67 protein-coding genes (1 of these 67 running past the window's edge) are annotated in these 91,651 nt (G+C 38.6%); 31 read left to right on the top strand and 36 right to left on the bottom strand.

The window, feature by feature from the left end:
* From yaaA to ACT29I_RS04730, 5 genes are all read left to right on the top strand, one after another.
* On the top strand, positions 1 to 959 hold a 959-nt coding region (gene yaaA / locus ACT29I_RS04750), incomplete at its 5' end, for a peroxide stress protein YaaA (RefSeq protein ID WP_444792781.1).
* Between the two features lie 107 nt (positions 960 to 1,066).
* The gene (locus tag ACT29I_RS04745; protein ID WP_430937334.1) at positions 1,067 to 1,780 is read left to right on the top strand and encodes a hypothetical protein; all 714 of its coding nucleotides are present in this window, start codon (positions 1,067 to 1,069) and stop codon (positions 1,778 to 1,780) included.
* Between the two features lie 317 nt (positions 1,781 to 2,097).
* Positions 2,098 to 2,856, top strand: a complete 759-nt coding sequence (locus tag ACT29I_RS04740) for a 5'-nucleotidase C-terminal domain-containing protein (protein ID WP_444792780.1) — start codon at positions 2,098 to 2,100, stop codon at positions 2,854 to 2,856.
* Between the two features lie 6 nt (positions 2,857 to 2,862).
* Complete coding sequence (locus ACT29I_RS04735; RefSeq protein ID WP_444792779.1) at positions 2,863 to 3,771, top strand: bifunctional metallophosphatase/5'-nucleotidase; 909 nt, start codon at positions 2,863 to 2,865, stop codon at positions 3,769 to 3,771.
* Between the two features lie 24 nt (positions 3,772 to 3,795).
* Positions 3,796 to 4,362 carry a hypothetical protein gene (locus tag ACT29I_RS04730; RefSeq protein WP_430937328.1) on the top strand — a complete coding sequence of 189 codons (567 nt, stop codon included), beginning with the start codon at positions 3,796 to 3,798 and terminating at the stop codon, positions 4,360 to 4,362.
* 309 nt (positions 4,363 to 4,671) lie between these two features.
* On the opposite strand, the gene ACT29I_RS04725 is transcribed toward ACT29I_RS04730, so the two are convergent.
* The gene (locus ACT29I_RS04725) at positions 4,672 to 5,133 is read right to left on the bottom strand and encodes an Lrp/AsnC ligand binding domain-containing protein (RefSeq protein ID WP_430931638.1); all 462 of its coding nucleotides are present in this window, start codon (positions 5,131 to 5,133) and stop codon (positions 4,672 to 4,674) included.
* A 295-nt stretch (positions 5,134 to 5,428) separates the two neighbouring features.
* Positions 5,429 to 6,721 (bottom strand): mechanosensitive ion channel family protein, encoded by a 1,293-nt coding sequence (locus ACT29I_RS04720; RefSeq protein WP_430931637.1) that lies wholly within the window; start codon positions 6,719 to 6,721, stop codon positions 5,429 to 5,431.
* 72 nt (positions 6,722 to 6,793) lie between these two features.
* Here ACT29I_RS04720 and ACT29I_RS04715 point away from each other — a divergent pair, with 72 nt between their 5' ends.
* Together ACT29I_RS04715 and mgrA are read left to right on the top strand one after the other, a co-directional pair.
* Positions 6,794 to 8,068, top strand: a complete 1,275-nt coding sequence (locus ACT29I_RS04715; RefSeq protein ID WP_444792778.1) for a M64 family metallopeptidase — start codon at positions 6,794 to 6,796, stop codon at positions 8,066 to 8,068.
* A gap of 31 nt (positions 8,069 to 8,099) precedes the next feature.
* Positions 8,100 to 9,101 (top strand): L-glyceraldehyde 3-phosphate reductase, encoded by a 1,002-nt coding sequence (gene mgrA / locus ACT29I_RS04710; RefSeq protein WP_430931635.1) that lies wholly within the window; start codon positions 8,100 to 8,102, stop codon positions 9,099 to 9,101.
* A gap of 91 nt (positions 9,102 to 9,192) precedes the next feature.
* Here mgrA and ACT29I_RS04705 read toward each other — a convergent pair whose 3' ends face one another.
* Entirely contained in the window at positions 9,193 to 11,757 is a 2,565-nt protein-coding gene (locus tag ACT29I_RS04705) for a M1 family metallopeptidase (protein ID WP_444792777.1), read from the bottom strand.
* 745 nt (positions 11,758 to 12,502) lie between these two features.
* On the opposite strand from ACT29I_RS04705, the gene ACT29I_RS04700 reads away from it, so the two are divergent.
* Together ACT29I_RS04700 and ACT29I_RS04695 are read left to right on the top strand one after the other, a co-directional pair.
* On the top strand, positions 12,503 to 13,495 hold the full coding sequence (locus ACT29I_RS04700) for a hypothetical protein (RefSeq protein ID WP_444792776.1): 993 nt from the start codon (positions 12,503 to 12,505) through the stop codon (positions 13,493 to 13,495).
* Positions 13,496 to 14,701: 1,206 nt separating this feature from the next.
* Positions 14,702 to 14,845, top strand: coding sequence for a hypothetical protein (locus tag ACT29I_RS04695; protein WP_430931632.1), 144 nt, complete (start codon positions 14,702 to 14,704; stop codon positions 14,843 to 14,845).
* Positions 14,846 to 14,853: 8 nt separating this feature from the next.
* On the opposite strand, the gene ACT29I_RS04690 is transcribed toward ACT29I_RS04695, so the two are convergent.
* The 3 genes from ACT29I_RS04690 to ACT29I_RS04680 form a co-directional block, all read right to left on the bottom strand.
* Positions 14,854 to 15,606, bottom strand: a complete 753-nt coding sequence (locus ACT29I_RS04690; protein ID WP_430931631.1) for an HvfC/BufC N-terminal domain-containing protein — start codon at positions 15,604 to 15,606, stop codon at positions 14,854 to 14,856.
* A complete protein-coding gene (locus ACT29I_RS04685; protein WP_430931630.1) occupies positions 15,596 to 16,435 on the bottom strand; it encodes an HvfB family MNIO-type RiPP peptide maturase in 840 nt (279 codons plus the stop codon). The genes ACT29I_RS04690 and ACT29I_RS04685 overlap by 11 nt, the downstream gene beginning before the upstream one ends.
* A gap of 527 nt (positions 16,436 to 16,962) precedes the next feature.
* Positions 16,963 to 17,373 carry a hypothetical protein gene (locus tag ACT29I_RS04680; RefSeq protein WP_430931629.1) on the bottom strand — a complete coding sequence of 137 codons (411 nt, stop codon included), beginning with the start codon at positions 17,371 to 17,373 and terminating at the stop codon, positions 16,963 to 16,965.
* Positions 17,374 to 17,503: 130 nt separating this feature from the next.
* On the opposite strand from ACT29I_RS04680, the gene ACT29I_RS04675 reads away from it, so the two are divergent.
* Both ACT29I_RS04675 and ACT29I_RS04670 read left to right on the top strand, forming a co-directional pair.
* Positions 17,504 to 18,820, top strand: a complete 1,317-nt coding sequence (locus ACT29I_RS04675) for a Na+/H+ antiporter NhaC family protein (RefSeq protein ID WP_430931628.1) — start codon at positions 17,504 to 17,506, stop codon at positions 18,818 to 18,820.
* Between the two features lie 118 nt (positions 18,821 to 18,938).
* The gene (locus ACT29I_RS04670) at positions 18,939 to 19,844 is read left to right on the top strand and encodes a DMT family transporter (protein WP_430931627.1); all 906 of its coding nucleotides are present in this window, start codon (positions 18,939 to 18,941) and stop codon (positions 19,842 to 19,844) included.
* 533 nt (positions 19,845 to 20,377) lie between these two features.
* On the opposite strand, the gene ACT29I_RS04665 is transcribed toward ACT29I_RS04670, so the two are convergent.
* Complete coding sequence (locus ACT29I_RS04665; RefSeq protein ID WP_444792775.1) at positions 20,378 to 23,809, bottom strand: ATP-binding protein; 3,432 nt, start codon at positions 23,807 to 23,809, stop codon at positions 20,378 to 20,380.
* Between the two features lie 195 nt (positions 23,810 to 24,004).
* On the opposite strand from ACT29I_RS04665, the gene ACT29I_RS04660 reads away from it, so the two are divergent.
* Entirely contained in the window at positions 24,005 to 24,424 is a 420-nt protein-coding gene (locus ACT29I_RS04660) for a hypothetical protein (protein WP_444792774.1), read from the top strand.
* A gap of 575 nt (positions 24,425 to 24,999) precedes the next feature.
* On the opposite strand, the gene ACT29I_RS04655 is transcribed toward ACT29I_RS04660, so the two are convergent.
* The gene (locus ACT29I_RS04655) at positions 25,000 to 25,152 is read right to left on the bottom strand and encodes a hypothetical protein (RefSeq protein WP_444792773.1); all 153 of its coding nucleotides are present in this window, start codon (positions 25,150 to 25,152) and stop codon (positions 25,000 to 25,002) included.
* A 291-nt stretch (positions 25,153 to 25,443) separates the two neighbouring features.
* On the opposite strand from ACT29I_RS04655, the gene ACT29I_RS04650 reads away from it, so the two are divergent.
* Positions 25,444 to 26,451, top strand: coding sequence for a dihydroorotate dehydrogenase-like protein (locus ACT29I_RS04650; protein ID WP_430931623.1), 1,008 nt, complete (start codon positions 25,444 to 25,446; stop codon positions 26,449 to 26,451).
* A 491-nt stretch (positions 26,452 to 26,942) separates the two neighbouring features.
* Complete coding sequence (gene ppdK, locus ACT29I_RS04645; protein WP_430931622.1) at positions 26,943 to 29,657, top strand: pyruvate, phosphate dikinase; 2,715 nt, start codon at positions 26,943 to 26,945, stop codon at positions 29,655 to 29,657.
* A gap of 116 nt (positions 29,658 to 29,773) precedes the next feature.
* Here ppdK and ACT29I_RS04640 read toward each other — a convergent pair whose 3' ends face one another.
* The gene (locus ACT29I_RS04640; RefSeq protein ID WP_430931621.1) at positions 29,774 to 30,958 is read right to left on the bottom strand and encodes a response regulator; all 1,185 of its coding nucleotides are present in this window, start codon (positions 30,956 to 30,958) and stop codon (positions 29,774 to 29,776) included.
* A gap of 326 nt (positions 30,959 to 31,284) precedes the next feature.
* On the opposite strand from ACT29I_RS04640, the gene rsgA reads away from it, so the two are divergent.
* The 9 genes from rsgA to ACT29I_RS04595 all read left to right on the top strand — a co-directional run bounded on the left by rsgA (position 31,285) and on the right by ACT29I_RS04595 (position 45,240).
* Positions 31,285 to 32,340: a ribosome small subunit-dependent GTPase A gene (gene rsgA, locus ACT29I_RS04635; RefSeq protein ID WP_444792772.1), complete on the top strand. Its 1,056-nt coding sequence runs from the start codon at positions 31,285 to 31,287 to the stop codon at positions 32,338 to 32,340.
* Between the two features lie 165 nt (positions 32,341 to 32,505).
* Positions 32,506 to 35,034: an endonuclease MutS2 gene (locus ACT29I_RS04630; RefSeq protein WP_444792771.1), complete on the top strand. Its 2,529-nt coding sequence runs from the start codon at positions 32,506 to 32,508 to the stop codon at positions 35,032 to 35,034.
* Positions 35,035 to 35,054: 20 nt separating this feature from the next.
* Positions 35,055 to 35,768, top strand: coding sequence for a sulfite exporter TauE/SafE family protein (locus ACT29I_RS04625; protein WP_444792770.1), 714 nt, complete (start codon positions 35,055 to 35,057; stop codon positions 35,766 to 35,768).
* Positions 35,769 to 35,922: 154 nt separating this feature from the next.
* Positions 35,923 to 37,122 carry a carbohydrate-binding family 9-like protein gene (locus ACT29I_RS04620; protein WP_430931617.1) on the top strand — a complete coding sequence of 400 codons (1,200 nt, stop codon included), beginning with the start codon at positions 35,923 to 35,925 and terminating at the stop codon, positions 37,120 to 37,122.
* A gap of 419 nt (positions 37,123 to 37,541) precedes the next feature.
* Positions 37,542 to 38,657: an efflux RND transporter periplasmic adaptor subunit gene (locus ACT29I_RS04615; protein ID WP_444792769.1), complete on the top strand. Its 1,116-nt coding sequence runs from the start codon at positions 37,542 to 37,544 to the stop codon at positions 38,655 to 38,657.
* Positions 38,658 to 38,764: 107 nt separating this feature from the next.
* Entirely contained in the window at positions 38,765 to 41,926 is a 3,162-nt protein-coding gene (locus ACT29I_RS04610; RefSeq protein WP_444792768.1) for an efflux RND transporter permease subunit, read from the top strand.
* 94 nt (positions 41,927 to 42,020) lie between these two features.
* Positions 42,021 to 43,337, top strand: a complete 1,317-nt coding sequence (locus ACT29I_RS04605) for a TolC family protein (RefSeq protein ID WP_444792767.1) — start codon at positions 42,021 to 42,023, stop codon at positions 43,335 to 43,337.
* Between the two features lie 153 nt (positions 43,338 to 43,490).
* Entirely contained in the window at positions 43,491 to 44,468 is a 978-nt protein-coding gene (locus ACT29I_RS04600; RefSeq protein ID WP_444792766.1) for a sensor histidine kinase, read from the top strand.
* Between the two features lies 1 nt (position 44,469).
* Complete coding sequence (locus ACT29I_RS04595) at positions 44,470 to 45,240, top strand: LytR/AlgR family response regulator transcription factor (RefSeq protein WP_430931612.1); 771 nt, start codon at positions 44,470 to 44,472, stop codon at positions 45,238 to 45,240.
* Between the two features lie 239 nt (positions 45,241 to 45,479).
* Here the strand turns inward: ACT29I_RS04595 and tnpA are convergent, their stop codons facing one another.
* The 11 genes from tnpA to ACT29I_RS04540 form a co-directional block, all read right to left on the bottom strand.
* On the bottom strand, positions 45,480 to 45,932 hold the full coding sequence (gene tnpA / locus ACT29I_RS04590; RefSeq protein WP_430931611.1) for an IS200/IS605 family transposase: 453 nt from the start codon (positions 45,930 to 45,932) through the stop codon (positions 45,480 to 45,482).
* Positions 45,933 to 46,355: 423 nt separating this feature from the next.
* Entirely contained in the window at positions 46,356 to 46,673 is a 318-nt protein-coding gene (locus tag ACT29I_RS04585; protein WP_444792765.1) for an antibiotic biosynthesis monooxygenase family protein, read from the bottom strand.
* Between the two features lie 19 nt (positions 46,674 to 46,692).
* Entirely contained in the window at positions 46,693 to 47,577 is an 885-nt protein-coding gene (locus ACT29I_RS04580) for a hypothetical protein (RefSeq protein ID WP_444792764.1), read from the bottom strand.
* 36 nt (positions 47,578 to 47,613) lie between these two features.
* Positions 47,614 to 48,456, bottom strand: a complete 843-nt coding sequence (locus ACT29I_RS04575) for an endonuclease/exonuclease/phosphatase family protein (protein WP_444792763.1) — start codon at positions 48,454 to 48,456, stop codon at positions 47,614 to 47,616.
* A 26-nt stretch (positions 48,457 to 48,482) separates the two neighbouring features.
* The gene (locus tag ACT29I_RS04570) at positions 48,483 to 49,250 is read right to left on the bottom strand and encodes a hypothetical protein (RefSeq protein WP_444792762.1); all 768 of its coding nucleotides are present in this window, start codon (positions 49,248 to 49,250) and stop codon (positions 48,483 to 48,485) included.
* A 60-nt stretch (positions 49,251 to 49,310) separates the two neighbouring features.
* Positions 49,311 to 49,793, bottom strand: a complete 483-nt coding sequence (locus ACT29I_RS04565) for a very short patch repair endonuclease (protein ID WP_430931606.1) — start codon at positions 49,791 to 49,793, stop codon at positions 49,311 to 49,313.
* Between the two features lie 347 nt (positions 49,794 to 50,140).
* Positions 50,141 to 52,003 (bottom strand): glycoside hydrolase family 13 protein, encoded by a 1,863-nt coding sequence (locus ACT29I_RS04560; protein ID WP_444792761.1) that lies wholly within the window; start codon positions 52,001 to 52,003, stop codon positions 50,141 to 50,143.
* Positions 52,004 to 52,119: 116 nt separating this feature from the next.
* On the bottom strand, positions 52,120 to 54,429 hold the full coding sequence (locus ACT29I_RS04555; RefSeq protein WP_444792760.1) for a family 65 glycosyl hydrolase domain-containing protein: 2,310 nt from the start codon (positions 54,427 to 54,429) through the stop codon (positions 52,120 to 52,122).
* An 80-nt stretch (positions 54,430 to 54,509) separates the two neighbouring features.
* The gene (pgmB, locus tag ACT29I_RS04550; protein ID WP_430931603.1) at positions 54,510 to 55,166 is read right to left on the bottom strand and encodes a beta-phosphoglucomutase; all 657 of its coding nucleotides are present in this window, start codon (positions 55,164 to 55,166) and stop codon (positions 54,510 to 54,512) included.
* 42 nt (positions 55,167 to 55,208) lie between these two features.
* Complete coding sequence (locus tag ACT29I_RS04545) at positions 55,209 to 56,567, bottom strand: SLC45 family MFS transporter (protein WP_444792759.1); 1,359 nt, start codon at positions 56,565 to 56,567, stop codon at positions 55,209 to 55,211.
* Positions 56,568 to 56,964: 397 nt separating this feature from the next.
* On the bottom strand, positions 56,965 to 57,990 hold the full coding sequence (locus tag ACT29I_RS04540; protein WP_430931601.1) for a LacI family DNA-binding transcriptional regulator: 1,026 nt from the start codon (positions 57,988 to 57,990) through the stop codon (positions 56,965 to 56,967).
* 443 nt (positions 57,991 to 58,433) lie between these two features.
* Here ACT29I_RS04540 and ACT29I_RS04535 point away from each other — a divergent pair, with 443 nt between their 5' ends.
* The 6 genes from ACT29I_RS04535 (at position 58,434) to ACT29I_RS04510 (ending at position 70,588) form a co-directional block, all read left to right on the top strand.
* Positions 58,434 to 61,406 carry a SusC/RagA family TonB-linked outer membrane protein gene (locus tag ACT29I_RS04535; protein ID WP_444792758.1) on the top strand — a complete coding sequence of 991 codons (2,973 nt, stop codon included), beginning with the start codon at positions 58,434 to 58,436 and terminating at the stop codon, positions 61,404 to 61,406.
* A 19-nt stretch (positions 61,407 to 61,425) separates the two neighbouring features.
* Positions 61,426 to 62,991: a RagB/SusD family nutrient uptake outer membrane protein gene (locus ACT29I_RS04530; protein WP_444792757.1), complete on the top strand. Its 1,566-nt coding sequence runs from the start codon at positions 61,426 to 61,428 to the stop codon at positions 62,989 to 62,991.
* A gap of 19 nt (positions 62,992 to 63,010) precedes the next feature.
* Positions 63,011 to 64,105 (top strand): SusF/SusE family outer membrane protein, encoded by a 1,095-nt coding sequence (locus ACT29I_RS04525; RefSeq protein ID WP_444792756.1) that lies wholly within the window; start codon positions 63,011 to 63,013, stop codon positions 64,103 to 64,105.
* A 2-nt stretch (positions 64,106 to 64,107) separates the two neighbouring features.
* Positions 64,108 to 65,844, top strand: coding sequence for a SusF/SusE family outer membrane protein (locus ACT29I_RS04520; RefSeq protein WP_444792755.1), 1,737 nt, complete (start codon positions 64,108 to 64,110; stop codon positions 65,842 to 65,844).
* A gap of 93 nt (positions 65,845 to 65,937) precedes the next feature.
* Positions 65,938 to 67,794, top strand: a complete 1,857-nt coding sequence (locus ACT29I_RS04515) for a glycoside hydrolase family 13 protein (RefSeq protein ID WP_444792754.1) — start codon at positions 65,938 to 65,940, stop codon at positions 67,792 to 67,794.
* Between the two features lie 13 nt (positions 67,795 to 67,807).
* Complete coding sequence (locus ACT29I_RS04510) at positions 67,808 to 70,588, top strand: alpha-amylase family glycosyl hydrolase (protein ID WP_444792753.1); 2,781 nt, start codon at positions 67,808 to 67,810, stop codon at positions 70,586 to 70,588.
* Between the two features lie 312 nt (positions 70,589 to 70,900).
* Here ACT29I_RS04510 and ACT29I_RS04505 read toward each other — a convergent pair whose 3' ends face one another.
* The 11 genes from ACT29I_RS04505 to ACT29I_RS04455 all read right to left on the bottom strand — a co-directional run bounded on the left by ACT29I_RS04505 (position 70,901) and on the right by ACT29I_RS04455 (position 84,353).
* Entirely contained in the window at positions 70,901 to 71,263 is a 363-nt protein-coding gene (locus ACT29I_RS04505; protein ID WP_444792752.1) for a heavy-metal-associated domain-containing protein, read from the bottom strand.
* A gap of 19 nt (positions 71,264 to 71,282) precedes the next feature.
* Positions 71,283 to 73,118, bottom strand: coding sequence for an efflux RND transporter periplasmic adaptor subunit (locus ACT29I_RS04500; RefSeq protein WP_444792751.1), 1,836 nt, complete (start codon positions 73,116 to 73,118; stop codon positions 71,283 to 71,285).
* A 59-nt stretch (positions 73,119 to 73,177) separates the two neighbouring features.
* Positions 73,178 to 74,413 carry a TolC family protein gene (locus tag ACT29I_RS04495; protein ID WP_444792750.1) on the bottom strand — a complete coding sequence of 412 codons (1,236 nt, stop codon included), beginning with the start codon at positions 74,411 to 74,413 and terminating at the stop codon, positions 73,178 to 73,180.
* A 3-nt stretch (positions 74,414 to 74,416) separates the two neighbouring features.
* The gene (locus ACT29I_RS04490; protein ID WP_444792749.1) at positions 74,417 to 78,223 is read right to left on the bottom strand and encodes an efflux RND transporter permease subunit; all 3,807 of its coding nucleotides are present in this window, start codon (positions 78,221 to 78,223) and stop codon (positions 74,417 to 74,419) included.
* 95 nt (positions 78,224 to 78,318) lie between these two features.
* Positions 78,319 to 78,693, bottom strand: a complete 375-nt coding sequence (locus tag ACT29I_RS04485) for an HYC_CC_PP family protein (protein ID WP_430931590.1) — start codon at positions 78,691 to 78,693, stop codon at positions 78,319 to 78,321.
* A 100-nt stretch (positions 78,694 to 78,793) separates the two neighbouring features.
* Positions 78,794 to 80,053 carry a permease gene (locus ACT29I_RS04480; protein ID WP_444792748.1) on the bottom strand — a complete coding sequence of 420 codons (1,260 nt, stop codon included), beginning with the start codon at positions 80,051 to 80,053 and terminating at the stop codon, positions 78,794 to 78,796.
* Positions 80,054 to 80,225: 172 nt separating this feature from the next.
* A complete protein-coding gene (locus tag ACT29I_RS04475; protein WP_430931588.1) occupies positions 80,226 to 80,798 on the bottom strand; it encodes a helix-turn-helix domain-containing protein in 573 nt (190 codons plus the stop codon).
* A gap of 15 nt (positions 80,799 to 80,813) precedes the next feature.
* The gene (locus ACT29I_RS04470) at positions 80,814 to 81,023 is read right to left on the bottom strand and encodes a GDCCVxC domain-containing (seleno)protein (RefSeq protein ID WP_444792747.1); all 210 of its coding nucleotides are present in this window, start codon (positions 81,021 to 81,023) and stop codon (positions 80,814 to 80,816) included.
* Positions 81,020 to 81,550 carry a cation transporter gene (locus tag ACT29I_RS04465; protein ID WP_430931586.1) on the bottom strand — a complete coding sequence of 177 codons (531 nt, stop codon included), beginning with the start codon at positions 81,548 to 81,550 and terminating at the stop codon, positions 81,020 to 81,022. Before ACT29I_RS04465 ends, ACT29I_RS04470 begins: the two co-directional genes overlap by 4 nt.
* 456 nt (positions 81,551 to 82,006) lie before the next feature.
* Positions 82,007 to 82,669 (bottom strand): cation diffusion facilitator family transporter, encoded by a 663-nt coding sequence (locus ACT29I_RS04460; protein ID WP_430931585.1) that lies wholly within the window; start codon positions 82,667 to 82,669, stop codon positions 82,007 to 82,009.
* A 229-nt stretch (positions 82,670 to 82,898) separates the two neighbouring features.
* Positions 82,899 to 84,353, bottom strand: a complete 1,455-nt coding sequence (locus tag ACT29I_RS04455) for a sugar transferase (protein WP_444792746.1) — start codon at positions 84,351 to 84,353, stop codon at positions 82,899 to 82,901.
* Positions 84,354 to 84,441: 88 nt separating this feature from the next.
* Here ACT29I_RS04455 and ACT29I_RS04450 point away from each other — a divergent pair, with 88 nt between their 5' ends.
* A complete protein-coding gene (locus ACT29I_RS04450) occupies positions 84,442 to 85,137 on the top strand; it encodes a protein-L-isoaspartate(D-aspartate) O-methyltransferase (RefSeq protein WP_430931583.1) in 696 nt (231 codons plus the stop codon).
* A 79-nt stretch (positions 85,138 to 85,216) separates the two neighbouring features.
* On the opposite strand, the gene dnaB is transcribed toward ACT29I_RS04450, so the two are convergent.
* The gene (gene dnaB / locus ACT29I_RS04445; RefSeq protein ID WP_430931582.1) at positions 85,217 to 86,782 is read right to left on the bottom strand and encodes a replicative DNA helicase; all 1,566 of its coding nucleotides are present in this window, start codon (positions 86,780 to 86,782) and stop codon (positions 85,217 to 85,219) included.
* Positions 86,783 to 86,988: 206 nt separating this feature from the next.
* On the opposite strand from dnaB, the gene ispE reads away from it, so the two are divergent.
* Positions 86,989 to 87,801, top strand: a complete 813-nt coding sequence (gene ispE / locus ACT29I_RS04440) for a 4-(cytidine 5'-diphospho)-2-C-methyl-D-erythritol kinase (RefSeq protein WP_444792745.1) — start codon at positions 86,989 to 86,991, stop codon at positions 87,799 to 87,801.
* A gap of 51 nt (positions 87,802 to 87,852) precedes the next feature.
* Here the strand turns inward: ispE and ACT29I_RS04435 are convergent, their stop codons facing one another.
* From ACT29I_RS04435 to tgt, 4 genes are all read right to left on the bottom strand, one after another.
* Complete coding sequence (locus tag ACT29I_RS04435; protein ID WP_430931580.1) at positions 87,853 to 88,173, bottom strand: acetyl-CoA carboxylase biotin carboxyl carrier protein subunit; 321 nt, start codon at positions 88,171 to 88,173, stop codon at positions 87,853 to 87,855.
* Between the two features lie 11 nt (positions 88,174 to 88,184).
* Positions 88,185 to 89,729 carry an acyl-CoA carboxylase subunit beta gene (locus ACT29I_RS04430; RefSeq protein WP_430931579.1) on the bottom strand — a complete coding sequence of 515 codons (1,545 nt, stop codon included), beginning with the start codon at positions 89,727 to 89,729 and terminating at the stop codon, positions 88,185 to 88,187.
* Positions 89,730 to 89,906: 177 nt separating this feature from the next.
* Complete coding sequence (locus tag ACT29I_RS04425; protein ID WP_430931578.1) at positions 89,907 to 90,998, bottom strand: LptF/LptG family permease; 1,092 nt, start codon at positions 90,996 to 90,998, stop codon at positions 89,907 to 89,909.
* Between the two features lie 109 nt (positions 90,999 to 91,107).
* Positions 91,108 to 91,651 carry the 3' end of a tRNA guanosine(34) transglycosylase Tgt gene (tgt, locus tag ACT29I_RS04420; protein ID WP_430931577.1) on the bottom strand. 587 nt of this gene lie beyond the right edge of the window, so the window shows 544 of its 1,131 coding nt (coding positions 588-1,131); its start codon lies off the right edge, out of view; it ends in the stop codon at positions 91,108 to 91,110.

The raw sequence follows: 91,651 nt of genomic DNA, 5'->3' as shown, positions 1-91,651 counted from the left end.
TAGGTCGCCGCCCATCTTTGACAAGAGGACAGTTTTCGAAAGAGGACTGTCCTTTTTGCGTTAATCGCGTTTTTTCCACCAGTGCCCTGTCAGGCGCTTCACAACGGAGCTATTTCGCCCTCTTTTTGCGTTTAGGGAGGTATTATTTAAACCAATTGTTTATTTTTGTGTTTAAATCTCAAAAAAACATGCAAATAGTAATTTCTCCCGCTAAATCATTAGACTTTGAAACACCCTTCTCGTATAAAGGATATTCGGAATATAGGTTTATCGAAGAACCCCCTAAATTGGTTAAAAAGCTCAATACCTATAGCGTAAAAAAATTATCCGCACTAATGAATGTAAGTCAAGAGTTAGCGGAGTTGAATTATATGCGATTTAAGGAGTGGCATTATCCGTTTGAACCGGAAAAAGGAAAGCAAGCCTTGTTTGCGTTTAAAGGAGATGTTTATTTAGGTTTGGATGCGTATTCCTTGTCAAATGATGACATAGATTATATTCAAAAAAAGCTATGTATATTATCGGGGCTGTATGGTTTATTGCGACCGTTAGATTTAATTCTTCCGTACAGGTTAGAAATGAGTACAAAGTTACCTGCTGGCAGAAAAAAAGACCTTTATGATTTCTGGGGGAATAAAATAACCCATTTGTTAAAAAAGGACATTCATGAAAATGATCATAAGGTATTAATTAATCTTGCATCGAACGAATATTTTAAATCTATAAAAGTAAAGGAATTAGATGTACCTATTGTAACTCCGGTTTTTAAAGACTTAAAAAACGGTGAATACAAGATGATCAGTTTTTTTGCGAAAAAAGCCCGTGGGTTGATGACGCGATTTATTGTGCAAAACAGAATTGAAGACCCGGAAGAAATAAAAGCCTTTGATTTAGACGGTTATCATTATAATAACCAGCTCTCAAAAGAAAATCAACCGGTATTTACAAGAGATCGTTAGGATATAATAATAAAAATAGTTTCAGATAAAAAGGTGGTTTATTGGTTTTTTAAAATTTTTGCGTACCTTATTAGAAGTGAAAAGAACCTAAATCAAAATTATCTATCATGACGAATATCAATATTATTGAACGATATGGTAACTTATTAAAATCGGAACAATTGGTTACCATGGATGAAAAAATAATGCCTAACACCTTTGTGTTGGAAGCACCTGAACCTTTCCCTGGCTTTTTTAACTATTACAGCGAATCGCCCAAAGATTCGACGCCTTTGTATATATATTTGGTAGTTAATCAGCTTTACACTTTAGAACAAATTACCAGGGCCAGACAAAATATTAAAGCTTATTTTCCATCTGATTTTCATGCAGATGCAGGTACGGTAACCATCTATAATAAAATGTATGATGTAATTAGGATACGTCACCTGGATAAATATGATAAAATAAAAGACCTGCAAACAGCATTTATGGATGAAGGAATTGTATTTAAAAAGAAACCTTCAAAAAAAATTGATACCAAAGGAATCATCAGGTTAAAGAAATTTTTCAGATTAAATAAAATCGAAGAAGGATTATATCTGGATGAAATTGAAAAGGATCACGGTTACATTGCATTACCAAGATTTGTTAAGTGGGCCGAGTTTGAAGAATTAACAAGAAAAGTGAAATACAATTGGTCGGGTAGTTTTTTTGATGCAGCTTTAGGTCATTTTCATAATAATTTTGAGATTGAGGATATGATAAGGATATATAATCCTAAAATAGACAAAGAGCTTCTCCAAAAAGCCAAACAAAAATACTTAGAACAAATCAAGTAAATTTTTCAAAAGCTCCGTATGGGGCTTTTTTTATACAGATTGGTCTAGCCCGAGATATTCCTCAATTATTCGATAAAGAGCGCAAGGTATTGTGATAAAAAGTAAATGCACCTTTTATAGTTCTCGAAATAATGCACTATTAGTGCGAGAAAAATAACTGCTTCACTATTTTAATGTGCTCTCTAGTCACAAAAGTTTATGATGATTCAGGCTAGTGATGTTTATTCTTTTTGTTAATAAGAGGATAAAGTATTTGTTATTGCATTCATTGGTTTAAAGATTATATTTGGATCTGAAAAGAAAACTAAGATAACATAATGAAATTAAATATTTTAATTGCAGCCATGCTGTTTGTAATTTATTGTAACGCATGCAAACAGCCGTATAAAGTGAAGAGTTATAGCGGTGAGAACGTTTCTGTCGATTCAAGCTTTACAGCAGATAGCGCTATGGATTCATTCATCAAACCTTATAAAGAGAACATCGCTGCCAAAATGGATAGAATTATAGGAATAAGCGAAAAGGAATTACAGGCTTATAAACCGGAAAGTGCCCTATCAAATTTTGTTTCAGATGTTATTCAACAAAAAGCGAATGAATTCCTTATTAGTAATAATGCTGATTCATTAAGTTTGCTGACTTTGATGAATGTGAAAGGATTGAGGGCGCCAATTCCTAAGGGTGATATATCAGTAAGGAATATTTTTGAGTTAATGCCATTCGAGAATGAAATTGTAATCCTGGCACTTTCAGGAGACAGCATAGAAGCTTTCTTTGACTACTTAGGAAAAATAAGGGGTGATGGAATTGCTGGAGCTTCAGTAAGATATTCAGGTACTAAAACGATAGAAGTACTCATTGATGGTAAACCGATGGATAGGACCAAGAACTACTTTCTGGCTACATCTGATTATCTGGCTAACGGAGGAGATTATTTTGGAATGATAATGAACCCTATTTATAGGGTGTCAATTAATTGCAATCTGCGCGATGCTATCATTGAAAGAATTGAGCAAAAGAATAGCACGGGCGAAATGATTACTGCAGAAGTTGAAGGAAGAATTATATTCAATTAATAGAACATGGAAAAGGGTAGAAGACAGTTTTTAAAAACTATGGCAATAGGCTCGGCAGCAGGTGTATTTAGCTTTCCGGCTTGCACAGAGCAAGGAGGCCGAACCAAGTTAACTATTCTGCACACAAATGATGTGCACAGCCATATCGATCCTTTTCCGGAGAATCATCCAAAATACGCGGGAAAGGGTGGATATGCAAGACGGTTTGCGCTGATAAAACAAGTACGCCAGCAAGAGGAGCATGTTATATTGTTGGATGCAGGAGATATTTTTCAGGGTACACCCTACTTTAATTATTATAAAGGAGAGCTCGATATTAAATTAATGAGCGATATGGGTTATGATGCAGGTACCATAGGAAACCATGAGTTTGATAATGGCATAGATGATCTGGCTACTCAAATTAAAAAATCAAAATTCCCATTTGTATGTAGTAACTATAAAGTAAGCAGTTCAGCTTTAGAGGGTTTAACAAGTCTCTATAAAATTATAGAAAAAGGCCCCATTAAAATTGGCATAATCGGGTTGGGAATAGAGTTAAGTGGTTTAGTTACACCATTAAACTATAGGGGCGTAGAATATATGGACCCCATTGTAGAAGGTGATAAAGTAGCTAAATTTTTAAAAGAGAAAAGACGGTGTAATCTGGTGATTGCCTTATCGCACCTGGGCTATGAATACAAAGGAGCCATGGTAAGCGATGTTGTTTTAGCTAAACAAACTAATTATATTGATGTTATACTTGGCGGCCATACGCATACTTTTTTAGATAAACCAGTTATCGTTAGTAATATAAAAAAGCAGGATGTTATAATCAATCAGACGGGTTGGGGAGGCATCAACCTGGGACGTTTGGATTTTGTTTTTGATAACTTAAAAAAAACAAAGCAGTTGGCTTACCATACCCAGTTGTAGAATCATTGTTGATAAATAGTATTTATGAAAATCCCAATTGTAGATTTAACATTAGAAAATTTAAAAAAATTAAGACAGCAAAACGACTGGAGCGATCATTTTAAATTAGTGGTTTGGCCCCGCACATTACTATGGTTAGGGCTTAAAGAATTGTTCGCAGATTATAAATCTTTGGATTGGAAGATACACTTTACGCCGGAAAACATGCATAACAACTTTATTTCGATGCATGTAAAAGATGAAAAAGAGGTGTTTAATTTCTATTTTCAGGTACCGCTAGTTGAAAAGCTTTCCTTCAATCTGTATTTAGGAGACAGCACGTATAATTTTTTTGAGATCCATCCCGCTTTGATTGCTATGGGAACAATGAAAAAAGATGAAATAGAAATTCAGGCAACTACCTCTGTTTTACCTCACCTTGTTTTGTCAACTCCCAATAGTAAATATGATAAGGGAACTTTGTGGGAAATCAATGAGGAGAATTACCTGTATTTGGTTAAAAATGATGCCTTAATAAATCTATTAACATCTAATTTTAAGAGATTTATTCCCTCCTTAAAGAAAATTATTGATAGTGAGTGGAATATTTAGCCCGTATAATTCATATATTAAACCCGCATTATGTATTGGAGGTTCGTCATGAGCATTGCAAGTACAATAAAACAAGGCATTACTGAAACGAGGCATAAACTTGTCCCGATTACTTTCGGGAGCATCGTTCTGGTGAGTTGAAGTGATGCAACGAAGTGTCTTGTTTTAAAGTAATTTCAAGGTGTAATAGAATTTCTATGCCTATTGCGGGTTAAACGGATGTGAATGTCCATGAATACGTAGAATTAAGAATAAAAAAAAACTCCGATATCTGGGAACAATCGGAGTCAGTCATATCTTCAAGTAATTTTAATCAACCGGTAATTGCCTTTTAAATGTTTCTTCTAACGATATAATAGTCTCCGTAGATGAAATACCTGTTATGGATTGTAGTTTATCATGTAACATGCGTTTTAAATCTTCGTTGTTTTTGGCATAAATTTTAATGAAGATAGCATACGATCCGGTTGTATAGTGACATTCCGTGATTTGTGGAATTTCGTGTAGCATCTCAACCACTTTATCGAACAAACTTGCCTTTTTTAGAAAAATACCCATAAATGCACAGGTGTGATATCCTATTTTTGCCGGGTTGATAATAAATTCAGAACCCTTGATTACTTCCAAATTCATCAAGCGTTGTATTCGTTGGTGAATGGCTGCACCTGATACTTTACATTCCCTTGCCACTTCCAAAAAAGGAATACGTGCATTTTTTATGATAAGAGATAATATTTTTTTATCTAAACTATCAATTTGTCGGCTATCCATGATTTACTTGTTGGTTATAATTTGTAGTTTTTTAATTGGTTTTTATAATAAATCGGCACTAAATTATAAAACCAACTCCTAATATTCAACAAAAATTGTCATATTTATTAATTTAATATTAATTAATTTCGGATATTGCTTATAAATTATAAGCACTTACAGATGTGCTTCGATACTCCGAGGCAGGTATGCTTCAAAATCAAAGCGTTATCATGTTTGGTTTTGGTTTGCGCAAGTTAGGGGCAGGCATACAACGCAAGTGGATTATTTTTTGAAAAAATATAGGAAATAACAGCTATTCCTCAAATATTTGCTGATTTTGAACCTGTTCAGTGGGAAACTGGAAGACCCTTAGGTCAAATTCGGGGATAACCGCCAAAATGTGGTCAAAAATATCTGCTTGAATAGATTCATAGTTGGCCCATGCCTGATCGTTACTGAAAACATATATCTCTATAGGTAAACCTTTCTCATTGGGTTGCAGGTGGCGAACCAGAAAGGTCATCTTATTGTGTATTTTGGGATGGTGAGTAAGGTAGCTTTCCAAGTATTTTCTGAAAATGCCTAGATTGGTCAGGTTTCTTCCGTTAATAGCGGATGATTCATCAATATCAAACTGCTGATTATATTCTTCCAACTCGGTAAGCTTATCTTCAATGTAACCTTGCAAGAATTTTACCTTCTTAAATTTATCAATCATCTTGGGAGTGCAGAATTTTACCGATTTCATATCGATATTAATGGAACGCTTAATGCGTCTACCTCCCGATTCCTCCATTCCTTTCCAATTAATAAAACTCTCGCTAACCAAGGCGTAAGTTGGAACGGTGGAAATGGTTTTGTCCCAGTTCTGAATTTTTACCGTGTTTAGGGTTATTTCTAATACCGTCCCGTCTGTATTGCGAGACGGCATTACAATCCAGTCGCCCGGCTTAACCATATTGTTGGCCGATAATTGAATACTTGCCACAAAACCAAGAATAGTATCTTTAAAAACCAAAATTAAAACAGCCGCAATAGTTCCAAGTCCAATAAATACCTCAGTGAGCTTTACCCCGAAAATGATAGAAACTATAATTAAAATACCTACCAGAGTTATAACTAGTTGAATGCCCTGAACATACCCTTTAATAGGTCTGTCTTTGCTATAAGGTTGAACGTTGTAAATATCTTGTGTGGCTTTTAAAAACGAATCTACCATCAACAATATAACCACTATAAAATAAGATGAAACGATATTGTTAAGTAGGCTGTAGGCTTGCGGATAGGGCTTGAAAATTAAATCGGTAAACGCGTAAATTACCAATGCGGGAACTATTAATGCAGTTCTGCTAATCAAGTTACGTTTTACATAGAAATCGTCGTATTTCGATTTGGTTTTCGACATAAAGCGTTCTACCGTGTGCACCAAATATTTTTTTGCAAAAAAGTGAGCTGCTTTTGCAAGAAGGATGGCAAGGATAGACAAAAGAGCAACAGTTAAATAACTGATTACTTCATCGCTAAGGCCGGTACGTTGCATCAGGTTATCAAAAGATGATTTTAAACTTTCGACGTCAACCTGTGCTTTAATGATGATATCTGACATTGAGCAGTATTTTTAAATTCAATTATTTGTACATTGTTCAACATACAAAAGTAAAAGTAAAATTGTTCCAACATGAAACAGATTGTATTAATTCTTCTTTTTTTTCTTAACCTGGGTTATTTATCATATGGTCAGTTTCAGGAATATTTTGAGAATGGAAGTTTACGAATTGATTTTATATTAAGTGGGAATGCGAAAGAAACCCATGCTTCGATTTTTGAGTTAAAGAAAGAACCGTATTTTGGAGGTACATTGCTTAAAACGATTGATCAGTTTGAATATGGCGAGTTTAGAATTGTTGTGAAGGATGCAGAAAGTAAGGAAGATATTTATACGCGTGGCTTTTGTTCCTTGCTTGAAGAATGGCAAACAACAGAGGAGGCTGAGTTGGTGGACAAGAGTTTTTTTCAAACACTGACTGTACCATATCCGAGGGATAATATTTTAGTATCCATTGAAAAAAGAACGAGAAACGGGGCGTTTTATGAGTTATTTCACGCAGAGATAAAGCCTAATGATGATGGCGTATCTAAATCTCATCTTGAAAACATCGGCACACATAAATTAATAGATAATGGTTCAAAGGATGAATGTATAGATATTGCATTTATCGGGGACGGCTATACTAAGGACGAGATTGAAAAGTTTCACGACGACATCCTCAGATTGAGCAATTACTTATTTACACAAGCTCCCTTTGATAAATTCCAAAAGAAATTTAATATTTGGGCCGTGGATGCTATTTCGGAAGAATCAGGAGTGACGGATCCGAGAAAAGAAATATGGAAGGATACGGCTTTGCGATCAAGTTTTAATACGTTAAATTCAGATCGATATCTGGCAAGTACAAATACCTTTTTAATCAGGGATTATGCCGCTTTGGTACCATACGATCAGATATATGTTATTGCCAATACCGATAAATATGGGGGAGGTGGAATCTATAATCATTTTTCGCTGACTTCCGTGGATAACCACCGCTCCTTAACGGTTTTTATACATGAGTTTGGACATGCCTTTGCCGGCTTAGGTGATGAGTATTACACTTCGGAAGTGAGTTACAGCGATTATTTTAACCAAGCCATTGAACCATGGCAACCTAATTTAACAACACTAAAAGAATTTGAGGGCAAATGGAAGGATATGATTGATTCTTCAACACCTGTTCCAACGCCTGCCAAAGAAAAATACTTTCGTAAAGTTGGCGTTTTTGAAGGAGGTGGATATGTGGCAAAGGGTGTTTATCGTCCTGCATATGATTGCAGAATGAAATCGAACGAAGCCCGCGCGTTTTGTCCTGTATGTCAGCGTGCCATTGAAAAAATGATTCTGTTTTTAACGGATTAAATTTTACATATTACTGATTAAATAATAAAAAATGCAACATCAGGTAAAAAACAAGAGATACGACGAAATGCTTTACCAGCGATGCGGTAGAAGCGGAATTAAACTGCCGGCAATATCCTTAGGATTATGGCATAACTTTGGCTCGGTAGACGTTTTTGAAAATGGAAAGGCCATTATTTTCGAAGCTTTTGACAAAGGGATTACGCACTTTGATCTGGCCAATAACTACGGTCCTGAACCCGGAAGTGCCGAAGAAAACTTTGGAAAGGTACTGAACAATCACCTGAAAGCTTATCGCGATGAGTTATTGATTTCTACCAAAGCCGGATATTATATGTGGCCTGGCCCATATGGAGAATGGGGTTCACGTAAAAATTTAATTTCCAGCCTGGACCAAAGCTTAAGGCGAATGAAACTGGAGTACGTGGATATTTTCTACTCACATCGTTTTGATCCTGATACACCCTTGGAAGAAACCATGATGGCGCTGGATCATGCTGTAAGACAAGGGAAGGCATTGTATGCGGGTATTTCTAATTATCCGGCGGATAAAACCCGTGAGGCAGAATCCATTTTGCGCGAATTAGGTACGCCTTGTTTGATTCATCAGGCACGGTATAGCATGTTTCAGCGATGGGTTGAAGAGGAGTTGCTGGATGTGGTTGATAAACGAGGTATCGGATTGATTGCCTTTTCGCCTTTGGCACAAGGTTTATTAACCAATAAATACCTGCAGGGCATACCTGAAGGATCACGCATGACACGAAACCTCTTTTTAAAAGAAGAGCATCTGACACCGGAAAAGCTGGAGGTGATAAAGAATCTGAACGAATTGGCCGTTAACCGTGGTCAGTCACTTGCGCAAATGGCGATAGCCTGGTTATTGAAAGATCCAAGAGTAACATCTGTTCTGATAGGAGCGAGTTCCGTCCGTCAACTAAAGGATAGTGTGGAGAGCCTGAAAAATCTGGAATTCAACAGAGACGAATTGGCAAAAATTGAAGATGTTTTAAAAATGTCAGCGCAGATATAAAATACCAATTAGGGACAAAGAGCACAGGGAAACACCAGGTTATTTCTAAGTATACCTTAGTGAACCTGGTGCCTTAGCGGTGTTTGTGATATCAATCCAAATACTTATCTTTTACCATTCTGCTCCGCTTAATCATATCTGCCGACTGCAATATTTTGCGTTTTAAATCTTCGGGATAATTTGGATTGTCCTTAAAAAAGTAATCAATGATTTTTTCCGCTTCAAGGGAACCATAACCCCCCAGCGTATTGTTTAACCATCCAATAGGGAAAAATATATCTCCGGTTTCTTTGATGGTTTCTGTTAAATCAAGTAAAACTTCTAAGTATTTTATCGAATGTTCGTTTCGGTAGGGATGGTGCAAAAAGGAAAGTGCAGTCAGAACCCAATTTTCTTGTTTTCGGTTGGCTTCTGATTGCAGTCCGGTAACAAATTTATCCAAATCGGTATTGTCCGATGAAAACACAGGACTAACAAAAAGCATTTTGTTTTTTAATTCTTCATCTTTGAGTTTGCCCGCATAAGAAATAACAAACTGTTGGTCTAACGTTTTATCTTTCAGTGCGAGGTTTAATACAGCAGCGCTTACATCCCGTTCGGAAAGTGAGGCTCCATATACCTTTTCCCGTTTAATCACCTGTTTGAGTTTCTTTAGACCGGATGGGGTAGCGACTATTTGTGACCATGCATTAAAAAGTAACTTTTTTGTTCCGGTGGATCCTACAATACTGATTTGGTTGAATAGGGTTTGTTCTATGCTATTACCAAGTTCTGTTCTTAATTTTTCGGTGGTAAAACGCCAAAATACATCCACAAGTTGGTTACAGGCTAAAGTCAATATTTGTTCGTTATTTTCGTTGGATACCATAGTCTGTAACATATTTAAGTATCGGGAAGGAGCTATTTCTCCATGCATAAAGTTTTCGAAAAGCTGAACCAACATTGCACCTCTTGCCAACTCATCAGCCAATACATGAATGTTGTTAATGGCATATTCCAACGAGATATCATCCATTAAAAATAAACCATACCCGCCTTCGTTGATGGTGGGAAGTATAAATTCAGGTTGAATGTTTACATCTTCGATAGCGGTTTTAGCCGATAATAATTCAACCTCCTCATTTATTTTTTCCGAAGCATTGATTCTGCAATATTGGATTCTTTGTGGCCATACTTTATTGGTATCTCCATATTCAGGTTGTTGGTTAATAACCAACTGCTTATTTTCAAAGTTGAAATTAATAATGGGGCGACCTGCCGCATAGGTCCATGTATTGCTCCAAAGTTGCAAATCATATTCCGACAAATCATTTAAAATCTCCATTAAATCGTACCAGGTAGCATTCGCATAGCTATAATCCTTCAAATATTTACCCAATCCTTTGCGAAGCTGTTCTTTGCCAGTCAGGTTCTCCAGCTGGTTCATCATAATGGGCGCTTTATGATAGATGATGTTTCCATACATGGAGCCTGCATCGTTCAGATTAACAAGTTTTTGTTGGATGGGGTTGGCGGCAATGGTTCTGTCTACCGAATAAGAGGCGGGAAAGTGGCTGGTTAAAAAGGTGAGCTTGTGATTTAACGCGGGGAACTGTTCTTCCACAATTTTATCGGCCATGAAATTGGCAAACACTTCCTTTTGCCATACCCCGCTAAACCATTTCATGGTCACTAAATCGCCAAACCACATGTGGGCTGTTTCGTGTGCGATAAGCTGAGCTCTTCGTAGTAATTGTTGTTGGGTAGGGCTTTCGCTCAGAAACAACAGTTCCGAGCGATAATATACAGCCCCCGGGTGTTCCATACCTCCAAACTGAAAGGAAGGAATACATACCAAATCATACTTGGAAAATGGGAAATCTACTTCGGTATAATCTTCCAACCAGTTTATTGAATGAAATACCTGGTCGAAAATAGCAGGCGTATTTCTTATTATCTTGTTAGAGTCTGTTTCCATATGGTATATGGAAATCTCCCTTCCGCTTCTTTTTTGTGTTGTTTTTTTAAACTCCCCTACAGCAAAAGCCCACAGATAGGTGCTTATTGGTTTGGAGGAGGCAAAACTAACCAACTTTCTGTTCTTGGATATATCTTCGTAATACTCAGGTTTACCATTGGTTATAGCTGTTAGGTTTTTGGGCATGCTGATGGAATAAGAAACTTTGGCTTTTAAATCCGGTTGGTCGAAGCATGGAATAGCGGTCCGGGCTCTGGCAGGTACAAAAAGAGAATAGAAATAGTTATCATTGCGATTGAGCGCACCGTTACCCAGAATAAAAGTGATTTCTAATTTGTTTTTACCTTTTTGCAAAAAACGTGGCGGGATTACTAAATGCTCGTTTTCCAGCTTGAAAAACGCTTTTTCGTCGTTCACCAATACGGCTTGTATTTTATCGGTAGTGCTTACAAAATCCAGCACCAGTGGAGTTTTAGAATTCTTTTTGTTTAAGGAGATAAGCGCAGTGCCTTCAATATCATTTTGCAACGAATCTGGAATTGTAAGTTCCAGCTTATATTCGATGTTGGAAATATCGTTAAATCTTTCTTCCGCCAATGCAAGAGAAACACCCGACTCTAATGGTTTGGGTTCGGGATTTCGACAACTAAAAAAAACAATTCCACTAATGATTGTTGCTAAAGCGAACAAATACTTCATATTTATAAACTTGATGATTGAATATCAAATATAGTGAATAATATAGTACTTAAAGACAATAAGATTGTTCCAACTTTTTTATTTTTACCCCACCAATTAATATTGTAAATAAGATTCCACGAAAAATAGATGAGAAGAATAAAAATTCTTACCAGGATTACTTCATAACTCTTTTTGTTTCTAACTATCCTCATCTTTTTTTCAATAAAACTACCTGAGTCAGTTAATCAAGGAGTTATCGTGGTTATTGGTGGTAGTGACGTCCCAACAGCAGTTTTATCAAAATTGAATGGGTATACTCACTATTAGTATTTATCGCTTTTTTTGATTTGGTTGACCATTTCAATTAAAAATAAAGTTTCCTCAATTACTAAGATTAAGTATTTCTTACTATTATGTTGTGTAAATTCGATCCGTATAATGAAATAGGGATGGACTATGTTCTTAATTATTAAGCTAATATTCTTACAGTAATCTTGAAAGGGGTTATTGTCTACTTTACACACAAATCCTGACTGTTGCCGTATTTCAATGCCTTTCCTTTTCATTTATTCTGCGAAAGCAAAACAAATCACTAGATAGCCGAAAATATTACTTATTCGTAATATTTGAAACGGGTGGGGACGTTTTATATCTTAAAAATAAATACTAACCCTGACTTATGGGAGCTTTGTCAAAAAAATATTGACTTTGCCTTCGAAAACTTGGAAATTTATACGATGTTATAATCAAAAAAAACACTGTTATGAAAAAAGAAATATACCTTTCGTGGATACTAGTGATGTCGCTTTTCGTAATCACATCTTGTACCCAACAACAAGAAATGAATGAGATAATTTCTGACTCCGCAGATTTAAAAAGTGGACACCTCGATGAATGGGAATATATGTCAATAAACAATTGGTATTATACGACCCAAGATCTTGAAATAGAAACATGTGAGGAGGCTGATTTCTTTCCATTTTTAGGAGCTGCGATGGTATCAATTTTCAACGATATAGATTTCCTCTATATAAAAGTAACTGCAGAAGAAAGCTGGCAAATACATTATCTTTCTTTAAACATGTTTAGTGAAGGAGAAACGCCTAATGCAAATTATGGATCATTCCCTTACCAAAAACACTTTTCTTCGGATCCAAGACCAGAGATTGTGATTTATAAAATTCCCAAAATCATTGAATGGTCAGAATGCATTAAAATAAATATCAAAATCAAAATGTATAATCCTACATCTAGCAGATATTGGTGGGTAACCTCGGACAATACTTATAGTTATAATTATTATTTAGATTACTGTCTTAAAGAATGTAACCCATGTCCTCCAGAAAAAGTGGGAGACATTATAGCTGCCCAGCACTACGACGTGGGAGATCTTGTGATTTGGGAAGCAGATGACAAGCTTTATATTAATTATCAACTTGGTGGTGAATACACACTTGATGAAGCACATGTTTATGTAGGTTGCATTGAAGAAATGCCTGCCACTAAAAAGGGCAGTCCTAAAAACGGGAACTTCCCATATCATATTGAAGACTTTGATAATGGAATATTAATGATTCCACTGGCGGATCTCGAAAATATTTGTAAAGATGAAAACGGATGTTGGCCGATTGCTGCCCATGCCGTGGTATCTAAAACGATGGGTAATGAAAAATGGGAAGAAACAGCATGGAGTACAGGAACCGAATTTGATGGCAAAAATTGGGGATGGTATAGCACTTATTGTCCATGTGAGTAAAAGAAATTATCATTTAGAAAGAAGCTCCCTTTAAAAAAAGGGAGTTTTTTTATTATTTTATGATCAATTGAAGATTAATAAATATATGCAGTTCAATAAAAGTAACTTTCCTTTCATACTTGGCGTTGTCTTTTCTGTAAGTTTTTTTTGTGTTCTAACGATGACTCAGCAGATTTAGATGATGAACAAAACGGTCAAGTCAAAGATTCTACTAATATCCTGAATGACACAATTCTTATGGAGGACAGAGTCTTTCTGCATTTAAACGATTTGCACCCCAATATTGATGCAATTCCTTAAATATCGGCCGTTTTTAATAGGCGTAGGGATACCGGTGATAATGTTTATGTTCTTTTGGCAGGAGATATTTTTAGTGGTAATCCATTGGTAGAGACGTATGATAAGCTCGATATCCAATCATTGATTTTATGGATAAAGTTGGTTTTGATCTTTCTGTAATAGGAAACCATGAGTTCGACTAAGGAGAGGAAGAACTAAACTAGCGTATTTAGCAAGCTGAGTTTCCTTTTAAATTTGTCAATATTGACGCTACCGCAGGGGACTTAGGTCAAACAATAACCACTGTGGTATGAAACTCTGATATCGGAAAAAGAATTTGAACCGGTGATGTTGGGAATGAAACTGGTGAAAAAGTAGGAGAAAAGTATATTTCATCAATTCATTCCGACAAGGAGGAAGGATGTTATTTCCCTTATTATAAAACGGGATTAAGAAGTATACCCATCTAAAAAAGAATGATAATATATTTGTGATTTTATCACATTTAGAACTTGGTTCCATGAAAGCTTAGCCGTGAATAATAATGAGTTAGACGTAGTTGTTGGAAGTCGCACGCATTCAGCTGTTTCGCAACCCCAACTATTCAACAATGCTTTGATTTGTCAGGCCGGATCATATACTCTTACCTAAAAATACAATGCGGACTTTTCTTTTCAACATTATGGGGTATAACAAGTTCATTTTCACAAGGCGATATATTTGTAAAGGATGTTTATCAGAACGATCCGTTTAGAAACGAATTAATGATATTTAATTTATCCTATTATGAACTATTTACTTTTATCAAAAACAGTAATCCCAGCGATTTAAAAGTGTCGGGTATACTTATCACCCATCAAACGGTTACATAACACTTACGATTTTGATGGAAATTTGTTAGACCAGAGCAAATCGTATAAAGTGGCCATGAACTCCTACATCTCCGTATCCTACAATTTTGATCATGGCGATGTAGGAGCGTCAACCGGAGAAGCATCAGCCGATGTTCTGATTGAGTATGTCGAACACAAACAGGAAATGGATTACAAAGGTGTTCAAAGAATTTGTTGAATGAAATATTAAACCAAACCACCCAGTAACGCCCCTTTTTTGTGTAAATCGGATAGAAAAGATTGAAGATGTACTTTGAGTGGTTCAAAATCTGTTAAGCCAAAAACGGAAGATATTAAAGGTAATAGGGATTCCATAGATTGAGGCTGCTCATATAGCTTTTCAATCACAAAAACGTGCAGCGGTGAGATGTTAAGGAATTGCACACTATCGGTTTCCCGGTTTCGAAACACAAAAATAAACCATTCGCCCTTTTTAGAGGCAGCTTCATCCGCATTCAAAGCATGAACAGGATATTCTAGTTTAAGCAGACTATATTCTGGCGTCAATACTATTTTATCAAAAAGCAGGTTTACATCTTTTTGGTAAGCCAAAGTAACTTTTTCCATCGCAGTATGTACCTCTATCTCCACCCACTCAATTAACAGTAAATCGTTTAAAGCAGGCTTATTAAATTTATGGGCATAATTAGCCTGTACCACAAAGTCCATAAATTCTTCGGGAAGTTCCCATATTTTGGGTGTTTGGCAATCGTGCTTTTCAAAAAATTCATCGACTAGCTTAAGCCACTCATCCTCATTTAACCATTCCAAAGTAATAGGATAAGCCCTTTCCAAAGTGTTTTTTACATTGCCCAAAACCAGTCGCCTATAATGACTTGCCCGCTCCTTGTTCACACCGTTTATTTTAACATACCTACCGGTACGGCAATATTCCGACAGTTTATGTTGTATTTCAATTGTTTCCGAATTAAGATGCATGACATACCTCCCAACTTTTATGCGTGATTGATTTTAATTTGCCAAATTCTTCAACAATGCCATCAAAATCTTCAAAATTAAAATCTCTTTCCAACAATACAGGAACAGGTTTCATTTTGTTGATGGTATACCCAAACAATTCGTACACCGGGTCAATAATCGGTTGTCCGTGTGTATCGATAATCAAATCGTCACTTACTTTTTCGTGTCCAGCCATGTGAATATAGGATACCTTGTTCAAAGGCATTTTATCAATAAATTCCTTGGCATTGTACCCATGATTAAAACTATTTACATAAATATTATTCACATCCAGCAAGAGCCCACAACCCGCCTCCTCCACAATTGACCTGACAAAAGTAGCTTCATCCATCTGGGCTCCGGGCGAAATGTAATACGATACGTTTTCGATGGCTATTGTTCGCTCCAGAATGTCTTGTACCTCTTTAATCCTATCAACAATGTGCTTTATGGCGTCGTCCCTGAAAGGAACAGGTAATAAATCGTACAAATGTGCATTTCTACTTTTTGTATAGGATAGATGTTCCGAGTATATTTTAACTTTGTAACCCTTAAAGAACGTTTTCAACTCCTTTAAAAAGTCATAATCCAGTGGTTCCGCACTTCCAATGGATAAAGATAACCCATGGCAGGTGATGGGATACTTTTCCGCAGCTTTATCCAACACTTTTTTCCAGTAACCCCCCATACCCATCCAGTTTTCCGGAGCGAACTCAATAAAATCAGGATTAAATGTATCGTTATGCAGAAACTCTTCAGCGATATCACGCCGAAATCCAACACCTACCTTCGCTATAGTTTTTTCCATTATATTAAAACTTTCATGATTTATGGGAAATACCGATCGACAGGACATCATCTTTTCCAAAGATTTAAACTTTAGAAAGGATAGCGCCTTTCACAAAAAAAAGCTGTTGCCTGAACAATCGGGATGCGATTGCCTCAACTTAAGAATCAAAAAAAACATATTGGTCGCATCTGCATCCATATACCCAAACAACAGCAACTCCGCACTACTACCCAATTAATCCGCCATGTACATTAGAAATCCTGTTACGCAATTAAGCAGCTTCAAAGCAAAGCGATTCACTAACTTGCTTCAACTCACCAGAACGGAGTTGTGCCTCCTTTCAGCAACGCCTTGTTTTATGGTAGTTTAGTCTCATTACGTACCACCGATGCATAATCCGGGTTAATGCAAAAACAATTTATGCTTCCTTCCGCATCCTATCATTCACAATAAAGCGTTTTGCTTTGGGCAGTATTCGATTTATTCATTGCATGTTAACGTCCGTTAAAGCGTTTTTTTGTTCAGAATATTGAAAAATACCGTAACTATTCATCTCCGCCACAGGTGTTCTCGCCACACTTGCTCTCTCCGGTTTTCTCTTTACTTTCTTTTTTGGTTTCTTTCGGCTTTTCGCCACATTTAGCCTCTGAGGTTTTTTCGCTTTTCTCGGTTTTAGATTTCTTTTTGGCTTCTTTTTTATTTTCCTCCCCACATTTTCCTTCGCCACACTTTCCCTCACCACATTTGGCTTCACCAACCAAATAATCTCCGGAACCCGCATTTTGTAAGTCAACCGGTGAGCCATATTGTCCTAAAAGCTCTGCTCTTAGCTCAGAACCATTCCCCATATGCTCGTAGTTAAACAAGTTACCCGAGTTGGCCATAACCGGCATTGTGCCTGCAATCATTCCACTTATTACAACACCTTTAAGGATACTCCTTTTTTCTGATTTCATAATCACGTTATTTTAAGATTAATAGATTCGATATTCTTTTATGTATATATTGTCGACTTATTGGTTATAGCCTTACATTTCATATGTATTTTTTTCTCAGGTTTTTCCAACTCATTCTAATTAACTTTCTTTGCAAAAAAAAATAATGGATATCAAAACACTAAAACATCCTATATTATCCCTATTCCCAATTGTTGTATTTTTAATTCTCTACCTGGTTTCATCTGTTATTTCCGGTGATTTTTATAAGATGCCGGTTCCCGTGTCATTTTTAGCAGCCTCGGTGGTTGCTTTGGCCATGAACACAAAAAGGAAGTTCAAGGACAGAACCGAGACCTATTTGAAAGGCATGGGCAACGCTGGAATTATGATGATGTGCCTGATATTTATTTTGGCCGGGGTGTTTGCTAATTTGGCTAAAACAATGGGTGCGGTGGATGCAACGGTTAACATTGGTTTAAGCCTTCTTCCTGCCAACATTTTAATAGCCGGTATATTTGTAATTGGTTGTTTTATTTCTTTATCGGTAGGAACTTCCCTAGGAACCGTGGTAGCTCTTACTCCCGTTGCCCTGGGTATTGCAGAACAAACCGGTATTCAACCCGGTTTGGCGCTGGGAGCAGTTATTGGAGGGGCCATGTTTGGTGACAACTTATCATTTATATCTGACACTACCATTGCAGCCGCCAGAACGCAAGGTTGCAAAATGAAAGATAAGTTTAGGGTGAATTTTATAATTGTTTTTCCCGCTGCTGTTGTTACATTTGTCATTTACCTTCTGATAAACAAACAGCAAAGTACTCCGCCTATTAACCTTGATATAGCGCACCAATGGTTAAAAATAACACCTTACCTGTTTGTGCTTGTAGCTGCTTTAGCTGGCATGAATGTGTTTCTGGTGTTAGTGGTTGGCTCAGTTTTGGCTATGATAATTGGTTTGTCTATAGGTAGTTTTGATACCTGGGGTATGGTTAATTCAATTGGTAACGGAATTGATGGTATGTCGGAGATTATTATTATTTCCATACTGGTGGGTGGAATGGTGGAAATAATCAGGTATAATGGTGGTATCGACTACATTATCAGGCTGATCGGTAAGAACACCAGATCGAAACGGGGTGCTGAATTTAGCCTTGCCCTGTTGACTTCAATAGTCAATGTTTTTACTGCCAACAACACGATTACTATTTTAATGGTGGGACCACTTGCCAAAGATATTTCTGCGGAATATGGAATAAAGCCGCGCAGATCGGCCAGTATTTTAGATACCTTTTCGTGCTTTATGCAAGGCGTACTGCCATACGGTGCTCAAATATTAGCAGTTATCGGACTGGCAGGGGCCAGTGTTTCCCCTTTTGAGATCATGCAATTTCTGTTTTATCCTTATTTGATGGGGCTTATCTCCATATTAGCCATTCTATTGGGCTTTCCGAAATTGAAGGATTAACAAAGTTCGCAAGTTGGTAAAGTGGTTATATCGTTAGAACCTTTTTATTCGGATCTGTTTATATCAACTTTACCATTTTTCTCACATATATAATATTCTTGGCACCATATTATTCTTTATGAAAAAACTTATAGCTCACACTTACTTTCTGGCCATAATAGCATGTTTACTTTGGTCAACAGCCTTTGCGGGCATAAAAATCGGATTGCAATACACTACACCATTACAGTTTGCGGGTATCAGATTCTTTTTGGCGGGGATATTAATCATTCCGCTTACCAAAAACAGTAAAGTGTTTTTGTCTGCTATTCAAACTAACTTTTGGCAAATCGTTAGGGTCTCGTTATTTCAGACTATTATACTTTACGGTTTGTTTTATTGGGGTGTTAGTTTGGTTCCCGGTGCTATTGCTGCCATCCTTATTGGTTCGCAACCACTATTTGCGGCCCTTGTATCGTCTGTTATGCAAAAGAACGATAAAATTTCATTTCAAAAACTGCTTGCCATATCATTTGGAATTGGGGGCATTGTTTTAATTGCATATCATAAAGGATGGGGCAGCAAGAATGGTTTGCAACAAATTTTGGGAATGGGCATACTTGTTTTAGCTAATATCTCATCAGGCATAGGAAATGTCTTTGTGGCTAAACAAAAAGGGAAAATATCATCAACCGTATTAAGTGCCTGGCAAATGAGCATTGGTGGTTTGGTGTTATTTTTATTTTCATTGTTATTTGAGCCCTTTTCAGGTTTCGATATGCCAACCGCCTACTTTTTGTCTCTGGGCTGGCTTAGTTTTTTATCTGCAGCCGCTTTCACCATCTGGTTTATGTTGCTTCAACGCCCCAATGTGCTGGTGTCGGATCTGAACATTTGGAAATTTATCATACCTATTTTTGGTGCTATATTAAGTTGGATTGTCATTCCTGGCGAAGAACCAGAATTCATCCCCATAATGGGGATGATCATTATAGGTGTTTCACTGGTTCTGTATAGTTTCGTGAATAGAAGGGCGGGAAAGTAACTCAGCCTAGTTGCAGAAATTGTTTTAACCCGCTATATGCATTAGAAATTCTATTACACATTGAAATTACTTTAAAACAAGACACTTCGTTGCATCACTTCAACTCACCAGAACGATGCTATGCCTCGTTTCAATAATGCCTTGTTTTATTGTACTTGCCATGCTCATGACGAACCTCCAATACATAATCCGGGTTTAACCTTAGGGTAAAGTGATAAGAAATGTGCACCTGTCCTAAATGTAATAAATCATTCAGAACGCCTAAGCAGTATCATTGGTGTCATATAATATAAGTAGAAGATCATCTTTGGCGTAAACCCGAAAACATTAAACAGATTGTTTTATCCTTGTTGGAAGATTGTATACGAGTGCATCAATGTCAATTCTGCCCGCCATATGTATTAGAAATCTATCACTGATGTTTTTCCGATTGCCCTTAGCAAATACATCTCAAAAAACAGAGTTCATAACAAAGTATGCTTAAGTGAACCTTGTGAGGTGGATGACCCAATTAAGAATTGGATTAAAAAATTTTACGAACTAGTTACCGGGTTGGCATTTATATAAAAACTAAAGGTGGTACCTTTATCGAGCTCTGATCGTACTATAATATCCCCTCCAAATAAAACGATAATATTTTTCACAATACTCAAACCCAGTCCCATACCTTTATGAACTTCTTTGTTTCTTTCGGCTTTTTGGAATGGTTGAAATATAAGCCCTAAATCTTTTCCCTCGATTCCTACTCCTGTATCTTCTACCTGAAACAAAATAGGTTTCATATTATTCTGGCCGATTCCTCTGACGCTAAAACCTATGGACTCGAGCTCGTTGGAGTCAACCTTTTTAACCACCAATTTTACATGTCCGATTTTGGTAAACTTAAAAGCATTCCTGATTAAATTGCTTAAAACTTGCTTTAAGCGTTGTTTGTCGGAATAAACATTTTCATCATCGCCAACCAACTCACAGTTCTCGTGGAACGTAACATCAGACGATCTATCCTCAAAACTCAATTCTTTCATGGTCTCTGCAATTAAGACGGGCACATTGACTATCTGATTGGTCAATTTAACGTTTCCTGTCTCTATTCGCGAAATATCAATAATATCGTCAATTAAGGTCAGCAGGGTTTCGCTACTTTGGCCAATGTGATGGATCAATTCTTTTTTCTGACCATCAGGAAAATCATCCAATTTAATTAAGCTGGAGAATCCGATGATAGCGTTCATCGGTGTTCTAATCTCATGGGAAAGGTTAGCCAGAAAAGCGGTCTTGAGCCTGTCGGACTCTTCTGCCTCCGATTTGGCTTTTTCCAGGTCTTTGGTTCTTATTTTTACTAAATCTTCGAGATAATTACGATGGACGTTAAGCTCTTCATTTTGCTTGAGTATCTCTTCTTTGGTATTTTTCAGCTCTTTATTGGCTTTGGATATTTCCTTGGTTTTTTCATTCACCATGTGTACCAAAACTTTCTTTTGGTTGACATACCATTTTATTCGAACCCTGAATATAAAATATATGATCAATGCAACGGCAAGGGCGATCAAGATTTTAAATCCAAGGGTTTGATAGAACGCTGGAATTACGACTATCTTTAATTGGGCATCTTTTGGGCTTTTAACACCATCATTGTTGATTCCTTTGACATGGAGCGTATAGCTTCCCGGTTTAAGGTTATTGAACATGATTGGATACGAAGAATAACTTTCTATCCAATTTTCATCATAACCTTCCAGCATCCATGAAATTCGATTATCCCGACTATGAGAGTAATTCAAAACAGATGGGTAAAATTTGATCTCCCTGGAATCTGAATGATTATATTTGACTACCGTATCGTTGATGTATAATACCTCGTCATAAATATCTGACATAAATATGGATGAGATATTTTTCTTGCTCCAGGCACTAATAACCGGGGGAGCTTTATAGTTGTTTTGATAGGTGTTGTTACGGTCAAATTCCACAAAACCATCCTGCCCCCCGAACAATATGGCTCCATCCTGGCCCATATAACAAGTACGCTGATTAAATTCATGAGAAAGATTTCCGGCCTCCAGATCGTAAGTTTTCCAGGTAAAATCATCGATATTTATTTTACTGACACCAAAATTGGAGCTTACCCACATAGACCCTGCCTTATCGTAAACAATACTATACACATAACTCTCCAGCTCTCCAAAGGCTAATTCGTCCGACACCTTATTTGTAACCGGATCGTAAAGCAATAATCCGGCTCCATAAGTGGCTATCCAAAATCGCCCTTTTTCATCTATCTCCAAATCAACAATCAGCCTGGGCTTCAGTTGGGTGTTTTTGTTGTATTCGGGAACTACTTTTTCCACCATCTTGGTCTCCAGATTAAATTTATACAGGGTCCCTGCCCGTTCCGCAAACCACAAATATTTCTTATCGATAGAGTAATGCAGAGAAACAAACTTGACAAAACCGTTATTTTCCTGTCTAAAGTCATGGTTGAAAAACTGATAAGCATGTGTTCTGGTATTAAATAAAACCAGACCATTTTGTCCTAATAACCAGATGTTTTCGCTTTCATCTTGAAGTGCGGCATTCAGATGGTTAATCCTATTCTCCATGACACCACATTGTTTAAAACGGATTAAATCGTGTTTTTCCGTTTGTAGATTATAATTGTACAATCCAATGTTACTTACTAACCATACATTCTCGGGGTCAGTTTGAAGGAATTGGTACGGATAGAAAGCATAAGGGTGATCAAAAGACGCAAAACCAACATCGTTTTTGGTCTTTTTATAGATTTTGCCGCTTTGGGAACTTATCCAATAAGTTCCCTGTGAGTCCTTAAAAAGCAATGCGACTTCGCTTGTTTTCCCTTTAGACAGCCTATTTACGTTAAATTTCTTATAGCTATTCTGGTGATAATCAAACTTTGATATTCCTTTCCGGGTAGCCACGAACAACACATCCTGATCGTTTATGTAGAGAAGATCTTTTATCTGGTTAGATATCAATCTATTGTCTCCGTCTTTCTGATCTGCCCGGTAGTTCTTTACTATCTTTCGTTCAACATCATGGTAAAGGAGTCCATCCTTAATGGAAGAAATCCAATAATTACCTTTCCTATCCTTTTCGATATCCAATAAAACAATTCCTTTATCTACTAAAAACTGTCGTTCTATTTTTCTGGTTGTTAAATTATACTTATATAAACCGTTGGCCATGGTGAACACCAGAAATCCATCTGGTTCTTCCAGTAATCCCCTAATCCTTGAATAATCAGCTCCGCTTTCGGCCAGTAAATTTCCTTCATGATCAAATTTAAAATCCAGGATATCCTGATATCTTCCATCAGACTTATCCACGCAGACCAGTCCTTTGGCACTGAGCACCCATAAAGACTCCGATCCTTTAATAATATCATAAATATATGTACGATCCGAAACATATCCGGTAGGAGTAAATTTACCCGTTGAAGGATTAAAAAAGTACAATCCGTTTAAGTAAGTTCCCACCAAAAAAACATCTTTGCTTATTTGATGAATACAACTGATTCGGATGGGTATTCCCTTATTATCCGAACCAATGGGAAAATGCACGTAGTCATTTTTGATTATATCAACCCGGTTAATGCCACCCCATAACGTTCCAACCCAAAAGATATAATCATTGATATCTTCCGTGATAAAGGTAATTGCATTGTCGCTTATTGCGGAACTGTCTCGCTTACCTTTTCTGAAAAGATCAAAGTGAACTCCGTCATAACGCATTAAGCCGTCCACAGAGCCGACCCAAATAAAACCTTTGCTATCTTTGAACAGGGAAGTGATATTCAGGTGCAACAAGCCCTCTTTTTTAGTTATATTTTCAAATTCTCCATACTCCGATTGGGCAAGCAAAGGAGAACCCAATATAAGCAGCAAACCTATAATTAGGGCAATTGTAAAAGTCTCTTTGCCAATCAGAATTTTTCTAACTCTCATCTATAAATTCCATACTTTATACAACGCGTCTCATCCCTGTTCAAGAAACGTAGGCTTGTGGATGTCCTTAAACAAATATAATCACAACAATTCTTTAACTACTTTTATCGCTAACATGTTACGTTAGATTGTAAAAATGCTATTTTTTTTCAAATAATTAAATTTTTCATGCATTTGGTATTAAAGAAAAATCCAATGTACAGCTTTCTACTGCTTCTGTGCATAACTATGATTGCTGGTTTGCAAGCATGGAGAACCGTGTTCAACAATTATGCGGTAGATGAAATTGGTATTGCTGGGTTTCAAATAGGTATTGTTCAGTCCGTTAGGGAAATTTCGGGTTTTCTGGCCTCGTTAGTGGTGTACCTTTTATTGCTTGTCAAAGAACACCGGTTGGCAGCATTATCTGTACTGGTAATGGGTGTTGGGGTCGGCTTTACGGGCTTGTTCCCATCTTTTGGAGGTCTGGTGTTTACAACGCTTATCATGTCCTTGGGTTTCCATTATTCCAAAACGGTAAATAAAAGTCTTACGCTTCAACATTTCTCCCAAAAGCAAGTTCCTGTTGTTATGGGCAGAATAAAGAGCGTTGGTGCACTACCAATATTATCGTAGGCGGGATTATATGGATGGTTAGTAAACATTTGGAGTAATCGAGCATCTTTATAATTTTTGGTGTAATGATAATACTGTGCGGAGTATATGCTTTAACGCGCAATCCCATCAGCAAAATTCCTCCCCCGCAAAACAAAAAGATGGTGGTTAAACCCGCCATATGCATTAGAAATTCTATTACCCATTGAAATTACTTTAAAACAAGACACTTCGTTGCATCACTTCAACTCACCAGAACGGTGCTCCCGAAAGTAATCGGGACAAGTTATGCCTCGTTTCAGTAATGCCTTGTTTTATTGTACTTGCAATGCTCATGAAGAACCTCCAATACATAATCCGGGTTAAACGAATATACTGGCTTTATTACTTGCTTAATTTTTTAAGTGGGGCCAGACGCCAGATTTTTGTTGCCTTTGCCGTTTTTATGTTGGTCGAGAAATTTAAATTCAAAGTTGAGACTATTGCAGTTCTTTTCGTGGTCAATAATATGATCACCTACTTTTCCGCTCCGCTAATTTGCAAAGGCTATCAATAGGTTTGGAGAAAGAATCGTTCTTTCGGCGGAATATTTTTCGTTAACAGATATTTTTATTTCGTATGCTTTTGTGCGAGACAAAACGGTTGTGGTCATCCTGTACGTGCTCGATCATATATTCTTTGGTGCCGCCATGGCCGTAAACACTTATTTTCCATAGGATAGGTGTTCGCGAAGATATTGCACCGTCCATGGCAGTTGGGTTTACCGTTAATCATCTTTCGGCAGTTGTAATCCCCGCAGCTGGCGGAGCATTATGGATGCTGGATTCAAGAATCCCTTTTTGGGCAGGTGCTGCTATGTCCCTAATTTCGATGTTTTTTGTTCAGATGATCAGATTACCACGAAACATAACAAGGTAACAATATTTTTCTGATGACTATTTTAAACATATTAATCATCCGAAGAATACATGAATGATGCTTTAAACATTTTTATCGCTAGGCTGTTTAAAGCATGATATTAACCCCTTAACAAACAAATCATGGATTTAAAAACAACTTACATGGGTATTGAGCTCAAAAATCCCATCATCGTAGGAGCAAGCAATTTGGTAAACAATATTAACATGGCCAAAAAATTAGAGGAAGCTGGTGCTGCTGCCATTGTTTTCAAATCGCTCTTCGAAGAACAAATCCATTTAGAGGCTGCCGAACTTGACGAAGACTTGCACGAATACGACGAACGAAATGCTGAGATGACGTCTCTGTTCCCGCAAATAGAGCACAGCGGACCAAAGGCTCACTTGATGGCTGTAAAAGACGTGGTGGATGCAGTATCCATACCTGTATTTGCAAGCTTAAACTGTCTTTACGATGTAAGTTGGGTAGAGTATGCCAAGTATCTTGAAGAAACCGGAATCGCAGGGCTGGAACTGAATTTTTATCATACCATCTCAGAAAACCAAAAGGACTCTGCCAAAATAGAAAAAGAACAACTGGAAGTTCTCACAAAAGTGAAAAAGGCTTTAAAAATTCCGGTTAGTGTTAAGCTTAGCCCATATTATTCCAATGCGCTACATGTTATTCGTAATTTTGATGAAGCAAAGGCAGATGCATTTGTGCTTTTTAACAGACTTTTTCAACCGGATATTGATACTGAAACTGAAGAACTTAAAATGCCTTATAACTTAAGTAGCAAGAATGACAACAGACTTGCCTTAAGATATGCCGGACTTCTTTATGGAAATGTAAAAGGATCCATCTGTGCCAATAACGGAATTCATGATGCAGACGATTTAATTTCGGTATTGTTGGCCGGTGCTGATGCCGCACAAATTGTGAGCACCATTTATAAAAACGGACTGGTTCAGGTTACTACTATACTCGAAGACCTGACTGTTTGGATGAAAAATAAAGGTTATGAGAAAATAGATGATTTTAAAGGTAAACTTTCAAAGAACAACCTGAAGGAACCTTATGCTTACAAAAGGGCCCAATATGTTGATTACTTAATGAAATCCAAAGAATTCACAAAGCAATATCAGGTGTAATGCCAGGTAAGTAGATAAAAGAAAGGTGCGTAAGGCACCTTTTTTTGTGGCCATTAACATCACTTAATGCCGATTGTTATATTGTTTAACAATGCACCAAAAGGCTTCTTAATATAAGCTAGCTTGTCCCGATTTTTCAGTTGAATTTGCCGATAATTGATTAAAGTGACTATTATAGCAAAGCATATAGAGTGCAATTTGCTTTGGTCACCGATATAGTTAACGATTATATGCAGTCGATTTTAAACAATATCAACTTATATTCGAAGACTTGTATTTTTTGTTCGGATTCTGTAATGTATCTAAATGTCAATGTCATACATTAATTTGGTTTGATTTGAGAATAGCTATACAATTCAATGTTACAACCTGTTTATAAGCATGAATTGATTGAATGCATTTTTATTCTCGAAAAAAATCGTTTTCTTTATTAGCACAGTAAATGAATTATCCCAAATTCAAATTTATAACTAAAAAAAAATTCCTTAATTATGGCTGTAAAAAGAGTTTATACCTTCGGTAACGGACAAGCAGAAGGAAAGGCTGACATGAAAAACCTCCTTGGAGGTAAAGGAGCCAACCTGGCTGAAATGAATCTGATTGGTGTGCCTGTGCCTCCAGGGTTCACCATTACAACAGATGTTTGTATCGAATACAATGCGTTAGGCAAGGATGCGGTTGTTGATCTGTTAAAATCAGATGTTGAAACTGCCATAAAAAATATTGAATCCTTAACCGAAACTTCTTTTGGAGACAGAACAAACCCTCTATTGGTTTCCGTTCGTTCAGGAGCCAGAGCTTCTATGCCGGGCATGATGGATACAGTACTTAATTTAGGATTGAATGATGATTCGGTAGCCGGCATCGCTTTAAAATCAGGTAACGAACGATTTGCATGGGATTCGTACCGTCGATTTGTGCAAATGTATGGTGATGTGGTATTGGGGATGAAACCTGAGTCGAAGGAAGAAATTGATCCTTTTGAGCGAATCATGGAAGAAGTGAAAGAACAAAAGGGAGTGGATTTGGATACCGATCTTGATGTAGACGATTTAAAAGAGTTGGTAAAATTATTTAAATCTGCCGTTAAAGAACAAACCGGACACGATTTCCCTGAAAGTGCATGGGAACAGCTTTGGGGTGCCGTCATGGCCGTGTTCGATAGCTGGAACAACGACAGAGCAATATTATATCGCCGGATGGAAGGAATTCCTGACGAATGGGGAACAGCAGTAAACGTTCAGGCCATGGTATTTGGTAATATGGGCGATAATTCGGCAACAGGTGTGGCATTTACCCGTGATGCCGGAACAGGAGAAAACATATTTAACGGTGAATATTTAATTAATGCTCAGGGTGAGGATGTGGTTGCAGGTATCCGAACTCCGCAACAAATTACCAAGGAAGGTTCTTTACGATGGGCCGAACTTCAGGGCGTTACCGAAGAAGATCGTGCCGACATGTATCCTTCGTTGGAAGAAGCCATGCCACAAGTATATAAGGAATTAAATGCCGTTCAGGAAAAGTTGGAAAAGCATTATAAAGACATGCAGGACCTTGAGTTTACTGTTCAGGACGGCAAACTGTGGTTATTGCAAACACGTAATGGTAAACGTACAGGTGCAGCTATGGTTAAGATAGCCATGGACCTATATCGGGAAAAAATCATTGACGATAAAATGGCATTAATGAGAATAGAAGCCAACAAACTGGATGAATTACTTCACCCGGTATTTGACATGGATGCCATTGTTTCCGCTAATGAGTTGGCCAAAGGACTACCTGCTTCTCCAGGTGCTGCTTCCGGTCAAATAATTTTCTTTGCCGATGAAGCCACAAAATATCCTGAAACGATATTGGTACGTATTGAAACATCTCCTGAAGATTTAGAGGGAATGTTGGTGGCCAAGGGGATTTTGACCGCACGCGGTGGAATGACATCCCATGCTGCTGTGGTAGCACGAGGAATGGGCAAGTGCTGTGTTTCTGGTGCCGGAGCATTAAAGATTGATTACAGAGAACGTGTTTTACGTATTGATGGTCATTTATATAGAGAAGGTGATTGGATTTCGTTGAACGGTTCTACCGGTAAAGTATATGAAGGAAGAGTGAAAACACGTCAGCCTGAATTGGACGGAGACTTTGCTTCGATCATGGACTTTGCAACCAAATACACCCGTATGACCGTGCGAACAAATGCCGATACTCCTAAGGATGCTATTGTGGCCCGTGAATTTGGTGCTAAAGGTATTGGTTTGTGCAGAACCGAGCATATGTTCTTTGAAGGAGAGAGAATTAAAACGGTAAGGGAAATGATTTTATCTTCAGATGAAGAGGGGCGCAGGGCTGCGTTGGCAAAATTACTTCCATACCAAAGGGGCGACTTTGAGGGAATTTTGGAAGCTATGCAAGGATATGGCGTTACCATTCGTTTGTTGGACCCACCGTTGCACGAGTTTGTGCCGCATACTGAATTGGCACAACAAGAAATGGCTAAGGAAATGGGTATCAGCCTGGCAGATGTTAAAAATAAAGTTTCTGATCTTTCTGAATTTAACCCGATGCTGGGACACCGTGGTTGTCGTTTGGGAAACACCTATCCGGAGATCACGGAAATGCAAGCACGTGCAATCATTGAAGCTGCCTTGAATCTGAAAGCCAAAGGTATCATCACCAAACCTGAAATTATGGTTCCATTAATTGGTACGGTGGAAGAACTTAAAATGCAAGCCCATATTATCCATATGACGGCCGAACTTATTTTTACGGAAAGAGGCGACAAAGTGGAATATATGGTAGGTACCATGATAGAGATTCCCCGTGCGGCATTAACAGCTGACAAAGTTGCCGAGTTTGCCGAGTTTTTCTCGTTCGGAACCAATGACTTAACGCAAATGGCGTTTGGTTATTCCCGCGACGATGCCAATAAATTCTTGCCTATTTATATTGAAAAGGGTATTCTGAAGAATGATCCATTCCAAATTTTGGATCAAGAAGGAGTCGGACAACTGGTTCAGATGGGAACCGAAAGAGGTCGCTCCACCAAACCGGATCTTAAGGTAGGTATTTGTGGTGAACATGGAGGTGAGCCAAGTTCGGTAGAGTTCTGCGATTCCGTGGGCTTAGATTACGTTTCTTGTTCCCCTTTCAGGGTGCCAATTGCCAGGGTGGCTGCTGCGCAGGCTAATGTTAAAAAGAACGGTTAACACTTATTTAAATTGATAATTTTGAGAGGCGGATCCTTCCCGGGTTCGCCTCTTTTTGTGCAGAATTAGATTTGGCAGCACAAAGTGAATATATCTAACAATATTTTTGGGGTGATTTACTTTTTGAAGCGATATCCCAATAACAAAACATCATCCACCTGTTCGTTGTGTCCCATCCATTCTATAAAGTGTTTGTCTAATCGTTCGTTTTGTTCTGCCATATTCCATTGGCTATTATAAGTCAGTAAATCCTTAAAGGCTCCCAACATCATTTTCCTGTTGGCATCACCACCAAATTGATCGGCATATCCATCCGAGAACATATATAAACAGTCTCCCTCTTTCAACTTTATTGTATGGTTGGAAAATGGTGTTTGTGAAGGATAAATACCAACCGGCATGCGGTCTCCCTTAAAGTCAACTAATACTCCGCTTCTTACCAGATAGATAGGGGAATTGGCGCCTGCATATTCCATGGTATTCGTTTCCGGATCAATTAATACAATTGAGGCATCCAATCCATCTGAGATGTCAGTATCTCCCTCTCTGCTAAAAGTTTGAATAATGACAGATCGTAATTTGTTTAAAATCTCACTGGGCTTGATAACTTTTTCTACATTTATTATTTCATTGATCAATGCCATGCACATCATACTCATTAATGCACCCGGCACGCCATGACCTGTGCAGTCTGCAGCAACAAGTAGTTTTTTGTTTTTTATCTGGTGAACCAAATAAAAGTCACCGCTAACAATATCCCTTGGTTTGTAGAGAATAAAATACTCTTCCAGAACCCTTTGTAAATGTTCCTTGTGAGGCAAGGTGGCATGTTGTATTTGTTGCGCATAATACATGCTGTCCGTAATGGTGTCGTATATTTCCTCAATAGATTTCAAGTAGATGATGTTGTTGTCCATGGATTTCTTGAACTTCAGCTGGTTGGCAACTCTTGCTTTTAGTTCATCAATATGAAACGGCTTGCTAATAAAATCGACCGCACCTACCTTAAATCCCTTCACCAGACTTTCCGGGTCGCTCTGGGCAGTTAAAAAAACAACCGGAATTTCTTTGGTTTTTGCATCACTTTTAAGCCTTTCGCAAACCTCGTATCCATTCATGCCCTGGATAATTATATCCAACAGTATCAAATCGGGTTGTTTGTGCGACCTGGCTAATTCTAATGCCTGGTTACCGGAAGTAGCTGCCACACAATTATATTCGTTTAAAGCATCTTTTAATGCAAGAATATTGGTCATGGAATCTTCAACAATAAGTACTTTCTGTGGATCCGGGGTAAACATAAACTAATACTTTAATTTCGATTCAAGTTAAGGAATTTACTGTATTGGATACTAATTTTAGTCTTATTTGTTTTTCATTTTTTGTTTTACCCGGAATAACACTAACTTTGTATCTTATGAAAATTACTTCATTACATATCTCCTTTGTTCAGTACCTGTATTCGGTGTAACCGGCAGGTGACTAGTCGTATAACCACATCAATATATTTATTGAGTGCTATTGTGCACCTGTCTTTCAGTGTTAGTTAATATCATTTAATAACCACATCATACCTTTAATAAGTCAAGTTTTCATGAGGTATTTTGTGTCTCCAATAAAAATTAAAATGTCAGCAAACAATATTCTTTTAGATTTAGGTTATCATCAAACTCTAAACTATACCATAAATAACGATTTGGAATTGGCAAGAGTGATTTCCGAGCACAGAGAAAGATATATCGTAAAAAGCGTAACCGGAGAATTTGAAGCCGAAATAATAGGTAACCTACGTTTTTCCGTGCAAAGCAGAACGGACTTGCCTGCGGTTGGCGACTGGGTTTCCATCTCCCCATACGACGAAGGCAAATCTTTAATTCATGAAGTTTTACCACGACGGAATATACTTAAACGACAATCGGTCGGAACAAAGAGCGATGAGCAAATTATTGCCACAAATATTGACTATGCCTTTATTGTTGAAGCGGTAAACCGGGATTTTAATATCAATCGGTTTGAAAGGTACTTAACCATTTGTTACAATGCTAATATTGAACCTGTTTTGATTTTAAATAAAACTGATTTAATAGATAAAGATGTATTGCAGGATTATAAAAAACAGATTAAAACACGAATTCCGAATGTTCAGCTTCATACCACCAACTGTGTGAACAATTCTGGCTTAATGGATTTGAAGAGACTTTTAAATCGTGGTAAAACTTATTGCTTTTTAGGGTCTTCGGGAGTGGGTAAGTCAACCATCATCAATTACCTTTACCAGAACGAACTGATGAAAACCATGGGAATAAGTGAATCGATAGATAGGGGAAAACATACTACTACGCACCGTCAACTAATTGTTTTAAAGGATGGAGGTGTTTTAATCGACAATCCCGGCATGCGGGAGGTAGGGCTTACCAGCGTTGAGGATGGCCTTAATCAAAGTTTTGCCGGCATTACGGAACTGGCTGTCAACTGCAAGTTTACCGATTGCACACACAAGAATGAAAAAGGCTGTGCGGTACTTAATGCGGTTGAGACAGGAGTGCTTAGTGAAGAAAGCTATAAAAACTATCTTAGGATGAAACGGGAATCAGAGCATTATTCGGAAAGTGAAGCGGAAAAAAGAAGAAAAGGAAAAAAATTTGCCAAAATGGTTAAACAGGTGAAGAAACACAAAAGCTAATGTATTTTATCGGATGAGTATGTATGTTTGTTTATACTCATCTGATGAATTAAAATAGCCATATTATTTTACTATTTTTGCGCTGTTTTAGGATGATATATTCATGCAAACCGGTGATGTTGAATCCTGAATCAGATTTGATTATACTATAATAAAGAATTACAATTGATATATCCAGCGTTTTTTGAAGAAAAAATCCGATTCAACCGGGTAAGGGAACTGATTAAGGAACAATGTTTAAGTTCGATGGGAAAGGAACGTGTCGACGAGATGCGTTATGTAACATTGCATGATGTGGTGTCCAGATGGGTTAATCAAACTAACGAGTTTAAGAAAATTTGTGTGGAGGAGTCTTTCCCAACCAGTTATTATATTGATGTAAGGGGACCGTTAAACAGAATTAAAGTTGAAGGACTGTTTCTGGAGGAAAGGGAACTTTTTGATCTTCGACGTTCCCTTCTGTCGGTGAAAGACATTGTACGTTTTTTTAAAAACAAAGAAGAACAAAATACATACCCCCATCTTCGCGAGATAGCTTCCAAAGTGATGGTGTACCCATTTGTTTTTGAGCGCATTGATGCTATCTTAAATAAGTTTGGGAAGATAAAAGACAACGCTTCACCCGAGCTGGCCCGTATTCGAAACGAGATGATTAAAAAACAAGGCAGTGTATCCCGTAAGATGGCCGCCATTTTAAATCATGCCCGCAAAGAAGGATTGGTGGAAGCCGACACCAATGTAGCCATTCGCGACGGACGGGCGGTAATCCCTGTTCCTGCCGGAAACAAGCGTAAGCTGAACGGTATTATTCATGACGAATCGGCAACGGGAAAAACATCTTTTATTGAACCTACGGAGATTGTTGAAATCAATAACGAGATTAGGGAACTGGAATATGCAGAAAGAAGAGAGATTAATAGGATTCTGGTTGCTTTTTCGGATAGCATTAGGCCGTATCTCGAGGACCTGATTTTCTCGTACGAGTTTTTAGGCATCATGGACTTTATCAGGGCCAAAGCCAAGTTCGCCTTGCAAATAAATGCCTGTTTGCCCAAAATGGTCACGCATCCTGAGGTAGATTGGGAAGATGCCACGCATCCCCTGCTTTATTTGCAACACTCGGCCGAAGGCAAAGAGGTGGTTCCTTTGACCATACAATTAAATAAGGAACAACGAATCGTATTGATTTCAGGGCCAAATGCAGGGGGTAAGTCCGTATGCCTTCAAACCGTTGGCTTGCTTCAATATATGTTTCAATGTGGACTATTGGTTCCCATGGACCAACGCAGTACCATGGGTATCTACCAGCATATTTTCATCGACATAGGTGACCAACAGTCTATCGAAAATGACTTGAGTACCTACAGTTCGCACCTGCTGAATATGAAGTATTTCCTAAAACACGGTACGCCCGAGACGCTTATCCTCATCGATGAGTTTGGTACGGGAACAGAACCTGCTTTGGGTGGAGCCATTGCCGAATCCGTGTTGAAGCAGTTTAATGCCATGCAGCTCAACGGAGTCATCACCACGCACTATACCAACCTAAAACATTATGCTTCAGGTGTTGATGGGATCGAGAACGGTGCCATGCAGTTTGATACAGGTCAAATAAGACCCTTGTTTAAGCTGTTGATTGGTCAGCCGGGTAGTTCTTTTGCGTTTGAGATAGCTCGAAAGATAGGCTTGCCGGAAGACCTGCTGGACAGTGCCAAGGAACAAATCGGTGAGGATCATATCAATTTTGACAAACACCTGCGCGAAATTGCCCGAGACAAAAGATACTGGGAACAAAAACGGGATAATATTCGCCGCAAAGACAAACAGTTGGAGGATGTTTACGAAAAATATCTGACCCAGTTAGAGCAAAGTAAAAAAGAACGCAATCACATACTGGAAAAAGCGCGTCTCGAGGCGGAAGAATTGATGGCTACCGCCAATAAACGCATTGAGCGCACCATAAGGGAAATAAAAGAAAGCCAGGCGGAAAAAGAACGTACCAAAAAGGCCCGCGAATCACTAACCGATTTTAAAGAAAAGCTGGAAAATCAGGATGACCAACAGAAGCACAAAATTGAACGAGAGATAGAACGCATCAAAAACCGCCAAAAACGTAAAGGTGAGAAACATGACAGCGGTGATGAAAACAAGGGGCAATCCGACTCCAAAACATCGGTTAAAAAGGGGGGTGCCAAACCAAGGGTGAAAGACGACGGTATTATCCGAAAAGGTGATAAGGTAAGGCTCGAAGGCCAATCGCTACCTGGCGAAGTAATGGAAATAACAGGCAAGAACGCTTTGGTGGCATTCGGGCATTTAATGACCAATGTGAAAATTACTCGTTTGGAGAAAATTAGCAACAAGGAAGTTAAACAAGCCATGCGCTCTCTGAACCAGCCTAGTTTGGGTGCTAACGTGGCTGAGCAAGTTAGAAAAAGAAAGCTTACCTTTAAGCCTGATATTGATGTGAGAGGACAACGTACCGAGGAAGCCATCCAGGTGGTTACCAATCATATTGACGAAGCCGTAATGTGTGAAGTAGGTACAGTCAAAGTCCTTCATGGTAAAGGGAATGGTATCCTAAGACAAATGCTCAGGGAAATGTTGAATACCATGCCTCATGTAAAAAGTTTTAGGGACGAACATATTCAACATGGCGGAAGTGGCATTACTATTGTGGAGATTGACATCTGATATTTTAAAAAAATGAATACATGACAGCAGATTTACAATTATTGACAACAACGGCTGTTTCGGCAGGATTTATACATACTATTTTAGGACCCGATCATTACCTACCCTTTATAATGATTGGAAAGGCCCGAAACTGGAATGTCACCAAAATATTGATGTTGACATTTATTTGTGGTTTAGGTCATGTGCTCAGTTCCGTGGTTCTGGGTATGGTGGGCGTTTTTTTTGGGGTAGGCCTCGAAAAACTGAATTTTATTGAAGCATCGCGAGGAAACCTGGCAGCCTGGGCTTTGATTGCTTTTGGTTTAGTATATGCCATTTGGGGATTAAGAAAGGTGTACAAAAACCGCAAACACTCGCATGTTCATGCGCACAGTTGCGGTGTGGTGCATTCCCATGAACACGGGCATACAAGTGATCACACCCACATTCATGAGAAGGAAGAGGGTAAAAAGATAACGCCATGGGTTCTTTTTATCATATTTGTGTTAGGCCCTTGCGAGGTTCTTATTCCCTTGGTGATGTACCCTGCGGCCCAAACCAGTGTTTCCGGAATGCTGATGGTTACCGCAGCTTTTGGAATTACAACTCTTTTGGCAATGCTTTCCACGGTCGCACTCGGTACTTTCGGATTTTCGCTGGTACCTTTTAAAAAAATCGGCCTATATACCCATGTCATCGCCGGAGCTATGATTTTCCTTTCGGGTTTAGCTATCCAGATTTTAGGCATATAGATTTTTCATAGTAAACTTTTTAGGGACATATATCTTTAACTCAAACCATAATTTATGCCATGTATAATTTGCATCGGATATAGATATGATGTAAATTGTATGAGTCACACCCACACTGATGCTAAAAGTTAAGCCATATTATACCACATGTACAATGAAGTTACTACCGGGTATATTGCCGATGATTAATAATAGCGTTAAATACGAAGTGAATGTAGCTCTGATTTCATTAAAACAGCGTTATTACTATGTTGTAATGATACTTTTTGCTTGTATGCTGGGGTGCCAAAAGCCTCAGGAGAAAGTATATAGTATTAATGAATATGGGTTACCAAATTGTCCCGGCTACTGCACGCCAAAAGTCTATGCCGTTCACACGCTTTCCGGAACCCCAACAATAGATGGGTATATTTCAGACGATGAATGGGGCAATACCCCCTGGAGCGAACCGTTGGTATCTAGTGTGAAAAACGGTATGGCAAATCCAGCTTACAGCACCAGGTATAAATTGGGCACCAAAGGGGATTCTTTATATTTTTCTGCGATTGTTTACGACAGACATATTTGGGCGGTAAACGACATCTGCCAGTCCTACTTTTTCGAAGACAATTTTTTGGAATTATACCTTGACGCCGATAATGATGAAAAGGATTATGTGGTATTGAAAATAAACGCTCTCGGCAACCTTTGTGGCGAATACTGGAACCGGAACAACGATAAGCCGCTTTCGAGATTCTCACTCCTCGATATGTCGCATGGCAGGTGTTCGGTGTTTATTGATGGGACGGTTAACAATCCCAAAGATAATGACAGGTATTGGTCATTTGAATGTGCCGTACCGCTTAATTTACAAGTCGACAGTTTAACACTACTACAACCCCATACTACCTGGAATGTCAATGTTCAGAGAACGTATTGGCCGTCTGTTGTTGTTGCAGGACTATATAAAAAAATGCTGAACCCCCATACCGGCAAAAAGTACCCGGGCGAAAAATGGGTTTGGAGTTTTCTGGATGAAAATAATATTAACACCCCCGAGCTATGGGGCGAATGGCATTTTAACACACTCAATCAAACATCGCAGGAAATTAGCCGGCAACAATTTGAAAGACAAGTGCGTTGGGAACTCCGGAATATTTACTATGCCCAACAGCGCCATCTAAAACGATATGGTCGTTTCTCCAGGAAGGTGGCCGGGCTAACGGACGTGGGCCTTAAATTACCTAAATTACTTTACAAGCCAAATATCAACACTGGCAGTGAAGTTTATGAAGCTCATATATATGATGCTGCAACAGGAACCAAATTTACTATTAACCACGAAGGTAAGGTTTGGAAAGAACAACAGCAATAGGTAAGGAAACAAGCGCTGTCACCCAAGAAATCGTAACTGTCATTCAAGGAATCGCAACTGTCATTCAAGGAATCGCAACTGTCATTCAAGGAATCGGATCTGTCACCCAAGGAATCGGATCTGACACCCAATAAATCGGGATTAACACCCAAGAAATGGAGTCTGACACCCAGGAAATGGAGTCTGACACCCAGGAAATGGAGTCTGACATCCAGGAAATCGGATCCGACATCCAGGAAATCGAGTCTGTCACTCGCGAAATGTCATATCACAGTTTCCGTTTCACGCCCTTAATTTCCGATTCATCTTTTCATATCCCCGTTTCACTCCCTGAATATTTCATAATTCTTTTGGTTATATCACTTTTGCTATCGTAATAGATAGAAATAAGAAAAGCGAAAACATTAATAATATTAAACATGAAAAAGAGATTGATTGCCATTGGGACTTCGATATTAATAATTGCACTGGCATTTTTTATAGTAAAAGCACTACCTGCTAAGAGCGCATCCAGCGAAAATGTGCTCGTAGCAAAAGCTGCTTTAGTGAATGTTATTTACCCTGAGGTTGGTGATGTAGATTATGAATTAACTTCAACAGGTAAACTTACGGCGACCGAACGATTTGAGATTTTTTCGCAAACAGACGGTCAACTTTTAGAATCAGCAAAAGTGTTTAAAGAAGGGAAAACATATCGCAAGGGTGAAGTAATGCTTGCTGTGGATGTGGAAGAATTTAAAATGACCTTGCTTTCGCAGAAGAGTAATTTTGTTACTTTAATTACTTCTGTACTCCCCGATTTAAAATCGGACTATCCTGAAGCATACGATAGTTGGAAAGCATATGTACTGAAGTTAGATGTAAACCAAAAACTTCCTGCAATGCCTACGTCTAATAACGACCAGGAAAAATTTTATTTAAGCGGCAAAGGCATTTATGCCAATTATTACACCATCCAGTCTTCTGAAGAACGTTTTTCAAAATATACTATCCGTGCACCATACAACGGAATTGTAACCTCCTCAAAGGTGGAGGCAGGTAAAGCGGTTCGTCAAGGTACAGAGATGGGTGTTTTTATTAATCCTTCGCAATACGATTTAGAAGTAATGCTTCCTTTGTCGGCCATTACCGACATTAAAATAGGAACCGAAACAGAGTTAACTTCTTCTGAAATTAACGGAACCTGGAAGGGTAAAGTAATCCGCATCGGAGGTGATATTGTTGAGCTTTCGCAAAGTGTAAAAGTATTTATCCGAACCTCCGGTCAAAACCTGAAAGAAGGGATGTTTCTGACTGCACACATTGGTCTTTCTCCTTTTAAAAATGCTATGAGCCTGCCCCGAAAGATGGTTGACGACAACAATCAAGTATTTGTTGTTAAAAATGGTAAGCTAAAGCATCAGGTAGTTAATGTTTTAACCCGTCAGGGAGATATTGCTATTGTTGAAGGTTTAAAAAGTAACGCACCTGTGCTTTCTACGGTAATAAAAAATGCTTACGATGGCATGCCGGTTTCTATTAACGCTCAACAGTGATCGGTTAACGGTAGGCAGTATCTAACATTACGGATGTCAATTTAACATGAAATACAGAATAAGGAAACTCTGTGTCTTAGGGTCTCTGTGTTCGTCATACAACATAAATGAAAAAATTAATAGAATATTTTATAAAGTTTCCGTTGGCAGTTAATCTGATAATGGGGATGATTATATTATTTGGAGGTATTGCTTTGATAGGGATGCAAAGGAACTTCTTTCCCAATGTGGCACAACGGTTTATTTATGTAGATATCGTTTACCCGGGAGCTTCTCCTGAAGAGGTAGAGGAAGGGGCTATCTTAAAAATAGAAGAAAACATTAAGGGGCTTGAAAATATGGAACGGGTGACTTCCGTTTCGAGGGAAAATAGCGGAACCGTGACCATTGAAATGCTTAAAGGTACGGATATGGATGAGGCCTTGATTAAAGTAAAGAATGAGGTGGATAGGATTTCGTCGTTCCCTGTGGCAATAGAATCTATTGTAACCTACAAACACGACGATGTCAACAGGGCAATGACCTTTGTGATTACTGCCAATGATAATAAGAATGTATCTCTAAAACAGCTTAAGAAATCGGCCCGGCTTATTGAGCGTGACTTGCTAAAGATGCCGAGCGTTTCGAAAGTGACTATAGGCGGTTATCCCGACGAAGAAATAGCCATTTTATTAAACGAAAAAAAGTTAGAATCGTATCAGATTACTTTTACGGAAATAGCCAATGCGGTAGCATCAACCAACCTTATCATGACAGGAGGAAGTGTTAAGGATGGTGAAGAAGAATTTTATATTAGAGTTAGGAACAAGGCGTACCAAAGCGAAGGAATAGAAGACATTGTAATTCGTAATACGGACAGCGGTGTAATTCGATTAAAAGATGTTGCCCAGATCAAAGATATGTGGAAGGACAGTCCATCGCAGGTGTTGTTTAATAATAAACAAGCGGTAGTTTTTACCATTGACAACACATTTGGGGAAGATATTCTGAGCTCAACAGACGACATTAAAAAGTATATTGAGGAATTTAACGGTTCGCAGGAATTGTTGGTTGCAACAGTAAACGATGACAGGAGTGTTACTTTAAACCAGCGTATCGATTTGCTATTCAGAAATGGTAGAATGGGTATTCTGTTAGTGCTGTTGTTTCTTTCCTTATTCTTAAATCCGCGGCTGGCATTTTGGGTAGCGGTAGGTATTCCGATATCTATTTTAGGTATGTTTATTTTATTGCCGCTTACTTCTGCTACCATAAACATGTTATCTCTATTTGGGCTGATATTAGTGCTGGGTATATTAGTTGATGATGCCATTGTGGTTGCCGAGAATGTATACCGGCATTGGAATATGGGGAAGAAGCCGATTAAAGCCGCTATTGACGGGACCATAGAAGTGACTCCGGCTGTTGTTTCCGGGGTTATTACTACCATGCTGGCATTTTCGGCCTTTATATTTTTAGATGGTAGGATGGGAGACTTTTTTAAGGAAGTAGCTATTATTGTGATCTTTATTTTATTTGTCTCTTTATTAGAAGGATTAATCATATTACCCGCTCACCTGGCACACTCCAAAGCATTAACCAAAAACGACGGTTCAGCATGGAAGAAATATATGGGTTGGGCCGAACGATGGGTTATTGTTTTTGCCAATAAATATTACCGCCCATTTATCAAGTGGACCATAAACAACCGCACCGTAACGCTGGCAGGTTTTACTGCCTTGTTTATTCTCTCCATAGGATTAGTTAAGGCAAGGGTGGTGGGAACCACTTTTTTTCCTCAGGTGGAAGGAGATAATTTTATGATTAGCCTGGTAATGCCTTCCGGCACTGAAGATGAGGTTACGCAAAAATCGCTTGATGTTATTTACCATGCAATATGGGACGTTAATGATGAACTGAAAGAAGAAGGTATTGAGGATGTTGACATTATAGATAAAGTTTATCAACAGTTTAAAGGTTCGGGGCATTCTGCTATAATCCAGGTTCAGATGAAAGACTCTGAAACCAGGAATTCTTTAACAGGGACCATCACTGCCATGATTAGAGAAAAGGTAGGTGAAATTCCCGGGGCTGAATCCCTGTTGATTGAGGGTTTTACGCCTTTTGGGAAACCTTTTGTTTTGAGTTTGGTGGGTGATGATAATAAAGAACTTCAGCAGGTTAAGGAAGAACTGAAACATATATTAAAAAGCAGGCCTGAGTTTGCCGAAGTATCGGATGTGGCTCCTGTAGGAAACAGGGAGATTGAGATAGAGCTTAAAGAGAAAGCCTACCTGTTAGGAATTACCTATAGAGATGTAATCACCCAGGTTCGGTATGCATTTTACGGGAATGAGGCGCAACGAATACAACGAGGTAAAGATGAAGTGCGTGTTTGGGTTCGTTACGATATAGAAAACCGCAGATCAATAGGTCAGCTCGAAAACATGAAGATTCGTTTGGGTAACGGTAAAGCTTATCCTTTATCGGAACTGGCAACTTTAAAAACGGTTAATGGCGTATCTAATGTTCGTCACCTCGAGTTTGAAAGGGAAGTACAGATAGAAGCTAACCTAAGTGATCCGACAGCATCGGTTTCCGATATTATGGCAGATCTGAAAAACGAAGTGCTCGATGACCTGCTGTTGAAATACCCTGGTGTGAAACCGGTATATGATGGTCAGAAAAGGGAGACAGATAAGGTTAAAAATTCGGCTGTTGTTGTTATGCCCGTTATCTTATTGTTAATGTTGGCTATTGTGATGCTTACCCTGCGCTCAGTGATACAGAGCTTGTTAGTATATGCCATGATACCGCTTGCTTTTGTAGGTGTTGTTGCCGGACACTGGATTCATGGAATGAGTATCAGCATTATGTCGGGTATGGGTATGATAGCCTTAGTGGGAGTGATGATTAATGATAGTTTGGTGCTGATTAATGCATTAAACATTAACTTAAAAGAGGGGATGAAGTATCAGGAAGCACTCATCGATGCCGGAGTGTCAAGGTTGCGTCCAATATTGTTGACCACTTTAACAACAGTTGTGGGTATGGCACCAATGGTATTGGAAACCAGCATGCAAGCTAAATTCCTGATTCCGGTAGCTTTATCGCTGGCTTATGGTATGTTAATGGCCACCACTACAACCCTGATATTATTACCGGTAATGCTAACCATAACCAATAATTCCAGGGTTAGCATCCTGTCGCTAATAAAAGGAAGAAAAGTGACCCACGAAGAGGTTGAAAGTGCAGTTAAAGAAATAAAGTTTAATGAGGAGAACGAGTAAACAATGTGATGGGGGTGGAAAAAATCCATCTTATAATAAGTAAGTTTTACTGTTAAGTAAATTGCATTGGGGAAAACTTTTTAATAAAAATATCATGCGTAATAAAATATATATAATAATCGCTTTGGGATGGATGGTATTTCCATTCCTTAAAGCACAAGAAATAAGTGGTGAGCTTACGCTCGAAAAAGCCATTGGCATTGCCATGACCAATAACTACGATTTAAAGATTGCTGAAAATCAGTTGCTGCAAGCTAAAAACAATAATAGTATAGGTAATGCAGGTTTATGGCCTTCTGTATCGATAAATGGCGGTTTAGATTATTCAGAATCAGATATCGAAACAGAAACAGAAAGTACCGGTGTGCTTACATATGACGGTGTGGGTGCAACAGTGTACAGTGGCAATGCCAGAGTAGATTACGCATTATTTGATGGATTTGGAAACAAATACAACTATAAAAAACTTCAACAATTAGACGAGCAGCAACAAATTTTCTTTCAACAACAAATGGAAAACACCATGTTGGATGTGGTTGATGCCTATTACAATGTTTGTAGTGCTCAACAAAACCTAAAACTGGCTAAAGAATCCATGGCAATATCAAAAGAAAGATATCAGAAAGCAGTGGATAAAAGAACATACGGTCAGGCCAACAAGTTAGATGTGTTAAACGCCGAGGTAGATATGAACAGCGACAGCACTAATATTTTAAATGCTGAGCAATATTGCGTAACGGCTATCAAAGACCTGAATGTAGTTCTGGGTGTACCGGTAAATTCAGCATATAGTGTTGATGAAAAAATTGAGTTTACAAAAAACTTCACTGCTGATGAAGTGATCAGTGCAACCATGGTTCGAAATAGTATGCTACAATCGCAGCAAAAACAGGAAGAGATTACGCAGATGGACTTAAAAATTACACAATCGGGCAAATATCCAAAGCTTTCGGCCTATGGAAAGTATGCTTATAGCAATACCGATTATTCTGATTATGCTACTGTTTATTCGCAAAGCAGCGGACCAAGTGCAGGGTTATCGCTATCATTTAATGTGTTTAACGGGAATCAGCAACGCACCCGTGAAAAGAATGCAAAGCTGAATATATTAAGCGAACAAGAACGTACGCAACAAATAAAATCGCGACTGGAACGTGATGCTTCTAATGCTTATACCGACTATACTTATAAAAAGCGTATTGTGGATTTGCAACAAAGAAGTTTGGTTCAGGCAGAATTAAATTTTGAGCAAACCAAAGAAATGTTTAAACTAGGTAGCGTAACATCTATTGAGTTCAGAACGGCACAGCAGAATATGCTTAACGTGGCCAACAATTATAACGACGCTCGTTTTAACGCAAAAGTGGCAGAGTATAATCTGCTTCGAATTACCGGAGAGTTGGTGAAATAGTGATTAGTTTAAAGTCGAAAGTCAAATGTCGAAAGTTATTGGCTGTTATTGGTATAGAAAAGAAAAAAATCTATTATCTCATATATAAAAGTCTAAAAAATGATTTCCAACCGTATAAAAATATTCTTTATACCATTTGTAACTGTTCTGATCATGATAACATCATTATCCATGATGGTTCTTTTAGGATTTAGAACAGTGAATGAAGTTATGAATATTTTTACGCACCGTAGTATATGGGCCTTTGGTAATGCCGCAGTTGCTGTAACTATATTTTATTTCGCGGTTAACTGGTTTAACGAATTTGTAGAGTGGAATAAAAACTGGGGAATTCGATTGGTGTTAGATGCCATACTTATTGTTGCTCATGCCTTTGCCGGTGTATTTATTCTCAATTACCTTTCTGTACATGGGCATTTCGGTGTCCCTCAGGAGAAATTGGACAAGGATTTTTTATACATTATGCCTATAGTTATGGATAGCCTCTTCTTAGTCTTGATTGAGTTAATTATGGGAATGGAAGAACGTAATAAACTGGAAATACAGGTCGCTCATCTCGAAAAGGAACAAATCAATGCCAAATATGGTGCGCTAAAAACGCAATTAGATCACCATTTTCTTTTCAACAACTTAAGTGTTCTTTCTTCCATTATCTATGAAGATGTGGATAAAGCGGACAAGTTTATCCAACGATTTTCACAAGTATATCGATATGTGCTCTCTATCAACAAACGAGATTTGGTGACGCTGGAAGAAGAGATAGATTTTATAAAAAGCTACCTGCAACTGTATAAATTCAGGTTTGAAGATGGTTTTGATTATGAAATCAACATTGATGAAAATAAGCAGAAAATGCTGATTGCACCATTAACACTTCAGGTACTGGTTGAAAATGCCATTAAGCACAATGTTGTTTCCCGAAGTCAACCACTTCGTATTTGTGTTTTTAACGAGGATAATGGCTTAATCGTGAAAAATAACCTGCAATTCCGGGATAAGTCGGAAATAGAATCAACCAATACAGGACAAAACAATATTTTTGAAAAATATGAATTGCTGAACTGTGCATTACCGGTCATTAAAAATGATGGAAAGCATTATTCTGTAAAAATAACCTTAATCCCAAGGTAAGATGATTAAAGTTTTAATAGTTGAAGATGAAATGCCATCGGCACGAAAGCTGAATGCTTTGGTGAGCCATATTGAACCCGACTTTGAGGTGGTGGAGATTTTAGAATCCGTAAAACAAACAGTGGAGTTTTTGGATAACAACACAGTAGATTTGATTTTTTTAGATATTCACCTGGCCGATGGAAACAGCTTCTCTATTTTCGAACAAATCAAAGTAGAAACACCTATCATCTTTACCACAGCTTTTAATCAATATGCCATAGAAGCATTTCAGCAGGTAAGTGTTGATTATCTTTTAAAACCGATTGAAAAAGAAAGGTTGAAGCAGGCTATTGAAAAATTCAAAAAAGTTCATCTGGCCGTGAAACCTTCCGCGGCTGTAGATTATCAGGAAATCAACCGAATAATAGCTGCTTCGGTAGGCAAAAAAGAATATCAGGAGCGTTTTATGGTGCACTATCGCGATAAGATTAAAGCTATAGAAGTGGATGATATAGCCTCTTTTTACGCCGAAAACAAATCTGTATTTATCACCATGTTCGATGGACATTCCTATGATTTGTCCAATACCCTGGAACAGTTGGAAGAAAAACTGGATCCCAAATATTTTTTTAGGGCCAACCGCAAATGCATCGTCCATATAAAAGCGGTTAAAGATGCGGTGGTTTATTCAAAAAGCAAACTGAAGCTCAACCTGGCACCTTCTTTGCCATTTGAGGTAATTGTCTCCACAGAAAAATCATCGAAATTTAAACAATGGTTGAGTAGGTAGTGCCATTCAATTAGTCAATGTTTAATTGGTTATTAGCCGCTGTAGCCCCCTTGGGGCAATCATTTACATGACGCAGAACTCATAGGGCGATGCCCTGTGCTATTTCTATAACACCTTTGTAGCCATTAATCCTGGCGCAAAGTAAGAAGCATTTGCCCAAAAAATTTAAACGATAACCATATTAAGCCGACGGGCTTATAGTATTATCGTAGGGCAACGCCCTAATAGCTCACCAATCATCAATCCCACACATATTTTTCATCATACTCCACATTATTTTTTTTCAGAAAACCCCTGAACTCCTTTTTAAAAGTTTTTGTTTTATGATGTTCCTTTTGATTTTTAATATAATCGACCACCACATTAATCTCTGAAGGTTTTACAGAGAAAATACCGTATCCATCTTGCCAATAAAAATTTTGATATTTAGCGCCTAACGTCTTTACCCACTTGGAAGATCCCCGTTTTAATTCTTGCAACAGACCGGCTTGTGTAATTTTACGTGACAATGTGCATAAAATATGAACATGATCATAATAACCACCAACGCTTACGGGATTGCATTCCAAAGCTCTACATGCCCCTCCGAGGTATTCATATAGTCGATCCTGGATTTCGTTATTAATTAAATTTTCCCTGTGCTTAGTGCTGAAAGTAATATGGACATACACTTTTGATAAAGATTGAGGCATGGTTATTTATTTAAAGGATTATTGTTTATTAAGTTAAGAAAAACAATCCTATTTGGCCATGCGTACTTTGCCATTTCGCATAAACATCTATTTTGCGATATGGCTATAGCCCCTTTGGGGCATTATGTACATGACGTAAGTTACATTGGGCGCTGCCTATGCTATTACTATAACACCTTTGGCGCATTCAATATTAAGCCGAAGGATATGATACACTCGATCAATATCAATTAATCGAAAACAAAAGCCCAACGGGCTTATAGCAATAGCACAGGGTATTACCTGTGTGTTTAGCGTTACACAAATATACCCCAATGGGGTTTTAGCATTCACACAAGTAACATCCTGCATCAATGTATATTACACAGGTGTAATACAAATCCTTATTTACGTTTCCGGAGTCGTTAAAAAATAAAATATTGACTACATCTCAAAACTATAATCCGACTCTACCAACGCAATGCGGGTTTTATAACAATTATACCACATTTCTCTACCCATCTCTCTGGCTTTCGTATGTTCTATATGGTTTTTCCACTTTTTAATGGATTCCAAATCTTTCCAATACGAAACGGTTATGCCCACTTCATTTTTGGCACTTTCAATACCTAAAAAACCCTCCTGTTCCCGGGCAAGTTTTTCCATAAAATCAGCCATTTCAGCGTATCCGTTATCTCCTTCTGTTCTAGTTGAAGTAAAAATAACGGCATAATACGGGGGGGGTGGCGTTTGAGCAATCATATTAATCTTTGTTATATCTTTACTTATGTTTCAACCTATACGCCACCACCCTATTATTAAAAAAAGTTGGTACTAGCAACAAATTACTCTCAGGAATAAAATCAATATCCGCGGCATTGATATTTTTCTCGCGGGTATCCAGCAATTGTTTTTTACTCCAGTCTTTGGCTGAAATATAAAATACCTCACCTTTCCAGTTGGAAACGATAAAATCGTCGTTGGGTAACCTTACAATTCCATCGCCATGACCAATTTCGGTAGTCAACACATTTAATGATCCATCTTTTAAATTACATATCCCAAACTCACTGGCTTTTGAGGTTACGTAATACATTCCCTCTTTAGCAGACAGCAAACCATTTAACCGGGCTAAATCTTTTACTAAAACCGCATCCATATTCCCGTTTTGCAAAGCATATATTGTTTCGCTGGACGAACCTGAAGCATAAACAACGCCCTCGGAGGAAACAGTTAAATCATTTAAGTCCGGTTTTCCATCCACCGGGTATTCATTCACGATTTTTCTTTCTTTCATATCAATTTCTACCACTCTGTTGATATCATTCACAAAAAGTCTGTCGCCAACAATACCCATTCCCTTGGGGCCGCTCATTCCTTCAACCCATTTGAGTTCTAAAATATTTCCGCTGGTATCTATGGTGGAAATAAACCCGTTATGATCAATCTCCCAAGGTGATTCGTTGACGTTAGCGACATAGATCACCCCCGATTCTTTGTGGTACAAGACTGATTCGCTGGTTGTCATTAACGAATCGGTTTGCCAAACCATTTCCAGAAAAGGTTCCGGGGTTTTGTTTTGAGGTTCTGTTTTCTTTGTTTTGGAAGAGCATGCCGCCACCAATACAATTAAGCTACAATACATTGTTAGTTTTAACGTTTTCATGAGTCTATTTTTAAGATTATTGTTTCCCGGGAATTTTTAATCATCCAATATGATTTCAGCCATCACTGGTAAATGATCGGAAAACCACACGCCATTTATTCTCTTGTCATCAATATGCCGGTATCTTTTTACTTGCAGTTTCTTTGTAAAAATATAGTCAATTCTTCTTATAGGTGTTATATTCTTGCCGAACGAGTTAAAGGTTCCGTGGGGGCCATATAAAGGTTTAAGTGATATTTTAGCCCCATCATCCATTTGTTTTTTTAGTATTTGAATGGGTTCACTATCGGGCCCGCTGTTAAAATCGCCCATTACAATCACCTTTTCTTCATCCAACTTAAATTCTTTTATTTTATTCATAATCAGTTGTGAAGAATTTACGCGGGCTAGTTCACCAATGTGGTCGTAGTGGCAGTTGAATACATGTAAGACTTCCCCGGTTTTCTTAATCCTAAATATGGCGTAAGTACTTATTCTTTCCATAGAGGCATCCCATCCTATCGAAACTTTATCTGGTGTTTCTGATAGCCAAAAGGTTTTGGTTTTTACCAATATTATTTGGGTCGTATCAAAATAAACGGCAGTGTATTCGCCTTTTTTAATCCCGTCGTCTCTGCCCACTCCCACATAATTGTAATTAGGCATTTTTTTATCAATATATTCAACTTGAGAATGGAGTCCTTCCTGTATTCCAATAATTTCCGGTGAATAATAATCGAGTAGCTGTACCACTTCGCCTTTACGGTTTTCCCACCAGTTGTCGCCATCATTCGGATTATTGAAACGGATGTTGTAAGTCATTACTTTAACCTGAGCTACACACAACAAAGAAATTTGTATAAGGAAAAGAACGGCTATTAATTTTCTGAACAGTTTCATAATTAATTAATTTGTATGGTAAGCAATTACCTATAATTCATCAGGTCGGGATGTTTGAAACGATAATTTACGTGCTTCTTTAGTTTATTATTGCTTACAACTTTGAATTCCGAAGGTTTAACTTCGTCAAATTCAGGTGGCTTTCTTCCTACTCCCTTCATTTCTTTGGTGTAGAATTCTCTTCGTGTTGGATGAGTATCTGCACATGCATTAAAAATTTCACCCCAAATATCTTTTTCGATCAATGTCTTAATAATCGCTATGCAGTCCTCTAAATGAATCAGGTTGACAAAACCCTCTGGATTCTTGATTTTAATTCCGTTAGGAAAAAAATACCCCGGTTTTCGATCTCCTCCAAATAAACCTGCAAATCGAAGAACAGTTGTTTTAAAGAGAGAACTACTGCAAAATATCGACTCAATTTTAGCAAGAGCAGTATCCAATGTGTTAGTTTCTTCCGTTACCTCTCCGTTTAAGTTTGGGTATACTGAAGTAGAGCTAATAAAGATTACTTTATCGATATCAGAGGCATGAATTTGCGAGACCAGGAATTTAAAATTATCGATATCCTTATGAGGGACGGCAATGACAAGAATATCTGCCTTTAAAAATTCAGTACGATCTTCCCTTTCGTATAAATCAATTAAATAAGGATTTATTTTTAATTCGGCTAGCTCGGTTAATTTAATTTGTGAAGTCGTTGATCCTTTAGTTGGGTAACCAGCCTTGATTAATTCTACAGCCAAAGGAATGCCCAACCAACCACAACCCAATATGCTTATTGTCGGTTTCATAGCATTAAGATAAACTAAAATTAGCTTTCCATCAACATCAATCAGGTTTGGAGTAAAAAATTATGTAAGCACATACATTTCCTTTTCTTCAATAACGTCCAATATCTTAATAACACAAACATTAAACTCCTTTTTTAATTCGTGTTCCCAAAAACGCAATAGGGTCCATCCTTTTCGTTTATAAAAACTGTTGATCATAGCGTCCCGTTGCATGTTTCTTTCAATCTTTGGAATCCAGAAGCGGCGGTTTGTTTTTATTTGGTGCTTTTTCCGGTGCCAATTATAACCGTGCCAAAACTCTCCATCAATAAAAATGATTAACCGGTACTTTCCAATAACGATATCTGGTTTGCCGGGTAGCCGCTTTACGTTTTTATAGTAACGAATACCAATACTCCACAGAAACTTACGCAGCTTAACTTCGGCCTTTGTATCTCTTCCACGAACTTTGCTCATCATCCTGGATCGTTTTTTTGTGGTGTAAAATCCGTTGGCTTCGCTAAACCGTGGTACCTTAATCTCGTTTTTGTAATACTTTGCCATAAAACAATCCTCTCAAAACAAATTTCATCATTTTTTTTGAATTAATGCACTGTCAATTAATTCTTGCCATATGTCATTAAACTTTTATTACTCCCGGTAATCCAGCTAAACATGGTTCTTTTCATAAAACGTACACTATGTATTTCAGGGAGATATACGCATCTGAGCTGAAAAACTGGTTGAATAGCAAGCGGCATATTATCAAAGGAAAGTTCAATACTTTTAAGGTTTGATATTGTTGTTTGCAAATCATATTCTTTCGTTTATTGGCAGAATATGATTTGTTGGGTATAAAGCAAAATTTACCCCAGAATTGTCATTGTTTGAGTTGAACGTATCTATTCAATTTATTTAAGCTCAATCACCATTGCTGATTTTGCTTTGATATTAATACTTTTAAGATTGCCGATGGCTCTTCCCGTTAGAATATTAGTGCCTTGATTAAAGCCACCTGTAATTTCTTTAAATCGTGAAGTATCAATATGTTTAATACCTTTTGTGTTGTTGTTTAGAATGACCATGATGGTTTCATTATCAGTATATCTAAAATACACATATACTCCATCCCTTGGAATAAAATGCAAAGTGTTGCCGTATTTTAAGGCCTCGGAGTGCTTGCGGTAATTCAGCAGTTTTTTTATCAGCCCAAAAATCTTGTTCTGGTCTGTATTTCGTCCTTCTTTGGTAAAAGCATTAAGCTTATCGTTTTTCCATCCGCCTGGGAAATCAAGCCTGATTTTATCATGGCCATCCAACCCGTTTCCATTCATCAGTAACTCGGTTCCATAGTATATCTGCAATATGCCTCTGGTGGTGGCTGCATAAGTCAACGCCATTTTTAGTTTTGCCGTATCGTTTTGCAAGGCATGCAAAATGCGCCCTTCGTCATGATTGTCCGGGAATACAACCAGGTTCATGGGGTTGCGGTAGAGGTGGTCGTCGGCCAAGGTGTTGTAGAGTCTCGACATGCCGGTTTCCCAACCCTCCTCTTCATTAAACGCACGTTTGATGGCATCTTGCATCGGAAAATCCATCAGGCTGGGCAAGTGCGAGTTGTAGCCGTCTTTGTTGGGGAAGTCCTTTTGCCAATAGCATAGTTTCGAAGCCTCGGTAATCCATGATTCTCCAACAATATTAAAATTGGGGTATTCGTTTAAAATACGTTGTGTCCAAACCGCCATCCCATGTTTATCGGGGTAAGGATAGGTATCCATTCGAATGCCTTCTAAACCTGCATATTCGATCCACCAAATGCTGTTTTGAATCATATAATTCATCATAAACTCGTTCTCCAGGTTGAGATCGGGCATGGTGGTGTCGAACCAACCTTTTACGGATTGATCTTTGTCGGCCCGGGAAACGTAAGGGTCGGAAATGGTTGATAAACGATAGTTGGAACGTGTAAACTCTTCCCATTGATTAATCCAGCTGAACATGGGCAAGTCCTTCATCCACCAGTGGTTACTTCCACAGTGGTTAAACACCATATCCATAATCATCTTGATGCCGCGTTTGTTGCATTCTTTGGTGAGTGTTTTAAATTCTTCGTTGGTTCCGAGCCGGGCATCGATCCGGTAAAAATCGGTAATAGCATAACCATGGTAAGAAGCCATGGGCTGATTGTTTTCCATCACCGGATTGAGCCAAATGGAGGTGAATCCCATCTCCTCAACGTAGTCTAAATGATCTAAAATGCCTTGTAAATCACCGCCGTGACGCCCATAAGGTGCCTTGCGATCCGTTTTTTCGAGCAGGCCTTCAATATTATCGTTTTGGGGATTCCCGTTGGCGAACCTATCGGGCATAATCAGATAAATGGCGTCTCCCGAATCAAATCCTTTTCTGTACATGGACCCGGCTTCCCGATCTAATAGTTGGTATTCGTATGTGCAAATAACCTTTCCTCCCTTTATAAACTCGATAGGCATAGTTCCTGCTTTGGCTGTAGGCGAAATCAACAAGTCAACAAACAGGTAATTGGGGTTTTCTACTTTAGTGACTTTTTTCAAAGAAACGCCTCCATAATCAATACGAATATCAGTGGAAGCAATTTGCGGGCCATAAACCAAAAGTTGTAGTTCGGGAGAATGCATTCCTACCCACCAATTGGTAGGCTCAATGCGTTTTATAACGGCTGTGCTCATGGCTTCAAGTATGTTTGAACTGGATAATATCATCATGGCAACATATAAAATTTGAAGTAGTTTCATTTTTAATTGGGTACCTAAAGTTAAGTAAAAAGGGTGAGGGAGGAATAAAAAACAGAGACACAAGGGGCTGCGGGAGAGGGATCACTCAGCGCCAAAGTGTCTCTATGTACCATATACTATCGGGAAATAGTCTGCGAACGATTCGGTTCAACAGTCACTAGTTTATCATAAACGTATAGTTCAATGGTTTTTTCCGCATGGGAAATAATTTCCACATCTGCCACACTAACCCTTACTTCCAGGTCGTTTCCTTTAAAGGTAATACGGAAAGCATATTCTTCCCATCGTGCAGGAATATCCGGGTTCAGATATAACTTCTCGTCATAAGCCCTTTTGCCTCCAAATCCTTCAACGATTGACATCCATGTTCCTGCCATACTCGTGATATGTAATCCTTCATGAACTTCGGCATTGTAATCATCTAAATCCAGGCGAGAAGTCCGCAGATACATCTCGTAAGCTTTCTCAACGCGCCCAATTTTTGTTGCAATAACAGAGTGCACACAAGGAGACAGGGAAGATTCATGTACGGTACGCGGTTCGTAAAAGTTGAAGTTTCGCTCAATTTCTTCTTTACTGAATTCCTCCTCAAAAACATACATTCCCTGTAAGGTATCTGCTTGTTTAATAAAGTTTGAACGGAGTATTCTGTCCCACGACCAGTGTTGGTTAATTGGACGTTGCCCGGGGTCCAGGTCATCAGCCATGATCTGTTCTTTGTCCATAAACCCATCCTGTTGCATGTGAACCTGAAGATCCTCGTTGTATGGGAAATGCATGTTGGCAACAATGTCTTTCCAGCGCTGTGTTTCGCTATCTCCGTCAAAGCGCAGCTTTTCGACTAACTCGTTATATCTGACCGGACTGTTTTCTTTGACGTAATCCAAAGATTCCATGGTGTATTTTAAACTCCATGTTGCCATTTTGTTGGTGTACCAGTTGTTATTGATGTTGTTTTCGTATTCGTTAGGGCCGGTAACCCCTAACATCACGTATTTATTTTTTGCCTGTGAGAATGTGATCCTCTGGCTCCAAAATCTGGAGATACCAACTAAAACTTCAATGCCGTACTCTGCCAAATATTTTTTATCCCCGGTATGACGGATATAATTGTGGATAGCAAAAGCAATAGCGCCATTACGGTGAATTTCCTCGAAGGTAATTTCCCACTCATTATGGCACTCCTCGCCATTGGCTGTCACCATGGGGTAAAGTGCGGCTCCATCTTTAAAGCCCAGTTTCTCGGCATTTTCAATGGCTTTTGGCAGGTGTTTATATCGGTAAATCAATAATTGACGGGTAACTGCTGGAGGAGCGGTCATTAAAAAAAACGGGACACAATAGGCTTCAGTATCCCAATAGGTAGTTCCGCCATACTTTTCGCCGGTAAACCCTTTGGGCCCCACATTTAATCTTTCGTCCTCACCGGTATAGGTTTGGTTTAGATGGAAGATGTTAAACCGGATACCTTGCTGCGCAGCTACATCACCTTTAATTTTAATATCACTGAGAACCCATTTTTCGGCCCATTTTTGTCGGTGATCGGCAAATAATTTATCGAAACCTTTGTGGCAAGCGTACGAAACTAATTCTTCGGCATTGGATTTTAATTCGTTGGTAGCGTAATTTAAAGATGAGGTTACGCCAACAAATTTCTCAAGACAAGCCGTTTGACCTGCTTTTATTTCAAACTCAACCTTGTTGCCTACCCATTTGCTTAATTGAATAACTTCAGGTTTGGCTTGCACCTGTTTGTTATCTATCATTGCATGGTATTTGATGGCGATACCAACCCTAAAGTCCGATTTCTTGGTTTGAGACTCTAAATAGGCACCACCTTCAGAAGCATTTACATCTAAAACGTTCCAAAATTTCTCATCATAGTTAGCGTCCTCGTTTTCAATATCTCCGTCGATATAGGGGGTAAAGCTGATAACACCATTAAAGTTAACAGGTGTTACTTCATAACGGATAGCTCCGTTTTCGGTATCTGCCATGCTTACAAATCGTTTTGCTTTAACATGGATTTTTCTGTCATCATCCAAAATAGCATCAAATTCCCTCTCTAAATATCCCTCTTGCATATTCAGTGTTCGCACAAAGTTTTCCACTTTACACTTGTACAAGTCTAATTCAGTACCGTCAATAGTAACGTCGATACCAATCCAGTTTGGAGAATTTAGAACCTTGGCAAAATATTCAGGATACCCATTTTTCCACCAACCCACTCTTGTTTTGTCAGGATAATAAACTCCGGCAATATAACTTCCCTGTAAACTTGGTCCCGAATATTTTTCTTCAAAATTGGCCCGTTGTCCCATCTTTCCGTTACCAATGCTGAAGATACTTTCCGAAGCCTGATGATTGACGGGATCAAATCCTTCTTCAATCACACACCATTCGTTATGTTTAAGATATTTTTTCATGATTAAAATTTTTTATTCCCGTCGGTCGGGTCAAATAATTTTTAAGTGACAAATTCATAAGTTCTCTGCCTACGGTTGGGTTAGCCGTTTAACAGACCCAGTTTCTGCATGTTCATATTGTGCAACCCAGCTACCACCAAGTGAGCTTTGCCCAATACTTCTTCATTGCCAATGCCTACACACTTCATGCCTCCGGCCAAAGCTGCTTCAACCCCAGCTTCCGCATCTTCAAAAACCACGCAATCTTCAGGATCAACACCTAATGCTTCTGCACCTTTCAAAAAAACTTCCGGATCGGGTTTTGCTTTAGATACTTTTGTTCCGTCTATTATGGTGCTGAAATACGATGTTAATTCCAATCGCTCCAGGATAGTCATGGCATTTTTACTGGCCGAACCTAAGGCAATTTTAATTCCTTCTTTTTTTAATAGTTCTAAAAATTCCTTGGTTCCGGGAAGGATTTCTTCCGGCCCCATTTTTAGAATATATGTCAAGTAATTTTCGTTTTTCTTTGCCGCCAAAGCCAGTTTTTCCTCTTCGGTTTTTTCAATCTGCCCTATTGAAAGAAGTATGTCTAAGGACGTCATTCTGCTCACACCTTTAAGTCTTTCGTTATCCTCAATGGTAAAATCGAACCCCATTTCATTAGCCAGTTCCTTCCATGCTATGTAATGATACTTGGCGGTATCTACTATTACCCCGTCTAAATCGAAAAGACAAGCTTTTACTTTTCCCATTTTATAAATTATTGTTAAATGTTGACGTTTTATTTTTCTGTTTTAAGCCTCTTGTTCTTTGTCCTGCTTTACAAAGGCTACTGAAAATGCTCCCAGCACCATAATTATTCCTGCCAGAATTAAAATATAAATACCCTGATTGCCAAAGAAAGATCTAAGAATAGGGCCTCCGATAACACCGCTCAAAATTTGCGGAATTACTACAGTCAGGTTAAAAAGTCCCATATATACCCCAATGCGCTTGGGAGGTAATACGCCCGATAAAATGGCATAAGGCATGGATAGTATAGCTGCCCAGGCCATCCCAATTCCAACCATTGATATAAGAATGTAATACTGATTTGTGAAGAAGAAAATACTTATAAAACTTAACCCTCCAAGAAGTAAGGAGAAACTGTAAATAGTTTTTCGGCTTGTTAAGGCGATCAGTTTTGGTAGTAAAATTGAATAAATTGCCGCAACTAAACTGTACATGGCAAAACATATACCAACCCAGTTACCTGCTTCGTCAAATGCTTTTCTTAAAATTGTGTCGGTGTTTTCGGTAGCATTAAAATCCAACGGAACCCCAAAATAGTGTTGCGAAATGGCTGTGGTGGAATAAACCCAAAGCAGGAAAAACGGAAACCACGAGAACAATTGAACAATAGAAAGCTGTCGCATAACCTTAGGAGCCGTTTTTAATAATTCCCAAAAACTCTCTTTCTTCTGCTTGTCTTCTTCAGTTATGTTTTTATACGCTTCGTATTCCTCGGGCGGATATTCTTTGGTTTTTAACACGGTAACTAAGACGCTTATTAACAGTAAGGTACCTCCAATATAAAACGACCATATCACAGATGGAGCTACCTCTCCGGTTTCACCTTCGTTGGATACACCAACAGCAGTTAAAATAAAGGGCAAAGCAGATCCTATTACCGCACCAAAATTAATCAGGAAACTCTGAACGGAATACCCAACGTTTCGTTGCTCTTCAGGCGTCATATCTGCAACCAGTGCCCTAAAAGGTTGAAAGGTTACATTAAACGAGCCGTCCATCAGGGCCAGCATGATAACGCCAAAAGCTAATGCTGCTGCTGTTCCCGCTTTAAAAACAAGAGGAGCGTTAGGCATAAAAAACATAGCTACCATTGAAATAATGGCCCCAAACAAAATATAAGGTGTTCTTCTTCCTATCCTGGTCCAGGTTTTATCGCTTGCTGCGCCAACCACTGGTTGCACAACTAATCCCATGATGGGAGCAACCAACCAAAAGAATGACAGGTTATGCGGATCCGCACCTAAACTGGTTAATATCCTACTTGCATTGGCATTTTGTAAGGCAAAGCCGAATTGAACTCCCAGGAAACCGAAACTTAGGTTCCAGATTTGCCAAAAGGATAATCGAGGCATCTTCTTCATAAAATCAAAAATAATTACATGATTACTATGTATCTCGGTTAACGAGATAAATCGCAGGAATATACAATAAATGCTATTAACCCGGATTTGTTTATCCAAGAGAGTAAAATACTTTGCTAATTCCAGAATTGGAGTTATGCAGGTGTTGACTTATATCAAATCGTGTCCAATGATTTAAAATCTGCATCAAAGATACGTTATAAATATTAATTCTAAGCTATCATTTATAGCTAGTTATGGCTGTTTGTTTGTGGGTGTGTTATAGAAACATCAGATTGCAACCGTTTGCGGTACATGCGTAAAATATAAAAAAAAGCTAAAAAAATATCAGGGCGTGGTTCTGCAACCGTTTGCAAAATCCGCTTTGGACTAATATCTACCAGCCAAAAGCTATAAACTAATCCCTCACCTTAGTCGTAGATTCTCTAATGCGCAATACAGGGGTGAGTACTTTTGTTTGGGGTATGTGAACTTCTTCCTCGTTTTCAATTTGATTAATTAATAACTGAATGGCCTCTTTCCCCATTTCAATACCTTTTTGTTCCACAGTTGATAAAGGAGGGTAGGCAATGGTGGCATTAGGACCATCTCCAAAGCCTATTACGGAAATGTGCTCGGGAACTTTAATATCGTTTTTAATAAGTACTTGCATGGCTGCAATGGCCGTTGAATCGTTTACGGCAAATATACCGTCTATCCGGTTGGCTAACTGAAGTATTTTACCCGCATTGGCAAAAACTTCGTCTCTGGTATCGCATTTAATGACGTATTCTGGGTTATAATCTATACCAACTTCATTTAGTGCTGCCTGGTATCCTTCCTTTCTTCGTTTACCTATGGCCAGATTCTGAGGTCCTGCCAGGTGCAATATTTTTTTACATCCAATAGACATAAGATGGTGTGTGGCAATTTTTGCGCCTGAAAAATCATCAATAAGTACTTTGTCTGCTTCAATTTCTTCCGGTGCCCTATCAAAGAAAACCACAGGTACACCATGTTCAATTAAGTTACGTATGTGATCCAGTTGGTACGTGGTTTTACTCATCGACATTAAGATTCCATCAACACGGTTGTCCAATAATGCTTGTGCGTCGCTAACCTCCCGGTGATAATCTTCGTTCGACTGGCATATCATTACATTATATCCGGCAGCATAGGCTACTTTGTCGATTCCTGCAAGAACAGAAGAAAAAAAGTGGTGTACAACTTCCGGTAATATAATACCAATGGTGTTGGTTTTGCTACGTCTCAAATTCAAGGCTAAAGCATTAGGTCTGTAATGAACCTTTTCGGCAAAAGCCTGAACCATCTGTTTTGTTTTCGGGCTGATATCCGGATGATCCTTTAGTGCCCGGGATACAGTAGATGCGGAGATGCCCAGTATTTTAGCGATGTCTTTTATAGTAACCTGATGTGTAGCCATGTAAAAATAAATGTATTGGTTATGTTTCCCATGCCATGGGGTTGTAATATTTAAAAGTACAATAATTGTGCAAAATAAAGTTGTTCTGCAGGCTTCTTTTGTAGAGTAATTTCCTCATTGCCATGAAAAACCAACATATATCATGTTTTGAACAAAAGTGCAAAAGGTTAAAAATATGTTATAAAACATACGTGCGTATTGCAAACGTCTTCGCAAACGTCTTCGCAAACGTTTGCGTTAAAAAATGTCAATAATAAACCCAATGATGTTAATAAATGTTTATCTCAAGCTTGTTTTTATTGTAGATTTGTAAAGTCCAAATGAGCGTAAGGCGATTGCAAAGCAGCGTGTTATGTTTGTATATTAAATCAACATCTAAATTTAAAATCTACTATCAATTAAGAAAATTAAACAAGTTTTTTAACTGTTAAATCTTTAGTTTTATGATTAAATCATTTCGTTTTAACAAAGTCATGCTGGTGCTGGCCGGTTTGTTTATTATAACAAGCGTAGCCCTGGCTCAGGAAGTGACTATATCCGGTACCGTACGGGATGCCGGTATAGGTGATGTGTTACCGGGTGTTACCGTGGTTATTAAAGGTACAACCACCGGTACGATTACTACTCCGGATGGAACATATACTATAAGTGCAAATAAAGGTGATGTTCTCATGTTTTCATTTATTGGTTTTCTTTCACAAGAATTGGTTGTAGGAGACCAAACAACCATTAATATCGAGTTGGAAGATGATGTTATTGGCATGGAGGAGGTTGTGGTGGTTGGATATGGTCAGGTAAGGAAAGAAGATGCAACGGGGTCTGTTTTTACTGTAAAATCGGATGACTTTAACCAAGGTTCTACCAGTTCTCCTCAAGATCTTATCGTAGGTAAAATTGCGGGTGTGCAAATTGTAAATGATGGAGGTGCTCCAGGTTCAGCGTCAACCATTAGGATTCGTGGTGGTTCTTCTATGTCTGCCAGCAACGATCCGTTAATTGTTATTGATGGAATGCCTTTGGATAATAGGGGTATTGATGGAATGAGTAATGTATTGAGCTCATTAAACCCTAATGATATTGAAACTTTTACCGTATTAAAAGATGCATCGGCAACTGCAATTTATGGATCACGTGCTTCCAATGGTGTAATTCTTATTACAACTAAAAAAGGAAAAGCAGGACAAAAATTAAAAGTTACGTATGACTCTAAGTTTTCAATAGGTAAAATTAAAGAGACTATAGATGTTTTAAGTGCCGATGAGTATAGAACTTTAGTAAATGAAAGAGCAGTAAATAATTCTTCTGTTAACCCTGCATTGATGGGGAATGCTTCAACTGATTGGCAAGATGAAATATACAGAGATGCAACCGGGCATGAGCACAATATTGGAGTTTCTGGTTCAATCAAAGATGTTCCGTTTAGAGTTTCGGCCGGTTACACAGATCAAAACGGTATTTTGCAGACTTCGGAAATGCAAAGAACTACAGGGACATTAAATATTAATCCTAGCTTTTTAGATGATCATTTAAAAATAAATGCTGGGGTTAAGTATATGGCGATTGATAATAGATTTGCTGATAAAGGAGCTATAGGAAGTGCTTTACGCATGGATCCTACACAATCTGTTTTTAACAATACCGGAATCTACGGAGGTTATACAACCTGGTTAACGAGTGATGGTTCCAGGAATGTGAATGGAACAAGAAATCCTGTTGCACAATTACAGCAAAAAGAAGATGTTTCTGATGTATCAAGAATAATTGCAGACTTTCAGGCAGATTACAAACTTCATTTCCTTCCTGAATTAAAGGCAAGTGTGAAATTGGGTTATGACTATTCTGACAGTGAAGGTGATGTAGATACTGATTTGGATGCCTCATGGGTACAAACTGCTTCAAATGGAGTAGAAAGAGATTATACCCAGGAGAAAAAGAATGAATTATTCGATTTTTACTTGACCTATAATAAAGATCTTCCAGACTTAAACAGTAAATTCAATGTAATGGGAGGTTATGAGTGGCAGCATTTCTGGTCGAAGTCTACAGCTTTTGAGGTTGACAGATTTAATACAGCAATAGAAGATTCTGAAGATGAAACGGAAAACTACCTGGTTTCATTCTTTGGTAGAGCCAATTATACTTTTAAGGATAAGTATATATTAACGGCTACAGTACGTCAAGATGGTTCTTCAAGATTCCACGAAGATAACAGGTGGGGTACTTTCCCTTCTGCAGCATTGGCCTGGCGAGCAAGTGAAGAGTCTTTCCTTAAAGATATTGATGTTATAAGTAATGTTAAAGTTCGTTTAAGTTACGGTATTACAGGTCAGCAGGAATTAAATAGTGGAGACTATCCATACATGGGAACTTATCGATTAAGTGATTCAAGAACACAATATCAATTCGGTAATCAGTTTTATACTTTAATAAGACCTGATGGATACGACGAAGGTTTACAATGGGAAAAAACGACAACATACAATGCCGGTATCGATTATGGGTTCTTCAATAACAGAATTAATGGTACGTTTGATATTTATAAACGAGAAACTGAAGATCTGTTAAACACGATCCCGGTTCCGGCAGGAACAAACTTTACAGACAGGTTATTAACAAATGTTGGAGACTTGGAAAATAACGGATTTGAATTCTCTATCAATGCAATAGTATTTGACAAAAAAGATTTGTATTGGGAAGTTGGCTTTAACCTTGCTTATAACAAGAATGAAATTACTCGTTTAACAAACTATGACGACCCTGATTACAGAGGAGTTGAAACAGGAGATATTAGTGGTGTTGGTGTTGGTAATACCATTCAAATCAATGCAATTGGGCATCCATTGAACACTTTTTATGTTTACGAGCAAGTATATAACGCAAACGGAAAACCAATTGAAGGTCTTTATGTAGATAGGAATAAAGATGGTCAAATCACATCAGCCGATAAATATTATGCTGAAGATCCTGCACAGGATTATAGTATGGGTTTTTCATCAAACATTAAATATAAAGATTTTGATTTTGGCTTTAATGGTAGAATAGGTATTGGCGGACAAATTTACAACAATGTAATTGTAGGTGGTCGTTATCAGGAAATGACCGTTAATGAATACTTAACGAATATGCCGTCTGAAATTAACAAATCTCAGTTTGAAACAGCTCAGCAATATTCTGATTATTTTCTTGAAGACGCATCATTTTTAAGAGTTGACAATATAACGTTAGGGTATAATTTTACTAGATTATTAAAACCGCTTTTAGGTTTTGATTTTAATGCAAGAGCATATACATCTGTTCAAAATGCGTTTGTGATAACCGATTATAGTGGATTAGATCCTGAAGTGAACGGAGGAATTGACAATGACGTATATCCAAGACCAAGAACTTTCTTGTTTGGATTAAATGTAAATTTTTAATTGATAAATGTTTTTAATTATGAATAAGAGATATTATAAAACAAAATCTATCATGATTGCATTTGCATTATTATTTGCATTTGTGTCATGTACTGATGATTTGGATACCTTACCTCTGGATGAGGATATAAAAACCGCAGAGAATGTTTTGACTGATGCAGAATCTTATAAGGAGCTTTTGGCAAAATGTTATGCAGGTTTAATCTTAGGAGGTCAAACCGGGGTTGATGGTGAACCTGATATAAGTAGTATTAATGGTGGGTTTTCATCTTATTTAAGACTACTTTGGAATCATCAGGAACTTCCAACGGATGAGGCTATTTGTGCCTGGAATGATGGTAACCTTAGAGATTTACACGATCAGGACTGGAACAGTTCAAATGAGTTTGTTACGGCTATGTATTATCGTATAACGCTTCAAATAGCTTACTGTAATAATTTGATTAAATTAACGGATGGTCAATCGGAATACAAAGCTTATAGTGATGAAGCCAGAGCTTTGAGAGCTTTAAGTTATTACCATATGCTAGATATGTTCGGTCGTGGACCATTTGTTACAGAAGAAGATCAGATTGGTTCATTTTTCTTCCCGGAAATGGCTACGCAACAACAAATATTTGAATACATCGAGTCGGAACTTACTGCAGTTGAAACTGAATTAGCGGATCCCGGAACAAACGAATATGGTAGAGCTGATAAAGGTTTAGCTTGGGCAATCCTGGCTAAAATGTACCTAAACGCAGAAGTTTATATTGATACACCAAAATACACAGAAGCGATCACTTATTGTAACAAAATAATTGATGGTGGTTACTCAATAGAATCTGATTATGCCAATTTGTTTTTAGCAGATAATCACCTAAGAACTAACGAGATTATTTTCCCAATTACATCAGATGGTAACAATACTCAAACATGGGGAGGTATGACATTTATACTTCACTCTACAGTTGGAGGAGATATGCCTGCGAGCGAGTCAGGAATTGATGGCGGATGGGGTGGAAACAGAACCACGAAAGCTTTTGTAAATCTTTTCCCCGATGTTACAGGAACGGACAAAAGAGGAATGTTTTATACGGAAGGGCAAGAGCTTGAAATAGGAGATATTTTCAACTTTAGACATGGGTATGCTCTACGCAAGTTCAAAAATATTACTTCAGCAGGAGCTGTAGGTTCAAGTCTATCATTTCCGGATACTGATTTTCCACTTTACAGATTGGCGGATTTTTATCTAACCTATGCCGAGGCTGTAGTGCGCGGTGGAACAGGTGGAGATATGGCAACTGCAGTTGGTTATGTCAACGAACTTAGAGAAAGAGCATATGGAGATGATTCAGGGAATATTGCTGAGGCTGATCTAACCCTTGATTTTATTCTTGACGAAAGAGGACGTGAACTATACTGGGAGTGTCACAGAAGAACTGACCTAGTTAGATATGGGAAATTGACGGGTGGTGATTACCTATGGCCTTGGAAAGGTGCTGTAGTGGATGGTGAATCTACCAACGGTAAATATGATGTATTCCCTATTCCATCGTCGGATATAAATGCGAATCCAAATCTGTCGAATATCTCAGGTTATTAATAGGTTAAAAAGACGCGATATGAAAAATATAAAATATGTACTAATATTACTTCTCGCTGTTAGCATTTTTGCTTGCGAAGATGATGATATTTTGAAATTAAATGACTCAAAGTACACTCCAGCTACTAATATAAGCGGCTTTGGTGAAAATTTGGCGATATCAAAAGCTACAAAAACGGAATCTATCGAGGTGTCGTATACACCTGCTTCTTATGGAGTGGATATTGTTGCAACGCATCAACTTCAGTTTTCTTCCTCATCAGATTTTACTAATCCAGTTACTTTTGATGTAGATGCAGCTGATAATGCTTTCACATTTACCGTAGGAGCGATTAACGAATTGTTTACAGAATCTTTGGAGTTGACTGTGGATGAAGAGGTTGATGTGTATGCTAGGATTGAAACCACTTCGTTGGATGGAGTCGAAACACTTTACTCTTCTGTTGTGAATTTTAAGACAACACCTTATTTAGATATTCTATTTGCTCCTAATACCTTTTACTTGTTTGGCGATGGTGTAGGGCGAGTTGCGCAAAACAACAAGCTTAAATTCATCAAGGTGAACAGCGAACCGAATGACTCCTGGTCCATCGTTTGGATGGAAGCTACAGGAAGTTTTAAACTGTGTTCTGAAGAGAACTACAAAGGAGTGATAGGGAAAATTGGTGATGCTGATGCTGCAACTGGCGAGTATACATTAGGAACAGTAGATAACAGGGGAGATGATATTCCTGTGCCAGGGACTGCAGGATATTATACAGTAGGTATTAATTTGGAAACCAACAAACTACTTATAGAACCTGCTAACGTATATATTTGTGGACCTAACGTTGATGCATGGCCTGTAAGTTCAGTTATCGAAGAAAATCAATTTCAGTTAGATGCTGTAAACAAGACGATGTTTTTAACTAAAAGCTTATTAGGTGGAGAACTGAGACTTCACGTCACACATCCATACATTTCTGCTGCTGACTGGTGGCATGCTGAGTTCATATTCATTGACGGTAAAATTGAATACCGAGCGGATGGTGGTGATCAGGATAGAGTTAATGTTAACGCAGGTGAACAGACTATAGAGCTTGACTTTATTAATCAAACTGGTAAAATAGAATAAAAATGAAGAATCTTAAATATTTATTTATATCATTGTTGGCTGTTCTCTTTATCGCTTGCGAAGACGATTTTGAGACGCCCAATGTAACTGAGCCAGTTCAAGGAACTGCACCAGTTCTTGCAGAAGTAACCGAAGATATTGATCTTATTCTTGCAAAAAAGAATGAAAGTGAAACTGTCGTTGATTTAAGCTGGTCGGCAGCTACCTATGCTGATCCTATAGGAGTAAGATACTATGTGCAAGTTGATGCTGCTGGTAATGGATTTACAAATGCTTTGGCGTTTGACAGAGTAGCGAAGACATCTACATCAATTATTGTTGGAGACTTAAATACTTTAATATCTGGTCGATTTTCGCCAGCGGTAAAGGTTGAGCTTGATGTAAGGATTAAAGCTGTTTCTAATGAAGATCTTGATGATTTGTATTCAAATTCGTTTACCATGAAAGTAACTCCTTATTTGGATGTTGCTATTCCTACCGAATTGTATATTTATGGTTCTGCAACTGCTTCGGCAGAAGTAACAGATGGTCTTGCTGCTTATGGTGCAGATGACGTCTTTACAAAGTACTTGAAACTTGTAAAAGGTGGTGTATTCCAGTTTTCGGATGCGAAAGAAAGCGGTGGGTTTGATTATAACTTTGGTAAATTTGCCACTGTTTCTGATAACATAGTTGCCGCAGGTGATGAGGCAGGGAATTTCAAATTTACTGGCGAAACAGGTTGGTACGCCGTAACTGCAGATTTTGTAAACAGTAATTTGACAATTGCACCATATGTTGAGGGCAGTGAAACTTATACCTTTGATTATCCTAATGTGTACTTGGTTGGAGATTATAATGCTACAGACCCTGCATGGTCACCAGAATCAGGTCCTGCTCTTACTCGTGAAAACGAAGGTGTTTATACCATTGAAACTGTAATAAAAGATGGTGCTTTACTTAAATTTGTTGGACAACAAAGTTGGGGTGACCTGGATTGGGGTAACCTTGGAGGAGATGGAAATACAGGTGTTATTGGTCCTAAAGGTACCAATGGTAATATTCAATTTGATGGTGGCGATGCGGCATATACAATTACCTTGGATTTGAACAAAGGAACCTATATGATTGAAGCTGTTCCCGTTTTTCCAACGACAATGTATATGATTGGTAGTTTTGCTGGTTGGAACTGGGATAATGCCCTTGAGATGATTCCGGTACATAGCAACCCTCATCTTTTCTGGAAAATCACCTGGTTCGATGCGGATGCAAAAATAAAGTTTAATTCGGCCAAAGCATGGGATGGTGGTCAATTTGGTAAAACTGGCGATAATGCCGATGCTGATGGAGCTTGGAATAAAGGAGATGATGATATTCCAACGGGTGCAGAAGGTTATAAGATGATAGTGGTGAATTTGTTAACCAATACGGTTCAAGTTACAGATCCTGCAGTTTATGCTATGGGAAGTGCCTTTGGGGGCTGGACTATGGGTGCTTATCCGTTCACTACTGATGCGATGGATTCCAAGGTTCTTGTTTCTCCTGCTGCAGTGGCAGATGATAATGCCAGAATGTATGTATCTGCAACTACATTGACTAACGCTGATGGAAATGTAATTGATTGGTGGCAGGCAGAATTTAATGTTTATCCTGGAGGAATTGAATACAGAGGTGTTGGTAATGATCAGGTTGCGGCTCCTATTTTAACAGGCCAAAAAGTTAAATTGAACTTTAGTACTGAATCAGGAGTATTTGAATAATAATAAGGAAATAATAATTAAAAAGCCGCCCTCAGTGGCGGCTTTTTAGTTTGTAATTAGGTTCCGTTAAGATCCCATTTAAACTGATTTATCATGCGATATTTTTACCTTTCTTTCCTTATTTTAATATTAATTGCCGCTTGCAATTATAACCAATCAAACCAACCCAAAAAATTAACAGATACACCTCCGGCTTGGGCAAAGGATGTAATCTGGTACCAAATATTTGTGGAGCGTTTTAATAATGGGGATTCTTCAAATGATCCTTCGCCGGAAACCATGTATGCTGCATCTAACTTTATAGAAACACCCCAAAACTGGTCGGTAACCTCATGGACGCAGGAATGGTATCAGGAAGAAGAGTGGGCTAGAAAAGACGTGCAGGATTTTTATGCTAACCTACAATTGCGGAGGTATGGAGGTGATTTGCAAGGCGTGTTAAATAAACTTGATTATATACAAGACCTGGGAATCACGGCTATCTATTTTAACCCGTTGAACGATGCCCCATCGCTTCATAAATACGATGCCCGCAACTATCATCATATAGATGTGACTTTTGGCCCCGATCCAAAGGGAGATATGGAAATTATGGCATCGGAGGATCCCAATGATCCATCCACATGGAAGTGGACATCGGCGGATAAATTGTTTTTAAAGGTTATCGACGAATGCCACAAAAGAAATATCAGGGTGGTGCTGGATTATTCCTGGAACCATACCGGAGTTGAGTTCTGGGCATGGAAAGATATTATTAAAAACCAGGGGGAATCTAAATATAAAGATTGGTATAAAATCAAATCGTTTGATGATCCAACAACTGAGGAAAATGAATTTGAGTATGAGGGTTGGTTAAATATTATGAGCCTGCCTGCCCTAACAAAAGTAAATACACAAGGGGAGCATAAGCCAGGCCATCCATTTGAAGGAGATTTGCATCCCGAAGTGAAGAAACATGTGTATGATGTAACCAAACGTTGGTTGGCCCCAAACGGGGATGTAAGCAAAGGGCTGGACGGTTACCGTTTGGATGTTGCCGATCATATACCCATGGGATTTTGGAGAGACTACTATAAATATGTAAAAACCATCAATCCCGAAGCTTATTTGGTGGGAGAAATCTGGTGGGAGGAATGGCCGGATAAACTGATGAATCCTGTTCCATATTTAAGGGGAGGTGTATTTGACGCAGTAATGCATTATCAGGTTTACCGTCCGGCACGTTACTTTTTTGCCAAGTCCGATTATCAAATTGATGCAGCTCAATTGGTAGATAGCCTGAACTATCAATGGGGAAGAATAAGTGATGCCACAGCCAAAGGAATGATGAATGTAGCTGCCACCCACGATACACCTCGACTGTTGACTTCTTTTGCCAATCCTGGAAAATACAAATACAAGGCTAAGCCCAACGATGATGAAAACTATATAACAGGAAAGCCTGACGAAGAGACCTATCGAAGGGTGAAGCTTTATTTGTTGCACCAGTTTACCAGTATTGGGGCTCCTCATATCTGGAACGGCGATGAAATGGGCATGTGGGGAAGTGACGACCCGGATTGTCGTAAGCCGCTTTGGTGGCCGGAGTATACATTTGATGATGAAAACAAGAATAGCATCCATGATAAGGAACCTGAATATGTAGAGGTTGGGTTTAATGCTGATTTACACGGATATTACAGGCAGATGACCAAACTAAGAAACGAAAATCTTGTTTTAAAAGAAGGAAGTATTGAGTTTGTAAAAGCCGAAGGAAGCTTATTGGTTTACAACAGAATTAATGGCAACGAGAAAGTTCTAGTGGTTTTAAATGCAGGAGAAAAAGGGCTAAGTTATGAATTTTCATCTGGCAAAAAGTATATGGATATACTAAGTGGTGAAATTTTTGAAGGAAATCAAATGCTTGTAGAAGGGATTTCCGGGCATGTGTTAAAAGAAGTGGAAAATTAATACTATAAATAAGATGAGGAATTGGTCAATATTATTATTAATAACGTGGTGTACGATATTCGCCAGTGCGCAGGTAGTTACATCCGATCCAACCATTCCGGTGGAAAGCGATGCGGTTACAATCACATTTTATGCGGATCAGGGAACAGGAGGTTTGGAGAATTTTACAGGTGAAGTATATGCCCATACCGGTGTTATTACGGATCAAAGTACCAGTGGCTCGGATTGGAAATATGCACCTGACTGGGGGGACAATGATGCAAAATATAAACTGACAAGAACCGCTACTAATACTTATACCCTTTCAATTACACCGAATATTCGTGATTATTATGGTGTGCCTGCAAGTGAGAAGATAGAACAAATGGCTTTTGTTTTCCGCAGTGGGGAAGAAGTAGATGGGGCTTACAAGGAAGGCAAAGATACGGGAGGTAAAGATATATTTGTGAATGTATCAGAGGAGATATTAACCGTGTCAATATCCACTCCGGCAGACAATAGTGTATTTGAGAGCGGAGCTGATGTTGAGGTAAAAGTAGATGCCTTGCTCAACGAAAACCTTGAGCTTTTTGTAAATGGGACTTCTGTTGCCAGTACGTCTGCCCAATCACTCACTCATACGGTTACAAATGTATCTCTCGACGAATATGAGTTAAGAGCTGTAGCAACCAAAGGTGCTGAGACAGTTGAGTCCAGCACCAAGTTTTACGTGAGGGGAGAGGTGGTTAACGAAACCAAACCTGCAGGGTTACGCAGGGGAGTTAATGTAATTGACGCAAATACTGTTACCGTATTATTGTTTGCTCCGGATAAGGAGTTTGTATACCTAATGGGCGATTTCAACGATTGGGAACCTTCCAACGATGCCCTGATGAAAAAAGATGGGGACTATTTTTGGTTGACATTGGATGGTTTAAACATTGAAACAGAATATGCTTATCAATTTTGGTTTGATGAGGGATTGAAAGTAGCTGATCCGTACACCAATAAAGTGCTTGATCCCTGGAACGACCAGTATATTCCGGAAAGCGTTTATCCAAGCCTTAAAGCTTATCCTGATGATAAAACAGAGGAAATCGTAAGCGTTTTTGCAACTGCCGATCAAAGTTACAATTGGCAGGTGGAAGATTTTGAGGTGCCAGAGCCTGAAAAATTGGTGATTTACGAGCTGCATGTTCGTGATTGGTCTGAGAATGGAGACATTAAAACAGTGACCGATTCTATTGATTATTTCAAGCGCCTTGGAGTAACGGCTATCGAACTAATGCCATTTAACGAGTTTGAAGGTAATGACAGTTGGGGTTATAATCCATCCTTTTATTTTGCGCCGGACAAGGCTTATGGAACCGCAGAAGATTACAAAGAATTTATTGATGTTTGCCACCAGAGCGGTATTGCTGTATTAATGGATATGGTACTGAACCATTCATTCGGACAATCTCCGTTTGCCCGGATGTATTTAGATGGGGGATTGCCGGCAGATAACAACCCCTGGTATAACAGGGAGCATAATTTGGAAATCCCTGATGCTCATTGGGGATATGATTTTAACCATGAAAGTGCCGAAACTAAAATATTGGTTGACTCAATCAATGAATTCTGGTTAAAAGAATATAAGATTGATGGTTTTAGGTTTGACTTTACGAAGGGTTTCTCTAACACAATATTTACCATCGCAGATGATCCTTGGGCTAGCAAATATGATGGTGCCCGTATTGCAAATTTAAAAAGAATGGCCGATGAAATCTGGAGTGTGAAAAGCGATGCTGTTGTTTCGTTCGAACATTTAAGTGATAATCCAGAGGAGAAGGAGTTGGCTGAGTACGGTATTTTGTTGTGGGGTAACCATAACCGTACCTTCAATGAAGCCACTATGGGGTATAACGAGAATAACAAGTCTGATTTCTCATGGGCTTCATATATTGAAAGATCCTGGACAAAGCCTCATATCGTTAATTATATGGAAAGTCACGACGAGGAACGTATCATGTACAAGAACCTGACCTATGGCGCAAGTTCAGGTAGTTACGACGTTACGGAATTGTCAACATCCCTGGAGCGTACAGAGGCTGCCGCAGTGTTTTTAATGACTATACCAGGACCTAAGATGATTTGGCAGTTTGGCGAACTAGGTTATGATATTTCCATTGACGAGAATGGCAGAACAGGTAAGAAGCCTATTAAATGGGAATATTACGAAGATGAAAACAGGAAGGCACTTTATAATACTTATTCAGAAATCATCGACTTAAAGAAAAACGAGTCCGTTTTTTCAACCGAAGATTTCAATATGGAAGTTTCTGCTTCAACCAAACTTATTGAGCTTAATGAAAGCGGCTCTGATATTCGTTTGGTGGGCAACTTCGATTTAATTGAGAAAACAGTGTTGCCAAAATTCAGCTCCACAGGATATTGGTTTAATCATTTCGATGGTGATAGCATAAACGTTACCGGTACAAATATGACATACACTTTACAACCAGGTGAGTTTGCCCTGTTTACTCAGAAAAAGCTGGATGGTTTTGTTCCTCATGTGGGTATTGGCGATCCCACTTATTTTAATAACGCATGGATAGCGCCCAATCCGGTTACTGCTGTGTTGCGCATTTATTCTGGTGATAACCCATTCGAAAGAATTAAGATAACTTCTATAACCGGGCAATTGATAATCGATAAAGCTATTAATGGAAGAGAGGACAGTGTTGATTTATCCTCTTATCCTACTGGTATTTATTTAATCCACTTGATAGGCGATAATAATGGTTATCGGGCATTTAAAGTGATAAAGCATTAATATATGGATAGGCTCGTACTTTTGTTATATACTTGGGGGAGTATTTTGCAACCTCCGGTTTTTTATGGATAAACTAGGGAATAGTGTTTGGGTTTGTCCAGAGTAGACGTCAATATTATAAACGCATATTCTGCCCTTTGATGGTAGAATATGGGGGTTAACGTACTTAAGTAAAATTTATAATGCATTTTTGTTGAACAATCAAAGATGAAAGCCGTAAAAATTTATTTTAAATATATGCATTCTTAAATTTTTCCGACTAAACATAACAAGCCAAAATCCTATTTGGTTTTGGCTTGTCCACGTTAAATTTTAATGCTTACTATGATCCTCTTTTTTTGAAGCTGTTCTATCGTATTTGCAGCATCCGGGTAATGAGCTGTAAGTTTCATCCTTGGCTTTGTGCATGTCAGTATCATGCCCAACCTTGGCAATGGCCATGTGGACTTTATGGACGTTGGTTTTTGATTCATCGAATGAAACTTTTATCATTTTGGTTTGCTTATCCCAGTCGGCACCGGTTACCCCCTCAACCGATTGGGCCGCTTTTTCGATACGGTTTTCGCACATACCGCAGTTGCCATACACTTTAAATTTTTCTGTTTTTGCCTGAGCCAATAGCATACTTGTTCCTAAAAGGAACATACTTATTAAACTTAACATTTTTGTTTTCATATTATTTTAATTTTAATTGTTATTTCGCATAATCAAGTATCTCGCTGGTTTCCCCGCAATTCACCATCATATCCCCAAAATATGGATTCCGTATTTCGTCATCTGAACTGAACCAATAAGCACCTTTATCTCTTTCAGCCATGGGACAATACTGGTAATAGGCTGTCACATTGTTTAGTTCGAAAGCTTTAAGGCTTTTGTAAAAGGTCAAATTGAATTTGGCGAATTCGGTTCGTTGTTTTTCAACATCCATCGATTTACTTATTGATTTGGATGTTTTTTCAAGAACAGCAACGTATTCCATCCATGCCATATGGGCATCACCTTTTAGTAATCCCATATCAACGCTTTCGATGCTATTAACCAATTCATCGGCCATTGTTATAACTTTTTGAGCATCAGATGTAATGAATGCATCTTTCATCAATAGGTATTTGTTGTAAACATCAGTCAGTTGCTTTTTGAATTCAACGCTAACATTAAATTTTTGTGGTTCTTTCGCCAGGTCTTTCCTTCCGTTCGCAGACATGGGTTGGTCATCATGATTGTACCCTGTTGAATCAGCTCTCCCATCAGGGTTCATCATACTTGTTTTTCCCGCCAGTTGTGCCGCTGCATCGATTTTGAATACACCGTTTACCGCAATTTCCTCTCCTTCTTGCAAGCCCTTGGCTACTACATAAAAATTACCTGCCTCCGGTCCCAAAACAATTTCACGATAAAGGAATGATGGATTTTCCCTGTTCGGAACTTTTACATATACCACTGCTCTTTTTCCCGTCCAAAGCAATGCCGTTTTAGGGATGAGTATTTCAGTGCCCGCTGCTGCAAATTTCGAATTTACAATACCCTTTGTGAACATCTCTGGTTTTACTTCAAGTTTGGGATTCATTAACTCTACCCTTACCTTTGCTATTCTGGTTCTTGAATCAATAAAGGGGTCGATAAATGAAACTTTACCTTTAAAATTTCTACCTGGTAATGATTGTATAGTAAACTCAACTTCATCCTTTAACTTAATCCAGGGTAAATCACTTTCATAGGCATCAAACAAAGCCCACACTTTGGTTAAATCAACCACTTTGAAAAGAGCCGAACCTTCCTTTATATAATCACCAATGGCTGCATGGCGCATGGTAACGGTTCCTGAAATTGGAGAAAGTACATCAAAGTACAACAGTGGTTCTCCTTTTTCTTCAATCGCTTTAATTTGTTTGTCGGTTAAACCCCAAAGCTTCAGTTTGCCTATTGCTGCTGTGTACAATGCCGGTCGGGATTCCTTAAAGGCAATAGCCTCCAAAAGTTCTCGTTGTGCGGTGACTAACTCAGGGGAGTAGATGGTGGCCAGCTTTTGCCCCTTTTTAACATTTTGCCCGGTAAAGTTCACAAACAGTTCCTCTATTCTTCCTCCAAAACGAGCTGTTAACTCAGCAATTCTTCGCTCGTCTTCCTGTATTTTGCCCTGAAGATGAATCGATTTTTCAGGAGTTCCGGTATCTACCACCAAAGTTTGAATCGCAGCCAGTTTTGCCGCTGATTCAGACATCATAATTTCATTAGGATCCACATCTTCACCGTCTGCAACCATCGATGCCAACGGGATTAAATCCATGCCGCATATTGGACAATCGCCCGGTTCATCTTGTTTGATTTGGGGGTGCATGGAACAAGTCCAGGATGAAGGGTCTTCCGATTCATGGTCATGACCTTCATGACCCGTTAGCTCTTGTTCTTCTTTGTTAGTTGTACTTGAGCTTCCTGAGTGAAAAAAAAGCCACCCCAAAAGTAATCCAACCACTAAAGCGCCAATTACAAGCTTTAAGTTTTGTTTTATATTCTCTGTGATATTCTTCATGATAATAAATTAAATTGGTCTTTGCTTAGTCTGACATTGCAATGAGCGCAGTCGAACTGTTATTTACCCATTAAGTAATTGAGGAATGAAATGGCACCTTGCTTATCCGCAATCGCTTTTTCTTTTTCTAAATGATATGTCAATACTTTACGCTCCATCCTTAATATTTCCTCGAAATCCTTGTTTCCGGTTACGTACCCCGTTTCCAGAATTTTAATTGCTTTTAGCGCCAGGTCAAGTTGCGTGTCGTACAATTGAATCCTTCTTTTTGCATCATGATAGTCTTTCCACCCATTTTCAAAAAGTGTTTCCAAAAGATTGTTTTTATTCTCTTTTTCGAATGACTTCGTGGCTTCCAAATAAATTACCTCTTGCACTTTTGCTTTGTATTTATTACGGTATAGCGGAATGGTTAAACCAACCGATGGAAAGATAAAAGCGTCTTTTCCCGCAAGGTTATTTTCACCTTTACCCATCAAAATATAATCGAACCCAATGTTGAAATTCGGGTTACCGCTGCGTTTGGCCACATCGCGTTGGTATTCCAAAGCGGCTTGCTGTAATTCGATGGATAGTAATTGGTGGTTATTAGTTGTAACAGAATCAAGTGCAGCCTGTTTTGAAATGGGAAAATCATTTCGCCACAAATCGTCAGGTACAGAAATCGACTCAATTTCATGCGTATTTAAAAAGTTCTTAAACATCACTTCAAGAACATATTCTTGGTCTTTGAGCAGCGCGAGTTGATTTTCCAGTTCATTAATCTCCATTTCAATGCGGTATTCATCAACAACGGAAACTTTCCCCACTTCAACTTTAATCGTTGCTAACTTTTGAAAGGTTTGCAGTATTTCGATGTTCTCAAGCGTTATTGCTATCGCCTTTTTATTAAAATATAGATTAAAATATGCGCCTCTTACTTCATTAAAAAGTTTGGACTTAGTCTCTTCAAACAATTCGTATTTCGCCTTTGCCGTTCGAATGGCTGCGTTTTCTTTGGCTGCCAAAGTACCAAACCAAGGGAATAGGTGGGATGCAGATATTCTAAATTGCTGCGGACCAACACGGGTTTCAACAGGGCTTATAAAATATGCAAAAGCAACTTGCGGGTCGGGCAAAGCTTTAACCTGCGGTGCAACTTCCAAAGCTGCCATATAATCGTTAAACTTTGCCTTTAATTCAGGATTATTTTCGGATGCTATTCGCAAATAATTGTCCAAATCTTCCCGTTGTGCCGTAACCCATGAAGTAAGCAACACAAACAATAGGAGTGTTATTATCTTGATTTTCCTCATGGCTTATACTTTTTGTTGTCTCATTTCCTTTTTTATTCTTTGTTCCTGCCACATACTGTACAGCACCGGAACCACAAACATGGTTAACACTTCAATAGTCATACCTCCAAACAGTGGGATGGCCATTGGGACCATAATATCAGAACCTTTACCCGTTGAAGTCAGCACTGGAAGTAAAGCGATTATTGTTGTTGCGGTTGTCATGATGGCCGGGCGCACCCTTTTTGAACCAGCTTCTAAAATAAGCGCACGAATTTCTTTTACGCTTTTCGGATTATTCTTTTCCTGAAGTTGTTTAATGTAAGTACTGATGAGCACACCATCGTCGGTTGCCACACCGAAAAGGGCGATAAAGCCGACCCAAACAGCAACACTGAGGTTAATGGTTTTTATCTGGAATAAATTCTGAAGATGTATGCCTCCTACTGTAGCATCCATAAACCAGGGCTGACCATACAGCCATAACATGATAAAACCACCGGAAAACGCAACAATAACACCGGTAAAGATTAACGATGTTGATGTTACCGAACGGAATTGAAAATAGAGTATCAGGAATATGACTATCAACGAAACTGGAATAACAATCATTAAACGTTTTGTAGCCCTGATTTGATTCTCGTAGTTTCCGGTAAATACATAGTTTACGCCCGCAGGAACAATAAATTCACCCGATTCGATTTTTCCAGATAAGTACTCCTGTGCATTTTCCACCACATCCACCTCGGCAAAGCCATCTTGTTTATCGAAGATTACATACCCTACAAGAAATGTATTTTCACTTTTAATTAATTGCGGGCCCCTTACGTAATGAAATGTGACTAATTCTCCCAATGGAATTTGGGAGCCGCTCGCTGTTGGAATTAATATCTTTTTTAAGTCCTCGGGATTGTCACGAAATTCACGGGCATAGCGTAAGCGAACCGGGAATCGTTCCCTACCTTCAACTGTAGTTGTTAATTGCATGCCGCCAATAGCGCTACTGATTACATTTTGTAAGCTTTTTACGGTAATTCCATATCGTGCAATGGCATCCCGGTTTATCTCCATTTCCAAATACGGTTTGCCAACTACACGGTCGGCAAATACCGACATGCTTTCAACACCCTCCACATGCTTCAAATGATTTTCAATTTCAAAGCCAACTTTTTCGATGCTTTCCAAATCAGGACCATACACCTTTATTCCCATGGGAGCTCGCATGCCTGTTTGAAGCATTACCAAACGGGTTGAGATAGGTTGTAATTTGGGAGCCGAAGTTAATCCCGGTATGGAGGATTGTTTGATTATTTCGTCCCAAATATCATCGGGAGATTGTATTTCATCTCTCCATTGCCGGAAATATTCACCGTTTTTATCTTCTGTCAGATTCTCTTTCTCGATTAACCGGAATCCCTCTTCTTTGGGATTGTAAGTTGAACCATCAACCAAAACAAATGCATCATTTTTATCGGTTTTAAAACGCATTCGATGCCCCTTTTCATTCAGAATGTATTCCGGTTTATAATTGATGACATTCTCGTACATGGAGGTTGGTGCAGGGTCAAGTGCAGAATTTACCCGTCCCCATTTTCCAACTACACTTTCAACTTCAGGAATAGCATTTACTTTTTTATCCAATATTCTGATGACTTCCAGATTTTCTTCAATTCCAGAATGTGGCATGGTGGTTGGCATCAATAAGAACGAACCTTCGTCAAGCGATGGCATAAATTCTTTACCGATACCCGGCATTTTTTCTGATAAGGTGATGTATAAATTTGTTTTTTTTACAAAATCGGGTATAAATCCAAAGAGCTTATCGAAACCTTGCCAGGTAGTTATTCCAAATACTACAATCAGCATTGGTAGGGTTAAAAATTTCCATTTATTGTTTAATGCCCAATTCAAAAGCCTTGGGTAGAACAACACCACCATGGATAAAGCGCCCAAAACAATTGCAACAATTACGATTACAAACAGGAAGTTGGCAAACAAGCTGTTTTGCGCCCCAAGTGGTAACCATGCTTTTGTCAGGAAAAAGATGATGGTAACACCTGTGGTAATGATGTTGATGTAGTTTGTCCAACCTTTTCTTTTTTTAGACCACCTGTCTGCAAAAAATGCATTTACTCCGTATGCGGTCAAAACTAAAGCGATATAATATCCGCTAAGAATTGAGATGATAATACCTGCAACAGCTAATGTAATGTTCAGGGTTTTCCGGTATTTTTTTTTGTCGAAACGTATAGAGAATACAAAATTGGCCAGGGTTGGAATAATGATCAACCCAATGAGCAATGCAGCAAGCATTGTAAATGTTTTGGTGAAAGCCAATGGCTTGAATAGCTTGCCTTCTGCTGCTTCCATAGCAAAAACGGGTAAGAAACTAACAACGGTTGTAGAAATGGCCGTTATCACCGCACCCGCCACCTCTGTTGTGGCTTTATAGACCACATTTAAAAGTTTTTTACCTTTTGCGCCGAGGTGTTCAGGCAGTTCTATGTGCCTGATTATATTTTCGGTAAACACCACCCCCACATCAACCATAACCCCAATTGATATAGCAATACCTGAGAGTGCTACAATGTTTGCATCGACACCAAAACGGCGCATGGTTATGAAAGTTATCAATACACCAATGGGCAATAAGCTTGAAATTAAGAATGAAGCCCTTAGGTTAAACACCAAAACAATAACCACCAAAATGCTGATTAACAACTCAAGCGAAATGGCTTCTTCCAGTGTGCCCAAAGTTTCTTTAATTAATCCGGCACGGTCGTAAAAAGGTACGAGGGTTACTTTTGAAACAGTGCCGTCTGCCAATGTCTTTGAGGGTAAGCCCGGTTCAATTTCAGCTATTTTCTTTTTAAGGTTATCGATGGTATGCAATGGGTTTGCACCATATCTGGCAACCACAACGCCGCCAACTGCTTCTGCTCCTCCTTTATCCAAGCCGCCTCGCCTGGTAGATGGACCAAAGTTTACTTTTGCCACATCTTTAATGTGGATAGGGACATTGTCTTTTACTGCAACCACACTCTTCTCAAGGTCCTCGAGGTCTTTAATATACCCCAATGCCCTAACCAGATATTCTACACGATTAAATTCAATGGTTCGTGCGCCTATATCGAGATTGCTGTTTTTTACGGCAGCCATTATTTGCGCTACATTCACCCCATGGGCTTTCATGGCATTCGGGTCAATGTCTATTTGATACTCCTTGACAAAACCCCCAATGGATGCTACTTCTGCAACGCCTTTTGCAGATGTTAACGAATAACGCACATAGAAATCCTGTATGGTTCTCAACTCATGCGGGTCCCATCCTCCTGCGGGATTACCGTCTTTGTCACGGCCCTCTAAAGTGTACCAGTAAATCTGGCCTAATGCTGTGGCATCGGGTCCCAAAGCGGGCGTTACATCCTCGGGCAGCGTTCCGGCGGGCAGCGAATTTAACTTCTCCAATATCCGGGTACGGCTCCAGTAAAATTCTACATCTTCGTCGAAGATGATGTAAATACTGGAAACGCCAAAGATGGAGTTGCTCCGGATAGTTTTAACTCCCGGGATACCCAAGAGGGAAGTGGTGAGTGGATACGAAATCTGGTCTTCGATATCCTGTGGCGAACGGCCCGGCCATTCGGTGTAAACAATTTGTTGGTTTTCGCCAATATCGGGAATGGCATCCACAGGGACGGGGTCGGAGGGTAAAATACCGGTATCCCAACCGAAAGGAGAGTTTACAATTCCCCACGAAATGAAAACAATGAGTACTAAAAACGTAACCAGTTTGTTTTCAAGAAAAAACTTTATGGTTTTATTCAACATGATTCTCTTTTATAATTCTATTTCAAACACAAATTAAATGCACAAGCATTTAAGCCATGGTACAACTACCATAGCTTTGCTTCCATGTTTCAAAATCATAAAAGATAAGTTTGCCTTATGGCAAGGGAAGTCTGAATTTTTGGCGGTGGCGGCGAATCAATTAATTCATAATCCTCAGCAATTGAATTTTCCTCAATCATAGAATTGAAGACTACTAATGATACTGCCAATAAATAAAAATGAACTGATTCGGGTATTTCTATTGCCGTTGAAACAGAAAAATCTTCATCTAACTGATATACTTCGGTCTTGTTTTTACAGCAATCGTCTGAATCGCAACAAGCCTCAGCCTCCACATAAAGAGAAGTTGAGATTAATTCTCCCCCACAATAATGCATAGAAATGGTTACTCCTGCTGTTGCTGTAGTCAGGAATAGTGCCATTATAATATGTGTAATTCTTCTAAGCATTATATAGAGGTTATATACAAAGAAACGAAATTATTGAATAAATGTTTATAAAATGGTGGCCGTTAACAAAATGTTAACCCCGGTTTTCTTCAACTACTAGCTATTCGATTTGTTTATAACCAAGAGAATCTATGACTTCTTTTATTTTCTCCATTTCAAAGTTGTCGCCTTTAAGCGTAACCGTTTTATCGCTTAGATTAACATCTGCCTTACTTAGAAAATCTAACTTTTCGAGGTTGTTTTCTACATTTGCCTTGCAATGATTGCAAGTCATTCCTTCCACTTTTATTGTTTTAATTTCCATGGTATTATTATTTAATTGAATAGTACTCTTTTTGGTGTTCAGATATTTCTGAACATATCCATTGATGATGAGGACAATTAGAACAATGCCTGATGTAAATTGCCACAAGTTTATACTTTGCCCATGATTATGGCCCAAATGTTGATGGGCGATTTCGGTAAACCATTGGGTGGGCAAAGCGTAATCAATTATTAATCCACATCCCACAGCCCCCGCAATAATGGTTGCCAAATAAGTAATCAAACTTCTTTTTCCCAATACTTTACCTATCATGGTTATTGTGGCAGCGTTGGTTGCCGGGCCAGCCATTAATAAATCAAATGCAGCTCCCGGACTTATACCTTTAAGAATCAATATTGCTGCCAAAGGGATTGAACCTGTAGCGCAAATATAAAGTGGGATAGAAACAAGCAGAATTAAGAACATTTGAACAATAGGGGGCATATTCATAAGCTCAAAGAATTCATTGGGTATTAATGCAGAAATAATGGCTGCCAATACCAATCCAATCACCAGCCATTTGGATATATCCTGAATAAACTCAATAAATCCATAACGAAACGCATCGACTACCTTTTGAGTAAATGTTTTATGTTCCTCGGTTTGTTTCTGAAATGTTCGTGTATCTGATTCGGTTTTAGTAACAACACTTGTAATTAACCCACCTGTTATACCAGTTACCAAAGCTGCCAATGGTCTGATTATCGCAAAGGGTAATCCCAACAAAGAAAAAGTTGCTAATATTGAATCAACCCCGGTTTGCGGTGTGGATATTAAAAAGGAAACCGTACCTCCTTTAGATGCTCCATTTTTATAAAAAGCCGTACCTGTTGGAATAACGCCACATGAGCATAACGGCAATGGCACACCTAACAAAGAAGCTAATACCGAAGACCTAAAAGGCTTACCATTAAAATATTTTTCGATTTTCTTCTTTGGAATAAAGGCATAAAGCAATCCGGCAAAAAAGAAACCAAGCAAAAGATAAGGAGACATTTCACTCAATATCTTCACCAAATCATTTAGAAACGTGGTAACATATTTTAGTACTTCCATGGCTCTGTTTTAAACCTCCATTTTTTAATATTACAAAGTAAGGAAGTAAATATGTGATGGCTATTACACGATTTTGGAAAAAAGTTATATCATTTTTGTTTCTGAGACGCAAGTTTCATGATAGCCGATTGGAATTTGCTTGTAGAATTAAATTCGGATTTGCATCAGGAGATTACACCTCGTCAAGTGGTTTCCGCTTGTTTTCTTTGAGTTTTTTAAAGTGGGAAGGCGTCAGTCCGGTAACTTTTTTAAATTGATTGGAAAGGTGCTGGACACTGCTATATCCTAATTGGTAGGAGATTTCATTTAGGGATAATTCATCATAAACCAGCAGCTCTTTTGCTTTTTCTATTTTCTGATTGATAATATATTTCTCAATGGTAATGCCTTCTACCGACGAAAATAAATTACTAAGGTAGGAATAATCAAAACCTAACTCTTTTGCGATGTAATCAGAGTTGTTAATTGACTCAAATGAGTTTTCAGCGTAGTGTATTTTTTCGATGATTAAGGTTTTAATACTGTCAATCAATTTGCTTTTCTTATCATCAATTAACTCAAAACCATTTTCATCTAAAATTTGTCTGACTTCTTCAATTTTATCATTTGAGAGCTGGGGAGAAACAATGACTTTGCCTAGCTCTATTTCTTCAATAATCAAATCCAGCTTTGCAAACTCGTCCCTGACCACTTTTATACAGCGCTTGCAGACCATGTTTTTGATATGTAGAGTTGTTGAATTCATATTGCAAAGATACAATTAACAACAGTTTTGACCTTGTTGCATTAGGGGACATTTTACCAAACCGTAGGAGCAATACACGCAACAGTCACCTTTCTTTGGTTTCAAGACAGATTTGCACTTTTCACACTCATAGAAAAACTGGCATGAATCTTCCGGCATGGTTTCTTCCTTTTGAAATCCGCAATTAGGACAGGTAATTGTTGATTTTAGTACGATAAACTTCATGATTTTCCCAATTTTAATATTCTAATTGCCCCTTTTACAACTATCAAAAAAACCATTGGGCCAATAATTAAATCGGGATATTTGAATTGTGTGCGTAATACCAATAATCCTGCAAGAAACACCCCTGCTTTAGTGATCACATCGTTGGATGTAAATATCATACTCGCTCTCATGTGAGCTTCTTTGCTTTTTGATTTTTGGAGTAGGTATAAGCAAATTGCATTGGCTATTAAGACAAAGATAGATACATCAATCATAATTCGGAAATCAGGCATAGCTTCAAAGCCAACAAACCTTCTGGTCACTTCAATAATTCCTGCTATGGCAAGTGTCAACTGGAAATAACCACTTAAACGGGCTACTTTCTTTTTTCTAAGAACAGCAGAGCCAATAGCCCATAAGCTAAGTCCATATACCAACGAATCGGCTACCAACCCCATTAATTTGGAGATTAAGCCTGTTGTTAATTCAATTATAAAGAAACCAAAATTAATTATTAGAACAGACCAAAGCAATTTTGATTGCAAATAGCAACGTTTTATTTTAATACCTTTATCGTCTGCCAAACTTGAATTTGACAGTTTTACACCAAAGTTTAACCCGGATTATGTATTGTAGGTTCGTCATGAGCATTGCAAGTACAATAAAACAAGGTATTACTGAAACGAGGTATAACTAGGCCCGATTACTTTCGGGAGCATCGTTCTGGTGAGTTGAAGTGATGCAACGAAGTGTCTTGTTTTAAAGTAATTTCACAATGTGTAATAAAATTTCTAATGCATATTGCGGGTTTAATGATTCCAAGCGAGATAATATTTCATTATCTTCTTATGCATGAAATACAGTGAGGTTTCAGTTTTTTATATCAAATTCTAATTTTCTAATTGAATGTAGTCCATCCAGTTTCGTGCGTATCATGTTTTCTTCGGACGGACAATCCATTTTGGGAAAATGATATAACGATTTGTACATTTCGTTTGATGTTAATGATGATGCCCATGTCCGTGGATATGTCCTTTATGTTCCTTGTCGATATCCAATAAAACAATGCCTGAATCCTTTAATAATCCAATAGACCATTTAATAATTACTATAGAACTTAGAATCGCCGCAATCGTGTCAATAAAAGGTATATCCCAAATCATAGCAGCAGTTAATCCTAAAATAGCAGCCAAACTGGTTAAAGCATCAGCGATTACGTGTAAGTAGGCAGCTTTAATGTTATGGTCGGATTGTTCATGTTCGTGATGCAACAGAAATGCGCTGACAATATTTACGACCAACCCAATAGTAGCCACCAAAATTGCCTCTTTGTAAACAATGTCGGCAGGATTAAAGAATCGTTCAATTGCTTCTGCCACGATAACAATAGCAAATATTAATAGCATCAAGCCACTGCTATATCCCGAAAGGGAGAGGATTTTATTGGAGTTGCCACTGAATTTTTCATTCTGGGAAACTTTTCTTACAATAACATAAGCTAACCAACTTAAACCAATTGCCAGAACGTGGGAACCCATGTGAATACCATCAGCTAATAAAGCCATCGAGTTTGTTGTGATTCCAAATATAATTTCGACTACCATAGTAATGGCAGTCAACAAAACTACCCAAAGTGTTTTCTTCTCATGTTGATGCTTCTCCATATTCTATATTTATAATTGAAACACAAAAGTATTGTATCTGGTTTGAGTTTCATATACCAATTTTTAGTGATTTTTCACGTAAGTGATGGGTATTGAATGTGGTCGGGTTTGGTATGATGCGATTTTAAAGGCAAGAATAAATAGCTTTATTGTGCTTTACCCAATTGCGGTATCCAGTATAAAGCATTAATAAATGAATCGCTTTTCCCAGGTTCGTCAAAAAAGAATATTACTTTCCTTCTCCATTAAGAATTGTCCTCAAAGTAAATAACATAATCTTAAAATCAATTACAAGCGTTCTGTTTTCGAGGTAAAGTATGTCGTACTGAAGTCTTTCAATCATTTCTTCAACATTCTCGGCATAGCCATATTTTACCATACCCCAGGAGGTAATGCCTGGCCGAACGTTAAATAAGTGCGCATAATGAGGAGCTTTGGGGAGGATCTGGTCGATAAAATGCTGTCTTTCGGGTCTGGGGCCAACAAAAGACATGTCTCCCATGATGATATTAATCAACTGGGGCAGTTCGTCCATTCGCCATTTACGTATAAATTTCCCTACGCTTGTAATCCTGGGATCATTGTGCGAAGCTAGTGCCGGACCATTTTTTTCTGCATCCGTATACATTGATCGGAATTTATAAATCATGAATGGTTTTTTGTTTTTACCAATACGTTCCTGTTGGTAGAAAACCGGTCCCTTTGAATTGTTTTTTATGGCGATTGCAATCCCAATGAAAAGAGGCGTTGAAATTATCAGACCTGTCCAAGCCATGACGAAGTCGAAAATTCTTTTCGCCAATCCTTGCCAAACCGGTATTTTATGGTTTGTGATGGTGATGAAGGGAGAACTTTCCAGATTCTGTGTTTTAACAGTTCCCTCCAGCATTTGATTAATGTTGGTGGATAGTTTTATGAGTATGTCTTTCTGTTTTAGAATATTAATAACGTGATTTATTGTTTCGTGGTGCGATTGGTTTAAGCACACAACCGCCTCATCAATATCTTCTAGGTTGACCAGCTCTTCAATATCGGAGACACTTCCGAGACAGGGTATTAATTCGGTCATGTCATAACCGGATTCATTATCTTCAACTAAATATCCCACAAACTTTTGCCTTAATGCATTCGCATCTTTTTGTTCTTTCAATATTTCTAAAGCTTGTTGATTATTACCCACGAATATCTTTTTATACCCTCTTTTTCCTGTTATTATAAGATGATGTAGTCGGCTAATGATTGCCATCCGGAACGAAAAAGTAAATACAAAAACCACGAAAAGATATCGTAAGGATAAGCTTATCGCGTTTGTTGTTAGTTCAATGGGGGAATAATTATCTAACATGAAAAACAACAAAACGGACATAATAAAACAAGTGGCTGCGGTAGGGCCAATTATTTGAAGCCCTGATTTTCGGGCCGGGTTGCTATAATGACCCGAGATATAAAAAGCAAAAAGCCACAGAATAATCACGGTAGCTATTGCAATTGCAACACTCATATGCTCAATTTGAACCGGAATTAGTGGAGAAAAAATTTCGTGGTATGGTAGCCGATATTTGCCCAAAAATAGGATGTGGCATAGAATAAGCGCTATAATATCGCCTGCAAAGTGCCATAAAGCTACTTCTTTATCAACAATTCGTTTAAACTTAGTAGATTCCTTTTCTTTTATCCCAGGCATGTTGCTAACATATACAATTGCTAATATAACGTTATTGCTTTCGATTAAGTATGAGAATTAAAATAATTTACAATTAAAAGTATGTTGTATGGCCTTTAAATTCTCGGGAAGCATTATTTTTGAGGATTACATAATTATGAACATGGATACATTTAGGCATAAAGGATTAAGGAACAGGTTGGTTCAGGAAATTACTCGTAAAGGAATTAAAGATGAACGCGTGTTAAGGGCTATAGGAGCGGTTCCTCGCCATATGTTTTTCGAGAGTAGTTTTATACAATTTGCCTATCAGGATAAGGCATTTCCTATCGGTGCCGGACAAACTATTTCGCAACCATATACTGTCGCTTTTCAATCGGAATTGTTGGAGGTGGTACCCGGGCAGAAAGTACTTGAAGTAGGAACGGGTTCCGGATATCAGGCAGCTGTGCTATGTGAGTTGGATGCTAAAGTGTTTACCGTTGAACGCCAGAAAGAACTTTATATAAAAAGCAGCAAGATACTTCCTCAGATGGGATATAAACTTCGTTTTTTCTTGGGAGACGGCTACAAAGGTTTACCCCAGTTTGGGCCTTTCGATAAGATTATTGTAACCGCAGGCGCACCCAAAATACCAGAGGAATTACTTACCCAACTTTGTTTAGGTGGAATGATGGTTGTCCCGGTAGGAGGGGACGAAGTTCAGATAATGACACGAATAACGCGCGAATCAAAAACAGAATTCAGCCAAGAGGAATTTGGCCGTTTTGCCTTTGTGCCAATGTTAAAAGGAATAGTGAAATAGTCATCGGTCAACAGTCAATAGAAGCTTCGCATAGTCAACTACTTATTATAACCCAATGACTAATCCTTTATTGACCAAATTAAAACGGCATATCCTTGTCGTGAGGACTTTGCGGGAAATCCGGGAGGCCAAATTCATTTGCGGCCGGAGCCCGGTTAAAGTTGTCTCCCCCGGCAGGTTCGTTCATTTTGGAACCATAAGTGACCGATTGACCTCCTTTATCCATACCAAGGTCGGCACCAAATACACCCGTGTCTGGGTTTTCGAACCTGGCTAGTTCACCCCGGAACCGCAAGTTAACATCACCCGTGGCACCGTTACGGTGTTTGGCAATGATAATTTGCCCCATTCCAATTAAGCTGTTGCCCTGTTCATCTTCTGTGATTCCATAATATTCAGGTCGGTGAATAAAGCATACCATATCGGCATCCTGCTCAATCGCACCCGATTCCCTTAGGTCAGATAGTTGGGGGCGTTTTCCTTCTGCACCCGCTCGTCCTTCAACACCACGGTTCAGCTGTGAAAGAGCAATGATAGGGATATTTAACTCTTTGGCCAGTCCCTTAAGGTTTCGGGAAATCAAACTTACTTCCTCCTGACGGGATCCCGGGTTCATCCCGTTTGCATTCATCAACTGAAGGTAGTCGATAATCACGACTTGGATATCATGCTCTTTTTTGAGTTTTCTACATTTGGCTCTTAGCTCGAAAACGGACAAGCCAGGCGTGTCATCTACATAAATGGGTGCATCAATCAGGTTCTGAATCTTATGATCGAGTTGTTCCCACTCGTAGCTCACTAAATTACCTTTCTTTATTTTTTCGGCAGGAAGCTCCGTTTCCGATACAATTAAACGATTTACCAATTGTACGTTACCCATCTCCAGGGAGAACACGGCGACACTTTGGTTAAACTGCAAGGCCATGTTACGTGCCATGGATAGTACAAAGGCTGTTTTACCCATAGCAGGTCGGGCAGCGATTACAATCATATCTGTTTTTTGCCAACCAGAGGTTATTTTATCCAGGTCATGAAAACCGGAAGGAACACCACTTAATCCATCTTCGCGCTGCGATGCTATTTTAATCATCTCAATAGCTTCGTCAATCACAGGGTTAATCTGGGTAACCCCCTTTTTCATGTTGCCCTGGCTCAACTTAAAGAAAGCACTTTCCGATTCATCCAACAAATCATCCACATCATATCCCTCATCAAAAGCTTTGGTTTGAATTTCCGAGCTGATTCGGATTACCTCGCGCTGAAGGTGTTTTTGCCAAATAATTCTGGCATGATACTCGATGTGGGCTGCAGAGGCAACCCTGCCGGTTAATTGAGTGATGAAAAATGCACCACCTACCTCTTCTAAAAGACCTAGACTTCTTAATTCCTGGGTTACGGTTAACATATCCACAGGTAAATCCTTTGAGTTAAGGTTTTGGATAGCCGTATAAATTTTTTGATGTGTATCTTTATAGAAGCACTCGGGCTTAAGTATTTCGCCTACAGCAGTAAAGGCGTCCTTTTCTAACATCAACGCACCTAATACAGCCTCCTCAAGTTCTAACGCTTGTGGCGGCATCCTTCCAACCTCTAAATCAATATTTTGTGGTGCTTTTTTGTTCGTGTAACTTCTTTTCTCTGCCATAACCTGATTCGTAATTTCTGCAAACGGGTCACAAAGTTAATCAACAAAATTTAGTCATCAATACCGCTTGTCAAAATGTTTTTAAGTAATTGTGTAATTAGATTTAAATCAGCCTAATAATTTTTACCCGATGATTTTGCTTGTTTATAATTGATTTTTAATCTTGATACTTTATATATCTTTGGTCAACTTTTTTAAGATGCATTATGATTTGTTTCCCCAACGCAAAAATTAATATAGGTTTATATGTAACCCAAAAAAGACCGGATGGCTACCATAATATCGAAACTTTATTTTATCCAACGCAACTGAAGGATGCACTGGAAATTATAGAGAATAAAAATGGCAAGGAGGATTTTGTTTGGAGTTACAGTGGTATTGATGTAGATGCTGATCCGGAAGATAATCTCTGCGTAAAAGCGTTAATGCTTTTGAAAAAAGACTATGAAATACCACCGGTTAAGATGCATTTGCATAAGGTTATTCCTTTTGGAGCAGGTTTGGGTGGGGGATCGGCAGATGCTGCTTTCACCCTAAAAGCTTTAAACCAGATGTTTGATTTGGGAATTAGAGAACGGAAGTTGCTAGAGTATTCGGCAGAACTTGGAGCCGATTGTGCTTTTTTTATATATAATACACCACATACGGCAACCGGCATTGGTGATGTACTATCTCCATGTAATATTGACCTAAAAGGATACCATTTGCTGTTGGTTAAACCCGATATCCATGTCTCAACACCTGTGGCTTATCGCGGAATTACGCCAAGACTGCCCGAAATAGATTTTCAAGATCAATTAAGGTTACCTGTTGAAAACTGGAAAGGTATTATAAAAAACGACTTTGAAACTGCTGTTTTCCCAAATTATCCTGAAATTGAGGATGTAAAGGAAAAGATGTATACCAAAGGAGCGGTTTATGCTTCGATGACAGGAAGTGGTGCGGCTGTTTTTGGATTATTTAAGGAGGAGCCTGATATTGAATTTGCTAATTGTTTTTCTTGGGCCGAAATATTATAAAAAAAGCCCCGGTTTTCTCCAGGGCTTTAATATGATTTCTTAAATCGATGTTTATACTTCAATAAGTATCATCAATTCATTTTTAGGAATTTTATCACCTTTCTTAACGCAAATCTCCTTGATCTTACCGTCGAACGGCATCGTAATCTGATTTAGCATTTTCATGGCTTCCAGCACCATTATAGAATCTCCCTCTTTAACTACATCGCCAACTTTCACGTTAAACTTAATTACCGTTCCTGGGATGTGAGAGCGGATCTCGCAAGGATCCGGAGCCTGCCAAGGTTTTCTATCGGTATACTTTTTAGTAACCTTTGTTTGGTACTCCATGGTATGTACCCTAAAGCCAACCAATTCTTTTTTGTTACTCATTATTAGTCGATTTAAAATGGAGGGATACCGTGTTTTTTCTCAGGATGATGAACGTCCTTGCCTTCAGAAACTTCCAAAGCATGTAAAAGAATGTTACGTGTATCGTTAGGCTCAATTACCGAGTCAATGTAACCTTTAGCTGCAGCAACATAAGGGTTGGCAAATTTCTCTCGGTATTCCTGAACTTTAAGCTGACGCATTTCATCCGGGTTTTCAGCTCCCTCAATCTCTTTCTTGAAGATAATGTTAGCAGCACCTTCCGGTCCCATTACAGCAATTTCCGCGGTAGGCCAGGCAAACATAAAGTCAGCACCTAAGTGACGTGAGTTCATGGCGATATAACCACCTCCGTAGGCTTTACGTAATATAACGGTAACCTTTGCTACGGTAGCTTCGGAATAAGCATATAGTACTTTTGCACCATGTCGGATAACACCTGCATGTTCCTGATCCGCTCCCGGAAGGTAACCTGGCATATCCTCAAGGGTAACGATTGGAATGTTAAATGAATCACAGTAACGGATAAAACGAGCTGCTTTGTCAGAACTGTCACAATCCAATACCCCAGCCAACACAAGTGGCTGGTTGGCCACAAAACCAATAGTCTGTCCGTTCAATCGGCCAAAACCGATTACGATGTTTGCAGCAAAAAGTTCCTGGATTTCGAAAAAGTCACCGTCATCCACGATTCCTTTAATGACGTCGCGTACATCATATGGATTGCGCGGGTCAGAAGGAATCAAGTCTTCGATATTTCCTTTGAAAACTGGTTCTTTTGGAGGAAATTCCTTCGCTTTTTTGCTATTGTTCCAAGGGATATAAGTGATTAGCTTTTTAATTTGTTCGAAACACTCTTGTTCGCTTTCGGCAAAGAAGTGTGCGTTACCGGTAGTTTCGGCATGTACACGTGCTCCACCAAGTTCTTCCATCGAGATTTCTTCTCCCAGAACAGTTTTAATCACACCCGGACCTGTGATAAACATTTTAGAAATGTTATCTACCACAAACACAAAGTCTGTCAAAGCAGGTGAATAGACAGCTCCTCCGGCACAAGGCCCAAGAATTACTGAGATTTGAGGGATGACACCGGAGGCAATGGTGTTTCTGTAAAAGATTTCTCCATACCCGGCAAGAGAGTTAACCCCTTCCTGAATACGGGCACCGCCGGAATCGTTAATTCCAATTAAAGGCACACGCATCTTTAAAGCGTGATCCATGATTTTAGTAATTTTACGGGCGTGCATTAGCCCTAAAGAACCACCGGCTACGGTAAAATCCTGGGCGAACACGCAAATGGGTGCGCCATAAATAGTACCGGTTCCGATAATCACACCATCACCATGAAGTTGCTTTTTGTCCATCCCGAAGTCTTTGGCTTCGTGCTCAACAAAAAGATCGTACTCTGTAAAAGAATCCTGGTCAAGAATGGCAAGAATACGCTCGCGGGCAGTCATTTTACCCATGGCCACTTGTTTCTCGATGGCTTTTTCGCCACCCCCCATTTCAACCTTTTCTTTTCTTTTCCGAAGATCAAGGATGTGTTTTTTCAATGACATAGTTAAACATTTTTAATTAACCTAATACAAATCAATGTCTTAAAAATAAGAATATGCTTGCAATTTCAGGGTACATAAATACAAAAATTATTTTGATACGAAAACTTGCAGAAAAAATCATTTTGCACTAGCACTGATATTACCGATATTTTTGCCCAAGTATCATTCTTTTTAATGCTATTTAGGCGCTTTGTTATACAAATACACACCAATAAGAGCAAACACCAGGTTCGGAAGCCATACTGCTATAAGGGGATTCATATTTCCGTTAATAGCAAATGTGGTAGACACAGTCATAAACAGGATATATCCAAAACTAAGTCCCAAGCCAATTCCAATATGCAATCCAATACCTCCCCGCACTTTTCTGGAAGCCAGTGAAACGCCTATCAAGGTAAGAATAAAAGCTGAAAAAGGATTGGCCCAACGCTTGTAATATTCAATAATATACGGTTTAACCGAGCCGACACCTTTCTGGGTCTGAGCTTCTATATAGGTATCAAGTTCGGTATTGGTCATGGTCTCAAACCAATTGTGTTCCGATTTAAAATCCGATGGTGTCATGTTAAATACGGTATCAATCTTGCTTCCTTCGGTTATTTCTATGTGTTTTTCGTCAATAAAATCTCTTTGAATATAGTCGGTCAGCGTCCAGTTTTTTTTGTCCTTATTGTAAGTAATGCTTTGTGATGAAAGCTTCGAAATCAACCTGGTTCCTTCGAACCGCTCAGCACTAAAGTAACTTCCTTTGTTTCTGTACCCGTAAAACTTTCCCATGTAAACAAATAATCCGGGTTCCAACTGTAAATGGATGTCGGTTAGCCCTGTGTCTTTTTTGTTTTTTACGTAGGTGGACTCAAATTCGAGCCTGGTTTTATTGGAAGGCGGAATGACATATGCGCCCAGTAAAAATGAGAAAATGGCCACTATTAGGGCTCCTACAAAATAAGGAAACATCAATCGCCTGAAGCTTACGCCTCCCGATAAAATGGCAATTATTTCTGTATCGTATGCCATCTTTGAGGTAAAGAATATTACCGCGATAAAAACAAAGAGCGGAGTAAACAGGTTGGCAAAATAGGGCACGAAATTAGCGTAGTAATCGAAGATAATAGCGTTCAGGGGTGCTTCTTTATCGAGAAAGTTGTCGATTTTTTCGGTGAAATCGAACACTACCGCTATACTGATGATAAGCAAAATGGCAAAGAAGTAGGTGCCCAAGAATTTTTTAATGATGTACCTGTCAAGCTTTTGTATGGCTCCTCTCATTTGAAGTGGTATACTTTAAATTGTTTACAAAAGAACAAAAAAATAACGGACAAAACTATTGCTCCGGTTTATTTCGATATTGGTTTAACCAAGTTAAGAAGCTGATTGATCACAGTCTTAACGACATCTGTTTTACCATTTTGTCTTTCCATTCGCTAAAATCACCGGCTTGAATATGTTTACGTGCTTCCTGCACCAACCACAAATAAAAGGCCAAATTATGCAAGCTCCCAATTTGTGCCGCCAAAAGTTCTTTTGAAACAAACAAGTGCCGAAGGTAAGCTTTGGTGTAATGACGGTCGACAAAGGAGGTTCCTTCTGGGTCTATAGGCGAGAAATCATCTTTCCATTTTTCGTTTTTCATGTTCATCACACCTCTCGAAGTAAAGAGCATTCCGTTTCGTCCGTTTCGTGTGGGCATCACACAATCAAACATGTCCACGCCAAGCGCAATGGATTCCAATATATTCACCGGAGTTCCAACGCCCATCAAATAGCGAGGTTTGTCCTCGGGAAGGATGCCGGTAACCACTTCCGTCATTTCATACATTACCTCTGCGGGTTCTCCAACAGAAAGACCGCCAATGGCATTCCCCGCTCTCTCAAAAGAAGCAATGTATTCGGCCGACTGTTTTCTGAGGTCTTTGAAACCT

It is taken from the genome of Saccharicrinis sp. GN24d3 (assembly GCF_052400645.1).
Lineage (GTDB): Bacteria > Bacteroidota > Bacteroidia > Bacteroidales > Marinilabiliaceae > Saccharicrinis.
This window is presented reverse-complemented; position numbering and strand designations above follow the sequence as displayed.

Bases quoted from the DNA above. Each gene is read 5' to 3' on its own strand.
- ACT29I_RS04745 (WP_430937334.1), top strand. From the start codon at position 1,067: ATGACGAATATCAATATTATTGAACGATATGGTAACTTATTAAAATCG.
- ACT29I_RS04740 (WP_444792780.1), top strand. From the start codon at position 2,098: ATGAAATTAAATATTTTAATTGCAGCCATGCTGTTTGTAATTTATTGT.
- ACT29I_RS04735 (WP_444792779.1), top strand. From the start codon at position 2,863: ATGGAAAAGGGTAGAAGACAGTTTTTAAAAACTATGGCAATAGGCTCG.
- ACT29I_RS04730 (WP_430937328.1), top strand. From the start codon at position 3,796: ATGAAAATCCCAATTGTAGATTTAACATTAGAAAATTTAAAAAAATTA.
- ACT29I_RS04725 (WP_430931638.1), bottom strand. From the start codon at position 5,133: ATGGATAGCCGACAAATTGATAGTTTAGATAAAAAAATATTATCTCTT.
- ACT29I_RS04720 (WP_430931637.1), bottom strand. From the start codon at position 6,721: ATGTCAGATATCATCATTAAAGCACAGGTTGACGTCGAAAGTTTAAAA.
- ACT29I_RS04715 (WP_444792778.1), top strand. From the start codon at position 6,794: ATGAAACAGATTGTATTAATTCTTCTTTTTTTTCTTAACCTGGGTTAT.
- mgrA (WP_430931635.1), top strand. From the start codon at position 8,100: ATGCAACATCAGGTAAAAAACAAGAGATACGACGAAATGCTTTACCAG.
- ACT29I_RS04705 (WP_444792777.1), bottom strand. From the start codon at position 11,757: ATGAAGTATTTGTTCGCTTTAGCAACAATCATTAGTGGAATTGTTTTT.
- ACT29I_RS04700 (WP_444792776.1), top strand. From the start codon at position 12,503: ATGAAAAAAGAAATATACCTTTCGTGGATACTAGTGATGTCGCTTTTC.
- ACT29I_RS04695 (WP_430931632.1), top strand. From the start codon at position 14,702: ATGAACTCCTACATCTCCGTATCCTACAATTTTGATCATGGCGATGTA.
- ACT29I_RS04690 (WP_430931631.1), bottom strand. From the start codon at position 15,606: ATGCATCTTAATTCGGAAACAATTGAAATACAACATAAACTGTCGGAA.
- ACT29I_RS04685 (WP_430931630.1), bottom strand. From the start codon at position 16,435: ATGGAAAAAACTATAGCGAAGGTAGGTGTTGGATTTCGGCGTGATATC.
- ACT29I_RS04680 (WP_430931629.1), bottom strand. From the start codon at position 17,373: ATGAAATCAGAAAAAAGGAGTATCCTTAAAGGTGTTGTAATAAGTGGA.
- ACT29I_RS04670 (WP_430931627.1), top strand. From the start codon at position 18,939: ATGAAAAAACTTATAGCTCACACTTACTTTCTGGCCATAATAGCATGT.
- ACT29I_RS04665 (WP_444792775.1), bottom strand. From the start codon at position 23,809: ATGAGAGTTAGAAAAATTCTGATTGGCAAAGAGACTTTTACAATTGCC.
- ACT29I_RS04660 (WP_444792774.1), top strand. From the start codon at position 24,005: ATGTACAGCTTTCTACTGCTTCTGTGCATAACTATGATTGCTGGTTTG.
- ACT29I_RS04655 (WP_444792773.1), bottom strand. From the start codon at position 25,152: ATGGACGGTGCAATATCTTCGCGAACACCTATCCTATGGAAAATAAGT.
- ACT29I_RS04650 (WP_430931623.1), top strand. From the start codon at position 25,444: ATGGATTTAAAAACAACTTACATGGGTATTGAGCTCAAAAATCCCATC.
- ppdK (WP_430931622.1), top strand. From the start codon at position 26,943: ATGGCTGTAAAAAGAGTTTATACCTTCGGTAACGGACAAGCAGAAGGA.
- ACT29I_RS04640 (WP_430931621.1), bottom strand. From the start codon at position 30,958: ATGTTTACCCCGGATCCACAGAAAGTACTTATTGTTGAAGATTCCATG.
- rsgA (WP_444792772.1), top strand. From the start codon at position 31,285: ATGTCAGCAAACAATATTCTTTTAGATTTAGGTTATCATCAAACTCTA.
- ACT29I_RS04625 (WP_444792770.1), top strand. From the start codon at position 35,055: ATGACAGCAGATTTACAATTATTGACAACAACGGCTGTTTCGGCAGGA.
- ACT29I_RS04620 (WP_430931617.1), top strand. From the start codon at position 35,923: ATGAAGTTACTACCGGGTATATTGCCGATGATTAATAATAGCGTTAAA.
- ACT29I_RS04615 (WP_444792769.1), top strand. From the start codon at position 37,542: ATGAAAAAGAGATTGATTGCCATTGGGACTTCGATATTAATAATTGCA.
- ACT29I_RS04610 (WP_444792768.1), top strand. From the start codon at position 38,765: ATGAAAAAATTAATAGAATATTTTATAAAGTTTCCGTTGGCAGTTAAT.
- ACT29I_RS04605 (WP_444792767.1), top strand. From the start codon at position 42,021: ATGCGTAATAAAATATATATAATAATCGCTTTGGGATGGATGGTATTT.
- ACT29I_RS04600 (WP_444792766.1), top strand. From the start codon at position 43,491: ATGATAACATCATTATCCATGATGGTTCTTTTAGGATTTAGAACAGTG.
- ACT29I_RS04595 (WP_430931612.1), top strand. From the start codon at position 44,470: ATGATTAAAGTTTTAATAGTTGAAGATGAAATGCCATCGGCACGAAAG.
- tnpA (WP_430931611.1), bottom strand. From the start codon at position 45,932: ATGCCTCAATCTTTATCAAAAGTGTATGTCCATATTACTTTCAGCACT.
- ACT29I_RS04585 (WP_444792765.1), bottom strand. From the start codon at position 46,673: ATGATTGCTCAAACGCCACCCCCCCCGTATTATGCCGTTATTTTTACT.
- ACT29I_RS04580 (WP_444792764.1), bottom strand. From the start codon at position 47,577: ATGAAAACGTTAAAACTAACAATGTATTGTAGCTTAATTGTATTGGTG.
- ACT29I_RS04575 (WP_444792763.1), bottom strand. From the start codon at position 48,456: ATGAAACTGTTCAGAAAATTAATAGCCGTTCTTTTCCTTATACAAATT.
- ACT29I_RS04570 (WP_444792762.1), bottom strand. From the start codon at position 49,250: ATGAAACCGACAATAAGCATATTGGGTTGTGGTTGGTTGGGCATTCCT.
- ACT29I_RS04565 (WP_430931606.1), bottom strand. From the start codon at position 49,793: ATGGCAAAGTATTACAAAAACGAGATTAAGGTACCACGGTTTAGCGAA.
- ACT29I_RS04560 (WP_444792761.1), bottom strand. From the start codon at position 52,003: ATGAAACTACTTCAAATTTTATATGTTGCCATGATGATATTATCCAGT.
- ACT29I_RS04555 (WP_444792760.1), bottom strand. From the start codon at position 54,429: ATGAAAAAATATCTTAAACATAACGAATGGTGTGTGATTGAAGAAGGA.
- pgmB (WP_430931603.1), bottom strand. From the start codon at position 55,166: ATGGGAAAAGTAAAAGCTTGTCTTTTCGATTTAGACGGGGTAATAGTA.
- ACT29I_RS04545 (WP_444792759.1), bottom strand. From the start codon at position 56,567: ATGAAGAAGATGCCTCGATTATCCTTTTGGCAAATCTGGAACCTAAGT.
- ACT29I_RS04540 (WP_430931601.1), bottom strand. From the start codon at position 57,990: ATGGCTACACATCAGGTTACTATAAAAGACATCGCTAAAATACTGGGC.
- ACT29I_RS04535 (WP_444792758.1), top strand. From the start codon at position 58,434: ATGATTAAATCATTTCGTTTTAACAAAGTCATGCTGGTGCTGGCCGGT.
- ACT29I_RS04530 (WP_444792757.1), top strand. From the start codon at position 61,426: ATGAATAAGAGATATTATAAAACAAAATCTATCATGATTGCATTTGCA.
- ACT29I_RS04525 (WP_444792756.1), top strand. From the start codon at position 63,011: ATGAAAAATATAAAATATGTACTAATATTACTTCTCGCTGTTAGCATT.
- ACT29I_RS04520 (WP_444792755.1), top strand. From the start codon at position 64,108: ATGAAGAATCTTAAATATTTATTTATATCATTGTTGGCTGTTCTCTTT.
- ACT29I_RS04515 (WP_444792754.1), top strand. From the start codon at position 65,938: ATGCGATATTTTTACCTTTCTTTCCTTATTTTAATATTAATTGCCGCT.
- ACT29I_RS04510 (WP_444792753.1), top strand. From the start codon at position 67,808: ATGAGGAATTGGTCAATATTATTATTAATAACGTGGTGTACGATATTC.
- ACT29I_RS04505 (WP_444792752.1), bottom strand. From the start codon at position 71,263: ATGAAAACAAAAATGTTAAGTTTAATAAGTATGTTCCTTTTAGGAACA.
- ACT29I_RS04500 (WP_444792751.1), bottom strand. From the start codon at position 73,118: ATGAAGAATATCACAGAGAATATAAAACAAAACTTAAAGCTTGTAATT.
- ACT29I_RS04495 (WP_444792750.1), bottom strand. From the start codon at position 74,413: ATGAGGAAAATCAAGATAATAACACTCCTATTGTTTGTGTTGCTTACT.
- ACT29I_RS04490 (WP_444792749.1), bottom strand. From the start codon at position 78,223: ATGTTGAATAAAACCATAAAGTTTTTTCTTGAAAACAAACTGGTTACG.
- ACT29I_RS04485 (WP_430931590.1), bottom strand. From the start codon at position 78,693: ATGCTTAGAAGAATTACACATATTATAATGGCACTATTCCTGACTACA.
- ACT29I_RS04480 (WP_444792748.1), bottom strand. From the start codon at position 80,053: ATGGAAGTACTAAAATATGTTACCACGTTTCTAAATGATTTGGTGAAG.
- ACT29I_RS04475 (WP_430931588.1), bottom strand. From the start codon at position 80,798: ATGAATTCAACAACTCTACATATCAAAAACATGGTCTGCAAGCGCTGT.
- ACT29I_RS04470 (WP_444792747.1), bottom strand. From the start codon at position 81,023: ATGAAGTTTATCGTACTAAAATCAACAATTACCTGTCCTAATTGCGGA.
- ACT29I_RS04460 (WP_430931585.1), bottom strand. From the start codon at position 82,669: ATGGAGAAGCATCAACATGAGAAGAAAACACTTTGGGTAGTTTTGTTG.
- ACT29I_RS04455 (WP_444792746.1), bottom strand. From the start codon at position 84,353: ATGCCTGGGATAAAAGAAAAGGAATCTACTAAGTTTAAACGAATTGTT.
- ACT29I_RS04450 (WP_430931583.1), top strand. From the start codon at position 84,442: ATGGCCTTTAAATTCTCGGGAAGCATTATTTTTGAGGATTACATAATT.
- dnaB (WP_430931582.1), bottom strand. From the start codon at position 86,782: ATGGCAGAGAAAAGAAGTTACACGAACAAAAAAGCACCACAAAATATT.
- ispE (WP_444792745.1), top strand. From the start codon at position 86,989: ATGATTTGTTTCCCCAACGCAAAAATTAATATAGGTTTATATGTAACC.
- ACT29I_RS04435 (WP_430931580.1), bottom strand. From the start codon at position 88,173: ATGAGTAACAAAAAAGAATTGGTTGGCTTTAGGGTACATACCATGGAG.
- ACT29I_RS04430 (WP_430931579.1), bottom strand. From the start codon at position 89,729: ATGTCATTGAAAAAACACATCCTTGATCTTCGGAAAAGAAAAGAAAAG.
- ACT29I_RS04425 (WP_430931578.1), bottom strand. From the start codon at position 90,998: ATGAGAGGAGCCATACAAAAGCTTGACAGGTACATCATTAAAAAATTC.